This window comes from Peptoniphilus duerdenii ATCC BAA-1640 (genome assembly GCF_000146345.1).
Lineage (GTDB): Bacteria > Bacillota > Clostridia > Tissierellales > Peptoniphilaceae > Peptoniphilus_B > Peptoniphilus_B duerdenii.
In genome coordinates, this window is sequence record NZ_GL397071.1 from 2,014,366 (window position 1) to 2,095,843 (window position 81,478).

Genomic DNA, 81,478 nt, shown 5'->3' on the forward strand with positions numbered 1-81,478 from the left:
GCATCCATATACTTACTATGGTGTAGACTCCTGCTGCAACAAATGCGCCTATCTTTTTCTTTTCTGAGTTCATGGTGTAATCACCTACGACTGGTATCCAAGATAGTGGCATCGCTGCTCCAAGTTCCACTGCTGCTCCGAAACTCATTGCATCGCCCATTGGTCCTGCTGCTTCACCTGAGAATACATGACGACTTAGAATAATAGTAAGTACAAATAGTAGTGTCATAGCAAGGGTATTTATCCATTTAAGTGATGTAATTCCAACTACTATCCAGAGTACTATAAGTGCTCCTATAACCACTGCCCATACTCCACTACCATACTTTAAGATTTCACCTGCTGATAGTGCTCCGTCATAAATCATGATGGCAGTCCATCCTGCAAGTTGAACGACATTTAATACTGCAAACAGGATTCCTCCCTTCTTACCGAAGGTAATCTTTACGGTTTCCATTGAAGATTTTTCACTTCGCTCTGAAATATATCCTGCTAAGTACATAAAAATAAAGCCAATTAAATGGCCAAGTAAGATTGCATATGCCCCATTTTTTAGTCCAAGAGATGCGTAGTAGGTTCCAGTTAACATTTCTGCAATAGACACACCTGCTCCGAACCAAATCAGTGCATGTTCTGAATTTTTTGTCATTTATTCACCTCTAAAATAATTATAATTTACGATTTTTTATTTTTCAACCTTGAAGATATTTTATTTAGGTGATAAGCTAGAACAAAATGAGGTTATCGAAATAAAAAAGTATTTAGAAATACAAAGGAGATTTTTATGGATATACTACTTAACAATATAAAAATAGATAGCAAAGATATCCCTATGCTTTCCATGCTCTCAGAGGAAGAACTTTCTATGATGACTTCATCCCTTGAGGCTCAATATGTAAAAAGGGGTGAGACCATATTCACTTCAGGTCATCCTGCAGATGTAATGTTCATTCTTCATGAAGGAGTTTTCAAACTTTCGATGCCCCTTACTGATGGTAGAGAGCAGATTATGTACCTGTTCACCGCAGGCGATTTTGTTGGAGGATTAAATATTTTATCCGGAGATAAGTATGTATACAATGCTGTGTGCCTCGCCGACTCTCTTATAATTAAAATTTCTTCAGATGATTTTAGAAATGTACTTCTTAAAAATTATGATTTCTTGATGATCTTAATTGAGCAATGTTACGAAAGAATTAGAAAGTCCGAATCCCTTGTGGATATTCTATCTGGTATAAATGCGGATATGAAGGTTGCAAAACTTCTTATAAATTTTGCAAATCTCTACGGCAAGGTTACCAAGGACGGAATCCTTCTCGACTTAAATATAAATAGAGAGGAACTTGGATTCTATTCAGGAGTAACGAGAGAAACCATCTCTAGAAAGTTAAATCAATTTGAAAAGGCAAAGATCGTAAGACTTCTTCCAAAGGGCAATATCCTCATCAGGAAGATGGACGTCTTGGAAAATATAGTAAGCTCATAAAAATAGGAAGGGTGTATGAAAACATCCTTCCTTTTATATTTTTTTGAAATTTGTTTATTTAATAGTTTTTAATTTATTTTTAAATCCTTGTCAATATATGCAATATTTCCCTTTGCAAAAGTCATCCAAATTTTTCCTTCCATTTCTTCATTTAAGAATGGTGTGTTCTTTGATTTGGATAGGCTCTCTTCAAATTTCCATTTAGTACTTGTGTCGAAGATTACAAAGTCAGATACTTCTCCAACCTTTATCTCTCCTCCCGGAAGATTGTAGAGTTTTGCCGCATTGACACTCATAAGTTCAACGAGTTTTTTTAAATCTATAAGACCTGCCTTCAAAAGATGCATATTCGCAAGTGAGAATGATGTTTCAAGTCCAGTTATTCCACTTGGAGCCTTGATAAGTTCTCTGTCCTTTTCCTCCTTGGTGTGAGGTGCATGGTCAGTTGCTACCATATCAATTGTGCCATCGGCGATTGCCTTTAAGATTTTTTCTCTATCACAAGAGGTTCTAAGTGGCGGATTCATCTTTGCTCTCGTTCCATGTTCTAGCACTGCATCTTCTGTTAGAGTGAAATGGTGAGGAGTTACTTCTGCATATAGGTTTGCTCCCAAAGATTTATAAAATCTCACAAGGTCCACACTGACACCAGAAGAAATATGTTGTATTACAACCTTCGCCCCAGTGTATAGAGATAGGGCTCCATCTCTTGCTACCATAACATCTTCTGCAGCCCTAGGACTTCCGTAGATATTTAAAGCGCAGGAAACTTTGCCGTGGTTCACCCCATTTTCTTTTATAAGGCTTGGATCTTCTTCATGAAAAGATATGACAGCGTCAAGCTCTTTTGCCTTTTCCATGGCAAGTTTTACGATGTCAGTTCTCATATCTGGAATTCCATCGTCGGTAAAGGCAACTGCGCCTGCTTTTAAATGCTCTTCCATGTCTACGATATCAATTCCTTTAAATCCTTTCGTCAAAGCAGAAACTGTGTAGACATTTATCTTTAAATCTTCTGCTCTTTTTACAAAATCTTCTATAAGTTCTTTTGAGTCCATAGTTGGTCTTGTGTTTGCCATGCATATTACAGAGGTGAATCCTCCTCTAGCTGCTGCCATGGAACCTGTTTCTATATCTTCTTTTTCTGTTTGACCGGGATCTCTGAAGTGAACATGGGCATCTATAAATCCTGGGGCTATGATTTTACCAGTCATGTCTATGCCAGGTTTGTCAGTTTTGTCGATGGAGATAATCTTTCCATCTGCGATTTCCACATCGGTTACTATATCTCTATCGTTTAATGGATCTATGAGTCTTATATTTTTAAAAATCATACTAGGGTTATCCTTTGATGAACTTTCTTTCCTTTTTGAATTATGATTTTGTCGTCTTTAAACATATCCGCCTTTACAACTAGGTTAGGATCTTGAACTTTTTCTCCATCTATTGAAACTCCGCCACCTTGGATAAGTCTTCTAGCTTCTGAGTTGGATTTAGTTAGATTTAACTTTGTCATAAGGTCTAGGATTCCTATTCCTTCTTCAAAGATTTTTCTATCCATATCTTCATTTGGAATATTTTCAGAATCAGCTCCACCTTGGAATAGTGCCTTAGATGCTTCTAGTGCTTCTTTTGCAGCTTCTTCTCCATGGACATCCTTTACAACTTCAAATGCTAGAACTTCTTTTGCCTTATTTAATTCTTGTCCTTCTAGCTTTTCATATTCAGCAATCTTTTCTAGTGGTAGCATGGTTAGAAGTTTTAAGAATTTGATTACGTCTCTATCGTCACTGTTTCTTAGGTATTGGAACATTTCGTATGGAGATGTCTTTTCTCTATCTAGCCAGATTGCTCCCTTTTCTGATTTACCCATCTTTTGTCCAGATGCTGTGGTTAGAAGTTTAAATGTCATACCAAATACTAGGTCACTTTCAAGTTTTCTAACGAGTTCATATCCACCAATAATATTTGACCATTGGTCTGATCCACCTAATTCAAGTTTAACTCCATGTTTTCTGTAAAGATATAGGAAGTCGTAGGATTGCATAAGCATGTATCCAAATTCAAAGAATGTAAGTCCATTTTCCATTCTGTTCTTGTAGCAGTCGAAGTTTAACATTCTATTTACTGAGAAGTGAACTCCTATTTCTCTCATAAATGGAAGGAATTTTAAATCTAGTAGCCAGTCTTTGTTGTTTTCTATGATTCCTTTTCCTTCGCTGAAATCTAAAAAGTGTGAGATTTGTTTTCTAAAACATTCCGCATTGTGATTTATAAAATCTTCTGTCATTACCTTTCTCATGTCGTTCTTACCAGATGGGTCACCTATCATTGTAGTTCCTCCACCTAGTAGAGCAACAGGTATATGACCTGCATTTTGCATGTGTTGCATTACTCTTATTTGAAGAAAATGTCCAAGGGTTAGTGAATCTGCTGTTGCATCAAATCCTATATAGAATTTTACTTTTTCTTTTCCAAGCAGATCCCTTAACTCTTCTTCATGTGTCATTTGGTCAATAAAACCACGTTCTTCTAAAATATCAATTACGTTCATTTTTCCTCCTACAAAAAAATACGCCCTAAGCTTGAATGGACGCATTCGTGTTACCACCATTCTTTGCCTAGGGCCTTGTTCTAAAAATCACTGAAATCTCCGGTGTTGTAATTCGATTTCTCTACTGGGTCACCTTCACAGATTTCTTATTAAGTTTCTTTCATTTTATATTAATATTTTTTCTTTGTCAATCTAATTTTGCTTTAATCCTATAAATTAAACTTATCCTCTTATATCTTCCAAGAGGTTTGCCATTTCAATAGCAGTTACAGCAGCGTCGAAACCTTTGTTGCCCATCTTTGTGCCTGCTCTTTCGATTGCTTGTTCTATATTTTCTGTAGTTATTATTCCAAATATAACTGGCACTTCTGTTTGAAGTGATGCTTGTGCGATTCCCTTCACCGCTTCTGTGGATACGAGTTCATAGTGGGTTGTCGCTCCTCTTATGACTGCTCCAAGGGCTATTACTGCGTCGAACTTGCCAGTTTTTGCAAGCATCTTGCAAGTGATTGGAATTTCAAATGATCCTGGCACCCAGAACACTTCTATTTCATCTTCTTTAACTCCATGTCTTTTTAGTCCGTCGATGCAACCATCGAAGAGTTTTGAAACGATAAATTCGTTAAATCTTCCCATTACTATGGCGTATCTTTTGCCTTGTGAACTTAAATTTGCGTTGTGAATTTTCATTTTTATCTCCTTTTATTATCCTTAATTTATTTAATATAATGACTACTTAATGAATTCTGAAAGCATGTGGTTCATCTTTTCCGCCTTGGTTTTTAAGTAGAACTCATCATCCTTAGTAGAATGAATTTCTATTGGAACTCTTTCCTTTATCTTCATTCCAAATTCTTTTAGTGAATAGATTTTGTCCGGATTGTTGGTTAGAAGTCTTAACTCTTTTACTCCTAAATCTTCTAGGATTTGTGCTCCAGTTGCATAGTCCCTCGCATCTTCTGGAAATCCTAGGGCAAGGTTCGCTTCAACAGTATCCATTCCTTGATCTTGAAGGGCGTAGGCGCGAATCTTATTTACAAGACCGATTCCTCTTCCTTCCTGTCTCATGTAGAGAAGGATTCCTCTTCCCTCTTCGTCGATTCTCTTCATTGCCATGTGAAGTTGGTTTCCACAGTCGCAACGGGATGAACCGAAGCAGTCTCCAGTCAAACATTCTGAATGGACTCTGCAGAGCACATCCATTCCATCTCCGATTTCGCCTTTTACTAGGGCTATGTGATGTTCTCCAGTTACAGTGTCTATATATGCGTGGGCTCTAAATTTTCCAAACTTGGTTGGTAGGTTTGCCACTGCAATCTCTTTAACTATCTTTTCATGTCTCTTTCTATACTTTATAAGTTCTTCTGTGGTTGTAATCTTCATATTTAATTTTTTTGCAAGTGCAAATATTTCTTCTCCGCGCATCATGTGTCCATCGTCAGCCATGATTTCGCAGCAGATTCCCACTTCTTTAAGCCCTGCAATCTTTAGAAGGTCCACTGTAGCTTCTGTGTGTCCCTCTCTTACGAAAATCCCATTTTCTTTTGCAACTAATGGAAACATATGACCAGGACGTCTAAAATCTTCCGGCTTTGCATCTTCTTCTGTGAGTTTAACTGCAGTTAGGGCTCTTTCGTAGGCAGATATTCCTGTAGTGGTGTCCACATGGTCCACAGAAACTGTAAATGCCGTTTCGTGATTGTCAGTATTTTCCACAACCATCTGTGGCAAGTCAAGTTTCGTTGCATATTCTTTTGACATTGGCATGCAGATTAAACCCTTTGCAAGAGATGCCATGGTATTTATCGCTTCTCCTGTGGCAAACTGAGCCGCCATAATCATGTCCCCTTCGTTTTCTCTTGAAGGATCATCTGTAACGATGATTATTTCCTTATTCTTTAGTGCTTCTACGATTTCTTCGATGGTGTTAACTTTCATTTTCTTCTCCTTAAAATCCGTTTTCTCTTAAAAATTCCAAATCAATGCTATTTTTTTCTTCTTTATTTAAAAATTTATAGACATACCTTCCGATGATATCCGTTTCGATATTTATACTGTCTCCAAGTTTTTTATCCTTTAGGTTGGTCTCTCTTATTGTGGTTGGGATTATGGAAACTTCTAGAGAATTCCTATCTACATTTGAAACTGTGAGACTAATGCCGTCTAAGGCTATCGAACCTTTGTTGACCACATACTTAAGTACATCGGGATTTGCGGAAATTTTATAGACTATTTCGTTTGAGTTGTGGGTAGTATTTATAATTTTTCCCACTCCGTCCACATGGCCTTGAACTATGTGACCGTCGAGCCTTTTAGTTGGACTTAACGCCCTTTCCAAATTCAAAATCTCTCCGTCTTTTAATTCTTTGAATGTGGTGTTATTTATGGTTTCAAGCATGGCTTCTGCTTCAAAATAATCTTCTCCAAGTTTTGTAACGGTGAGGCAAACCCCGTCAGTTGCTATTGAATCCCCAAGTTTTGTTCCTTCAAGTACAACCTTCGCCGAAATATTTAAAGTATAGAGATCTTTTTCTTTTTTTATGCTATTTAATCTTCCTTGCTCTTCTATTATTCCTGTAAAAATACGATCACACCCTTCCTTTTATGAATATGTCAGTTGCAATTTTAATAACTTCCACATCTTTTATATCTATTGCTTCGTCTAATTTTTCGATTCCCATACTTCCGATTGCAGAGACTCCGTCTGATCCGATGATCTTGGGAGCGATGAAGAAATAAAATTTATCTACTAGTTTTTCTCTTAGCATCGATGCATTTAAGCTTCCTCCACCTTCCAAAAGTATGGAAGAAATGTTAAATGTTTTTAATTTCTCCATAAGATCTCTTAGATCAACCATTTTATCTTTTTCTTTTACGATTACTACATTTACATTTTCCATCTTGGATAGGATTTCAAATTTTTCTTTGTCGCAATTTTCTGTGGTGGCAATTATTGCTATATTTTCAAGATCCTTTGAGAGAACTTTTGCCGATGGAAAAATCCTAAGTTTTGAGTCGACGATTATTCTAGCTGGACTATGTGGATACCTTCCCGCTCTTACATTTAATGTGGGATCATCCTTTAAAACAGTGTTTATTCCAACCATAATACCGTCGCACATTCCCCTTAGTTCGTGGGAGAATTTTCTAGATTCTTCTGAAGTTATCCACTGGGACTCATAAGTTTTTGTAGCAATCTTTCCGTCAATTGTCATTCCAGATTTTAAAACTACGAATGGTCTATTATTTTTTATATAGGTAAAGTATCTTTCGTTTAGTTTTTCGCATTCCTCTTTTAGAACTCCTACTTCAACTTCGATACCTGCATTTTTTAATCTTTCTATTCCTCTTCCAGATACTTTTTCAAATGGATCACAGTTTCCAATGACAACTCTTGTGATCCTCTCCTCTATGATTCTGTCTGCACAGGGTGGAGTCTTTCCATAGTGGGAGCAGGGCTCTAGATTTACATAGAGGGTAGCACCATCTAAATTTTCTCCTTTTGCCTTTGCATCATTTATCGCATTTACCTCTGCGTGACAAGATCCAAAGACTTTGTGATAACCCTCACCAATTATTTTTTCATTCCTTACGATGACACATCCGACAAGGGGGTTTGTCTTTGTGGCACCGATACCATTTTTTGCAAGCTCTATCGCCCTACTCATGAAATATCTATCGTCTAAGTTTTTCATTTCTTCTCCTAAAATAAAAAAGAACCCATTTCAGGGTTCTAGTACACAAAAAAATCTCTTCTTTCATCCAGACTATACTGTCGGTATTGGAATTTCACCAATTCAGCTTGCGCTCGCGGACTTTACCGCCGGTGGGGAATTGCGCCCCGCCCTGAAGACATAAAATATATTTAGTTCTAATTTAATGATACCAGTTAATGAAATTTTGTCAATTATAATTTCAAAAATATTTTTTTTAATATTTATGAAAACTTTATCCTAAAAAAAAATATTATGCTATAATTTACTTGAGGTGAAAAAATGAAATATAGAATAGAACACGACAGTGTCGGAGACAAACAAGTACCAGTTGAAGCTTACTACGGAGTTCAATCTCTAAGAGGAGCTGAAAACTTTAAAATATCTGGTAAAACTCTACATCCAGCAATGGTTAAAAACCTTGCTCTAGTTAAGAAAGCCTGTGCAATTGTAAATAATAAATGCGGAATCCTAAGTGATGATGTTTGCAAGGCAATAGTTTATGCATGCGACGAAATCCTAGCTGGTAAATATTTAGAAGAATTCTTAACAGATATGGTTCAAGGTGGTGCAGGAACTTCTGCAAACATGAATGCAAACGAAGTTATCGCAAATATTAGTAACGAATACTTAGGCGGCGGACTTGGAACTTACGAACACGTACATCCAAACGACCATGTAAACATGGGACAAAGTACAAACGACGTATATCCATCAGCAGGTAAATTAGGAGCTCTAGATTTAATTCAAGATGCAATGAAGGAACTAAATAGACTTTATAATGCACTTATGAATAAATCTGATGAATTCTCAACCATCTTAAAGATGGGTAGAACTCAACTTCAAGACGCAGTTCCTATGACTCTTGGACAAGAATTCCACGCTTACGCATCAGTAATAAGACGTGACATCAATAGAATTGAACACGCTTCCCACGCAATCAAAGTACTTAACATGGGTGGATCTGCAATAGGTACCGGTATCAACGTAGATAGAAACTACTTCGATATGATCGTACCAGAAATTGCAAAACTTACAGGATACGATCTAGAACAAGCTCCAGACCTAATCGACGGAACTCACAACCTAGATGGACTTGTAGAACTTTCTTCAGCCCTTAAGACCTGTGCAGTGAACCTTTCAAAAATTTCAAACGACTTAAGACTTATGGGATCAGGTCCAAAGACCATGATTGCAGATATTATTCTACCTCCAAAGCAAAATGGATCTTCCATCATGCCTGGTAAGGTAAACCCTGTAATCCCAGAAGTTGTAAACCAAGTAGCATTCAAAGTAATCGGAAACGACGTTACTATTTCAATGTGTGCTGAAGGTGGACAACTTGAACTAAACGCATTTGAACCAGTGCTTTTCTATTCACTATATGAATCTATAGAATTTATAACTCACGGAGTAGAAACTCTAGTTGACAATTGTATAGTAGATATAAAACCAAACCTAGAAGTGCTTAAGAAGGATCTTGAAACTTCTGTAGGAACAATAACAGCATTCGTTCCACATATTGGATACCAAGTATCAGCAGATATTGCAAAAGAATCTCTAAGAACTGGAACTCCAATTAGACAACTTATTTTGGAAAGAAAGCTTTTGACAGAAGAAGAAATAAATGAAATATTCGATCCACAAGCAATGACTAAACCAGGTATTGCTGCAGAATATTTAATCAAACAAAAACATAATAAATAAAAATAAAATTTTGGACCCTAAGTTTTAAACTAGGGTCTTTTTACATAAAATCTTAAAAATATCTTGACATTACTATTTTCACAATATATAATATCTATGTTAAAGCCAAAGACAGCAGGTGCAACAGCTTAAATATCCTGCCGAGGTTCGAAAAACATTATTTTTTTAATGATCGGATTTACGTCTCACGGCTTTAGTGAGATTTTTTTATTTTGGGGGTGAAAGAGTGAGAGAACAAGTACTAAGCCAAAAACAAGCCCAAGTAGATGAAATTAAAGAAAAAATTGAAGCTGCTAAGAGTATCGTTCTTATGAACTACCACGGACTTAACGTAGGAGAAGTTACTGAGTTAAGAGATAAATTCAGAGCAGAACAAGTTGATTACAAAGTATACAAGAATACTTTGATGAAGAGAGCATTTACTGAGCTTGGATACGAAGGATTAGACGAAATTTTAAAAGGACCATCTTCTATTGCATTCTCAATGGCAGACGCAGTACCAGCTGCTAAGATCGCATCTGAATTTGCAAAAGACCATGAAGCTTTAGAAATTAAATCAGGTATACTAGATGGTAAAGTTATATCAACTGATATGATTGAATCTCTAGCAAAACTTCCATCAAGAGAAGTTCTTATTGCACAAGTACTTGGTGGATTAAACGCACCAATCCAAGGATTAGCAAATGTACTAAGCGGTACAATAAGAGGACTAGCAGTGGTATTAAATGCTATTGCTGAAAAGAAAGAACAAGAAGCAGCTTAATGCTTCAAATAAAAAAGATTAAAAAATATTTTAAAAACATTTAGGAGGAAATATAATGTCAGAAAAAGTACAAGCACTTATTGAAGAAATCAAAACACTTACAGTTATCGAGCTTTCAGAAGTAGTTAAAGCTCTTGAAGAAGAATTCGGAGTATCAGCAGCAGCTCCAGCAGCAGTTGCAGTAGCAGGTCCAGCAGCAGCAGGCCCAGCAGCAGAAGAAGCAAAAACAGACGTTGATGTAATTCTTGAATCAGCAGGTGGAGAAAAAGTTAAGGTTATCAAAGTTGTTAAAGATATCACTGGACTAGGACTAAAAGAAGCTAAAGCTCTTGTAGACGAAGCTCCAAAAGCTATCAAAGAAGGAATCCCAGCAGACCAAGCAGAAGAACTAAAAGCTAAACTTGAAGAAGCTGGAGCAACTGTAACAGTAAAATAATGATTTTAAAGACAGGTCTTACCTGTCTTTTTTTATGTCCAAATAAAAATTTTCCATAATTTAAAAAAACCATGGATATTTCTATCTATGGTTAATTTTTTTATATTTATTTATTCATAGCTACTGCTATCTTAGCTCCTACTTCTGCATTATGTTTTACTAGGGCGATGTTTGCTTCTAGTGATTTACCTTCTGTTGCTTCCAAAACTTTTTGTAGTAAGAATGGTGTGGTTTCCTTGCCGTGGATTCCCTTTTCTTCCGCTTCAACTAGGGCTTCTTTAATTGCAGTATTTATTTTATCTTCGTCCATTTGTGATTCTTCTGGAATTGGATTTGCAACTACGATTCCGCCGTTTAGTCCAAGTTCCCATTTTGTACTTGCGATATTTGCTGCTTCTTCTTCTGATTTAACTTCATAGTCTAGTTTAAATCCTGATCTTCTTGTGAAGAAGGCTGGCATTTCTTCTGTTCTCATTCCAAGTACAGGTACGCCAAATGTTTCTAGGTATTCTAGTGTAAGTCCAATGTCTAGAATTGATTTTGCTCCGGCGCAAACTACTAATACTTCGTTATTTGCAAGTTCTTGTAAGTCTCTAGAAATATCGAAAGTCTTTTCTGCTCCTCTGTGAACTCCACCGATTCCTCCTGTTACAAATACTTTTATTCCTGCGATTGCACAGGTGATGATGGTAGATGCAACTGTGGTGCCTCCGTTTAATTTATTTGCAACGATGTATGGGTAGTCTCTTCTAGAACATTTGATAATATCTTTTGAAGTAGCCATAAATTTAAGTTCTTCTTCTGAAAGACCTACCTTTATTCTTCCGTTTATAATTGCTGTTGTAGCTGGTGTTGCTCCTTCTTTTCTGATGATTTCTTCAACTGCTTTTGCAGTTTCTAAATTCATTGGATATGGCATCCCATGAGAAATAATTGTGGATTCAAGGGCAACTATTGGGCGACCTTCTTCCATTGCTTTCTTAACTTCGTCACTGTAATCAACGTATTTTTTTAAAACTTCTTTGTTCATTTTTACCTCACACTTTCTATATTTAATTTATCTGATACTGCTCCTTCTGATTCCAATGTAATTTTGGAACATTTTGAAGCAAACTTAAGTCTGTCTTTGATATCCATATCATTTAAGTATGCGTGGGCATACCCAGCACAGAATGCATCTCCTGCTCCGGAAACATTCACTATATCCGCCTTAAGAGCACCTTGTTTAACGTAATTTCCTTCTGAATAGTAGATTGCTCCTTCCTCTCCCATAGTTAGGACGATTTCTTTTATTCCCTTATCTATTAGAGATTTAAGTGCCTCTTTTAGAGATTTTTCATCCTTAACTTCGATTCCAGATATCTCTTCTATTTCATATTTGTTTGCCTTTAGGATTGAAATCTTCGAAACATGGTCTCTAAGTTTTATTGCTTTATTTACAGACACAGCTTCAACCATGGTCTCAACTCCCAAGCTAAGCAGGTATTCTATAGCATCTTCCCTTAGATTTGTATCGATGACTAACATGTCAAAACTCTTTATAATGCTAGCTTTTGTTTTCAAAAATTCTACGTTTAAAGAGTCCATAATGTCCATATCTGCGACGGCATAGATCATGTCGTGGTTTTCATCGTGAATCGCCAAGTACTTAGAAGAATTCTTGCCATGGATCCTCATCATATCCTTGGTATCACAGTTTACATTTGTAAGAGACTTTTCAATTATTTGAGCCTCCGCATCGGAACCTATAACTCCTATAAAGGAAACTGTTGAACCGAGCCTTGCCAAGTTTTCTGCAATATTTCTGCCTACTCCTCCAGGAGAAGTGGTGATGTGACCAGGATTTGAATCTCTCATAATAAGTTTTTTAAACGGCACTGAGAGAATATCTGCATTGGCGCCGCCTACTACCATTATCTTTTTTCGCTTTCCAAGAATATATCCTCTGCCTTCTATATATCCCTTCTCTGAAAGAGCTGAAATATATGTGGCTACAGAACTTCTAGATATATTAAGCAAATCCGCCATTTCATTCTGTGAGATGGATGGATTTTTTTTAATAAGAGCTAGTATTTCTTCTTCTCTTGGAGTCATATAATCACCTCGACTTTTGTTTATATTATAATCATAAGTCTAGTCTTTTTCAATAGAATTTATGTGAAGTTTATATTATCTATAAATTTAAAATTTAAAAATTTATTTAATTTTTATTTTGTTACTTTTAAATAAAAAACTTCCAATAAAAAAGATAGTGTCTCCACTATCTCTTCTGTTCGTCTTTATTCTTTTTCATAAGATTGTAGCAATTTCTGCAGATTGGTTCGTATTCGTTTTGTGCTCCGATTACGACCCTTTGGGTGTCGTCTGATTTTCTGTGGGAAACCCATGCGTCGCTGCCGCATTTTACGCATACTGCGTGATGCTTGGTGATGTAGTCGCAGATTGGCATAAGATCTTTTACAATTTCAAATGGATGGGCTTCGAAGTCCATGTCAAGCCCTGCCACTACGACAGTCTTGCCATCGTATAATAGACTATTTATATCTTCTAAAATCTCTTTTCTTTCACCGCCGAGGAATTGAATCTCATCTATTCCCACCACGTCAACGGGATTTTCTTCTACAAATTTTACAATATCTTTTACAGAATCAACCATCACTGCTTCTATATAGGTCTTGTCGTGGGTGGTGATTCTGTCCTTCTTATCCCTTGTATCCATTGCAGGTTTAAATGCACAGGTTTTGTATCCTGCAATGGCAAATCTCTTCATTTCTCTTTCCAAACTAGATGTTTTACCAGAAAACATGGAGCCTGTGTGCATGATTAATTTACCTTTGTATTGATGCATTATATATTTTTAAGTCCTTTCTTGATTGGAGATATTATAATAAATACCACCACTGCACTTACAAGTATCTGTACAACATTTCCAGGTATTGATGCGAATGGTGCTACGAATGAATGATACATAATTGCTTCGCCGAAGTAATATCCTAGTACCTTTATCACTACCATTAGTACAAATCCTATTAAAAGATTTTGCATGTTAAATTTTTTGGTCACATTTCCTAGTACGTATCCCATGATTAGACATGTGATTACTGTAATTGGTGCCCATGCTAAGTATCCAGAGAATATATCGAACATTCCCATTCCAAGCGCTCCTGCTATGGCTCCCACATATGGTCCATAGACGATGGATGCCACGAAGAATGGAACGTTACCCAGGTGAACTAAGCCTCCTGCAATTGGTCCTGGAACTTTTAGCCATGTAAATAGGAAAATTAGTGCTGCTGATAGAGCTGTGATAGTTATATTTTTTGTACTTTTCATTTATTTCGCCGCCTTTTTAAGTATTTCTTCTAAATCTTCTTTGTTAAAATCATATTCCTTTGAACAGAAATGGCAAACCACGTGGGCATGACCATCTTCTTCTATGATCTTTTCTATTTCGTGGACCCCTATTGATGCTATGGAATCCTCTACCTTTTCTCTGCTACAGTCGCATCCAAATTCTATATCTTTTACTTCTAGAATTTCATATTCCATTTCTCCATAGATCTTTTTTATTATTTCTTCTGGAGTATATTCAAGAAATAAATCCGTTATGGATTTGATCGGTGCCAGATTTTTTTCAATTATTTCTATATTTTCTTCTGGACAGTCGGGCATAAGTTCTAGGATAAATCCTCCCGCTTCTTTTATGCTTAAGTCCACATCCACAAGCACTCCAAGACCAACCGCTGATTTTACTTGGTTGGAATTTAAGAGATAGTATGCAAAATCATCTCCTATCTCTGATGTTAAAAGTGGTACCGAGCCGGAGTAAGGCTCTTTCATTCCAAGGTCCATTGTGATATTTAATGTTCCTTTGCCTATGTATCCGCTGACATCAATCTTGCCATCAGACTCTCTCGCAGGCAGATCCACATTGTTATCTACATATCCCTTTATCTTTCCATCATTTTTTCCTGTTACAACTATCCTTCCACCAGGTCCATCCCCTGCAATGATAGCTGTAATGGTATCATTTTCGTTCTTAAGAGTTGACGCCATTATAGATGTCGCGGTAAGTGTCCTTCCCAGCGCACATGCAGCAGTCTTTGAAAGACCATGAGCAAGTCTTGCATCATTTACCACATCTGTTGTGTCTGCAAACCTCATCTTAATCGTCTTGTCTTTTGAAATTGTACTATAAATTTTCCCCATAACAAACAAACGTGACACGTTTAGCTGTGTCTATACCTCCTTCATCGCTGTAATTATTATATAGTTCTACTCTAAAACCACATTCTTCTAAGTAATTCTTAACAGTTTTAATATCGTGGGCACATTCCACATGATTTTCTATAAATCTTCTGTATGTACCATTTTCTTCTTTTACAAAGAAATTGATATCGTAGTAGTTGAGCCTTTCCTCTTCGTCGAAGAAATTTTCCCAAACATAAAATACATTTTCCGTTTCATCTATATAGACCTCTTCCATGTTTTGAAACTTATAAAATGTATTTAAATCAAAAATAAATATTCCGCCTTCATTTAAATTATTGGCTACATTCTTAAAAATATCTTTTAATTCTTCAGTATCCAAGATATAGCTTAAACTATCTCCAGAAGATATGATTGCATCATAGGACTTATGCATATCGAAACTTCTCATATCGAGACAGTAGAGATTGCCTTTCACCTTATTTCTTGCCATTGCAAGCATATCCGGCGAAAGATCAAAACCATCTATTTCAAAATCATCTTCTAGGAGCTTCATCATAGTTCCTGTGCCACATCCCATGTCTAGAACCGATTCTTTCCCATTTAGTTTTTCTTTTATAAACTCTGCAAAACCTTCGTAGTCTAAGTCATACATGAGTTCATCGTAAATATATGCAAAACCCTTATACAATTTTTAGTTCCTCTACAATCTCAGAAAGTACCTTCGATGAATTTTCGTGGAATACAAAGTCCGCTCTATAATCGAATGGAGTCCTATCGTTATTTATTATTATTAAATGAGGAAACATCTCTGGAAAGAAATTGACAGGACTTACCGTTAGAGATGAACCCACTACTATAAGCGTATCCTTTCCACTTGCAGCAGTGTATGCCTTTTGAAAATCGAGAGGCATACTATCTCCAAACATGACTACATTTGGCCTTACTGTCCCACCGCATTTTTCACATTTTGGTGGTATTTCTTTCTCCTCTACCTTTGAAACCAAGTACTCAAAAGGATATACAGCACCGCATTTGATGCAGTGGACGTCTCTAGTTTCCCCATGAACTTCAAAAATATTTTTAGATCCTGCTTTAAAATGAAGATTGTCTATGTTTTGAGTTATAATTCCATCTAAGTATCCTAATTCTTCCATCTTTGCAAGAGCGAGATGCCCCTTATTAGGCTTTCTATCGAAGAGATCTTTTAGAATTACATATCCTTCGCTGTAGAATCTCTCTGGTTCATACATTAAAACTTCTCTAGATAGGGCGGTAACTGGATCAAACTTTTGATAGTAGCCTGTGCTTGATCTAAAGTCTGGGATTCCAGAATCAGTAGATATTCCTGCACCGGTAAGTGCAAATACTCCATTTGAATTTTTAATAAGTTTTGCCGCTTCTTTAATACTCATGACTACCTCCTAAAAATAGATAAGTTGTAAATAATGTAGAGAATAAACTCTGCGAACACTGGAATAAAACTAAACCACTCAAAATCATCTATGGAACGTCTCGGCGTCTTCAAAACTTCGCTATTTTGTCTTATGGTTCTCTTTTTGCTCATATATTTAAATATGATTACTAAAAGCACTACACTTATTACAGAGAGAACTGTTAATACCACCACTGTAAAAGCTTCTGTAGAACCAATGGATTTAGCTAGGTTTGAATTTGAAAAGATACCGATGAAATTGTCGTTAAAAAACTTCGCCACAAGGATTGCTATAATATTATTGGTAAAATGGCTTATGATTGGAGCATAGATAGAACCAGTTAGTTCCATAAGATTTGCAAACAAAATTCCTAGAAGAAATGGTGCCACGAAATTTTGTATATCGAAATGGCTCATAGCAAAGATAAAACTGCTAAGAAGTATTGCAAACTTTCTTCCATAGATATCATAGGCATTTAAAATCATCCCCCTGAAGAATACTTCTTCACAGATTGAAGGTATTAGACAGGCGAATACTAGGTATATCGAGAAAGATGATTTTGTAAATATGTCCTGTGAAAAGTTGTTAAACTCTACAACTTTTGAAATTGCATTTAGAAATAGTCCGTTTAATAGAAGTATTATCGGATATGATAGGATCGTTACAAATATTACAAGGACTATATTTATAAATGAAATTTTATTTACCGACAAAAGTCTCTTAACATTTCCAGAAAAGAATAGAATTATAATGGCAGGTATGAGAAGTAAAAATACTTCTGTAATAAATGTGCCTAGGAAGAAATTCTTTTCTTGGATGGTATTGCCAATGGTTAGAAATAGTATTCCAAAGATAAGGCAGAAAATATTGACGGTAAAGATATTTATATTTTTTTTGTAATAATTTCTAGTTCTCATAGGTGAATATATAAGGGATATTTCTCATATAATCCCCATAATTTAATCCGTATCCAACTATGAACACATCTTCTATCTTAAATCCAATGTAGTCTGCTTCCACATCCACTTCTCTTCTAGAAGGTTTATCTAGAAGTACGCAGGTCTTTAAAGATTTTGGATTTTTGCTATTTATATGTTCGATTACAGATTTCAAAGTATGACCGGAGTCGATTATATCATCGACTATAAGTACGTCTCTTCCTTCCACTTGTGATCTAAGATCAGAGATAATTTTAACTTCGCCACTGCTCTTTTCTTCGTGACCATAGGACGCTGTGGTTAAGAAATCAACTTCCAGTTCCAAATCCATATTTCTAATTAGGTCTGCACAGAAAATAAATGAACCTCTAAGTAGTGATACCACTAGTAGATTCTTGTCCTTATAATCTTGTGTCAGCTCTGCACCTAATTTTTCAATTCTATTTCTTATATCTTCTTCCGAAAAAAGTATTTTTTTAGTCTTATTCTTCATTTTTTCTCCTCGAATTTATTTCTTTTAATTCTAAATAAATCTTATTAAGCGTAAGTTGGATTGTAAAGAGTATGATAATTATAATTGCGAGTACAAAATAAACACCCATAAATCCCTCCTTATTTTATTATACCATTAATTTTCATAAAAAAATCCCACTTAATGAGAAGTGGGAGTAAAATAAATTGTTTTGCTGCCAAGGGGTAAAATTTCATTTCGCCTTGGTTTTGTGTGGGCTGTATACTTCATGGTTACAGTATCTTGGTAGGTTATAAGAGCAACATGGGACGCATCAGTCCAATAGACTATTGACCCGGGCTCAACCTTTCCTCGAAATTTTTCTTGATAGAAAAATCCGTGGCGAGTAAGGTATGGGACAAGTCCTGAACCATCATTTTTAAATCCTGTTGTAATCCAGTTTATTGCTCCTGGATAGAAACTTCCCTTTTCAGATATTCCGCCTTTGTTTATGCAGGTGGATACGAAATTGGCACAGTTGTTTTCATACTCTGGTTCGTCTTTATAATGTTCTAGTGCGTAGGTGCAAGCTTCTTTTCTATCATAATTTCCTTCGCCGATTATTTTTTCGTAATTTATTGCTGCAGATTTTCCAAGATTACTAAGTCTATCTTCGTCTATCTTAATTGCAGAAAGTTCTAATGTTTTTTCATGGAGAGGAAATTTTAAATCACTGAAACTACTTTTGCCATTAGGCATGAGAAAAACTAGACTCGTCTTTGATTTATTTTTATAGAAATTATTTGCATAGTTTTCTAAGTAATTGGCATAATCTTTTGCTTCATCTGTACTTGCATTTTCTCTAAAACTTTTTATAAATGGTAGATCATGGGGAGATTTCGTTAGAGTCATATTAAATTCTGTGGTAAATTCCAGTCCTCTATCCGTTTCTTCTGTTGATGTGATTTTGAAATTTTCTATATCGTAGTATCCTCTGTAATTTTCAATTAAAAATTCTTCCACATCCTTTTCTATATTCTTTACGATTTGCGGTTTTGGAGTAAATAGTTTTATATTTTTTACATTTCTTGCAATCCTTGGGACGATAAATATTAAAATTCCTAGGAAAAATATCAAAATAATTATTCTAAATAAAAATGAAAAAAGCCTTCTTAAAAATCTCATAATACACCTCCTAATTATAGTACCAGGAATGTTTTACAAAATTTCTAAGAAGACTCTAAATTTGTTTTAAATTAATATTATTAAATTTTATTTTTTGATGAATTAAAATTAACTTAAACTAATTGAAAATAATTTAAATTAAAATCAATCCTTGGAAAGAATTAAAAATCCTTCTCCATCTATCTTTATCTTCGCAGCATCATCCTTAATTTGATTTGAAGTTGCACGAATTGTGTACCTGTTAAATTTAAAATCTTCCACATCGTAGTGGGCTCCTTTTATTGAAAGTGTGACCTCTTTTGAAACAGGAACTATGGAAAAATATTTGTAATTATTTTTTAAAATTTCAACTTCTTCGTTAGAAATAAATCTAACTTCATTGTGGTCATCGATAAATCTTCCAGCCACATTTTCTTTTTTCAGTCTCTCTAGAAGAAACATGGAAGAAAACATATGATCAAGTCTCGTCCCCGTTGCAGCAAGGATCACAATATCATCTGCATCCTTTTCAAGTAGCACTTCAAGGCATAGTTCTGTATCGGTGAAATCTTTTTTTGTAGGATATTTTTTTATCTTAATATTATTTTTTTCGATAAATTCTCTTCCCACATCATCTATGGAATCAAAATCTCCAAGCACTTCGTCGGGAATTATATCTGTTCCAATCAAATTTTTTATTCCGCCATCAGCAACTATGATGTACCTGCCATCTATATTTTCAAGAAGAGTTTTTTCACTGACCTTGGTTCCTCCGCTTATTAAAAGTCCCTTCATCTTAGTGCCTTAAACCTCTTTATATTTTCTACTGCATCTCCGGTGAATATTCCAGAGCCGGATACCAACATATCTGCTCCAGCTTCATAAAATTTCATTGCGTTATCTAATTTTACTCCGCCATCGACTTCAATCTTTATGTCCAAGTTTTTTTCTTCGATAAGTTTTTTTATTTCTTTTATCTTTTCGAAGGATGACTCAATCATCTTTTGTCCGCCAAATCCAGGGTTAACACTCATTACAAGTACAAGGTCAACCTTGTCCAAGATCCAATTTAATATTGAAATATCATCGGAAGGATTTAGTGCCACGCCAGCTTTAACTCCATAGGACTTAATTAGAGAAAGTGTCCTATCCAAGTGTTTCGTTGTAGAAGGATGTACGGTTATAATATTTGCACCAGCATTTACAAAATCTTCTATAAAATTTTCCGGTCTTTCAATCATTAGATGCACATCGAATGGAATCTCTGTGTGAGGTCTCATAGCTTTTATAATTGGAGCTCCAAAGGTTATATTTGGAACGTAGTTTCCATCCATTACATCTAGATGAACGAAATCTGCTCCTCCAATATTTAATTTTTCAAGTTCTCCTTTTAAATCTGCAAAGTCACATGAAAGCATTGACGGTGAAATCATTAGTACTTCCTCCTATTTTTTAATTCTTCATATAGTCTTATATAACTTTCGTACCTGGTCTCTTCGACTTCTCCATTTTCTAATGCAGCTTTAACTCCACATCCGGGTTCATTTACATGGTGACAGTCGTTAAATTTACAAGAATATTTATTAAACTCTCTAAAATAATATTTCAGATCTTCTGCTTCAACATCTACTTCGTAGCTAGAAAATCCTGGCGTATCAAAGATAAATGTATTATTTTCTCCAGGAAATATTTCCACATGTCTAGTGGTGTGTTTACCTCTATTTAGCTTTGAAGAAACTGTTCCCGTTTCAAGATTTATATTTAAAATATTTGAAATCAAGGTTGATTTTCCAGCTGCTGATACTCCCGATAAGGCTGTGGTTTTACCTTCTAAAAGATTTTTTATACTTTCTTTTCCTTCTCCAGTAATCGCACTGTAAATGTAGGTTTCGTATCCGGCTTTTTCATAAATATTTTTAAGCTTGTTTGCATAATCTTTGTCCAAGTCTGCTTTAGATATGACAATCTTAACAGTCATATCTTCTTTTTCATATTCAGCAAGGACTTTGTCGATTAAAAATATATTTGGGTTGGGATTCTTCGTAGGAATTATCACAAGTGCTAAGTCCACGTTGGCAACGGGAGGTCTCTTTAGCATGTTTTTTCTAGGATGAACATTAGTTATGTATCCAAGCATTTCCTTTTCAACTTCGAAATCAACGATATCTCCAACTACAGGTTTTTCATCTTTATGGCGAAAAAGTCCACGAGCTCTTGTCTCGTAGACTTTGTCATCTTTTACATAATAAAATCCGCCGGTTAATTTAATAATCTTACCAATCATTTAAGCACCGTTGAATCGACTTCTTCGCCATCTATTGAAAGTACGAATTTGTCTCCAGATTTTCCTTTTATTTCTATTGAAATATCTCCATCTTCAAAAGTTTTATGGTAGTCGTAAAATACCATGCTTTCTCCATCTCTATACCTAGTAACTACGACTCTATGTCTTTGACCGTCATCGTTTACTTTTGTTTTAAATACTTGACTTACTTCTGAGCTATCACTTTCATTTTCGCTAGGTTCAGTACTTTGAGTAACAGGTCCACTAGAAACTATTAGATGAACAGTAGAGTTTTTAGCAACTTCTCCGATTGGATCTTGTCTTACGACTTCATCCTTGCCAACTTCGTTTGATTCTTGGTATTCAACTTCAACCTTAAGTCCGCTATCTTCCAAATATTTTTGTGCAACGGTTAGTTTTTCACCTCTGAAGTTGATTGCATTTACAGGATTGTTGTCTATTCCCTTTGAAATTACTAAATCTACAGATTGACCTCTCTTAATTTCAAATCCTGCTTTCGGTTCTGTGGAGATGATCTTACCTGCTTCGATTTCATTTGAATATTCTTCTTTTACTTCACCAATATTAATTGAGCTTGAAGTGAATAGATCTTCTGCTTCTGCTCTAGTTCTATTGATAACATTTGGAATGGTTACTACTTCGTCTAGTTTATTTAAAAATACCTTAATAGTATCTCCAGTCTTTAATTTAGTTCCCATTACTGGTTCTTGAGAAAGTACAACTCCATTAGGTCTGTTGTCTTCTTCGTCGTATTCTATTTCAAGTTTAAGTCCAAGGGTCTTTAAAATTGATCTTACTTCAGCTTCAGATTTTCCAAGTAGGTCTGGTGCTTCAAATTCTGTAACTTCTGGTTCTTGTACCTTTGGCTTGTCGTCACTTCTACTTGACATAACTTTTGGAACTATAAATACGAGTAGTGCGACGGTTAGTAGAGCTGCAAGCACTCCTAGTAGAAGTGGTCCAGTCGAATTCTTCTTTGGCTTTTGTCTTTTTTTCTTGAAGTTTTCTTCGTTATTTAAAGCTATATTGCTATAAGGAGAATGATCTGAATCATCTCTTCTTATTACTTTTTTATTTCTGCTTACAGGAGGATCTACTTCCTTTTCTGTAATACTAATACCTCTACCTAAGAGTATTCCCTTAATCGCTTTTATTGCAGCAGATGCATCTTTGAATCTGTCATCAGGATTTTTCATGGTAAGTTTTTCTACCAATATATCTGCGTCTTCACTTATGTCAGAGTAACTATCTGATGGTTTTGGCATCTTGGATTGAACTTGCATCAGTGCAACTGAAACAGGATTTTCCGCATCGAATGGAAGTTTGCCAGTAAGCATTTCATATAGAACTATCCCCAAAGAATAGATATCTGATCTATTGTCTACCTTTACTCCCCTTGCTTGTTCTGGTGAGAAGTAGTGAACAGATCCCATAATTGCATTGGTTGCAGTCACAGTTGTGTTGTCGGCGATTCTTGCGATTCCAAAGTCGGTTACCTTTACCCTGTCGTCGTGGGTAATCATGATGTTCGGGCTTTTGATATCTCTGTGAACTATTCCCTTTGAATGGGCAACCTTAAGTGCATCCAAGATTTGAATTGCGTAGTTAAGCGCTCTCTTTTCTGGGATACGACCTTCTTCTTTGATAACTTCTTTTAATGTTCTGCCTTCTATATATTCCATTACGATGTAATGTACTTTTAAACCTGCTAGATCTTCTGTTCCAACATCGTAAATACTTACTATGCTTGGATGTGAAATTGATGCAGCAGCAAGTGATTCTCTCTTAAATTTCTTTATAAAACCGGTTTCGTCATTGTACTGTGCTTTTAATATTTTGATTGCGACTATTCTGTCGAGTCTTCTATCATGAGCTTTATAAACGTCGCCCATACCACCGGTGCCAATTTTTTCTAAAATTTCGTATCTAGTTCCTAAAACTTTTCCTATCATTCTTAACACCTACTTGTAAATATTATAAAGGTTATATTATCGACTCCGCCATTATCCAGTGCTTCTTTTAAAAGTTCGTCTGCGGCAGCTTCGAGATCTTCATTCTTTAATATCTCTTCTATTTTGTTATTTGTAACCATGTTGGTTAGTCCATCAGAAGTCATAAGAAATATTTTGTCCTTCGTTGGACTTACAAAAACATTCTTCTTTTTAAGTTTTGATTCTGTGCCTAACGCTTGAGTCAATACGTTTTTGTTTGGATGATTTTTTGCTTCTTCTTCCGATATTTCTCCCATATCGAGAAGGTAGTTTACATAGGTGTCATCTCTTGTCAAAAGTCTTAAACCTTCCTTGTCCATTTCGTAAATTCTGGAGTCACCTATATTTGCGTAGTAGAGATTATCTTCATAAACAAGGCCCAGTGATAGGGTGGTGCCCATACCTGAGTATTTTTCATTTTCCGAAGATAATTTTAGTATTTTTGAGTTGGCTTTTTCTATTGCTTCTATCATAGCCTTCTCAATTTCCTCACTACTTTCTATTTTTAAATCTTTAAAATATTCGCTTATTTCTAGGACGGCAGTCTTGCTTGCAGTTTCTCCTGCTAAATGACCTCCCATCCCATCGCATAAGATGAAGAGGTTAAGTTCAGAGTTCGCATATAAGTAGTCTTCGTTGTTTGCCCTTACCAATCCCTTATCAGTTCGCTTTGCTATTTTCATTTTCCAACCTCTTTCTTCTAAGCTGGCCACAAGATGCAGAAATATCTGATCCAAGCTCTCTTCTTATTGTAGCATTAATACCACCTTTTAAAAGCATATTTTGAAATTTCTTTGCACCTTTTGGTGATGTCTTTCCTTTATTATACTCTTTAATTGGATTTAGTGGAATAAGATTCACGTGTACTTTTATATCTTTTGTAATTCTTATTAGTTCATCTGCATCGATTTCTCTATCGTTTACATCTTTTATAAGAGTATATTCAAGGGTTATTCTCGTGCCTGTCCCTTCGCTATAATATTTTGAAGCTGCAAGCACTTCTTCTATGGAATATCTATTCGTAATCGGCATTATCTTTTTTCTATCCTCGTCAAAAGGACTGTGAAGTGAGATTGCTAGATTTATCGGTTTCTTTAACTTTTCTAAATCATATATCCTTGGAACTATTCCACAACTAGAGATGGTGATGGATCTATTACTTAGATTTTTTCCATTTTCATCGTGGATGATGTCAAAGAATTTAATTACATTTTCATAATTATCCAGAGGTTCTCCACTTCCCATAAGTACAATATTTGAAATATTTATTCCAAGTTTATTTTCAACTAAATAAATCTGTCCTGCCATTTCCGATGGAGTTAGATTTCTTATACGTCCACCTTTTGTAGACGCGCAAAATGAACAGCCCATCCTGCATCCAACCTGTGTTGAGATACACTGAGAGTATCCATGTTCATACTTAAGAAGTACCCCTTCGATTAAATTGCCATCGTTTAACTCAAATAAAAATTTAACCGTCTCATCGATTTTGGAATGGTACTCCTCGAATATCTTTATCTCTCTTACAGGAAGACTTTTTAAATCTTTTGGAAGGTTTGAAGAACTATTCAAATCCCATTTTTTATTTTTGTTGAAGAAGGTAAAAAGTTGTTGTGCTCTGAACTTTTTCTCTCCAATTTCTTCGATATAGGACTTCATTTCTTCAAAAGTCAAATCGTTTATAAACATTAAATCCTCCTCAAAAGACTTATGGAAAATCCATCTGCTTCCATTGTAGCATCAGTCTTAAAGGTATCCTTTCCAAAGGTCTTTATCTTTTCAAAATCTCTATTTTTTTCTAAAAATTTATCTACTATATTTTCGTTTTCTTCTTCTAATACTGAACAGGTTGAATACATGAGAAGTCCGCCTGGTTTTAAATATTTGCCTGCGTTATCTAATAGTTTTTCTTGAACACAAGTTATGCTTTCTAAATCTACTTCTTTGTACCTGATTTCTGGATGCCTTCTAATAAGTCCAATGGCTGAACATGGTGCATCCAAAAGCACATAGTCAAACTTTTCATTATACTTTTCATCGTAAATGGTAGCATCTCTAGTTTCAATTTCTAAATTAGAAAGCCCTAACCTCTTTGCGTTTTCTCTAAGCTCCACCATGTCCTTTATGTCCCAGGCTACTACCCTTCCAGTTTTATTTAATATTTCTAAGAGATGAGTGGTCTTGCCGCCGGGATTTGCGCACATATCCAAAACCAAACTGTCCTCTTTTGGATTTAGAAGTTCAGAAATTAAAATTGACCCGGAATCTTGCACATAGAATTTTCCATTTTTAAATTCATCTGTTTTAAAGATATCCTTCGGATCTTCAACAATAATCCCAGATTTTGTCAGCATATCTTTTCTTACATTATATTTTACACCTAGAGATTTTATAAGTTCGTCTCTTGTTAATTTTGTGAAGTTTGCCCTTATGGTGAAGTTGTCATCTGTATTATTTAGTTTGAGTATCTCTTCTAATTTATCTTTTGAATAATTTTTTTCTAAGTAGTCAAAGTATTTTTCTGGGACAGAGTACCTGGTCAAGTAGTAGTCTTTTCCCTTTAAATCCACTTCAAAATCTTTTGTTCTCATAAAATTTCTAAGAAGTCCATTTACAAATCCGACACTTCCCTTGTGGGAAACCTTCTTTGTAAGTTTAACCGCCTCATCTACTATTGTATAATCCGGTATTCCATCTAAAAATATATATTGATATAGACTCATTTCAAGTATTATTCTAATATCTTCGTGAATCTTCTTGAACCTAATCTTGGAGTTCTTTTTTATAAGATAGTCAAGATAAGTTTTATTTCTAAGACTTCCTGTGGTTATATTTCTAAGTAGAGCAATATTTTCGCTCCTACTTTTATTTAATTCTTCTGATAAAAATGCACCGCTAGATACATTTTTGAGTATCTGCAGTGCTTCTCTTCTAACTGACATACTAATCCCTTCTTGATCTTGCAATTGAAAGTATCCTAAGTAGGTTACCTATTGCAGTTATCATAGATGCTAAATAGGTTAGAGCTGCCGCTGATAGCACGTCCCTTGCCCCATCTAGTTCCTGCTCTGTCATTATATTATCTGCAAGCTGAAGTTTCGCTCTCCTTGATGCATCCACTTCTACTGGAAGTGTGATGATTGTAAATAAAACCGCAACTATAAACATAGCTATCCCAACATTTATAAGTATTTCACTCACAAACATTCCAAGTATTACTAGTGTTATTGCAAAGTTTGAACCTATCTGTGCTGCTGGAGCCAATGTCTGTCTTAAAACAAGCGGTCTATAACTTTCCTTATCTTGAATCGCATGACCTACTTCGTGGGCTGCAACTGCTGCAGATGCGATGGACTCACCGTCATAAACATTCTGTGAAAGAGAAAGTGATTTGTCCCTAGGATCATAGTGGTCCGTAAGTGTTCCGTTAATTCTTCTTATGGTCACATCGCTAAGTCCGTTTCTATCTAAGATTATTCTTGCTACTTCTGCCCCAGTTAGTGAACGTGAATTTCTAATTTTAGAATATTTCGCGTAATTTCTAGTTATCTTAGATTGGGCGTAAAGAGCAAGTATAAGTCCTGGTAGTACGTATACCATGTAGGAATAATATCCTAAATATGCTCCACCTGTTTGTCCAAACATTTTTAGCCTCCTATTATACTTCCTTTTTCTATCTTTCTACCTCTGAAAAAATCTTCTGCATCCATCATTTTCTTGCCTGGCCATTGAAGTCTATGTGCCTTTATAGAGCCGTCCTTTGTAGCTATTTCTAAATATTTACTAGATTCTAAAACTTCTCCCGGCTCTCCTTTTCCCTCAGAGACTTCTATTTCATCGAGTTTTATTCTATTTCCATCATATAGGATTGATATTCCATTTTTCTTTGTAAGCCCTCTTGAGAGTCTTTCGATGTAATTTTTATCCATAGATGTAAAATCTAGGTATCCGAAATCTTTTGAAATCTTTGGAGCGTAGGTTGACTCTTCGTCATTTTGTTTAGTCCAATTTAGATTTCCTTTTGAATATCTATTTACAAATTCAACTATTAAATCTGCTCCCATCTCTGAAAGTTCCTCTTCTAGTTCTTCCACATTCTTCTTTCCGATTTCAGTCTTTCCAACTAGAGAATAATCTCCAGTATCTAGTCCTTCTTCCACTTTCATTATGGATACTCCCGCTTCCTTATCACCATTTATGATTGCGAAGTTAATTGGAGCTGCCCCTCTTAGTTTTGGAAGGATAGAAGCGTGAATGTTCACAGGATTATCTCCTGTTAAATTTAAAATTCCATCTCTTAAAATCTTTCCATAGGCGCATACTACTACTAGATCTGCGTTAAATGATTTTAAATATTCTATTGAGTCGGAAGAATTTACATTTTTGGGTTGAAAGACTTCGATATTTCTTTCTAAAGCAGCCTTTTTAACTGGAGGCATGGTAATTTTTTTGCCTCTTCCTGAACTTTTATCCTCATTGGTAACCGCTAAGACTACTTCAAAATTGTCCGCAAGTTTTTCAAATGGTTTAACCGCAAATTCAGGTGTTCCCATGTAAATTATTCTCACTCTTCCACCTCATCATCTTCATCTTGAATATTATGGATTTCTGTAGCAAGATCGGTGTAGAGTATTCCATTTAAATGATCAATCTCGTGTTGAAAAATTCTTGCAGTGAATCCTTCAGCTTCCAAAGTTTTTTCTTCTCCATTTTCGTCCATGTAGGTCACTACAATATGGTTTGCCCTATTTACAGTTCCCTGTTTTCCAGGAACACTAAGACATCCTTCTGGACCTACTTGTTCCCCATCTTTTTCGATAATTTTAGGATTTATAAATGCTCCTCTAAGTCCGTCTTGGTCGTCTAAAGTTATTATTCTTCTAAGAATCCCTACCTGTGGAGCCGCAAGACCTACTCCGTTAGAGTAGTCCATAGTTTCAAACATGTCACTGATTAGGGTCTTCATTCTGTCATTTATATCATTAACTTCTTTTGAAATTTTTCTAAGTATCGGATCTTCATCTGTCCTTATATTTCTAATTGCCATATTCACCTCAAAATTCTATAAATACTTCTATTCTATTATTCTTCATATTCTCTTTTACCCATTCTAACACAGTTAATAACTCATTTCTTCTCTGTGGCATGACTTTTAACATAAATCTCACCTTATATACATTTTTTATCTTTGGCATGGTGGTTACTTGAGAATATTTAATCATGTCTTGACATTTATAAGTTAAAACTTCTAAAAAGTCTTCTGCAAAACTCTTGAGCCCTTCTTCTTTATTGGATGTAAAAACCACAGAAATTAATTCTTCAAATGGTGGGTACTCCATCTTTTCTCTTACATAGAGTTCGTCTTTGTAAAATCCTTCATAGTCACTTCTAGCCGCATGGGTTATGCTGTAATTATCTGGAGTGTAGGTCTGTATTACGCAGCTTCCTTCTATGGATCCTCTACCTGCCCTTCCACTTACCTGGGTGATGAGTTGGAATGTGGTTTCATTTGCCCTGTAGTCTGAAACGTAAAGGCTCATATCCGCTGCAATAATTCCTACCAAGGTCACATTTTCAAAGTCAAAACCTTTTGAAATCATCTGGGTTCCGATTAAGATGTCAATATTTCCAGACTTCATGTTTTCATACATCTTGTCGTAGGAATCTTTTCTACCCATGGTATCCCTGTCCATCCTAAAGACTTTTGCTTCTGGATAGTATTTTTTCACTTCTGCTTCGACCTGTTGAGTGCCTACTCCGAATCTCTTTATAAAACTGGAGCCACAGTTTGGACATGTGGTCACCATTTTTTTCGTCGCCCCGCAGTAATGGCAACGAAGTATATTCATGTCCTTGTGGTAGGTCATGGAGATGTCGCAATTGTCGCATTTTATAACTTCTCCACAGGATCTGCAGCTTACAAAGTTTGAAAATCCTCTTCTATTTAAAAATAGAATTGCTTGATTTTTATTTTTTATGGTTTCATCTAATTTTTCTTTCAATATTCCACTGAAGATGCTGGTGTTTCCTCTAATTAGTTCAGATCTCATATCTGCAATGTGAACCTTAGGAAGTAGAGCTCCCTTTACCGCTCTATTTTTAAGTTTAAACAGGCCGTATTCACCTTTTTCTGCCTTATAGTAGGAGTTTACCTTTGGAGTTGCAGATCCAAGGACTACTTTTCCTATGCCTTCCATTCTAAATTTTGCAACTTCTAATGTGTCGTAGGCGTTTTGACTGGTAAAATTATAGGAATTATCATGTTCTTCGTCAATGATTACCATCTTCAAATTTTTAAATGGCGCAAAGACTGCAGACCTCGCTCCCACTACTATGTCTACTTCATCATTCTTTATCTTTAGGTACTGGTCAAATCTCTCTCCAAGGGATAATCTAGAATGCAAAATGGAAACTCTGCCAGGAAATCTTCCTCTAAATCTCTCAATCATCTGTGGTGTGAGCCCAATTTCAGGAACTAGCATGCATACCTGTCCACCCTTTTCGATTACATCTTCTGCAAGTTTTAGATACACTTCTGTCTTACCAGAACCGGTCTTTCCATGGAGTAGGTTGACTGTCTTCTTGGAATTTAAAATTCCGTTAAGGGCATTTAGTTGTTCTTCATTTAAAGGATGCCTTATAGTTTTATATTCTTCTCCGTAAGGATCTCTAGTTTCTTTCTTTTCATAGGTTGTGACTATTTTTTGTTTTACTAGGGTGTTAACGGGAGAGTTGGAGATGGATAGAGCTTCTAAAATATCTTTTAGTTCGCTATCCCCATTTTTTGAAAGATATTCTATTACATATTTTCCTTGGGTGGATATTTTCTTGTTAAAAAGCAGGTCCAGGTAGTCGTCACTTAATCTGTAAATAGTTACAAACTTTTCTTTTACATCGCTTCTTACTTTGTATTTTAAGTTTACTAGACCTTTTTCTTTATATGCTTTTAAAACTTTTCTGTCTTCTTCTCTTAGAGTCTTTATGTCTTTATTTAATATTTCTTTTGGGACTTCATCTGAGTCACTTTCTGCGTATACTTCTATGCTCTTAATATCTCCCGGCGGGAGTATCGGTTGAAATGATTTAAAATATCCTCTTAGGTACCTTTTCTTTAAGAATAATCCAAGCTCGATTAATTTTTCGTCGATGATCGGTTCTTCATCTATTACCTCTAAGATGTCCTTGGTCTTTTCTACGTCACTCTCTTCTAAATTATAGAGTACAAGTCCTATCGCCGTTCTATTTCCTCTTCCAAAGGGAACTACTACCCTACATCCAGGTTCTACATATTCATTTGTTCTATATGTGTAAAGTGTATCGAAACTGGATGCACTCTTATCGATAAATACCTTGATATACATTGTTTCTCCCTATAAAAAAAGTAGGAACAATCCTACTTTAAATCCAATTAGAAAATATTTTATTATTCTTCCTCTACGTCTTCTATAGCTTCAGTCTCTTCTACTGTATCTAGCTTGATTTCTTTTAACATTTCTGCTTTTAGTATATTTAGCTTTTCATTTTTTTGTTCTTCGATATATTCGTCGTATTGATCGTCAGTCATAGTTGGTCCGTAAACTATATCACCTTTTACAACTTCATCAAGTGCGATACTTACAGGTTTTTGTAGTTCTGTTTCTTCAAGTGGTTCGTTTCCGTCTACGATCTTTCTAGCGCGCTTTGAAACAAGCATAACTAGTTTATATCTAGAGTCTGTTACTTTTTTTATTTCTTCAAAGGATGGTATTATCATCGTCATTACCTCTTTCTAACACTTCTGCTTTTATACTTTTAAATCTCTTTGTTCTAAGTTTTTCTGCTGAAATTATATGTTCTATATCTTGCACCGCTTGATCCACCGTATTATTTACCACGAAGAAGTCATATTCGCCAACGAAGTCAAGCTCCTTGTAGGCGTTTGAAAATCTGGTATTTATCTCTTCTTCGGTTTCTGTATCTCTATTTATAAGTCTCTGTTTAAGTTCTGACATGGATGGTGGTAGAAGGAATATAAATACAGCTTCTTTATAGCGCTTCTTAATTTGGAGCGCTCCTTGAACATCTATTTCCAAAAGGACTATCTCGCCTTTTTCTATTTCGTTAAAGACAAATTCCTTTGGTGTTCCATAATAATTCGTATGAACAAAAGCATATTCCAAAAGGCCATCGTTTTGCACCATGTTTTCAAATTCATCCACCGATACAAAGAAATAGTTCTCACCATTTACTTCTCCTGGTCTAGGTGTCCTAGTGGTTACCGATGTGGAAAATACAATTTCTTTATTTTTTTTCATAAGTGCGGCACTTACTGTTCCCTTTCCACTTCCGGAAGGTCCACTTAGCACCATTAAAAAGCCTTTTGACATGTTGCCTCCTATTCAATATTTTGAATCTGTTCTCTTAGTTTTTCGATTTCGCTTTTAAGATTCACCACAAGTTTCAAAATTTCACTACTTGTGGTCTTTGAACCAATTGTATTTGCTTCTCTATTAAATTCTTGTAGTAAGAAATCTATTTTTCTTCCTACTGAATCTGTATCCTTTATTATATCATTAAATTGAGAAATGTGGGAGGTTAGACGCGTAATTTCTTCATCAATTGATAGTTTATCTGCCATAATTGCAAGCTCTGTGGTAAGCCTTGGAAGGTCTAAATCTTCCTCTTTTAATCTCTCATATATATTTTCAGTTAATTTTTTTTCGTTTTCTTCTATAACTTTTGGAGAGAGAAGTTTTATTTCTTCTACGATTTCTTCTATATTTACAACTTTTGTTTTTAGATCTTCTTTTAGATTTTCTCCTTCAGCTATTCTCATCTCATCCAGATTTTCTACTGCAACTCTTACAGTTTGTAGTACCTGGTTTAAAAGTTCTTTGTCAGTTTCGTTTGTGCTAGATTTCTTCAAGACTCCTTCTAAAAATACTATATCTTTTAAAGTTATCTTTTCTTCGATTTCCAAAGTATTTCTAAGGTCTTCCATATCTCGATAGTAAGCCTTAGCGAGATCTTTGTTTATAGATAACTCTTGAAGATCTGGGTTTTGAACATCATAGCTTAGATATAGGTCTACTTTCCCTCTTTTTAATTTTGATTTTACTTCCTGTCTAATCTTGTCTTCAATGGACATAAAATCCTTTGGAACTCTTAAGTTTAATTCTAAGTACCTGGAGTTTACAGATTTCACTTCCACCTTTGTCATATAATTCTCGCTCTTTACAAGCGCCATTCCGTAGCCAGTCATGGACTTCATAATATCACCAACTTAATCAATTATTAATTATCTTCTGTGTCTTTGAGTTCCTGTTTTTGAACAATCTATCTTTTCTTCAGACATTATTTCTAAAGCATATGGTAGTAGATCAATGATAAACTCAAGATTTTCCTCTGCTGCATCTGGATTGCCTGGAAGATTTATAATTAGTGTTCCGTGTCTAATTCCGCATACTCCTCTTGATAGAATTGCATTTCTAACTTTTAAAGCGGAGCATCTTCTCATCTCTTCTGATAGTCCTGGCACTATTCTTTCGCAGACATTTAATGTAGCCTCTGGGGTGTTATCTCTAATAGCACAGCCTGTTCCTCCTGCTGTTACTATAAGTTTTATTTCTTTTTCTGCAGCAAGTCTTATGAGTTCGTCTTCAATTTTGTATCTCTCATCGCTTACTTTTGATTTACCTATTACGTTAAATCCGTTTTTTTCTAAAATTTCTATGACCTTTGGTCCAGTCATATCTTTTTCATCACTATTAAATGATGAATCATTTACTAAAACAACATGTGCACCAAACATTTTTATCTCCTTTTGTTAGAAAAATTTAAATTTTTTCTTTAAAATCTAAAAATTTCTCAAATATATATCAAATATTTTTTATAGTTTTCTTTAAATATAATATATCAGAATGGCCTTTAAAATGCATTCTTATTTTATATTTTATCTCTAAATTTTTATCTTAAAATCAACTGTTTTTAAATCATTTCTATGTAATTAAAAATAAAAAAAGCGCCACATGCGCTTATTTTATAAGCTGTGGCACTTAGTCCATTGCAATAACTTCTTTTCCATTGTAAAATCCGCAGCTTGGGCACACTCTGTGTGGAAGCTTAGCCTCATGGCAGTTAGGGCATTCTACAACTGTAGCTTTGTTTAATCTATAGCTTGAAGCTCTTCTCTTATTTCTTCTTTGTTTTGATGTTTTCCTCTTTGGTACAGCCATTCTTACACCTCCTCATTAAAGAGATTTAGTAATCCCTCAAATCTAGGGTCAATTTCCCTTTCATGTTCACAATCACAAGGACCTTCGTTTAGATCCTTTCCACATTTTGGACATAGTCCTTTACAGTTCTCACTACAAAGATGTTTATTATTTGTATCTGAGATGACTTGGGATATGATTATGTCTGAAAGATCGATCCCATCTGCTTTTAGTTCAAAATATTCAGTCATTGCATCGTCGTAATCTTCTAAGTTACCTAAATCTTTTATAAAATAGCAACATACGAATGACTCTACGTCCTTTTGCAATTTCTTTAGACATCTGTCACAAGAAGTATTATACTTATATTTCATGTATAAATCAAGTTTAATTTCTGGATTTAAGTTATATAATACTCCCTTATACTCTATTGGAAACTCTATATCTATTCCGTCAAGTACATAGTCGCTTTCATTTTCTTCAAGAAATCCTTTAATTTCCCAGGTTTTATCCGGCGATTCAAGGAAATTCTTTACATTTAAAATCATATTATCACCTCAAAAGCGCTATAATATTTTATACTTTTTTTGCAAATTTGTCAAGAATTTTAAATATTATAAAAAAATCCCGAGATAATCTCGGGACAATTTTTTAAGCTAATGCTATCATTTCTATTTCAATTGGTGCTCCCTTTGGTAGTGCAGCCACTTGAACGCATGATCTTGCTGGTTTATGATCTGAGAAGTATCTTCCGTATACTTCATTTACCTTTGCAAAATCGTTGATATCTGCTAGAAATATTGCAACTTTAATTACTTTATCTAGTGATGAACCTGCATTTTCAAGAATTGCTTTGTTGTTTTCAAGTGATCTTTCTGCAGCTTTTTCAATAGTTTCTGTAACTAACTCTCCTGTTGCAGGGCATAGTGGTATTTGTCCTGATGTAAAAATCATTCCGTTTGCTTTAATTGCTTGTGAATAAGGTCCAACTGCTGCTGGAGCTTTGTCAGTGTGTAGTACTTCCATTATTTTTCCTCCTTTTGATTTTCATCATCCCAAAGTCTTTCCAAATTATAGTACTCTCTTTCATCTCTGTGGAATACATGTACTATTATATCACCATAATCAAGAAGTATCCACCTCATGGAGTTTTGTCCTTCTTTATTATTGACAAATTCTTTTGCTTCTGCCATTTTATCTTCGATTTCATCGGCAAGAGCTCTCACTTGGTTAGAAGAATTACCACTTACTATTACAAAGTAGTCGGCAACGCTTGAAAGCCTCTTTATATCTAAAATTTTTATATCTATTCCAAGCTTATCTTCGCAAGATTTCTTAATTATTTCTAACTTCTTATTAGTATCCATAGTACCTCCTTATTCAATTCCCAAACTTCTTACAAGTTCTCTACTCTTTTCTTTGTCGTAAATAAAGTAGGAAATTCTATTAATGTATTTTGGATTTCCTGGCAATGTCATGGTTTCCATATTGCTTAAATCACATCTTGTTATATTTTTACCCATTTCAACCAAGTTTTCAAAAGGAATATTCGTTTTTGTGTGAAGTTTATAAGAATTTAATATTTTTGGTACTCCTAAGATTCCCCTTGGAGTCTTAAGTGTATGAATAAAACTTGATACAAATTCTCTTTGTGCGCCTACTCTTCCTAGGTCCGCATCCTTGTATCCATGTCTAAATCTCAAAAATCCGATGGCTTTATTTCCATCTAGAGTTTGAAGTCCCTGTTTAAGATCTATTACTAGTGGTGGCTCGTCCCATTCGTCGGTGTACTGCATATCCATTGGAACGTCTATTTCCACTCCTCCTACCGCATCTACAGAATCTTTTACGAAGTCGTAGTCAATTGCTAGGTAGTACGGAATATTTGTTCCAAGCATTTCGTTTACAGTCTTAAGGGTAAGTTCTGGACCTCCATAGTTAAATGAATGGTTTAATTTTTCTTTGTTTCTCTTTCCATCTATGCTTACTCTTGAGTCTCTTGGTATTGATATCAAGCTTATTTTATCAGTTTTGTAGTTAAAGTTAAAAAGTATCATGGTGTCAGATCTAGAACTCTTCTTGCTATTTATATCTAGTTTGTCTGCACCCATAAGTAAAAATGTTATATTGTCATTACTTGCCTTAAGTCCTTCTAGTATATCTGAAGGATTGTCTGCTCCCAGTTTTGAAACTGTAAATACGAGCATTCCTGCTGCTATTATTATGACTAGTAGTAGGGTTATAAAAAATGCTTTGAAAAATTTAGCCATTTCTCTTCTCCAATAAATAATTTCTAGTTTCTATAGTGGAAATATCTATAGATGCTCTCTGTTTAATCAAAAATTCAATGTTCATGTCCAGTTTCATGATAGATGCAAGCACTATATCTTCGTAAGCCATATGTCTTACTTCATCTACTCCTTTAAACGCCCTGCTAGGCTCTATATAGTCAGAGATGAAGATAATCATATCGAGCATAGTCATAGGAATTCTGCCAGTTGTATGGGCTGCTATGGCTTCTAGAATCTCTTCGTCTTCAATCTTATAATCGACTCTTGCTTTTATAGGTCCCACATAGGTGTGGATCAATTTATTATTTTCAAGATACTTCTTAGGTAGCTTAACATTGTATAGTTTTGCTGCGTATTCCTCTCCCTTTGCATACTTTGCACAGTCATGTATAAGTCCTGCTAAATATGCCTTGTCCTCATCTACATTGTAGACCTTAGCAAGCCTCTTTGCTGTATTTGCAACTTGTAGAGAGTGTTCGTACCTAGATTTTTTTAAATTTTTCTTTAAATCTTCCTTAATTAGTTCGATACTAATCATAGAGACCTTCCTTTTCTATATATGAAATAACATCATCTGGTACCAGGTACTTTATGCTTCTACCTTCTTTTACCCTATTTCTAATATCGGTAGAGGAAATTTCGTACCTAGGTATGCTTGCTAAATATATTTCTAACCCAAATTCCTTCTTTAAACTATCTATTTCTTCAGAAATCTTTAAATCGTCATCGTAATCAGGTCTAATTGCAACGATAAATCTTGTAAGTTTTGAAATCTTTTCAAAATTTTTCCAAGACCTAAGCAGGAACAAGGTATCTGTTCCGATTATAAAATAATATTCATCTTTGGTTTTGGAAAGTTCAGTCATCGTGTCAACGGTAAAAGATTTACCTTCCCTCTTGGATTCAATATCTAGCACTTCAAAATCCCTATTGTCAAAAGTTGCAATTACTGTCATCTCATATCTTTTTTCGCTTGAAACTTCTAATTTCTTATGAGGAGGATCTCCCGTCGGGATAAAATATATTTTATCCAAGTTAAAATCCTCCTTAATATGCTCAGCTATCATAAGATGTGCCAAGTGAATAGGATTCATAGTGCCGCCCATAATTCCTATCTTCATAGCTCTATCTTTTTATTTTCCTTTGATTCTCTATAAAGAGTTAGTTTTTTCCCTATTAGATTTACAAAATCAGCTCCAGTAGCTTCGATTATTTCATCTACTACTTCTTTTCCTTCTACAGGAGAGTTTTGTAAAAATGTTATTTTTATAAGTTCATGGCTCTCTAAAGACGCGTCTATTTGGGAAAGTAAACCTTCTGTTATCCCACTCTTGCCCACCTGGATAAGTGGCTTTAAATCGTGGGCTAGGCTCTTTAGATAAGCTCTCTGTTTTGAATTAATCATACTACCTCACTTAAAAAATTCAAATTCGAATCCGCCTATGATTACAGTGTCATCATCGGTTGCTCCAAGTTCACGAAGCTTGTCGATGACTCCATTTTTTGAAAGATTTTCTTGGAAATATCTAACTGAATCTCTGTCGTCAAAATTGGTTGAGCGAAGAAGTTTATCTATATAAGGTCCATCAACAGTGTATTCACCGTAGCTATTTACATATACCTTTATTCCTTCTTCTCTTTCCGGTTCAATGTATTCTATATCATAGGTTTCTTCTTCTAGTTCTGTAGTGTTTACAAGGTGTAAGACATACTTCATAAGTTTGTCTACATTCTTTGTAGTTGCAACAGAACCTGAAAATATTTCGTACTTATCTCCCAGTTCTTCAGTCACCTTTTTAAGACCTTCTTCAGAACCAGGAATATCCATTTTGTTCATAAAGATTACCATAGGTTTTTCCATAAGTTTTTCGTTATAGCCTTTTAGTTCATCCATTATCTTGTAGAAATCAGAGATTGGATCTCTTCCTTCAGATCCTGATGCGTCTATAACATGGATTAAAACCTTGGTTCTTTCAATATGGCGTAAAAATTCGTCCCCAAGTCCAATTCCTTCAGATGCCCCTTCAATAAGTCCAGGTATGTCTGCAAGGACAAAACTTTCTTCTGGACCAAGGCTTACCACTCCGAGGTTTGGTTCAAGGGTTGTGAAATGATAGTTGGCAATCTTTGGTCTCGCATTTGAAACCACTGATAAAAGCGTAGATTTACCCACGTTTGGAAAACCAACTAATCCAACATCCGCAAGCATCTTAAGTTCTAGAACAATATCTCTATTTTCACCTAAGTTGCCAGCTTCCGCAAAAGATGGCGCCTGTCTCGTAGAATTTTTGAACTTTGCATTTCCTCTACCGCCTCTACCGCCTTTTGCAATTATATATTCCATATTTGGCTTATTTAAATCGACTATTACTCCGCCGGATTCTTCGTCCTTAACAAGAGTTCCCACCGGTACTTTTAGGATGATATCTTCACCCTTTGCACCGTATTTTAGTTTACTCATGCCATTTTCACCATTTGGAGCTTTGTATTTTCTTTTGTATCTAAAGTCCATCAAGGTGTGTATACCTGTGTCAGTCTTTATAATTACACTGCCACCTCTACCACCATCTCCGCCATGTGGACCACCTGCTGGTTCGAATTTTTCTCTTCTCCATGCAACAGCTCCATCTCCACCTTTGCCGGCTTGGACATTGATATGTGCTTTATCTATAAACATATTAACCTCCAAAATATTATATCACATGATCATTTTATGAAATTTTAAAAAATTTTTAAAATCTCTAAATTTAAAAAAAAGTCGCAACTTGTGCGACTTAACTATGCTTCTATTTTATAAACACTTGCGTATTTTTTCATCCCTCTGCCACGAGTTTCGAATCTAAGTATTCCTTCTTCTGTAGCAAATAAAGTGTCATCTTTTCCTCTCATAACATTGTGACCTGGGTGAATCTTGGTTCCTCTTTGTCTAACTATGATGTTTCCAGCTAGTACAAATTGTCCGTCACCTTTTTTAACTCCAAGTCTCTTTGCTTCAGAGTCTCTACCGTTCTTTGAAGAACCGGCTCCTTTTTTAGATGAAAAAAGTCTAAGATCAAATCTAATCATTTTGCACCTCCAGTTTAATTACTTCTAGGTTAATTGGAAATTGCTTACTAATGAGCCTAAGTCCCAGCTCCATCGAAGAGAATAGTGTTTTAACATCTTCTCTTAAGTAAGCGTCATCCTCTATCATTACTTTTAAATATCCATCTTCTTGATAGTCGTATATTTTATTTTCATCAAGTCCACATACTTCTAATAGGGAAAAATACAGCGTCTGTGTCAGAGCAGAAACTCCGTTACAAACTATTTCTTCGTATTCGTCTATCCCAGTAGCGTGATCCTTCGATTCAAATCCGAAAGTTACATTGTCTTTCGTATAAATACTGACCTTTGTCATTATGCGATATTAGTGATTTCCACTAATGTGAATGGTTGACGATGGCCTTTTTTAGTTCTTTCGTTTTTCTTAGCTTTGTATTTGTATGTGATTACTTTTTTTCCTTTTCCGTTAGCTAGAACTTTTGCTTCTACTTTTGCTCCGGAAACCACTGGAGTACCGATTTTAATCTCTTCTCCACCTATTGCTAGAACTCTATCGAAAGTAACCAAGTCTCCTTCTTCGACATTTAGTTTTTCAACTTTAACTTTGTCACCAACTTTAACTTGGTATTGCTTTCCGCCTGTTTCAATTACTGCGTACATTGTAGCACCTCCTTAAATATTTAAGACTCGCCTGTGCAGGTGTATTACTTAAAAACCTACTTAGAGCGGTTACAGTTAATTATAATATCATATGAAGTACATAGTTTCAAGTGTTTAGACTATTTTTTTAATATTTTTTGTCAAATTAAATTTTATTTTTTATTTGGGTGAATTTCGTTCTAAATTTTTTAATTTTTAATAATATTATAACTTTATTTTATTTTAACATAATTATTCATAAAAATATTTCTAAGAATTTATTTAAGCAATAAAAAAGGACCTCTTGCGAAGTCCTTGATTTTATTATTTTATAGGAAAAGTCCGCCTATCTTAACGAATAGTGGTGCAAATACTAGTGAAACTACTGTGATTAGTTTTATTAGTATGTTTAGTGATGGTCCTGAAGTATCTTTGAATGGGTCACCAACTGTATCTCCGGTTACTGCTGCTTTGTGAGCATCAGATCCCTTTCCACCGTGAGCTCCTGTTTCAATATATTTCTTTGCGTTGTCCCATGCTCCACCTGCGTTAGACATGAATATCGCCATTAGAACTCCAGTTACTAGTGCTCCTGCTTGAAGTCCACCTAGTGCTTCTGGTCCTAGGCATACTCCTACTAAAATAGGAACTATAACTGCGATAAGTCCTGGGATAATCATTTCTCTAAGTGCTGCTGTTGTAGAAATATCTACACATCTTGCATATTCTGGAGTTGCTTTTCCTTCCATGATTCCTGGAATTTCTTTGAATTGTCTTCTAACTTCGTCAATCATTGATGAAGCTGCGTTACCTACTGCTGCCATTGTAAGTGCTGAGAATGCAAATGGAAGCATACCACCGATAAATGTTGCTGCTATAACTGCTGGTTTAGAAATATCAATTCCTTCTAGTCCAGTTGCGTTTATATATGATACGAATAGTGCTAGTGCTGTTAAAGCTGCTGATCCTATTGCGAATCCTTTACCTATTGCTGCTGTTGTATTACCTACAGAGTCAAGTGAGTCTGTGATTTCTCTTACGTCTTCTGGAAGTTCACACATTTCTGCGATACCACCAGCGTTGTCAGCGATTGGTCCATATGCGTCTACTGCGATTGTCATACCTGCAGTTGAAAGCATACCTACTGCTGCAAGAGCTATTCCGTAAAGTCCGTGGATTGCTGATCCATGTCCACCTGCTCCTATATAAGATGCAATGATTCCAATTGCGATTATAATGATTGGTCCAACTGTTGACATCATACCTACTGATAGTCCAGAGATGATGTTAGTTGCGTGACCTGTAGTTGATTCTTCAGCTATTGTTCTAACTGGTTTATAAGAATCTGCAGTGTAGTATTCTGTAAATTTAGAGATGATAAGTCCTACTACGATACCGATTATAACTGGTATAAATGGTTTCATTTCTCCAAAAATTCTATTTGAGAAGAATGCTGCTGCCGCTATTGTAACTACGGATGCAATATATGTTCCCATGTTAAGTGCTTTTTGTGGGTTCTTATCTCCTTTTACGAAGAACGCTGCGATGATACATGCAACGATACCTACTGCTGCTATTATAAGTCCAAATTCAACACCTTTTTCTTGGTATGCTACTGCTCCAAGGGTGATTACTGATAGTAGAGCTCCTACGTATGATTCGAAAAGGTCTGCTCCCATTCCTGCTACGTCCCCTACGTTATCTCCAACGTTATCTGCTATTACTGCTGGGTTTCTTGGGTCGTCTTCTGGAATTCCTGCTTCTACCTTACCTACTAAGTCTGCTCCTACGTCTGCAGCTTTTGTATAGATACCACCACCAACTCTTCCGAATAGAGCGATTGATGATGCACCTAGTGAAAATCCTGTTACGATTGTAGGATCTTTGCCTGTTAGTAGGTATGCTAATGAGATACCGATGATACCAAGTCCTACAACACACATTCCCATTACAACTCCACCGGAGAATGCAATGTCAAGGGCTTTTCCAAGTCCTGATTTCCATGCTGCGTTTGCTGTTCTAACGTTAGCTTTAGTTGCAACCTTCATTCCTACATATCCTGCTAGGATTGAGAAAAGTGCTCCACATAAGAAGCAGATTGCAATTTTGATGTCTTTTAGTCCGATAAATAGAACTATAAATAGTGCCAATACAAAGAATACAAGTGCTTTGTATTCTCTTGTAAGAAATGCCATAGCACCGTCTTGGATGTAGCCTGAGATTTCTTTCATTCTGTCATTTCCAGGTTCTTGCTTAGAAATGAAACTAGCTTTCATAAATGCAAATAAAAGTGCTACTACCCCTATAACAGGTGCTATTACTAGAATATCCATTATGATTCCTCCTGTTTTTTATTATTGGATTGCTAGTAGTACTAGTAAAGATACTATAAATACTATTGATGAGTAAGTTACGATTTTGTTTAACTTCTCTTTCTTGCTTTGACCTGTGTGTTCTCCCCATAAGGATTCTACTGATCCGTCTAGAGTACCAAGTCCTGCTTGTTCAGATTCCATTGATGCTACTGTTATTGTTATTACTACAGAAACCAATAGAATGATGATTGATAATACTGTCTGCATACTGACCTCCCAATCTTTTATCTTAGTCTATAACATATGTATTCTATCACAATAGCTTTCTTTAATCAATTGAAAATTATATAAATTCCCGTATTTCTTCTTTATTTTTCCTAAAAAAAAGATATGAACCTCGTGATTCATATCTTCTCTCTAATTAAATTTATTTTTATTTTTTTGTAAATTTGTATCCTTGTTCAGCAAGCTTTTTTTCTAGTTCTTTTTGGTGTTCAAAGTTTCTTGTGCTTACTACTACGTTTACTATTACTGCATCTATTGCATCTGAATGCGCTTCTATCTTTTGTCTTATGTGAGAGATATTTGCCTTTTCTTCTTCTAGAATCTTTGTAAGTTTTGACATTTCTCCTGGTGTGTCGTTTAGTACTACGTCGTATTCTGCAGCTCTTCCTGATTTGAATAATCCTTTGTCGATTACCTTTTGAATTCTGGTTACGTCGATGTTTCCTCCGGATACTACGCAGCATACCTTCTTGCCTGCGTGTTCGAATTTATCATACATTACTGCAGCTACTGGTGTTGCTCCTGCTCCTTCTGCTACGATCTTGTCTTTTTCAAGTAGTGTTAGGATTGCACTTGCGATTTCTTGTTCGTCTACTAGTACGATTTCATCTACGAATTCATTTATTATTTCATAGGTAATTTTTCCTGGAACTTTTACTGCGATTCCATCTGCTATGGTTGATCCGCCAGCTACTTCTGTAATCTTGCCAGCTTTTCTAGATTCGTACATTGATGGGATTGCTTTTGTTTGAACTCCTATTACCTTTACATGTGGGCATTCTTTTTTGATTGCTTGTGCTACCCCTGAGATTAGTCCGCCGCCTCCGATTGGAACTACTACTATGTCTACTCCTGGTAATTGCTCTGCTATTTCTAGTCCAATGGTTCCTTGTCCAGCGATTACTTCTTCGTCGTCAAATGGTGCTATGAATGTGTATCCTTTTTCTCTTACTAGTTCTTCTGCCTTTGCCTTTGCATCGTCAAATGTTTCTGGAACTAGAACTACTTCTGCTCCGTAATTTTCTGTTGCTTCAACCTTTGAAATAGGTGCGTGTAGTGGCATACAGATTATGGATTTGATTCCTTTTTCTGTTGCAGATTTAGCTACACCTTGTGCGTGGTTTCCTGCTGAGCACGCTATAACTCCCTTGGCAGCTTCTTCTGGTGTCAAGGTTGCAATTTTGTTATATGCTCCTCTTAGTTTAAATGATCCTGTGTCTTGAAGTACTTCAACCTTTAGATAAATGTCGTCTCCTAGGTTTGGAGCCTTTACTACAGGTGTTTCTTTGATGTGACCTTTTAGTCTTTCTTTTGCATCGTAAATTTTTTGAACGTCCATTTTTACTCCTCTTTTTTTTCGTGGTGAACTATACTTATGAATTTATCGTCAACTTTAATCTTTCTAACTCTTTTTTCAAAGTCGATTCTAGATATCCATACAACTCTTTCACAGTTTAGGCATTTTAATTTCATGTCTATACCAAGTCTTGTAATCTCCCATTCATTTTCTCCGCATGCATGGGGCTTCTTCAAAGTTACTATGTCCCCTAGTTCATAATAGAGCATGTTCACCTCCTAATCATTTTCTCCCGAAATATCTCTCATCGTATTCTTGTTAACAGTACGCGAAGAGACTATTTTGTAGATGTTTACCTTGCCATCTTTTAATGTGGCTACGGTAACACCGCCAACTTCCATTCTTTCTATCCCCGAACCGAGTCTGGTATAAAACTCTTGGGATGTACCTATTTCTCCACCTATGTCACTTTCTCCATAGGCATAGATGCTTCCTCCCACATCTTTAAGTCTTGTAACATTTGCTGCTACTATCATCTTGTCAGTTTCATCTAGATTTAAATTATATTTTGATAGAATTCCACTGTGAAGTAGGTAAATATGTGAATTTCTATAGAGAACATCTGAAATATTAGGAATATCTTTTTTGTCTATCTTATCCGGTGTGATCTTGTATATGTTTTTGTCAGTTATAAAAAATACCTTTCTATCTTTTATATTTAGTGATAGTCCCACTTCTTGATTGTAGTCCGTCTTTTTTACTTGACCATCAGATATTGTAAGTATGGTCTTGTAACCCTGTGCATAAGGGCTTATCTCAGATACAGCATAATTCTTTTCATTTACCACGTACATGGATGTTATGTAGTTGTCAGTCTTGTATACATTTTTAATAGTTAGTCCATCTAGAATAGATATCTCTTCTCTATTTCCCTCTTTTAAATGAAGCACTATCTTTGAACCCTGTTCTTCAATATTGTAAACGTCAATATTTGTAGTTATGCTTCCTAGGTACTCCCCGTTTTCTCCGTACTTGTAAAGTTTCTTTAGATCCTCATCATAGAGAAATCCAAAATTACCTGCGAAGAAAGATACATAGGTCTCTTGAGATTTGTCTATCTTTCTAAGAAGTTCTCCATCCTTATCGGTAATGTAAAGGTAGCTTCCATCAAAGATCATAATGGTAGACGAGGTTATGTGAAAATCTTGAGCATTTTCAACGAAACCCGGAGTTTTAACCTTAATCATCATCTTTGATCCTGAAATATTGCCGATATTTATAAGTAGTGTTATTAAAACAATGAAAAAAGAAGCTCCTATAAAAACCCTCTTTTTATTCTCTTTGATATATTCCATATCGTCCTCCAGATTAATTATATCATTTACTATTATTTACTTCAAAAATAATAATAAATTTTTACAAAAAAATGAAAAAGAGTGCCTGGGCACTCTTACTCATATAGATCTTTTTCTCCAAATTTGATCTTGCTATCTGGTACTGATCTTTCAGCTGGAAGACCTGCTTTATCAATTAAACCTATCAGTATTCTCGAAATCTCTGCTCTAGACACTGCACCACCTGGTTTGAAATTTCCATCTGGATATCCACCAAGCGCTCCTACAGATACTAAAGCTCCAAGGCTTCCCTTGTCAGATTCACTTAAATTCTGTATGTCTTTAAAATCTGGTGCAGCTTTCTTCTTTAAATTGTACATATAACCAAGTACCTTCACAACTTCAATTCTAGTTATATCAGCATTAGGATTTAGCGGTCCTGAAGTTGGTACGATATAACCAGCCTTGACAGCTTTTTGAACTTCCTTGTAGTACCAGTCGTTTTGGTTTACATCTGTGAAGAAGATCGGATAAGTTTTTTTAAGGTTTGCCATTTGATTAATGACAGCATAAAACTCAACCCTTGACATAGTTTGATCCGGTTTGAAATAACCACCATCATAACCAGAGATAAGTCCCATGTCCGATAATTTGTCCACATATTCCCTTGACCAGTGATCTCTCGTATCCAAAAAACTTTTGGCGCTTGCAAAGTTTGGTATTAAAATACATACTGAAAGGAGTAGTACAAGAATTTTCTTATGCATTTTCATATTCTCACCACTTCCAACTACATACATTATATCAACTCTAGGCGTCTATATATATTATGTTTATGTTACATATTTTTTTAAATTGTAATACTTATGAAATATTTGATAAAATAAACTCGGTGATATTATGAAAAATGATAATTCAAATGAAAAAATATTAAAATCAAACGATATAGATAGTAATTTTTTAGTGGAAAATTCTGAGAAATCTTCTGAGCATATAGGTCCAAGTTCAAAATCTTTTAGAGATTTATTTTCTAAAGTTTATGGGGTGCCCTATGATTTTAGATTTAAAACCGTAGGTGATAAAGTAGCTTTAGATGTAAAAAATATTCTTAAAAGTGAGAGTTTAAATGCAATAGTCTACTCCTGTTTTCAAACCCATTCAAAAAATGTGCGAATAATTGGAAAAGATGAAGATAAACCATTTGTATACGGAAGAATTTTTATGGATTCAGATGGCATCGTTACGAATAGAAGAAATGAAATTCTCCTTATAAAGTTTGCCGACTGCACACCAATAGTCTTCTATGATTCTAACATGAAAATCCTAGGTTCATGCCATTCTGGTTGGAGAGGAACCGTTGGAGGAGTTTCAAAATCTACAATCGAAGCTATGGAGAGTCTTGGAAGTTCTATAAAAGATATCCACGCCTACATCGGTCCTTCTATCGGACAGGAAAATTATGAAGTTGGTCTCGATGTTTACGACGAATTTTTAAAAATTTCAGATGAGGTCCCTCATATCTTAACTGCATTTAATAAATCTAAAACGAAAGAGGATAAATACTATTTAAATATGAAACTTGCAAACTATATCATTCTTAAGTCTCTTGGAATAAAAGAAGAAAATATCGAGGTATCCCCGGAATTTACATTTGGAAATCCTAGGATTCACTCTGCAAGAGAAGAAGGCGAAGGCTACGGTTTAAATGCTATACTTACTATGATTAAATAAAACTATTTTTATTTTTTTACAAATCTAATCTAAACAGAATAATTATGTAAATCTATTCTAGATTTGCATTAAAAAAGGAGGTCAGACCTCCTTTTAATTTTTTATTTATCTCTCTTAGTTAAGAATTCTATTATCTTTGGACTTACTTCCCTTTGACTTCTACCACTTACGAATAGTCCTATATGTCCTGTGTTTATTTCTACCAGTTCACAGTCTTTTGAGCCTATCGCTTCTGGAATTGGTCTAGTTGCTGATGGTGGCACTTGGTTATCCTTTGTACCAAGCATCGCAAGCACTGGGCAAGTTACGTTCTTAAGATCAACTTTTTCTCCTTCTAGATAGAATTCACCTTTTATCAAGCTATTTTTATGATACATTTCATTTTGGAATTCACGATAAGCTTCCCCTGCTTGGTCCGGTGAATCGAAGATCCATTGTTCCATTCTTAAGAAGTTTGCAAGTTTTTCTTCGTCATCTAGTGTGTCTATTACTCCAATATACTTATCTATCATAAGATCGTATGGTTTTAAGAACACAAATCCCGCATTCATAAAGTCTCCTGGCACGTTTCCAAATGCTTCTACCATTTTATCTGCATTTAGATGTGGTCCCCATTTAAATAGAAGTCCATCGTCTTGATCGAAGTCTATTGGTGTTACTAGTGATACAAGATTTTTAATCTTTTCTTGGTGAGTTGCTGTGTAGATAAATGAGAATGTACCACCTTGGCAGATACCCATTAGGTTTACTTTGTCTACTTTCTTATCTCTTCTTACAAATTCAACTGCTTCATCTATATATCCATTGATGTAGTCGCCTAAGGTTAGGTATCTATCATCAGCTGTTGGATATCCCCAATCTATTATATATACATCTATTCCACCTTCAAGAAGTTTTCTCATCATGGATTTATCAGGTTGGATATCCATCATATATTCTTTATTTACAAGAGCATACACTACGATTAGCGGAGTCTTAGTTGTATTTTCAACTCTAGGTTTGTAGTGGTAGAGCTTCATCTTGTCCATTTGGAATACTAATTCCTTTGGAGTTTGGTTGTATCCAGAATAGTCCACATTCATTAGAGTTTCTATTCCCTTAACCATCTTTTCTTGTGAGCCCATTATCTGTAATAGTGATTCTCCTACTCCCATGTCAAATAAATTTTTCATTTGATCCTCCTATTTGCTTTTCCCTTTTTTAAGAGTTTCTAGCTCATCTGTTAAGTTTCTGATTTCTCTTCTTTGTTTTCTAACTTCTGCCTTTAGATCGTGAACTGTCTTATAAAGTGAGTCCATGTCCTTGTTTGTTGGGATTGGTAAATATTTAAGTGCGTTTATGATTACCTTATCCATTTGAATCTTAAGACTTAGTACAGAGTCTACGAATCCGCCTAGGAATTTAGAAAATTCATCTGAGTAGAATAGTCTGTCGAAGTTTCTGGATAGAGAATCTCTCCAATAATTGTAGAACTCTTCGAAAGTCTTAGGAGTCTTTTCGGTCTTCATAATTTCAAATGATTCTCTGATTACATTTTCTGTGGTTTCTTTTACCAATGTTTGAAGTTTGAATGAAAGTTCTGTAGAGTAGGTCAAGTACTTGATATATCTATCTAATGTTTGAAGTTTATCTTGTTGAGCATTTCTTGAAATACCCATCATCGGCATATTTAACATCTTGCCAAAGGTATTTTTATAGTTTTCTTTCCATTTGTCAAAATATTCTATGAATGCTTCTGGATCTTGGAAAAGTCCCTTTGCGTATGAATCAGCCAAGTCCTTTGCGTTATCTTTCCATGGTCCATAGATTGCATCCATTGAACTTTGGTATGAAGTTCCAATATCTTCTGCCTTTTGAAGCACTTCTTGTACTTCTTTTGGTAGATAAGGCATAATATATTTGTTCATATATTCTGTTGTGGAATTCATATATTCTTTTATTACTTTTTCTATATTATCCTTTGTAGGTTCTAGGTTTTTTTCATAAATGTCGCTGTAAAGCTTGTACATGTTGTAGTATATTTCTGCACCTTGGTTCATCTTTTGAAAGATGTCTGATGTGGATCCATCAAAAGAAAATAAAGGGCTACTTGACATTGAACTCATCATTTTTTGGTATCCTTCAAATGGATTTGAAATATTAAATGGTGCGTTTATATTCTTTGTGAAGTTGTTTATAGTTTCTTGCCAGCTTTCTGTCATCTGTTTATTTGTGTTTAAAATCGCTTCAAAAAAATTAAAATCTTTATCCATGATCTTCCTCCTTTTACTATAGTAGTATTATACCCTATTTATCCATTATAATTCATACTTTAAACAATTAATTTGAAAAATTTTTCTAAAAATTCAGCTAAATTCTTGTAAACCTTTCCATTTAATATTTATTTTATTTATGTTAATATATTTATTGGAGGTATTCGAATGAAATTTAATGAAATGACTTACACTAGACCTGACTTTGAAAAATCTAAGAAGAACTATGAAGAACTTTTTAAAAACTTCAAAGATCAAACTCTAGAAGAACAAATTACTACTATCAATGAATGGAACAAGCTTTCTGACGACTTTGCTACCAATGCAACTCTATGTTCAGTACGCCATTCAATTGACACAAGAGATGAATTTTACGAAAAGGAAAACGAATATTTTGATGAAGTAGGACCACTTTTTTCTAACCTAGCTGTTGAAGCTAATAAAACTATTCTTTCTTCAAAACATCTAGAAGATTTGAAAAAACATTTTGGACCACATTACTTCGAAATCCTTGAATGCTCACTTGTTATGAAGGAAGAAGCTATTCCATTTATGCAAAAGGAAAATGCTTTGGTTTCTAAGTACAACAAACTTATCGCTTCTGCAAAGATCGACTTCGACGGCAAGACAAACACTCTTGCTCAAATGGGTCCTTATACTCAAGTTGCAGATAGAAAGACTAGAAAAGAAGCTCACGAAGCAGTTACTAAATTCTTCGAAGAAAACGAAGCTGAGTTTGACAAAATCTATGACGACTTAGTAAAAGTTAGAAACGAAATGGCTATCGCTCTAGGATACAAAAACTATGTAGATCTTCAATACAAATTCCTATATAGAACAGATTATAATTCTGAAGATGTTAAGAGATATAGAGAATACATCTACAAGAACTTCACTCCTCTTGCAGTGAAACTTCGTGAAAAACAAGCTGAAAGAATCGGACTTAAGGATGACTTCAAGTACTATGACTGGGGATTCTCATTCAAAGAAGGAAATCCAAATCCAATTGGAGATCCAGAATTTATAGTTAACCAAGCTATAAAAATGTACCACGAACTTTCAAAAGAAACTGGTGAATTTATAGATGTTATGACTGGAATGGAACTTATGGATCTAGTTGCAAAACCAGGTAAACAAGCTGGTGGATACTGCACAGATATTGCAAACTACAAGGTTCCATTTATCTTCTCAAACTTCAACGGAACTCAAGGAGACGTAGAAGTTGTAACCCACGAAGCAGGACATGCTTTCCAAGTTTACAGCTCAAGAAATATGATTGTGCCTGAATATAGATGGCCAACCTATGAAGCTTGCGAAATCCACTCAATGTCTATGGAATTTTTAACATGGCCTTGGATGGAACTATTCTTCGGCGAAGCTGTAAATAGATTTAAATATTCACATCTATCTGGAGCTATTGAATTCTTGCCATACGGAGTAACTATCGACGAATTCCAACACTTCGTTTATGAAAATCCTGAAGCAACTCCAGAAGAAAGAAAGAAAAAATACCACGAAATAGAAATGAAGTACAGACCAAACGTTGACTACGCAGACAATGAATTCCTAAAGAAAGGAACTTATTGGTTTAGACAAGGTCACGTGTTCAACACTCCATTCTACTATATCGACTACACCCTTGCACAAGTTTGCGCATTCCAATTCTTAATAAAATCACTTGAAAATAGAGATAAGGCATTCGATGAATACTTAACTCTATGTAAAGCTGGTGGATCAGAATCATTCTTCGGACTTATGAAGATTGGTAAACTTGAAAACCCAATGGTGGAAGGAACTTTGGAAAAGATAATTCCAAAACTAGAAGAAATTTTAGATTCTATTAAGTTCTAAATATTTTAAAATTTAAAGGAGGCTACGGCTTCCTTTTTTTGTGTGTGCTAAACACTATTCGGGTAATATATAAATGAATAAAATTTTTACTAAAAGATTTGAGGTGAATTATGAAAAATCTAAGAAAAGAAATAATTGTTTCCTTGGTGGTTTTTATCCTGGGAATGATTCTTTTGTTCCTATACATTAAACCAGAAGCTGCAAATGAAATGATAAAGAATTTCTTCGAAGGAAAGACAGATATTCTTGCTCCTGACGGACGTGTAACAGCCCTTGGGCTTTTAAAGAACAATGTTACTGCATCTCTTGTAATGTTTATATCTGGAATAGTTCCTTTTATATTCTTACCACTTATCGGAATATTTTTAAATGGAGCCATCATTGGTTCTCTATTTAAACTATTCTATTCAAATGGAATTAATGTGGTTGCACTATGTATAAGAGGAATCCTTCCCCACGGAATATTTGAAATTCCTGCCCTTGTAATTTCTGCAGCAATGGGGGTTAAACTCTGTTTGACAGTGATTAAAAAGATTAGAAGAAAAGATATAAGTGTAGTAGAAACATTAAAGGAACTAGGGATTAAATTTATAACCATAGTAGTTCCACTACTAATAGTTGCAGCATTTGTAGAAGCATATGTAACTCCTTCACTACTTGGCGGAATGGTTCCAAACCTATAATTTTAAAAATTATAAAAATTTGCATTAAAAAAAGTGGCTTAGACCACTTTTTATTTTTTATAAAATTTTTATTTATATTTCTTCTTCATCTTCGTCGAGGCTTAGACCTTCTTCTTCGCTATCTATTTCGTACCTCCACACTATTTTGCCTTGGAGTACATTTGGTTCCCAATATCTGTAATCCACTATATCTCCTTCCACAAGGCTGAATTTTTCTACATCGTAATCTGAAAGAGTTATGACTAACGGAAGATTTTGTTTGTAGGTTGAGTCAATATAAAGTGTATTTAAAATCTTATCGTTTTTAACTTCTGCATACTTAACTTCGCGTCTGTTCGTTTCTTCTGGTTCGTCTAATTTTTCAACTATTTCGTAGCGATATTTAACTCTTCCAGGTTGGAAATTGTATTGAAATATCGGTGTAGCCTTGATCCAATCCCCTTCATCTAGTTCGTTAATTCTTATAAATTTTTCTGGTACATATACTCCGAAGTCTTCTATCTCTCCACCTTGTAGTTTAAGTCTTAGTTGCCCTAGACATTCATTGGTAGATCTATTGTGGTAGCTAATCCTTCTCTTTTGTGCTTCGTCACTTTCATAAGATTCTTCTTGGTAGTAATTTCTATACAATTCTTCATCAGAAAGGATAGGTAGTTCATTAATATTTTCAATTAAATTTACATACTTTTCGATTTTGTTTAATATTTCGTCATAATTATCGTAGCTAATCTTTTCTACTAAGGTCACTAAATCTTCTCTTATCTCTTTTAAAATGTTATCCTTATCCATAGCTTCTCCTTTTTATTAAATAATATTACCTCTTATTCTTATTAAATTTTATCATATATCTATATAAATAGTTTATAAATTTTAAATTAAAAAGTTGGATGCGTTTAAATAATTTACAAAAAATTTAAAAAAGCCGAACTAGTCGGCTTCATTATGATATTCTAAAAGATCTTTTATGACCATCCACATTTCATCCACCATGTTTTTGTCCACGGAAGAATAAGGGATTATATAGTCTGTGTTTTCAGTTTTTAGAACTTTTGCTATATTTTTAATTTGAGTTATTGCTTTGGATTTTGAAATTTTGTCAGATTTTGTAGCTACAACTATTCCTACAAAACCTGCTTCTTTTATAAATCTAAACATCTCTATATCTTGTTTTGTCGGGTCGTGTCTTATATCTACAAGTAGAAAAACTTCTTTTAAATTTTCTCTAGATTCTAAATATTCATTTATAATCTTTGCCCATGAAGATTTTTCTTCCTTAGACACTTTTGCATAACCATATCCCGGAAGATCCACAAGTCTAAGTTTTTCATCGATATTATAAAAGTTAATAGTTCTAGTCTTACCTGGGCTTGAACTTGTACGAGCCAAGTTTTTTCTTCCTAGCATAGAATTTATAAATGAACTCTTGCCCACATTACTTCTTCCAGCAAATGCTATCTCCATGAGATTCTCATCTGGGTATGTGTCTCTATGAACTGAAACTTTTTCTAATTTTGCGTTATTTAGATTCATTTTTGCTCCAATGCTATTTCTATTACTTTTTCCGCATCACTTACCGGAATTATTTCAAGAAGATTCTTTACATTGTCCTCGATTTCGTTTAGATCTCTTATATTTTCCTTAGGAATTATAACAGTCTTAACTCCCATTCTCTGTGCAGCCAAAAGTTTTTCTTTAAGTCCACCAATTGGAAGGACTCTTCCACGAAGAGTTATCTCGCCTGTCATGGCAACATCTCTTCTCACTGGACGCTTTGTAAGTGCGGATACAAGCGCCGTTGTAATTGTCACACCTGCAGATGGTCCATCCTTTGGCACTGCTCCTTCTGGAACATGGATGTGGATGTCGTTTTTCTGTCTGAAATCTTCTTTTATATTAAATTTCTCTGCGTTTGCAGCTATATAAGAAACCGCTGCCGTTGCAGATTCCTTCATTACATTTCCAAGCGAACCTGTAAGAGTTAGGTTTCCCTTGCCCTTCATAACTGTAGCTTCGATGGTAAGGGTTGTACCTCCCACAGCAGTCCAAGCTAGACCGTTTACTACTCCTACTTGATTTTCTTTATTCACCAAGTCAAATAAAAATATCTTTTCTCCAAGGAATTTATTTAAATTCTTCTTAGTGATGGAGATTTTTTCTTTTTCTCCTTCTACAATGTTCATTGCAGCTTTTCTAATTATTTTAGAAATATTTTGCTCTAGAGTTCTAACCCCTGCTTCTCTCGTGTAATAAGCGATTATATCTTCTATTGCTCCGTCGGAAATAGTTACATTTTCTTCGCTTAGTCCACTCTCTTTAAGTTGCCTTGGCACCAAGTATCTCTTCGCAATGTTGAATTTTTCATTTGGTGTGTAACCTTCTAGATTTATAATTTCCATTCTATCTAGAAGTGGTCCAGGGATAGTAGATGTGGTGTTGGCTGTCGTTACAAAGAAAACTTCTGAAAGATCAAATGGAAGTTCCATATAGTGATCGGTAAAAGTTTTATTTTGCACAGGGTCTAGCACTTCTAGAAGTCCTGATGCTGGATCTCCTCTGTAGTTATTTCCAACCTTGTCTATTTCATCCATAAGGAACACTGGATTTTTCTGTTTTGCTTCCTTCATAAGACTTATAACTCGTCCAGGCATCGCACCTATATAAGTTCTTCTGTGTCCTCTGATTTCTGCTTCGTCTGTAACTCCTCCAAGACTCATCCTTACAAAATTTTTGTCGAGGGCATGGGCAATTGAACTTGCAATAGAAGTCTTGCCCACTCCTGGAGGCCCTACTAAACATAGAATCGGTCCCTTCGCACCCTTATTTAATTTTCTAACTGCAATAAATTCTAGAATTCTCTCTTTTACTTTTTTAAGTCCGTAATGCTCCTTGTCTAAGATCTTTCTAGCGTTTTTAATATCTATATTTTCTTCAGCACTATCATTCCAAGGTAGGTCCATTATCCAGTCGAGGTAATTCATAATTACCGCATATTCCGGAGATTGAACCGAAATGGTGCTTAACTTTTCAATTTCTTTTTGAGCCCTCGCTCTTATTTCTTCTGGAAGATTTTTCTCTTCAAGTTTCTTTGTATATTCGTCGGATTCTTTCTCTTCTCCCAGTTCCTTCTTTATAACTTCAAGCTGTTCTTTTAGATAGTATTCCTTTTGCATCTTGTCCAGTTGGGATTTAACCCTTGTGTCGATTTCTCTTTCTATCTTTAAAAGTTCAACTTCTTTTGAGAAGATTTCGTGGAATATTTCAAGTCTTTCTTCTAAATCTTCTACCTCTAATATTTCTTGGGCATTCTCAACGGATAGATCGATGTAGCAACAAGCTGTATCCATCATTGTTTCCGGAGTGTCCTTGTTTATTAGAGAGTCGAGCATCCCTGGTAACATCTTCTGATCCATTTCAGAATACTCTTGTATATCTTTTTCACAGAGTCTCACCAATGCTTCCACATTTGAATTCATTTCTATATCTTTAGATTCAAATACTTCCACTTCGACTTCTGTGTACTTTTCTTTTTCTTCGGAAGATATTATTCTTCCTCTCTTTTCCCCTTCGATTAGTATTCTAACTATTCCTCCAGGGATTTTTAAAATTTGTTTTATGCTGGCGATGGCACCCACTGTGTAGATTTCATCCATGGTAGGATCTTCTACTTCTTCATCTTTTTGCGAAACTAGAAATACTTTAGAATTTCTAATTTCAGATTCTTCGATAGCTCCTATGGTTCTATCTCTTCCACAGTCAAAATGGGTTACCATGCCTGGAAAAACAACGATTCCTCTAAGAGGAATCATCGGCATTTTTTCTATATTCATTTAATCACCAAAGTTATTTCTTCTTAATTATCTTTACTGGTTCTTTTCCTTCTACTGATTCTTTGGTAATGATCACTTCTTGTATATTGTCTTGTGATGGAATTTCAAACATAACATCCATCATAGTATCTTCTATTACTCCGCGTAGACCTCTAGCTCCAGATTTTTTCTTAATCGCCATAGAAGCTATATATTTAAGAGCTTCTTCTTCGAACTTAAGATCTACCCCATCTAGTTTTAATAGCTCTTTGTACTGTTTTACGAGAGCATTCTTTGGAGTCTTTAGGATTTCCACTAGAGCTTCTTCATCTAATTCTTCAAGTGTTACTGTAACCGGAAGTCTACCTATTAATTCTGGAATAAGTCCAAATTTAATTAGGTCTTCTGTGTGTAGTTTGGACAATATATTTTTATCTCTTTCTGTTTCAGAGATGACTGTTTGTCCAAAACCTATGGAGTTCTTGCCAACTCTGTGTTCAATAATTGGAGCAAGTCCATCGAATGCTCCTCCACAGATAAATAGTACATTTTCTGTGTTGAATTGGATAAATTCTTGGGCAGGATGCTTTCTTCCTCCCTGTGGAGGTACATTTGCAATAGTGCCTTCTATTATTTTTAGAAGTGCCTGTTGAACTCCTTCGCCACTTACATCCCTAGTTATTGAAACATTTTCAGATTTTCTAGCTATCTTATCTATTTCGTCAATATAGATAATTCCCATTTCCGCTTTTTCTATATCATAGTCTGCGGCTTGTATAAGTTTTAGTAGTATATTTTCTACGTCTTCTCCAACGTAGCCTGCTTCAGTTAATGAAGTTGCATCTGCAATGGCAAATGGTACATTTATTATCTTTGCCAAAGTCTGTGCAAGAAGTGTCTTACCAGAACCGGTAGGTCCTATCATAAGGATATTACTCTTTTGAAGTTCAACTTCTTCTGACTTGTGATGAATTCTTTTGTAATGGTTATATACAGCAACAGCCAAGGCTTTCTTGGCTGCTTCTTGTTTTATAACGTATGAATCTAAGACTTCTTTTATTTCTTTCGGTGTCTTAAGTTCAAAATCAAAATCTAAATCTTCACTTTCTCTTAGCTCATCTTCCAGTATGCTTTCACATAGTTCCACACATTCGTTGCAGATATATGCATCTGGACCGGCTATGAGTCTCTTTACTTGGTCAGAAGTCTTGCCACAAAAGGAGCATTTTATTTTATCATCTGACATTTTAATCTCTTTCTCTTATTACATTATCTATTAGACCATATTCCTTAGCTTCATCAGCGCTTAGGAAGTAGTCCCTATCTGTATCGTGTTCAATCTTTTCCAAAGGTTGACCCGTTTCTTCTGCAAGTATTTTATTTATTCTCTGTCTAATTTCTATTATTTTTTCCGCGTGAATCATAATATCTGAGGCTTGTCCTTGTGCTCCACCAAGTGGTTGGTGAATCATAATTTCAGAGTTTGGTAGTGCAAATCTCTTACCTTTTTTACCTGCTGCAAGTAGGAATGCTCCCATAGATGCAGCCATGCCTATACAGATAGTTGAAACATCCGGTTTTATATAATTCATAGTGTCAAAAATAGCAAATCCTGCACTTACTGAACCACCTGGTGAATTGATATATATTTGGATATCTTTATTTGGGTCTTCAGACTCTAGGAATAAAAGTTGAGCAACGACTAGGTCAGCTGTAACATTATTTATCTCTCCTGAAATAAATATGATTCTTTCCTTCAAAAGTCTTGAGTAAATATCATATGCTCTTTCGCCACGGTTTGTCATCTCAATGACTGTAGGTACTAATGCCATATTATCACTTCTTTCTATTTAATTAGTCTTCCTTCTTTTCTTCTTTTTCTTCAGATTTTTTTACTTTTTTTGTCTTCTTTTCTTCAGTTTTATCTTCTTTTTTAGCTGTTTTTTTAGTTTCTTTCTTAGCTGCTTTCTTTTCTTCTTTCTTTTCAACGAATTTATTTTCGTTTACAAGAATATCTAGAGCGCGTCTTGCTTTTAAATCATCTTCAACTGCAGCTTTATTAGTTTCAAGCATCATCTTCTTCATGTCTTCTCTCTTTTCTGCATCATCTTTGAAGTATTCGCCTAAAACTTTGTCTATTTCAGCTTCAACTTCTTCGTCTGTAACTTCGATATTTTCAAGTTCAACTATTTTTTCAACGATAAGTCTGCTGATAATAGAAGCCTTAGCTTGTTCTTTTTGACCTTCTCTAAATGTGTTTATATCAGTTCCTAGCATTTGTAGGTATTGTTCAAGAGTGATTCCTTGTCCTTGCATGCTTTGGTTGTAGCTTTGGATAGTTCTATCAACTTCGTCTTCTACCATTCTTTCTGGTAGATCAACTTCTACTTTTTCAGCAATCTTTTTAAGAACATTTCCTTCTCTATCTAACTTAGTTCTCTTTTCAGCTTCTTCTTCAAGTTTCTTTCTTAAATCAGCTTTGTATTCATCAACTGTGTCAAATTCAGAGATATCTTTTATAAATTCATCGTCTATTTCTGGAAGTTCTTCCACAGTTATAGAGTTAAGTTTTGTTTTGAATGTAGCTTCTTTTCCTCTGAATTCTTCTGCATGGTAATCTTCTGGGAATTTTGTAACTACGTCAAACTCATCTCCGATATTTTTACCAATGATTTGTTCTTCAAATCCAGGAATAAATGTGCCTGATCCTAGTTCTAGGTCTTGGTTTTCACCCTTTCCACCTGGGAATGCTTTGCCATCGATAAATCCTTCGAAGTCGATGTTTACCTTGTCATGTTCTGCAGCAGCTCTATCGTCGATATTAACTGATCTTGCGTTCATCTTTTGTTGTCTCTTTAGATCTTCGTCAAGCATTTCATCTGTAACTTCGTGTTTAGCATCTTCAACTTCTAGACCTTTGTACTTTTCGATTTCGATTTCTGGTTTTACAAATACTGAGAAGTGGCAAACTACATCTTCATCAGATGAGATGTTTTCGTCAAAATCAACATCTGGTTGATCTACAACTTCTAGCTTAAGTTCTTTTATTGCTTCTTCATAATATTTTGGAAGAAGTTCGTTTACTGCGTCTTCTAAGAAGATTCCCTTTCCATATACATTTTCAATGATCATCTTAGGAGCGTGTCCTTTTCTGAATCCTGGAATTTGAACGGTCTTCTTTAATTTGTTATAAGCTACTACTTCAGCTTTTTTCACTTCTTCTTTTGGAAGTGTTATATCAAAATATACTTTGTTGTTTTCTCTCTTTAAAATTTCGGTCATATTTTCCTCCTAGTTATTCTTACCACTATTTATTCTCGTTTAATCCTTTTATAATAAGTCCTACTTCTTCTTCAGTTAAGGTTATACCCTTTCCCATTGCTTTGTGATCTGGAGACCACTCTCTTATGTCGTACTTGGCAGGTCTGTCGTTCCAGCTCACAAGATTAAATTCTTTGGTCCAGCCTTTTGCATTTTCAGAAAGGACTGCTATATTTTTTATTATTTCAAATTTAAAATCTGCCATTTTATTCTCCTAAAATGATTTTAATAGATCTTCTAAAGCTTCTTCAATTCCACTTTCTTCTATCATTTCACTTACAACTCTATCTATAGCTTCCTTCGAAGTCATTTCAATATTTTCTCTATTGTCTCTTCGTGAAAATTCCACTATTGAGTCTTGCGCCTTCTTGCCAACTGTAATTCTAAGTGGGATTCCTATTAAATCTCTATCGTTGAATTTAACTCCAGCTCCCACATTTCTATCGTCAAGAAGAACTTCATAACCCATATTCACAAGAGCTGCGTGAAGCTTTTCTCCAAGTTCAAGCTGTTCTTCTTTCTTAGGATTCATAACAGTTATTATTATTTGGTATGGAGCGATTGCCATAGGCCAAACAATTCCATGATCGTCATGGTACTGTTCAACTACAGCACTTACAGATCTGGTAACTCCAATTCCATAAGATCCCATGACAAAATACTGACTCTTTCCATTTTCATCTAAGAATGTAGCATCTAAAGCTTCTGAGTACTTGGTTCCAAGTTGGAAAATATTTCCTACTTCTATACCACGGCGAGTCTTGTAAACCTCGTCAGTACCAGGAATCTTGTCTCCTTCCACTGCCATAAGTAGATCTTCTACTACTTCACCAGTGAAATCTCTTTCGTAACAAACATTCTTTATATGGTAGTCCTTTTTATTAGCTCCCACAACAAGGTTATTTATCTTTGTAATTGATTTATCTAATATAACTCTTACTTCTTCATTTAGACCAATAGGTCCTGTGTAACCTGGATGAGAATCTATCTTTATAATATCCTCATCTGACATAAATTCAATTTCATGCTCTGGTACTCCAAGGTATGAAATTAACTTTGCCATATTTAGTTCTCTATCCCCAGGAATAAATACTATTACTGGTTTGCCTTCTATGGTTAAGTCAATAGCCTTTGCACATCTCTTTTCTTCTACATTTAAAAGTTCTGACAAATCTGCAATGGTCTTAGCTCCGATAGTTTCAACTTCTTCCTTTTCCAAAGGTTCGCTCGTGTCTACAAAGTCATAGTGAACAGGAGCCTTTTCTTCTGTATAAGCCTTATCGCTGTTTTCAGAGTAGAAAATTATTCCTTCACCTGTTTCAGAAAGAGCAATAAATTCATGGGACATATGTCCTCCCATGGCACCATTGTCACCTTCTACAATTTTGTAATCAAGGGAAAGTCTATCGAATACATTTTGATATGCTTTGTAGTACATATCGTAAGATTTTTGTAGGCCTTCTTCATCCTTATCGAATGAATAAGCGTCCTTCATCAAGAATTCCCTCGCACGATTTATACCAAATCTTGGTCTCTTTTCGTCACGATATTTTGTCTGTATTTGATAAATATTAAGCGGTAGTTGTTTATATGAACTTACTTCATCCTTAACAAGTGTGGTGAAGTATTCTTCAGCAGTAGGTCCAAGACAGAAGTCTCTTCCATTTCTATCTACTAATTTAAACATTTCCGGCCCGAACTTATCCCATCTGCCTGATTCTTCCCATATTTCTGCAGGTTGAATAGCACTCATAAGTATCTCTTGGGAACCGGCTCTATCCATTTCTTCTCTAACAATCTGTTCAATTTTTCTTACAACTCTATAACCAAGTGGCAGGTATGAGTAAATGCCTGTAGTGGATCTTCTAATCATCGCTGCTCTTAAAAGAAGCTTATGTGATTCCACTTCAGCATCTGTTGGTACCTCTCTCAAAGTAGGCATGTAAAGCTTTGTTAGTCTCATAATTCCTCCATCTCTTTATAATCATCTATGATTATATTATTATAGCCTAAAACTTGCAAGTATTATCTCAAAGACTTAAGATATAGTTTTGTTTTTTCATCTATTTTTCTAGAGTCTACACATTTCGATATAGTTTTTAAATGGGTAAATCTATCAAGCTTTTTATCTTCTAAATATTTTATAGCGTCGCCATATCTTTTTACCATTGCCTCTTGAAAAAACCAAGCCCTAATCATGTTGACATAGTACTCTTCCGATTTGATGTTCGCTACCATATCTAAGACTTCACTATTATAGAAGTCACCTAGAAATAATTTCATAAGAATAAAAATTCCATACCTCTTAAAATATGTAGCTTCCTTAGAAATTAAATTTTTTACAAATTCAAGTAAACCTTCTCTATCCTTTGTACTTTTAAAAGATTTCGGTATTCCTACATCAGAGACCTGCCAATTATCCACATATGGTAGAAAGTTTAAAAGCATTTCTTTTGCCTTATCAAAATCTTTTTCTTCAGTGATAATTATCATGTGCATAATATTTTCTTCATGCCATCTATGAGGAAGAGAATTTAAAAATTCCTCCCTCCCATCCTCATTCATTTCTTTTATAATATTTCTAAGAACCGGAATCCTTATTCCCAAAACATTTTCCACTCCTGGTATAAGTTTTGAGTTAAACTCTCTGTAACTTGGATCGATATATTTTTCTAAGTTCATTTTGTATCCTCAAAAAAATAAAAGAGGCAGGTACTACCTACCTCTAAACACTCCTATGCCCTTTGGCATTTTGTTTTTCTTCTATTATATTGAGATTTTTATAGATAAATTACATCTTAACTTCTAATTCATCTACTTCAAATTCTATCTTAGGCGGTTTATTTTCTTCTTTTGAAATAATATCTTTAACTTTCATAAGTCTTGTTATATTTGCTCTTTCGTTTTCATCCAGTTTCTGTCTTATAAACTTAATCGTTTCTTCTAAATCTGGGATGGTTCTATATTCAAGAGCGTTTACTCTTCTTCTCGTCTTTTCGATTTCGTCCGCCATTAGTTGGGCAGATTTTTCTACTTGGGCAAGTTCTAAAAGTTTTGACATTACTCTATTTAACTTTTCTACAGCCATGTCTAAGTCGGCAGTAGTTTCAGTAAATCCGTATGGATAAATGGATCCGCCTTCTGTGAGTTTTTTAGTTTCAAACTCCATTATAGGGATTTCTACACTCATAACATTCTTCTTTGTAATATCTACAAAGGTTTCTTGAGTTGGCATAGACACAGCTTCTTTTAGCATCTCTGGACTCATTAGAGCTGAAGCTAGTAGAAAATCTTTAAATGATTTAGAAAGTTCTTCTTCTACTTCTTCCCTAAGGGTTTTATTGTGTCTTACCGTCTCTATAAATCTTCTCATGAGCTCATCTTGTTTATCTTTTAAAAGTTTGTGTCCACGAGTAGATGTTGCAAGTCTAGTCTTAAGTGCAGATAGGTTCATCCTCGTAGGAGTTACTTTAAGAAGTGCCATCTAATCACCTATTTCCATCTAGATATTTATCAAGAAGCGCGTCCTTAATTCTCTTAAGTTCTGTTCTTGGGATGATCTTTAGAAGATCCCAACCAAGATCTAGAGTTTCTTCTATGGTTCTATTTGTGTAGTATCCTTGGTTTACATATCTTGCTTCGAATTCATCTGAGAATTTTGCAAATGCTCTATCTGCTGTTGAAAGTGCTGTTTCACCTAGGATTACTGAAAGTTCCTTTGCATCTTTACCTGAAGTATATGCTGCGTAGATTTGGTTCATGGTGTCAGCGTGGTCTTCTCTAGTCTTACCTTCCCCAATTCCCTTATCTTTTAGTCTTGATAGTGAAGGAATTGCGTTTATAGGTGGTTCAATTCCTTGTTTATAAAGATCTCTTGAAAGGATTATTTGTCCTTCTGTTATATATCCTGTTAGGTCTGGGATTGGGTGAGTGATATCATCTTCTGGCATGGTTAGTATAGGAATTTGTGTTATTGATCCGTCACGTCCCTTTATTCTTCCTGCTCTTTCATAGATAGTTGAAAGGTCAGTGTATAGATATCCTGGATAACCACGTCTACCTGGTACCTCTTTTCTAGCTGCAGATACTTCACGAAGTGCTTCTGCGTAGTTTGTCATGTCTGTCATGATAACTAGTACGTGCATTCCCATTTCAAATGCTAGATATTCTGCACAGGTTAGAGCCATCTTAGGTGTTGCAAGTCTTTCGATTGCAGGGTCGTCAGCAAGGTTCATAAATAGAACTGCTCTGTCAATTGCTCCTGTTTCTGTGAAGTCATCTATGAAGTATTGTGCTTCTTCAAATGTGATTCCCATTGCAGCAAATACTACCGCGAACTTATCGTTGGTTCCAAGTACTCTTGCTTGTCTTGCAATCTGTGCCGCAACATTGTTGTGAGGAAGTCCTGCTCCTGAGAATATAGGAAGCTTTTGTCCTCTTACCAATGTGTTAAGTCCATCTATGGTTGAAATACCTGTTTGAATAAATTCTGAAGGGTAGTCACGGCTCGCTGGGTTTATTGCTGATCCGTTTATGTCGAGCTTCATCTTTGGAATGATCTTTGGTCCGTTGTCAATTGGTTGACCAAGTCCGTCAAAGATTCTACCGATCATGTCAGGAGATACTCCTAGTTCAAGAGGTCTTCCTAAGAATCTAACCTTTGTTTCTGGTAGGTTTATACCTTGGGAACCTTCGAAGATTTGAACCATTGCCTTGTCGCCATTTACTTCGATTACACGGCCTCTTCTTCTTTCGCCGGTTTGAAGTTCTATGTCTACAAGTTCTTCATAGGTTACCCCTTCTACTCCTTCTACGGTCATAAGAGGTCCTACTACTGCTGTGACTGATTTATATTCTTTAAGCATTTATAGATCCTCCTTTTCTAAGTCCTTCAAGTTCATCTTTTATTTCATCAAATATTACATCAAATTCTGCTAAATTTGTTTCTTCTATATTCTTAGATCTTGCAATTCTTTCTCTAACTGGTAGATTTTCTATTTCAGATAGATATGCTCCATGTTTTAGAGCGTCCTTTGCACTGTGATAAAATCCTAGAATTAATTTCATCATAAGATCTTGTTTCTTTAGAGAGCAATAGGTATCTACATCGTGGAAAGCATTTTGTTGAAGGAAGTCTTCTCTAAGAGACTTGGTAACTTCAAGTTTAAGTTGATCTTCTTCAGATAGTGAGTCACGACCAACTAGTCTTACAATTTCTTGTAATGCACTTTCTTCTTGTAGTAGACTCATTGCTTCTTGTCTATTCTTTGAAAATTCTGAGCTTACTTCATGGTCAATAAACTTATCAATCTTATCTTGATATAGTGAATATGAATCTAGCCAGTTAATAGCTGGGAAGTGTCTCTTGTATGATAGGTCATAGTCAAGTTTCCAGAATACTTTTACGATTCTAAGTGTTGCTTGAGAAACTGGTTCTGAAATATCTCCTCCTGGAGGGCTTACCGCACCTATTGCTGTAAGTGCTCCTTCCCTTCCATCGTGTCCATTACATATTACTCTTCCTGCTCTTTCGTAGAAATCTGCAACTCTGGATGCTAGATATGCTGGGTAACCTTCGTCACCAGGCATTTCTTCCAGACGACCACTCATTTCACGAAGGGCTTCTGCCCATCTTGATGTAGAGTCAGCCATCATAGCTACAGAATATCCCATGTCTCTATAGTATTCAGAAATTGTTATTCCTGTGTATATAGATGCTTCTCTCGCTGCTACCGGCATGTTTGAAGTGTTTGCGATAAGAACGGTTCTCTTCATGATAGATTCGCCTGTTTTAGCATCAATTAGCTCTGGGAATTCCATCATTACGTCGGTCATTTCGTTTCCACGTTCGCCGCAGCCTACGTATACAACTATTTCAGCGTCTGCCCATTTAGCAAGCTGATGTTGAACTACTGTCTTACCAGATCCGAATGGTCCTGGAATCGCTGCTGTTCCGCCCTTGGTAACTGGGAAGAATGTATCTATAACTCTTTGTCCAGTTACTAGAGGAGTCTTAGGGTCAACCTTTTTCTTGTAAGGTCTTCCTCGTCTAACTGGCCATTTTTGAATCATGGTTAAATCTTTTTTACCATCTTTTGTTTCAATTGTGGCGATTACAGAATCAACTGTAAAACTTCCACTCTTAATATCTACAAGCTTACCTTCGATTCCATTTGGAACCATGATAAGGTGTTTTACTACTACTGTTTCTTGAACGGTACCAAGTACGTCTCCGCTTTCAAGTTCGTCCCCAACTTTGGCAACTGGTACGAAATCCCATTTCTTTTCTCTATTTAGAGAATGTACTTCTGAACCTCTAAGTAGGAAGTCTCCCGCTTTGTCTTTAAGTGCAACAAGAGGTCTTTGGATACCATCAAACATGGTTTCTAAAAGGCCTGGTCCAAGTTCCACAGAAAGAGGAGAGCCTGTTGTTACTACTTCATCTCCTACACCGATACCAGTCGTTTCTTCGTATACCTGGATGGAAGCATCCCCGCCTCTCATCTCGATTATTTCTCCAATTATTTTATTTTTTGAAACTTCAACAACGTCGTAAACATTGGCATTTTCCATGCCAGATGCTACAACAAGAGGTCCGGATACTTTAATTACACGTCCTGATTTCAATAAAGTTCCTCCTTCTTACAATATATTAGAACCTACTGCCTTTTCAACATTTTCACTTATTTTGTTCATACCAATATTTAATGTTCCCTTATTGGATGGAATAAGTATAACAGCAGGAATAATTTTGTTATTATATCTTTCTATCGTTTCTTCTATCTTATCTGCTAGCTCTTCAGTTACGAAGATTACGCCGTAACCATCATTTGCCAGAGAGTCTATTGCTTCTCTTGCATCTTCTTTTTCATAGGCAACCCTAACGTCTATTCCTAGGGCTTTGAAAGCTAGTACAGAATCCTTATCTCCTACAACTGCAATCTTATACATAGGTTTCACGCAACCTTTCTCTTATAAATTCTGAAGAAAGACCGTTTAACTTAGATATTAGAATAATTCTTAGATTTCTAGTCTGTATTTCGTTGGAAAGAGCGTAGGCAAATACTACCTCCGGTCCAAAGATTATCTGTTTGACATCTTTTATAAGTTCTACAAAGTAGTCGTCCATCAATTTTTCAAATATTGATAGAGATCCTGACTTCCTGTAATCTTCGATGCCAAGTTTTAGATATTTATAGACCCTTGAGCTCTTTAAAAAAGATGAGTTCTCATCGAATTCTTTTCCAAGATTTAGTACCAAATCTTTTGTATCTATGTTTCCACCATCTATTAGAACATGGTTTAGAAATTCTCCAGCTCTTTTTTGGTTTCTGCATCTTATAAAAGTTTTGATATTTGTAAAGTCTATTAAATCTTCTACATATCTTATAAATAGCTCAACTTCTGATTCTTTTGCGAGCTCTTTAAGATGTTTGTAGTACATATTATCTAAGTAAATATCGATTTCTTGTGGGTCCTTGGTCTTGTTATAGATATCTATTGCTGACCTTACCTCTTCGTAGATATTTTCATCGGATTTAAGTCTCTTTTCATCCTTTATATCTTCTTTTAGTCCATCGATATTTAAGTTTCTAACTTTTAAATACATATCGCTATAGTCTTCTTCTTGTACGTATTCTTTCACCACTACTTTTAGATTGTGGTAGAGATACTTAAGAGTTACAAGATCTATAGGTATGCTGTCTGGACTTATCGTATATAGCTCCTTTAAGAAATCTTCGTTTCTTTCGGATAGAGCTACTTCATAGTCCTCCGGTCTCTTAAGACTGTTGATGTAGGTTTGATAATCAGAATCTAGAAGAAATCTAAGTGTTTCTTCAAGACTTGCTGCATCTATAATTCTATTTAAGTAGCTTTTGTTTAGTAGCTTCTTTTCTCTTACTCTTATAGTTGCAGAAGCTTGGATAAATGATTCTCTTTTCATAATAACCTAACTTTCAAATAATTTATTCATAATCTCTATAGTAAGATCATCTCTTTTAGATTCAACTACTCCGTCAAAATCATTGTTATAGTACATATTTTCTGCACGTACTGCAAAACCAGAGCTTATAGCTTCATCATCAGATAGTCTTATATTTAGATTTTCTTTCTTTACAAGTTCTCTTTTATCTTCTGGAACTATTAGTTCTAAATTATCTCCTTCAAATGAAGAAAGTGATTTTTTAAGAAAATTAATATAGGTCTTGTCATCTAAATTGTTTAGCTTGTACTTAACCATGTCTATTACACGATTAACTACTTCTTGTTTTGCAGAAATAAGGTCATCCCTTACTTCAAGATTTTGTTTTGAGAGTTTTCTGTCAATTAGAGTTTTCGCTTCTTTCTCTGAGTTTTCGATTATAAGAGCCTTCTTCTTTTCTCCTTGAAGGATCTTATCTTCTACTATTTTTTCTGCAGAGTCTTTAGCGTCATTTATTATTTCTTCAGCTTTTAATTTTGCATCTTCGATAATCTTACTAGTTATATTATCTAAATTTGACAAAATCTCACTCCTTTATTAGATACGAGTCATCATAAGGAATGAAACAGCAAATGCGATAATAGCATACATCTCAACCATTACTGCGTAGATGATACCTTTTGCTTGTTGTTCTTCGTTTTTAGCAAGGATATTGATACCTGCTACTGCTACTCTTGCTTGGCAAATAGCTGAATGATATCCAACTAATGCTACTGGAAGTGATGCAGCGATTAAAAGAAGACCACTTGAAAAACTCATATCTGGAGTAAGTCTCATCATCATAAATAGACCGATTACGAATCCATATAGACCTTGAGTACCTGGAAGAAGTTGAAGTACAAGTGACTTACCAAACTTTTCTGGTTCTTCGATTACTACTCCTGCAGCAGCTTCCCCTGCCATTCCTACACCTTTAGCTGATCCGATACCACTTACAAATACTGCTATAGCTACCGCTATACCGCCTAGGATCATTCCACCATTAGTTATAAAAAATTCTGACATTTTATTCCTCCCTAATATTAAAGTATTCTGATTTTGCAATCATTTCTTTAAATGGCCTTCCGCCACCTTCGTAAAATTTATTAAACATCTCTACATATGTTAGTCTTGCTGTGTGTACATATGCAGATAGGTATGAAAGAAAAGCATTGAATAGTTGGAAGATTACAAATATTATGATTCCAGCTATTATTCCAATTATTCCTCCACTAAATAACATTCTTACAATCATATTTACCGCTATGGCTATAAACGCTCCCGCTAGAGCTAGTGCCATAAGTCTTAAATATGAAACGAAATCACCAATATAGGATGTGATTCCATATGCTGAGTAAAGTCCCCAGCCAAGTTTTGCTCCTACTGAATCTTCAGTTCTTCCACCGGTTAATACTATTCCTATAAGTCCTAGAATCAGTGACCATTTACCGATGTTTGTAACTGTAGGGCTTAGTTTTAGAGCCATTGCTATTATAAATACGATAGCTCCTATGACAGCCATGTACCAAAATCCTACATCATATATTGCATCTAGGAATTTCTTATCTCTAATATTCATATAAGCTTTAATTCCCAGTGCGAAGAATAGGTGTATTCCACCTAGCAGTAGTGACATGCCTATCATCAAGTAGTAGTCCTCACTCGGATTTATAAGTGCCGGTAGTTTTACCGCATCTCCGAAGAATGATCCGAATATAAGTCCCCATATCATCGTACTTACTGATATATAGGAGATAAAACTTACCATTCTCTTGGTTGCTTCGTTAAGCTTCAAGAATTTTAGGGCAAGTCTGGTCATGATAAATACCAATAGACCGTATCCTGCATCCCCAATCATTATTCCACTGAATATAAAGTAAAACGGTGCGAATAATGGAGTTGGGTCGATTTCTCCATACTGTGGCATAGAGTACATCTCTGTCATCATTTCGAAGTTTTGAACTACCTTGTTGTTCTTTAATTTTATAGGTACATTCTTATCTTCTACACTAGCTTCTTCGTAGGTCCAATAGTAATCTCCATTGGTTACATTCTTTAGAAGCTCTTCTAATTCAGAAATACTTTCTGTAGGTACATAACCTTCAATTATATTTACTTTTTCTGTACTTACAAAATTGTTTTCTGCGATAAGCCTAATTCTTTTTTGTCTTAGATAGTCGTGTAGCACTCTGAAACCTTCTAAGTCTTTTGCGAATGCTTTTACACCATTTTCTACCTCATTAAGCTCATCTTCTTTTACTTTGATTTCTTCTTTTAATTTTGAAATCTCATCCCTTACATTTCCCTTAGTTTTAATATCTGTTTGAGAAAATGCGTGAAGTCTTATAAGCTCAGTTACTTCCTCTTCCGTCTTATCTTCGTTGTAGTAAATAACTATTCCATATGCCATCTTGTCTTTTAGGTCATATACTTTTAAGTCGGCAAACTCAATTTCACTTATATCTTTTCTAAAATCTTCTAAAAACTTTTCTGGGATATTTCCAGGGATTATCTTTACATCTTTGAATTTCTTCAGTTCATCTATTCTTAGCTCCACATCGGACCAAGGGCTTAGCTCATTTACTCTAGTCTTCATATTTTCTATTTCTTGAAGAACTTTGTTTTTTCTATCATCTAGAGCTTTTAATTCGGAAAATTTTTCTCTGAACGGAAATTCCCTAGCCTCTTCTTTTAACTCTGAAACGGTGTAGGTCTTTTGACCTTCCTTTAGAGATTCCATCATGCTAGGCTTTACTTCATATTTTTCCAAAAGATCTATCGCCCATTTGGAGTTGGTAATGGTTTCGTCAAGACCAACCAGCTCTTGCGGAATAGGAACCTTCTTTAAAAAGTCCTGATCTTCTTCTTTGATTTCAAGGTCATTGAAATTTACAAGATTTTGTCTTTGCAATGCCTTTAGAAGTTCATTGTTGTCTTTGGAGAGAATGAATAGATGAAATTTACTCATTTTAACTATTGCCATTACTCAACCTCTTTGCTATAAGATCAGCTACATCTTGTAAGGCATCTCTATTTGTGTGCCTTATTTTTTCGCAAGCCTTTCTTGAATTTTTAATAATCGGCTCGGCTTCTTTCTCTGCATAAGATTTAGCCTCTTTCATAATCTCTGTTCTCTTTTCATCTGCAGATTTAAGTATATTATTATATTCTTCTGTTGCCTTCTCTTTGGCTTCTTTTAATATCTTTTCCGCAGTTTCGTTAGCTTCTTCAATTATTTTTGAAGCGTTTTCTTCAGCAGACTTAACCTTACTAAGAGCATTATCTGTCACACCATCACCTCCATCTATCATAAATCCTAAATTGGAATTGAGATCTAAACAAAAGTATCTCAGTATTATTATAACATTTAAGGGACTTAAATTCTAAACATTATTGTACTAAACTCTATAATATTTTTGTGAAAATCTGTTTAACGGCTATACTCTAACGTTTGCCCAAAAATAATTTTAAAAGAATATTGAACAAAAACATAAAAGTCATATATAATTTTTATACTTTTAAAAATTCAAGATAATTTAATTAAATTTTTCCTAAAAAATAAAAGCAGAAAGTTATCCTCTCTGCTTTTGTCTTTTAAATTAAATTTTACTTGAAATTATACTTTGTAAATATCGGTTCCCTTTTTAATCTCAAATCGTCGAAGTATTCATAAAGTGAGAACCATAGGTAGGATCCTTGGATATTGTAGATATTATTGTATCCATTTTCTCTTAAGAATGTGTAGGCGTAGTAGGATCTTTGTGATGATCTGCAGTGAAGATATACTGGCACATCTTTAGGCACTTCTTCGATTCTATCTCTAATCTCTGTTAGAGGTATATTGTGGGCGCCTTTTATATGACCATTTTCAAATTCATTCTTCTCTCTTACGTCTACAATATACGCTCCTTCTTCATAGAGAGATCTTAAGTCCTTCATGGTTACGCATCTTACATCGCCATTTAAAATATTTTGTCCAACCATTGCTGCTAGATGTACAGCATCCTTTGGAGGCGCGAAGTATGGGGCGTAGGCATGTTCATATTCATATAGATCTTCTAATTTTCCATTCATCTTTATATATGCAGCAACTACGTCTATTCTCTTGTCCACTGTTCCTCTTCCAGCTGCTTGTGCTCCCAACAATTTTCCTTCTTCGTCGAAGATTAGTTTCATAAATATTGGATTTGCTCCTCCTATTATGCCTACCTTGTCCATTGGGATTACATAGGAAGTTTTGTATTCTATATTGTTATCTTTTAATTTCTTTTCGTTTAATCCTGTGCAGGCGATGTTTAAATCAAACACTCTTACCGCACTGCTTCCAATTACTGAAACCGGTTTTGATTTTCTGCCTGCTAGATGATCTGCAAGGGCTCTAGCTTGTTTCTGCGCTGGACCTGCAAGTTCGAGGTTTGTAAGACCGCCAAGCATGAAGTCTTCTTTCTTAACTACGTCTCCAACTGCATACACATCTTTTAAGCTGGTTTCGTAGGTGTCACTTATTTCTAAGTATCCTCTGTCATCCACCTTTGCTCCTGCAACTTCTAGGATTTTTGAAGTAGGTCTTACTCCTATGGCTAGGACTACTGCATCGGTTTTTATTCTATTTCCAGATTTTAAGATTACTTCTTTTTCTGTGATTTCTGATACTGGGTCTTCTAAATATAGATCTACTCCGTTGTCATGAATTTCTTTGTGGATAATGGTTGCAATTTCATAGTCCACTGGAGCCATCACTTGGTTTGTAGCCTCAACTATGCTCACTTCAAAGCCAGCTCTCTTTAGATTTTCCATAACTTCTAGACCGATAAATCCTCCGCCTATTACAGTTACTTTTTTCTTTTCATTTTCTCTTAAGAAGTTGTCTAGTTTCACCACATCTGGCACTGTCTTAACGGTAAACACATGCGGTAGGTCCACTCCCTTTATAAATGAAGGCACGATTGCCTCTGCTCCAGTAGCTACCACTAATTTGTCATAGTCTTCTGTGTAGGTCTTGCCATCCGATTTTATTTCAATCTTCTTTTCTTCAGGGAAGACTTTTGTAACTTCGCTATTTACTTCTACATCTATATTAAATCTAGTCTTGAAACTTTCTGGACTATTTAATAATAAATTTTCGTAAGATTTTACATCTCTACTTAAAAAGTTTGGGATTGCACAGTTTGAATAGGATGGATATGGTCCTTTTTCAAATATTTTTATCTCTACTTCGTCATTTAATCTTCTTAGTCTAGTAGCTGTCGATGCTCCTGCTGCTACCGCTCCAATTATGATTACTTTCATCTTTCCTCCGATCTTTCTCTAGCCTTTTTAGTGATTATTTCTGGATAGTCATACATTTCTAGAATTCTTATGGCATTTCTTGTTGCAGCTCTGCCCTCTTTAAGTTTGTAGTCAAATTTTATTTCGTCTTTTGTAACTACTTCTTCAAAATGATAATTAGAGAAATCTTTTTCAAGTATGGTGGTCAGTTCTATATCGTGGGTGGCCGCTACTACAAACCCCTGCTTGGACAAATATTCCAAGGTGGAGCTTGCCGCAGATATTCTATCTATTGTATTTGTACCCTTAAATACCTCATCCAAAAGATATATGTTTCCAGGGTTATCTATCATCTTCTTTATGGTCTTTGCCTCTGCCATAAAGTAGCTGGTCTTCTCTTCTATGGAATCTTTGATGTCGATGCTTGTAAAGATATCTGTGTCCGTGGTTTTAAATTTCTTCGCCACCACAAATCCAAGAGTCTTAGCCATTAGGTGATTTATTCCAATGGTTCTTAAGAATGTACTCTTACCTGATGCGTTGGACCCTGTTAGAAGGATGTCCTTTGTAAATTTAAAAGTATTTCCCACAGATTCTTCCTGGTCTTTCAAATATATAATCGGGTTGTGAAGTTCTTCTCCTTCGATAGAGATATCTTCCGTCTTATCTGCAACATCAGCTTTGCATACTAAATCAAGATTGTAGTATAGGTTTGAGAGTGCAATCTCATTATCTATATCTCCTAAAATAAAGTATAATTTGCACAAATTTTCCTTATTTTCATTTACCAAATCCTTGATACTTAAAAATAGCATCGCCTCGTGAAGAGTTACAGTGCTTATAAGTTCATAGAAAATATCCGTATCCAGACCAACCTTGTTGTAGAATGATCCAGTCTTTCTATTTATTTTCTTCAAGAGAGTTTTGTAATCTCTTAATCTTTCTATACTTTCTAGTTCCAAGTCCGTCTTTAGGACGTCCATTCCAAGTTTTGAAAACTTGCCAAGCATGGTTAACATCTTGGATGCACCTTGGGTTTTCTTGGAGATATCCTTGGTGATTATGGCATTCGTAGCAAGTATTAAGGTAATTCCTGACAAAAAAGATATCTTACTTACAAAGAATAATCCCAACACAAGTGCCGCAATAAGCGGATAAAATTTTACATATAGTTCAAAGCTAAATTTCGCTTCGATTCCATTTTTTAAAAGTGTGAATAGTTCCTTGTTTTTTATCTCTCCAAAGGAAAGAAACTTCGCCATAAGACTTATGGTTTCTTCCTCTTTTTCTCTAATATATCTCAAAGTGTCGAGGTCCTTTAAGATAGGGCGTGCTTCTCTAGTCCTCACATAGAGGCTCGATGCTCCCATTGTGGACATGGAATAATCGATTCTTTTTATATAGTCAAGGAGATTTAAGTCATAAAAGGTGGTGCTGTCCACCTTGAAATCAAAATCTAGAAGTTCCTGCGCTTTCATGACTATGTCGTAATCCCTCTTGATATCTAGCTTTTCGCTGCGACCGATAAAAGCTCTACTTTCTATATATTTTTCAAAATTCTTTTCTTTAAAATAGTTAATTATCTTTAAAATTATATACAGTCCTACAAATAGAAGGACCATAATCGTCAGGTCATAGTATTTTAATAGTAAGTCTTTCATATTTAATTAATTTCCAGTTGCTTCCAATATTTCATAATATGCCCAATGCTTCTTCTTCAAATCTTTAAATGGATTATTTCCATATTTATTTAAAAATTCTACATTTGGATTTCTTCTAAGTGCTCTGTTGATTATAGTAGCTGCTTCCCCTCTTTTGATCTTAGCTTCTGGATGGAATTTGCCATCGAGACTTCCTGTCAATATTCCCCTGTCTTTAAGGGTGTTTATTGCATCGAAAGCATAGTAACCAGGCTTAACATCGCTGAAACTTTGTTTTGTGAAATTTTCGTTGTATCCTAAATAGCGATATACAATCATGGCAAACTCTGCTCTTTTAAGTTGTTTTTCCGGTTTGAAGGTCTTGTCGTCGTAGCCTGAAATGACTCCATTTTTTTCGCAAAAACCTATAGCTTCTGCATACCACATCTTTTGAGGAACATCTTTAAAAGTTGAGTAGATAGATGTAGGTGCTTCTCCATTTATGATCTTTGCAAAGATAAATGCTCCTTGACCTCTTGTCATGTAGGATTCTACTTTGAAAATATCTTTTTCAATTCCAGTCATGTATGGAGTTCTAAGTTCTTTTATTACATCATCCAAATCTCTAATAGCTTTTCCAATTTCATCCGGAGTTGCTTCTGACTTTATCTCTAAATACTTTCCAGTGGCTAAAGCCGCTTGGAATTTAAGTAAACTTTCCATTCCAAGCCCTTTAGTTTCCAAAGTTTCTGCAAACTTCAAGTAGTCTTGTAGTTCTTCCTTGGTATTTAAGTTTCCTCTATTATTTTCTACTTTAGTTTCCACCTTTTTATCTGGAACTATATTAGATTTTTCAACTACGATTGCAACTTCTGCATTTTGTTCTTTTCCAGAAACGGTGTAGATTGATTTAAATATTATATTTTGTGCTGCCTTAATAGTTGGTAGCTTCATGGTGAATGATCCGTTGTCATCGGCTACTACCTCTCCAATGGATTTGCCATTTAAAGTAGCGTTTATCTTTGCCTTTGGATTTGCCTTACCATTTGCATTTGCATCTCCTTCCTTAATAGGATTTACGGAAAGAGTTGCCTGGGTGCTTGGAGTTTGAGCGACGAAACTTTGCTGATCTGTGTTTTCGCTTCCGTCCATTCCGACTGAAGTTAGAATTACAGAATTTTTAAGTCCGTCCACCTTTCCAATATCTGATTTAAGTACGCAGTCCAGTGGAATTTTAATTAGCTCTGTACTTCCAATTGAATCTATATTCATAACAGCAAGTGTAATTAGAGATTGGCTGTCATTTTTTACCTTGGTGGTCTTAAGCTCAATGGAGTCCTTCTTTTCAGTTGCACCTACTAATGAACTGGATTTCACGTCCAAGTTTTCATCTATAAGCACAGTTACTACGAAGGATTTGTATGCCTTTTTAGCTTCATTTGGAACTTTTATGTTGATTGAGTATTTTAAATTGTCTCCTCTCTTCGCTTGTAGCATGGTAGGAGTTTCTAAAAATACTTGTATGTCATCCTTTGCATAAGCGTTTGTAAAAATAATTAATGCCATCAAAAATATTGTAAGTAGCCTTTTCATATAATCACCTCTAGTTTAATTATACCAAAAAATCTAGTTAATTATGTACTTTTATAATTGAATACAGCTTTAAAATATAAATTTAAAGCAAAATAAAAAATTTTTTAGATGCGATTAAAAATATTTTTAAAAATTTTAAAAAATAGATTGCAATGTGTGACATCACATGGTACACTTTAGATAGTGTATGGAGTGAGTGCACACATTCCAAATTTATTAAAAATTACACTTAAATAAAAGGAGGTAGAAGATTTGTTTAATATCAATTTAAAAAGTTCAGTCCCGATCTACAAACAAATAGTCGACTCCATTAGAGATTCCATAGTCAAGGGCATGTTTCTTGAAGGAGATAAACTTCCTTCAGTTAGAGAGATGGCAAAACTTCTCCTTGTCAATGAATCCACAGTTCAAAGAGCTTATAGAGAGCTGGAAAGTATGGGAGTCATAAAGACGATAGTAGGCAGAGGAACATTTATCGAGTTCGATAAATCTAGAGAACTTTTGGAAAAGGAAAATGTGAAGCGTAAGATAGCAAGTGTTTTTAAAGAAGCTATCTACCACGAATTAAGCTTAGAAGATATAGAAGAAATCTATAGAAATGTAGAAAAGGAGGCAGAGTCTAATGCTACAAATAAATGATATTCACAAAAGCTATGGCGAAAAACATGTTTTAAACGGCATTAGTTTCTCCGTAGAAAAAGGAAAAGTTACATCCCTAATAGGAAGAAATGGTTCTGGCAAGACCACCATGCTTGAGATTCTATCCAGAATAATTTCGCAAGATGGCGGATTTATATCCATTGACGACAAAAAAATCGACGAAGATATAACTCTTCAACAAAACATCGCGTTTCTTCCAGACAGATTCGATCTATTTAAATATTCAAACGCACTAAGGATTATGGAATTTTATGAAATTATCTATCCTCACTTCGATAGAGAATTCGTAAAGACAGAGCTTACAAAATTAAGAATCAGTCCGAAGATGGATGTGAGAAATCTCTCAAAAGGTCAAAGCGCCCTACTCGGACTTGTAATCATCCTTGCAACGGGAGCAGATTATATACTACTAGATGAAATCCTAGACGGAATCGACGTTGTAAATAGAAGAAAGGTCATCGAATATGTACTAGACGCAACAGCAGCAGGACGAGCAGTACTAATCTCTTCCCACTCACTAGATGAACTAGAATCCATCTCCGACACAGCAATATATATCTCTCTAGATGGAAGTCTCCAAGCAGTGGACCAAAGTCTAAATCTAAATAAATTCCAAATAGTTTTAAAGGAAACACTAAAGGAAGAAGACAGAGAAAAACTATTTATCACCGGAGAAATCGGAAGAGTTATAACCATTCTCACAGAAGATTCTTTTGAAGAAGTACAAAAGAAATTAAAGACAGAAATCATCCAACACGACATCATCCCTGTAAAATACAAAGATGTCTTCTACTATGAAAGCATAAAGGAGGATAGATGATGAAAGGATTAGATAAAGTTTTAAAAATTTTATATAAAAAATACAGCCTACTCTTCGCAGTAATATTTATAGGAACAATATTTCTACAATTTTCAACAGTTAAATATGAATATAGAGTTATTAGCGAAGACTTGGCATCAAGTGTAATAAAGGTAGAAAAATTTAATAATGGAACCTTTGTAAAAGAGCAAGATGATTACGTAGACTATCCAGTCCTACAAGAAAGACTAAAGAAACCATTTACCAAAGAAGATATAAAAATGGTAGCAGACTACGGGAAAAAAGTTGGCTTAGACAGAGCAGAAAACAATTCAGAATCCTATAGATATGGTGGATCAATAGTTGAATATAATCTTGCCAGAGTCCTTGACTACGACAAAGGCTTAATCTCAGGAAGCAAAATTCTAAGCATGAACTTACTACCACTTATAATTCTTGCGGTAGTAGTGGCATTCCTTTTAAGTTCAGAATTTATGACCACATTCTATAAATTTATGCGCCAAGTGCCGGTAAAAAGAGAAGGAGTCTACGTGGCAAAGGTAATCTTTGGAATAGTAAGTCTATTAGCATATATCTTACTAAGTCTAGGAATCAACTATCTCCTACTTAAAAACACACCTTTTGGAAATATCCTAACCTTTAGCGGTAATGGTAATGTTTTAGGTAAGAATATACTCAAGATGATTGCAGCGTTCCTCGGAGCATTTGGAGTTGGAACAGTCTCAGGAAATATAGTTGGCTTCTTCGGCATGCTCATCATCACATTTGGAGGAAAAATACTTCAAGAACTATACCTTAGATTCTACCAAGTATTCTTCAATACAGACTCAATTACCTTCTCGGATCTAAATAATTTTGAAAAGATGATGGAAAAAAATCCAATCTATTCAATAGTAAATAGCGCAAACACCATACTAGATGGTAAATATATTTTAAATATAGTATTTCTATGCGTCCTATACTTCCTAATCGGACTAATAGTAACCAAATTAAACGACGGCTCAAGAACCACCAAGTGTATCGTTCTAAAAGGAGTATCAAAAGTTGTCATGGCGATAGCAGTATTTACGACAGTATGCGCATCAACCCTACTAATTAATGGAATCTTTGGATCAGGATCAGGAGTAGGAATGTTAATGTATCCATTCGCAGCATTTATGCTATTTGTAAGTTATAAATTCTACAAAATGTTATTCGAAGTAAATATCGGATTCTAAGGAGGATATAATGAAAAATTTCAGAAAGATTTTAGCCCTGACTATGGTGCTAGTTCTTATAATTTCAACTGGATGCCAGAAGAAATCCCTCTATGAAGAAAGACTGGAAGGATCACTATTCACATCATACCGAGGACTAATCTACTTTGACAAGGACCATATCTTCGTACAAATGTACACAGATTTGCAACATGTACCGGAAGAAGAAAGAGAAAAAGAAATAGAAAAGATGCGTAAAGAAGGAACACTTACAGGAGAGCTCACCTCTTCCTTTAACGAAGAAATAAAATCTGAAAATCCAGTGCTAGAAGAAGACGGAACCATAAAAAGCGACTCACTTCCAGATTTAAAGATTGACGAAAACGGACACATCGTCTTTAGGGACATAGACTTTGTCTTTAAAGTTAGAGATGAAAATAAAAAATAAAAAGAATTAAAATTATAATTAAAATTAGGATGGAAAAATTCCATCCTTTTTTATATTCTTTTGTAAAAGTGCTTAACCAGAAACAATTACGACAAAATAATCTTACGGTAAATAATCTGAGTTCTATTTAATATATATTAAAATAATGTATCGTTAATAATATTTATGTCCCGCGCTCTACGTAGAGCATGTAATTTTAAATTTTATTTTAGTCTATTAAGATTTAAAAAACTAATTTATTTAAGCCTTGACAATAATTTTTTAAAAGCTTATGATAATATTTAAGTTTATCGAGTCAAAGCAATAAAGTATTTTAAGGAGAATTAATTTCAATGAAAAATAATAAATTTACCTCAACCTGGGGTTTTATTTTAACTACCGTAGGTTCTGCGGTGGGAATGGCGAACGTGTGGGGGTTTCCATACAAACTTGCAGCTAATGGCGGCGGAGCGTTTTTATTAGTATATCTATTTTTTATAGCAATTTTTGCCTACTTCGGTCTGTCTGCTGAGTATGCTGTGGGAAGATATTCCGAAACTGGAACCCTCGGTTCTTACGAAAAGGCTTGGTCCCATGTGAAACTTTCAAAACTTGGAAAAGCTATTGGCATCTTGCCACTTCTAGGATCTATCTGTATAGCCATCGGCTACGCGGTTATAATTTCCTATGTTTTGAAATCTCTATTCCAAAGTTTGACTGGAAGTCTTATGACCATCGATGCTGACACATGGTTTAAATCTTTTTCAAGCACCAATTTCAGCGTGGTACATTTCCATTTCATAGTTATAGTCATCACTTTACTTACCTGTGTAAGTGGCGCTCACTCAATTGAAAAGGCAAACAAAATCATGATGCCACTATTCTTTGTGCTATTCGTCATCCTTGCGATTAGAGTTGCATTTTTACCTAATGCTTTTTCTGGATATAAATTTATGTTCACTCCAGATTGGAAGATGCTTCTTGATCCAAAGGTGCTCGTTAGCGCCATGGGACAGGCGTTCTTCTCCCTATCCATCACCGGAAGTGGGATGATTGTCTGCGGTGCATATTTAAACAAGGCCGAGGACATCATGGGCGGCGCGAAACAGACGGCAATCTTTGATACTATCGCAGCTACTGTTGCTGCACTTGTTATGATTCCTGCACTATTTTCATTTAGCGAAAATCCTGAAGGCGGTCCTGGACTTTTGTTCGTGACACTTCCAAAGATTTTACAAAATATGGTGGGCGGCAGAATTTTTGCCATCGCCCTCTACCTTGCAGTGTTATTCGGTGGGATTTCTTCGCTACAAAATATGTTTGAAGTTGTCTGCGAGTCAATCCTTCATACTTTCAAAAGTCTAAATCGAAAGACTGTCCTTGTTTTCATCGGTCTTGTGGCATTTATTCCAGGAATTTTTATGGAGCCAATAGGCGGAGTGCCTGGTGCGATCCTCGGTGGATGGGGACCTTGGATGGATCTTGTGTCCATATACATCATTCCAATGGGAGCGACCCTCGGTGCCTTTTCTTGGTTCTGGATCATGGATAGAGATGCTCTTATCGGCGAAATAAATATTGGAAGCAAGAAAACTTACACCAAGACTTGGTACTACCTCGGCAAATTTATATATGTACCAATGGCGATGATCCTATGTTTTATAGCTCTGTACTATAAGATTGCATTTTGATCTAATCAAAATTAAAAAAGTTTTATGAATAAAAATTTTTTAAACTAAAGAAAATAATAAAACTGTCAAGATCTTCCTTGGCAGTTTTTTGTCCATGAAAAAACCGGCGACTTTGCACCGGCTTTTAAATGGATTTTATGAAAAATTTTTTAAATTTTTAAACTTTGTAATTAAATGGTTAAAATTAATCGCCACATTATGCAGCTGCCGAGAAAATATTTACGAATTTAAAATCTTGTTAAGTTCGTAGTTTACTCTGTTTCTAGTTCTAATTAGATATGCATCACTCTTTGGATATTCATAGAAAGTTATCGGTTCTCTTAAGTCTCTTTCCAAAATATCTAGCACATACTCTTTAGAAGTGAGTCTTTCCAAATAAGATAGGGCTCTTTCATCATAGAAGGCTTGAGAAAGTACCTTTGACCTTATGGAAGGCTCTGGAACTCCTCCTCTGCCCGGATATACTAAAAACGCATCCCCTGCAGGGAATCCATCGTCAGCGTCGGTAACTTTGTAAGGGTCAATCTTCTTATAAGATAGAACTGAGTTGTAGAAATTGTATCCCCAGTGCAAGAATCCACTTATGTGAAACTTGTACATTTGAATTCCAAAAATTCTATTTCTAGCAGAAGGCATGGACATAAATCTATTGGCAACTTCTGTAAATTGTCCAACACAGTAGTAGGTCCACAACTCATCTAAATCATCGTCTAAAAAGTCATGTATGACAGACGATGCAGCTACTGGTAGTTCTATCAAACCTTTTTTAAAAAAATCATAGTGGGCAACCGCTTCAAAAGTTTTAAGATCCTTAAATAAATCATTCACAGACATATAAGCCTCTTTATAGGACTTAATATGCTCTTCTCTAGGCACATCTGAAATATGGAAGTAGGTTTTGTCCAGAACTCCCCATTCTTTTAAATGAGCGACCAAATCAGGAATGAACTTTTCCAAGAACTTGGTGTACTCTCCCACTGATGGAGTGTCCCAACCAAATATTTTCTTCTTCTTTCCATCTACTGTAGCCACGATATTTGGCGCAAACTTGGCACCCCATTGGCTAAAGATATGGGATATTTCAAAGTATTCGATGCCCTTTGATCTAACTAAATCTATCCATTTTTTTAAATTGTCGTAATTAAAATAGTACTTGCCGTCCTTAACTTCAATTTCTACAAGTTGAACATTGGTCCTTTCCTTTCCCACTTGAGTATCAAGGGTGTAGGTAAATATAGGTGTTAGCACCATGTTGCAACCCATGGAAGCGTAATGATTAAGGAAGTTTGAAATAATCTTCCAGTGTCTATCGGAGAATACTTTTACCTTGTAGTAGTCAGCCAAACAGTCGAGATAGAACCATTCCGTATGAATAATCTCTTGCTTTGGAAGTTTCACATCGTAAATCTCCACACTGGTTTTACATTTGGCAAACACTTCTCCCCTAGCCTTGTTAGCTTCCGCTTGACCCATGCTCTCGCCGAGGGAAATAAGGCTTATTTCAATAGGATATTTTCCAGCTAGTATAGAATCATCCACTTCGATGTCAATCCAAAGGCTTGACCACAGACCGGATCTAATCTTAACCACGCCGTCCTTTGGAAGAGGTTTAAGTAGATCTGGATAAAGTCCTGGAGTCGTCCTCAAATAATTGTCATCGACGATGGTCATTGCAGCTCTAGTCACTGGAACAGACTCAACTGTATATACTTTAATATTATCTTTGATAGGTGATTTGATCTCTACCTTCGCAAGTTGTCTAAAAGGAATGTTTGAAGAGTATGCAACTTGAAAAGAGATAACTTCACCTTTTAGTCCAGTAATATTTAAAGTTTCAATATCATAAACGGGCTTTTCATCCAAAAATACTTTTTTCAGAGAAGAAACCGGAATCATTTCATATATAATTTCGCCTACATCTATCATAAAAAACTCCTAATTGATTAATTCAAAAATCTTTTTTATTAACTTAATGGTAGCACAAAATCAGTTTAAAGTAAATTTAATATCAAAATATATTAATT

Annotated in this window: 86 protein-coding genes, 1 riboswitch and 2 other annotated features (1 of these 89 cut by a window edge); of the genes, 12 read left to right on the top strand and 74 right to left on the bottom strand. The window is 35.2% G+C overall.

Going from position 1 to position 81,478, the window contains the following annotated elements:
* Nucleotides 1-649 carry the 5' portion of a putative hydroxymethylpyrimidine transporter CytX gene (gene cytX / locus HMPREF9225_RS09090; protein WP_008902655.1) on the bottom strand. 533 nt of this gene lie to the left of the window's left edge, so 649 of the gene's 1,182 nt are visible here — the first part of the coding sequence; its start codon is at nucleotides 647-649; its stop codon lies off the left edge, out of view.
* 135 nt (nucleotides 650-784) lie between these two features.
* Between cytX and HMPREF9225_RS09095 the strand changes: the two genes are divergently transcribed.
* The gene (locus HMPREF9225_RS09095; protein ID WP_008902656.1) at nucleotides 785-1,486 is read left to right on the top strand and encodes a Crp/Fnr family transcriptional regulator; all 702 of its coding nucleotides are present in this window, start codon (nucleotides 785-787) and stop codon (nucleotides 1,484-1,486) included.
* Nucleotides 1,487-1,554: 68 nt separating this feature from the next.
* On the opposite strand, the gene HMPREF9225_RS09100 is transcribed toward HMPREF9225_RS09095, so the two are convergent.
* The 6 genes from HMPREF9225_RS09100 to ribD form a co-directional block, all read right to left on the bottom strand.
* Nucleotides 1,555-2,820, bottom strand: coding sequence for a dihydroorotase (locus HMPREF9225_RS09100; RefSeq protein ID WP_008902657.1), 1,266 nt, complete (start codon nucleotides 2,818-2,820; stop codon nucleotides 1,555-1,557).
* Nucleotides 2,817-4,040 carry a tyrosine--tRNA ligase gene (gene tyrS / locus HMPREF9225_RS09105; protein ID WP_040551490.1) on the bottom strand — a complete coding sequence of 408 codons (1,224 nt, stop codon included), beginning with the start codon at nucleotides 4,038-4,040 and terminating at the stop codon, nucleotides 2,817-2,819. Before tyrS ends, HMPREF9225_RS09100 begins: the two co-directional genes overlap by 4 nt.
* 222 nt (nucleotides 4,041-4,262) lie before the next feature.
* Complete coding sequence (ribH, locus tag HMPREF9225_RS09110; RefSeq protein WP_008902659.1) at nucleotides 4,263-4,730, bottom strand: 6,7-dimethyl-8-ribityllumazine synthase; 468 nt, start codon at nucleotides 4,728-4,730, stop codon at nucleotides 4,263-4,265.
* Nucleotides 4,731-4,772: 42 nt separating this feature from the next.
* The gene (locus HMPREF9225_RS09115; protein WP_008902660.1) at nucleotides 4,773-5,978 is read right to left on the bottom strand and encodes a bifunctional 3,4-dihydroxy-2-butanone-4-phosphate synthase/GTP cyclohydrolase II; all 1,206 of its coding nucleotides are present in this window, start codon (nucleotides 5,976-5,978) and stop codon (nucleotides 4,773-4,775) included.
* A gap of 10 nt (nucleotides 5,979-5,988) precedes the next feature.
* Nucleotides 5,989-6,624, bottom strand: a complete 636-nt coding sequence (locus HMPREF9225_RS09120; RefSeq protein ID WP_040551492.1) for a riboflavin synthase — start codon at nucleotides 6,622-6,624, stop codon at nucleotides 5,989-5,991.
* 4 nt (nucleotides 6,625-6,628) lie between these two features.
* The gene (ribD, locus tag HMPREF9225_RS09125) at nucleotides 6,629-7,735 is read right to left on the bottom strand and encodes a bifunctional diaminohydroxyphosphoribosylaminopyrimidine deaminase/5-amino-6-(5-phosphoribosylamino)uracil reductase RibD (protein WP_008902662.1); all 1,107 of its coding nucleotides are present in this window, start codon (nucleotides 7,733-7,735) and stop codon (nucleotides 6,629-6,631) included.
* Between the two features lie 51 nt (nucleotides 7,736-7,786).
* Nucleotides 7,787-7,898: riboswitch (FMN riboswitch) on the bottom strand.
* A 137-nt stretch (nucleotides 7,899-8,035) separates the two neighbouring features.
* Between ribD and HMPREF9225_RS09130 the strand changes: the two genes are divergently transcribed.
* The 3 genes from HMPREF9225_RS09130 (at nucleotide 8,036) to rplL (ending at nucleotide 10,659) form a co-directional block, all read left to right on the top strand.
* Nucleotides 8,036-9,460, top strand: coding sequence for an aspartate ammonia-lyase (locus HMPREF9225_RS09130; protein WP_008902663.1), 1,425 nt, complete (start codon nucleotides 8,036-8,038; stop codon nucleotides 9,458-9,460).
* Nucleotides 9,461-9,547: 87 nt separating this feature from the next.
* Nucleotides 9,548-9,679, top strand: a sequence feature (ribosomal protein L10 leader region).
* A gap of 7 nt (nucleotides 9,680-9,686) precedes the next feature.
* Entirely contained in the window at nucleotides 9,687-10,223 is a 537-nt protein-coding gene (gene rplJ, locus HMPREF9225_RS09135) for a 50S ribosomal protein L10 (RefSeq protein WP_023058980.1), read from the top strand.
* A gap of 55 nt (nucleotides 10,224-10,278) precedes the next feature.
* Nucleotides 10,279-10,659: a 50S ribosomal protein L7/L12 gene (gene rplL / locus HMPREF9225_RS09140; protein WP_008902665.1), complete on the top strand. Its 381-nt coding sequence runs from the start codon at nucleotides 10,279-10,281 to the stop codon at nucleotides 10,657-10,659.
* Between the two features lie 106 nt (nucleotides 10,660-10,765).
* Here the strand turns inward: rplL and HMPREF9225_RS09145 are convergent, their stop codons facing one another.
* The 43 genes from HMPREF9225_RS09145 to HMPREF9225_RS09355 all read right to left on the bottom strand — a co-directional run bounded on the left by HMPREF9225_RS09145 (nucleotide 10,766) and on the right by HMPREF9225_RS09355 (nucleotide 45,325).
* Nucleotides 10,766-11,689 carry a pseudouridine-5'-phosphate glycosidase gene (locus HMPREF9225_RS09145; protein ID WP_008902666.1) on the bottom strand — a complete coding sequence of 308 codons (924 nt, stop codon included), beginning with the start codon at nucleotides 11,687-11,689 and terminating at the stop codon, nucleotides 10,766-10,768.
* Nucleotides 11,690-11,691: 2 nt separating this feature from the next.
* Entirely contained in the window at nucleotides 11,692-12,753 is a 1,062-nt protein-coding gene (locus HMPREF9225_RS09150) for a carbohydrate kinase (protein WP_008902667.1), read from the bottom strand.
* 166 nt (nucleotides 12,754-12,919) lie between these two features.
* Complete coding sequence (locus tag HMPREF9225_RS09155) at nucleotides 12,920-13,507, bottom strand: thymidine kinase (RefSeq protein ID WP_008902668.1); 588 nt, start codon at nucleotides 13,505-13,507, stop codon at nucleotides 12,920-12,922.
* Nucleotides 13,507-13,992, bottom strand: coding sequence for an ECF transporter S component (locus tag HMPREF9225_RS09160; protein WP_008902669.1), 486 nt, complete (start codon nucleotides 13,990-13,992; stop codon nucleotides 13,507-13,509). Before HMPREF9225_RS09160 ends, HMPREF9225_RS09155 begins: the two co-directional genes overlap by 1 nt.
* Nucleotides 13,993-14,868: an Hsp33 family molecular chaperone HslO gene (hslO, locus tag HMPREF9225_RS09165; protein WP_040551789.1), complete on the bottom strand. Its 876-nt coding sequence runs from the start codon at nucleotides 14,866-14,868 to the stop codon at nucleotides 13,993-13,995.
* Nucleotides 14,852-15,559, bottom strand: a complete 708-nt coding sequence (locus HMPREF9225_RS09170; RefSeq protein ID WP_040551496.1) for a class I SAM-dependent DNA methyltransferase — start codon at nucleotides 15,557-15,559, stop codon at nucleotides 14,852-14,854. Before HMPREF9225_RS09170 ends, hslO begins: the two co-directional genes overlap by 17 nt.
* Nucleotides 15,552-16,283 carry an SIR2 family NAD-dependent protein deacylase gene (locus HMPREF9225_RS09175; RefSeq protein WP_008902672.1) on the bottom strand — a complete coding sequence of 244 codons (732 nt, stop codon included), beginning with the start codon at nucleotides 16,281-16,283 and terminating at the stop codon, nucleotides 15,552-15,554. The genes HMPREF9225_RS09170 and HMPREF9225_RS09175 overlap by 8 nt, the downstream gene beginning before the upstream one ends.
* Before the next feature lie 2 nt (nucleotides 16,284-16,285).
* Nucleotides 16,286-17,221, bottom strand: a complete 936-nt coding sequence (locus tag HMPREF9225_RS09180) for a type II CAAX endopeptidase family protein (protein WP_008902673.1) — start codon at nucleotides 17,219-17,221, stop codon at nucleotides 16,286-16,288.
* Entirely contained in the window at nucleotides 17,211-17,735 is a 525-nt protein-coding gene (gene hpt / locus HMPREF9225_RS09185; protein ID WP_008902674.1) for a hypoxanthine phosphoribosyltransferase, read from the bottom strand. The genes HMPREF9225_RS09180 and hpt overlap by 11 nt, the downstream gene beginning before the upstream one ends.
* Nucleotides 17,736-17,894: 159 nt before the next feature.
* Nucleotides 17,895-18,878, bottom strand: coding sequence for an amidase domain-containing protein (locus tag HMPREF9225_RS09190; protein ID WP_008902676.1), 984 nt, complete (start codon nucleotides 18,876-18,878; stop codon nucleotides 17,895-17,897).
* A gap of 144 nt (nucleotides 18,879-19,022) precedes the next feature.
* Nucleotides 19,023-19,652, bottom strand: coding sequence for a thiamine diphosphokinase (locus HMPREF9225_RS09195; RefSeq protein WP_008902677.1), 630 nt, complete (start codon nucleotides 19,650-19,652; stop codon nucleotides 19,023-19,025).
* Nucleotides 19,649-20,290: a ribulose-phosphate 3-epimerase gene (rpe, locus tag HMPREF9225_RS09200; RefSeq protein WP_008902678.1), complete on the bottom strand. Its 642-nt coding sequence runs from the start codon at nucleotides 20,288-20,290 to the stop codon at nucleotides 19,649-19,651. Before rpe ends, HMPREF9225_RS09195 begins: the two co-directional genes overlap by 4 nt.
* On the bottom strand, nucleotides 20,290-21,141 hold the full coding sequence (gene rsgA / locus HMPREF9225_RS09205; RefSeq protein WP_008902679.1) for a ribosome small subunit-dependent GTPase A: 852 nt from the start codon (nucleotides 21,139-21,141) through the stop codon (nucleotides 20,290-20,292). Before rsgA ends, rpe begins: the two co-directional genes overlap by 1 nt.
* Nucleotides 21,138-23,114 (bottom strand): Stk1 family PASTA domain-containing Ser/Thr kinase, encoded by a 1,977-nt coding sequence (gene pknB, locus HMPREF9225_RS09210; RefSeq protein ID WP_008902680.1) that lies wholly within the window; start codon nucleotides 23,112-23,114, stop codon nucleotides 21,138-21,140. The genes rsgA and pknB overlap by 4 nt, the downstream gene beginning before the upstream one ends.
* Before the next feature lie 2 nt (nucleotides 23,115-23,116).
* Complete coding sequence (locus HMPREF9225_RS09215; RefSeq protein WP_008902681.1) at nucleotides 23,117-23,836, bottom strand: Stp1/IreP family PP2C-type Ser/Thr phosphatase; 720 nt, start codon at nucleotides 23,834-23,836, stop codon at nucleotides 23,117-23,119.
* Entirely contained in the window at nucleotides 23,814-24,842 is a 1,029-nt protein-coding gene (rlmN, locus tag HMPREF9225_RS09220) for a dual-specificity RNA methyltransferase RlmN (RefSeq protein ID WP_008902682.1), read from the bottom strand. The genes HMPREF9225_RS09215 and rlmN overlap by 23 nt, the downstream gene beginning before the upstream one ends.
* Nucleotides 24,842-26,095, bottom strand: coding sequence for a 16S rRNA (cytosine(967)-C(5))-methyltransferase RsmB (gene rsmB, locus HMPREF9225_RS09225; RefSeq protein ID WP_040551498.1), 1,254 nt, complete (start codon nucleotides 26,093-26,095; stop codon nucleotides 24,842-24,844). The genes rlmN and rsmB overlap by 1 nt, the downstream gene beginning before the upstream one ends.
* 1 nt (nucleotide 26,096) lies before the next feature.
* A complete protein-coding gene (locus HMPREF9225_RS09230) occupies nucleotides 26,097-26,798 on the bottom strand; it encodes a zinc metallopeptidase (RefSeq protein WP_008902684.1) in 702 nt (233 codons plus the stop codon).
* A 2-nt stretch (nucleotides 26,799-26,800) separates the two neighbouring features.
* Nucleotides 26,801-27,721 (bottom strand): methionyl-tRNA formyltransferase, encoded by a 921-nt coding sequence (gene fmt, locus HMPREF9225_RS09235; RefSeq protein ID WP_008902685.1) that lies wholly within the window; start codon nucleotides 27,719-27,721, stop codon nucleotides 26,801-26,803.
* Nucleotides 27,718-28,200: a peptide deformylase gene (gene def / locus HMPREF9225_RS09240; RefSeq protein WP_008902686.1), complete on the bottom strand. Its 483-nt coding sequence runs from the start codon at nucleotides 28,198-28,200 to the stop codon at nucleotides 27,718-27,720. The genes fmt and def overlap by 4 nt, the downstream gene beginning before the upstream one ends.
* Before the next feature lie 7 nt (nucleotides 28,201-28,207).
* The gene (gene priA / locus HMPREF9225_RS09245) at nucleotides 28,208-30,514 is read right to left on the bottom strand and encodes a replication restart helicase PriA (protein WP_008902687.1); all 2,307 of its coding nucleotides are present in this window, start codon (nucleotides 30,512-30,514) and stop codon (nucleotides 28,208-28,210) included.
* Between the two features lie 62 nt (nucleotides 30,515-30,576).
* Nucleotides 30,577-30,906, bottom strand: a complete 330-nt coding sequence (gene rpoZ / locus HMPREF9225_RS09250; RefSeq protein WP_008902688.1) for a DNA-directed RNA polymerase subunit omega — start codon at nucleotides 30,904-30,906, stop codon at nucleotides 30,577-30,579.
* Complete coding sequence (gene gmk, locus HMPREF9225_RS09255) at nucleotides 30,887-31,519, bottom strand: guanylate kinase (RefSeq protein WP_008902689.1); 633 nt, start codon at nucleotides 31,517-31,519, stop codon at nucleotides 30,887-30,889. The genes rpoZ and gmk overlap by 20 nt, the downstream gene beginning before the upstream one ends.
* An 8-nt stretch (nucleotides 31,520-31,527) precedes the next feature.
* Nucleotides 31,528-32,403 (bottom strand): YicC/YloC family endoribonuclease, encoded by an 876-nt coding sequence (locus HMPREF9225_RS09260; RefSeq protein ID WP_008902690.1) that lies wholly within the window; start codon nucleotides 32,401-32,403, stop codon nucleotides 31,528-31,530.
* Between the two features lie 27 nt (nucleotides 32,404-32,430).
* The gene (locus HMPREF9225_RS09265) at nucleotides 32,431-32,943 is read right to left on the bottom strand and encodes a MogA/MoaB family molybdenum cofactor biosynthesis protein (protein ID WP_008902691.1); all 513 of its coding nucleotides are present in this window, start codon (nucleotides 32,941-32,943) and stop codon (nucleotides 32,431-32,433) included.
* A gap of 244 nt (nucleotides 32,944-33,187) precedes the next feature.
* A complete protein-coding gene (rpmF, locus tag HMPREF9225_RS09270; protein ID WP_008902692.1) occupies nucleotides 33,188-33,367 on the bottom strand; it encodes a 50S ribosomal protein L32 in 180 nt (59 codons plus the stop codon).
* A gap of 2 nt (nucleotides 33,368-33,369) precedes the next feature.
* A complete protein-coding gene (locus HMPREF9225_RS09275) occupies nucleotides 33,370-33,894 on the bottom strand; it encodes a YceD family protein (RefSeq protein WP_008902693.1) in 525 nt (174 codons plus the stop codon).
* Between the two features lie 103 nt (nucleotides 33,895-33,997).
* Entirely contained in the window at nucleotides 33,998-34,372 is a 375-nt protein-coding gene (locus HMPREF9225_RS09280) for a RidA family protein (RefSeq protein WP_008902694.1), read from the bottom strand.
* Nucleotides 34,372-34,713, bottom strand: a complete 342-nt coding sequence (rsfS, locus tag HMPREF9225_RS09285; RefSeq protein ID WP_008902695.1) for a ribosome silencing factor — start codon at nucleotides 34,711-34,713, stop codon at nucleotides 34,372-34,374. Before rsfS ends, HMPREF9225_RS09280 begins: the two co-directional genes overlap by 1 nt.
* A 9-nt stretch (nucleotides 34,714-34,722) precedes the next feature.
* Nucleotides 34,723-35,616 carry an LCP family protein gene (locus HMPREF9225_RS09290; RefSeq protein ID WP_008902696.1) on the bottom strand — a complete coding sequence of 298 codons (894 nt, stop codon included), beginning with the start codon at nucleotides 35,614-35,616 and terminating at the stop codon, nucleotides 34,723-34,725.
* Complete coding sequence (gene yqeK / locus HMPREF9225_RS09295; protein WP_008902697.1) at nucleotides 35,609-36,175, bottom strand: bis(5'-nucleosyl)-tetraphosphatase (symmetrical) YqeK; 567 nt, start codon at nucleotides 36,173-36,175, stop codon at nucleotides 35,609-35,611. The genes HMPREF9225_RS09290 and yqeK overlap by 8 nt, the downstream gene beginning before the upstream one ends.
* Complete coding sequence (nadD, locus tag HMPREF9225_RS09300; protein ID WP_008902698.1) at nucleotides 36,168-36,758, bottom strand: nicotinate-nucleotide adenylyltransferase; 591 nt, start codon at nucleotides 36,756-36,758, stop codon at nucleotides 36,168-36,170. Before nadD ends, yqeK begins: the two co-directional genes overlap by 8 nt.
* Nucleotides 36,755-37,042 carry a ribosome assembly RNA-binding protein YhbY gene (yhbY, locus tag HMPREF9225_RS09305; RefSeq protein ID WP_008902699.1) on the bottom strand — a complete coding sequence of 96 codons (288 nt, stop codon included), beginning with the start codon at nucleotides 37,040-37,042 and terminating at the stop codon, nucleotides 36,755-36,757. Before yhbY ends, nadD begins: the two co-directional genes overlap by 4 nt.
* Before the next feature lie 6 nt (nucleotides 37,043-37,048).
* Nucleotides 37,049-38,314: a GTPase ObgE gene (gene obgE, locus HMPREF9225_RS09310; protein ID WP_008902700.1), complete on the bottom strand. Its 1,266-nt coding sequence runs from the start codon at nucleotides 38,312-38,314 to the stop codon at nucleotides 37,049-37,051.
* A 101-nt stretch (nucleotides 38,315-38,415) separates the two neighbouring features.
* Nucleotides 38,416-38,703: a 50S ribosomal protein L27 gene (gene rpmA / locus HMPREF9225_RS09315; RefSeq protein WP_008902701.1), complete on the bottom strand. Its 288-nt coding sequence runs from the start codon at nucleotides 38,701-38,703 to the stop codon at nucleotides 38,416-38,418.
* Nucleotides 38,696-39,037: a ribosomal-processing cysteine protease Prp gene (locus HMPREF9225_RS09320; protein ID WP_008902702.1), complete on the bottom strand. Its 342-nt coding sequence runs from the start codon at nucleotides 39,035-39,037 to the stop codon at nucleotides 38,696-38,698. Before HMPREF9225_RS09320 ends, rpmA begins: the two co-directional genes overlap by 8 nt.
* Nucleotides 39,037-39,342: a 50S ribosomal protein L21 gene (rplU, locus tag HMPREF9225_RS09325; RefSeq protein ID WP_008902703.1), complete on the bottom strand. Its 306-nt coding sequence runs from the start codon at nucleotides 39,340-39,342 to the stop codon at nucleotides 39,037-39,039. The genes HMPREF9225_RS09320 and rplU overlap by 1 nt, the downstream gene beginning before the upstream one ends.
* Before the next feature lie 13 nt (nucleotides 39,343-39,355).
* Nucleotides 39,356-39,423 (bottom strand) — a sequence feature (ribosomal protein L21 leader region).
* Between the two features lie 227 nt (nucleotides 39,424-39,650).
* Entirely contained in the window at nucleotides 39,651-41,654 is a 2,004-nt protein-coding gene (locus HMPREF9225_RS09330; protein WP_008902704.1) for a sodium-translocating pyrophosphatase, read from the bottom strand.
* 21 nt (nucleotides 41,655-41,675) lie between these two features.
* Nucleotides 41,676-41,903, bottom strand: a complete 228-nt coding sequence (locus tag HMPREF9225_RS09335) for a preprotein translocase subunit SecG (RefSeq protein WP_008902705.1) — start codon at nucleotides 41,901-41,903, stop codon at nucleotides 41,676-41,678.
* Between the two features lie 166 nt (nucleotides 41,904-42,069).
* Nucleotides 42,070-43,260, bottom strand: coding sequence for a threonine ammonia-lyase (ilvA, locus tag HMPREF9225_RS09340; protein WP_008902706.1), 1,191 nt, complete (start codon nucleotides 43,258-43,260; stop codon nucleotides 42,070-42,072).
* A gap of 2 nt (nucleotides 43,261-43,262) precedes the next feature.
* Complete coding sequence (locus tag HMPREF9225_RS09345; protein WP_008902707.1) at nucleotides 43,263-43,487, bottom strand: DUF951 domain-containing protein; 225 nt, start codon at nucleotides 43,485-43,487, stop codon at nucleotides 43,263-43,265.
* 9 nt (nucleotides 43,488-43,496) lie between these two features.
* Nucleotides 43,497-44,573: a hypothetical protein gene (locus HMPREF9225_RS09350; RefSeq protein ID WP_008902708.1), complete on the bottom strand. Its 1,077-nt coding sequence runs from the start codon at nucleotides 44,571-44,573 to the stop codon at nucleotides 43,497-43,499.
* Between the two features lie 95 nt (nucleotides 44,574-44,668).
* A complete protein-coding gene (locus tag HMPREF9225_RS09355; protein ID WP_141553750.1) occupies nucleotides 44,669-45,325 on the bottom strand; it encodes an S-layer homology domain-containing protein in 657 nt (218 codons plus the stop codon).
* 127 nt (nucleotides 45,326-45,452) lie between these two features.
* On the opposite strand from HMPREF9225_RS09355, the gene HMPREF9225_RS09360 reads away from it, so the two are divergent.
* Nucleotides 45,453-46,283 (top strand): purine nucleoside phosphorylase YfiH/LACC1 family protein, encoded by an 831-nt coding sequence (locus HMPREF9225_RS09360; protein WP_008902710.1) that lies wholly within the window; start codon nucleotides 45,453-45,455, stop codon nucleotides 46,281-46,283.
* Nucleotides 46,284-46,384: 101 nt separating this feature from the next.
* Here HMPREF9225_RS09360 and phaC read toward each other — a convergent pair whose 3' ends face one another.
* Nucleotides 46,385-47,455, bottom strand: a complete 1,071-nt coding sequence (phaC, locus tag HMPREF9225_RS09365) for a class III poly(R)-hydroxyalkanoic acid synthase subunit PhaC (protein ID WP_008902711.1) — start codon at nucleotides 47,453-47,455, stop codon at nucleotides 46,385-46,387.
* Nucleotides 47,456-47,464: 9 nt separating this feature from the next.
* Nucleotides 47,465-48,535, bottom strand: a complete 1,071-nt coding sequence (locus HMPREF9225_RS09370) for a poly(R)-hydroxyalkanoic acid synthase subunit PhaE (protein WP_008902712.1) — start codon at nucleotides 48,533-48,535, stop codon at nucleotides 47,465-47,467.
* Nucleotides 48,536-48,703: 168 nt separating this feature from the next.
* On the opposite strand from HMPREF9225_RS09370, the gene HMPREF9225_RS09375 reads away from it, so the two are divergent.
* Nucleotides 48,704-50,386, top strand: a complete 1,683-nt coding sequence (locus tag HMPREF9225_RS09375; protein ID WP_008902713.1) for a M3 family oligoendopeptidase — start codon at nucleotides 48,704-48,706, stop codon at nucleotides 50,384-50,386.
* Nucleotides 50,387-50,496: 110 nt separating this feature from the next.
* A complete protein-coding gene (locus HMPREF9225_RS09380) occupies nucleotides 50,497-51,069 on the top strand; it encodes a stage II sporulation protein M (RefSeq protein ID WP_008902714.1) in 573 nt (190 codons plus the stop codon).
* 72 nt (nucleotides 51,070-51,141) lie between these two features.
* Here HMPREF9225_RS09380 and HMPREF9225_RS09385 read toward each other — a convergent pair whose 3' ends face one another.
* The 21 genes from HMPREF9225_RS09385 to HMPREF9225_RS09485 all read right to left on the bottom strand — a co-directional run bounded on the left by HMPREF9225_RS09385 (nucleotide 51,142) and on the right by HMPREF9225_RS09485 (nucleotide 74,660).
* A complete protein-coding gene (locus HMPREF9225_RS09385; protein WP_008902715.1) occupies nucleotides 51,142-51,858 on the bottom strand; it encodes a hypothetical protein in 717 nt (238 codons plus the stop codon).
* 138 nt (nucleotides 51,859-51,996) lie between these two features.
* Entirely contained in the window at nucleotides 51,997-52,599 is a 603-nt protein-coding gene (gene yihA / locus HMPREF9225_RS09390; protein ID WP_008902716.1) for a ribosome biogenesis GTP-binding protein YihA/YsxC, read from the bottom strand.
* Complete coding sequence (gene lon / locus HMPREF9225_RS09395) at nucleotides 52,596-54,896, bottom strand: endopeptidase La (protein WP_008902717.1); 2,301 nt, start codon at nucleotides 54,894-54,896, stop codon at nucleotides 52,596-52,598. The genes yihA and lon overlap by 4 nt, the downstream gene beginning before the upstream one ends.
* A 13-nt stretch (nucleotides 54,897-54,909) precedes the next feature.
* Nucleotides 54,910-56,121, bottom strand: a complete 1,212-nt coding sequence (gene clpX, locus HMPREF9225_RS09400; protein WP_008902718.1) for an ATP-dependent Clp protease ATP-binding subunit ClpX — start codon at nucleotides 56,119-56,121, stop codon at nucleotides 54,910-54,912.
* Between the two features lies 1 nt (nucleotide 56,122).
* Entirely contained in the window at nucleotides 56,123-56,707 is a 585-nt protein-coding gene (clpP, locus tag HMPREF9225_RS09405; RefSeq protein WP_008902719.1) for an ATP-dependent Clp endopeptidase proteolytic subunit ClpP, read from the bottom strand.
* A 22-nt stretch (nucleotides 56,708-56,729) separates the two neighbouring features.
* Nucleotides 56,730-58,157, bottom strand: coding sequence for a trigger factor (gene tig / locus HMPREF9225_RS09410; RefSeq protein WP_008902720.1), 1,428 nt, complete (start codon nucleotides 58,155-58,157; stop codon nucleotides 56,730-56,732).
* 25 nt (nucleotides 58,158-58,182) lie between these two features.
* Nucleotides 58,183-58,401 (bottom strand): YdbC family protein, encoded by a 219-nt coding sequence (locus HMPREF9225_RS09415; protein WP_008902721.1) that lies wholly within the window; start codon nucleotides 58,399-58,401, stop codon nucleotides 58,183-58,185.
* A 9-nt stretch (nucleotides 58,402-58,410) separates the two neighbouring features.
* Nucleotides 58,411-60,159, bottom strand: coding sequence for a proline--tRNA ligase (locus tag HMPREF9225_RS09420; protein WP_008902722.1), 1,749 nt, complete (start codon nucleotides 60,157-60,159; stop codon nucleotides 58,411-58,413).
* 62 nt (nucleotides 60,160-60,221) lie between these two features.
* Nucleotides 60,222-60,878, bottom strand: a complete 657-nt coding sequence (locus tag HMPREF9225_RS09425) for a DNA alkylation repair protein (protein ID WP_008902723.1) — start codon at nucleotides 60,876-60,878, stop codon at nucleotides 60,222-60,224.
* Nucleotides 60,879-60,987: 109 nt separating this feature from the next.
* Nucleotides 60,988-61,680: a V-type ATP synthase subunit D gene (locus HMPREF9225_RS09430; RefSeq protein ID WP_008902724.1), complete on the bottom strand. Its 693-nt coding sequence runs from the start codon at nucleotides 61,678-61,680 to the stop codon at nucleotides 60,988-60,990.
* Between the two features lie 4 nt (nucleotides 61,681-61,684).
* Complete coding sequence (locus HMPREF9225_RS09435) at nucleotides 61,685-63,061, bottom strand: V-type ATP synthase subunit B (RefSeq protein WP_008902725.1); 1,377 nt, start codon at nucleotides 63,059-63,061, stop codon at nucleotides 61,685-61,687.
* Entirely contained in the window at nucleotides 63,054-64,823 is a 1,770-nt protein-coding gene (locus HMPREF9225_RS09440) for a V-type ATP synthase subunit A (protein WP_008902726.1), read from the bottom strand. The genes HMPREF9225_RS09435 and HMPREF9225_RS09440 overlap by 8 nt, the downstream gene beginning before the upstream one ends.
* A gap of 15 nt (nucleotides 64,824-64,838) precedes the next feature.
* Nucleotides 64,839-65,147: a V-type ATP synthase subunit F gene (locus tag HMPREF9225_RS09445; protein ID WP_008902727.1), complete on the bottom strand. Its 309-nt coding sequence runs from the start codon at nucleotides 65,145-65,147 to the stop codon at nucleotides 64,839-64,841.
* Entirely contained in the window at nucleotides 65,140-66,141 is a 1,002-nt protein-coding gene (locus HMPREF9225_RS09450; protein ID WP_008902728.1) for a V-type ATP synthase subunit C, read from the bottom strand. The genes HMPREF9225_RS09445 and HMPREF9225_RS09450 overlap by 8 nt, the downstream gene beginning before the upstream one ends.
* A 6-nt stretch (nucleotides 66,142-66,147) precedes the next feature.
* Complete coding sequence (locus HMPREF9225_RS09455) at nucleotides 66,148-66,702, bottom strand: V-type ATP synthase subunit E (RefSeq protein WP_008902729.1); 555 nt, start codon at nucleotides 66,700-66,702, stop codon at nucleotides 66,148-66,150.
* Between the two features lie 15 nt (nucleotides 66,703-66,717).
* The gene (locus HMPREF9225_RS09460) at nucleotides 66,718-67,185 is read right to left on the bottom strand and encodes a V-type ATP synthase subunit K (RefSeq protein ID WP_023059731.1); all 468 of its coding nucleotides are present in this window, start codon (nucleotides 67,183-67,185) and stop codon (nucleotides 66,718-66,720) included.
* Nucleotide 67,186: 1 nt separating this feature from the next.
* Complete coding sequence (locus HMPREF9225_RS09465; protein WP_008902731.1) at nucleotides 67,187-69,142, bottom strand: V-type ATP synthase subunit I; 1,956 nt, start codon at nucleotides 69,140-69,142, stop codon at nucleotides 67,187-67,189.
* Entirely contained in the window at nucleotides 69,129-69,449 is a 321-nt protein-coding gene (ahaH, locus tag HMPREF9225_RS09470; protein ID WP_023059678.1) for an ATP synthase archaeal subunit H, read from the bottom strand. Before ahaH ends, HMPREF9225_RS09465 begins: the two co-directional genes overlap by 14 nt.
* Nucleotides 69,450-69,765: 316 nt before the next feature.
* A complete protein-coding gene (locus HMPREF9225_RS09475; protein ID WP_008902733.1) occupies nucleotides 69,766-71,448 on the bottom strand; it encodes an FAD-dependent oxidoreductase in 1,683 nt (560 codons plus the stop codon).
* On the bottom strand, nucleotides 71,445-73,088 hold the full coding sequence (locus HMPREF9225_RS09905) for a MutS-related protein (protein WP_008902734.1): 1,644 nt from the start codon (nucleotides 73,086-73,088) through the stop codon (nucleotides 71,445-71,447). The genes HMPREF9225_RS09475 and HMPREF9225_RS09905 overlap by 4 nt, the downstream gene beginning before the upstream one ends.
* A 6-nt stretch (nucleotides 73,089-73,094) precedes the next feature.
* On the bottom strand, nucleotides 73,095-74,660 hold the full coding sequence (locus HMPREF9225_RS09485; RefSeq protein WP_008902735.1) for an S-layer homology domain-containing protein: 1,566 nt from the start codon (nucleotides 74,658-74,660) through the stop codon (nucleotides 73,095-73,097).
* 252 nt (nucleotides 74,661-74,912) lie between these two features.
* On the opposite strand from HMPREF9225_RS09485, the gene HMPREF9225_RS09490 reads away from it, so the two are divergent.
* The 5 genes from HMPREF9225_RS09490 to HMPREF9225_RS09510 all read left to right on the top strand — a co-directional run bounded on the left by HMPREF9225_RS09490 (nucleotide 74,913) and on the right by HMPREF9225_RS09510 (nucleotide 79,454).
* Nucleotides 74,913-75,299 (top strand): GntR family transcriptional regulator, encoded by a 387-nt coding sequence (locus HMPREF9225_RS09490; protein ID WP_008902736.1) that lies wholly within the window; start codon nucleotides 74,913-74,915, stop codon nucleotides 75,297-75,299.
* Entirely contained in the window at nucleotides 75,283-76,140 is an 858-nt protein-coding gene (locus tag HMPREF9225_RS09495) for an ATP-binding cassette domain-containing protein (RefSeq protein WP_008902737.1), read from the top strand. The genes HMPREF9225_RS09490 and HMPREF9225_RS09495 overlap by 17 nt, the downstream gene beginning before the upstream one ends.
* Nucleotides 76,137-77,357: an ABC superfamily ATP-binding cassette transporter permease subunit gene (locus tag HMPREF9225_RS09500; protein WP_008902738.1), complete on the top strand. Its 1,221-nt coding sequence runs from the start codon at nucleotides 76,137-76,139 to the stop codon at nucleotides 77,355-77,357. The genes HMPREF9225_RS09495 and HMPREF9225_RS09500 overlap by 4 nt, the downstream gene beginning before the upstream one ends.
* A gap of 10 nt (nucleotides 77,358-77,367) precedes the next feature.
* A complete protein-coding gene (locus tag HMPREF9225_RS09505) occupies nucleotides 77,368-77,784 on the top strand; it encodes a hypothetical protein (protein ID WP_008902739.1) in 417 nt (138 codons plus the stop codon).
* Nucleotides 77,785-78,116: 332 nt separating this feature from the next.
* Nucleotides 78,117-79,454 (top strand): sodium-dependent transporter, encoded by a 1,338-nt coding sequence (locus HMPREF9225_RS09510; protein WP_008902741.1) that lies wholly within the window; start codon nucleotides 78,117-78,119, stop codon nucleotides 79,452-79,454.
* A gap of 219 nt (nucleotides 79,455-79,673) precedes the next feature.
* Here HMPREF9225_RS09510 and HMPREF9225_RS09515 read toward each other — a convergent pair whose 3' ends face one another.
* Nucleotides 79,674-81,380: a DUF4091 domain-containing protein gene (locus HMPREF9225_RS09515; protein WP_008902742.1), complete on the bottom strand. Its 1,707-nt coding sequence runs from the start codon at nucleotides 81,378-81,380 to the stop codon at nucleotides 79,674-79,676.
* Nucleotides 81,381-81,478: the final 98 nt, after the last annotated feature.

What these genes read in the sequence shown, in the direction of transcription:
- HMPREF9225_RS09095 (WP_008902656.1), top strand. Translation starts at nt 785, where the DNA reads ATGGATATACTACTTAACAATATAAAAATAGATAGCAAAGATATCCCT.
- HMPREF9225_RS09100 (WP_008902657.1), bottom strand. Translation starts at nt 2,820, where the DNA reads ATGATTTTTAAAAATATAAGACTCATAGATCCATTAAACGATAGAGAT.
- tyrS (WP_040551490.1), bottom strand. Translation starts at nt 4,040, where the DNA reads ATGAACGTAATTGATATTTTAGAAGAACGTGGTTTTATTGACCAAATG.
- ribH (WP_008902659.1), bottom strand. Translation starts at nt 4,730, where the DNA reads ATGAAAATTCACAACGCAAATTTAAGTTCACAAGGCAAAAGATACGCC.
- HMPREF9225_RS09115 (WP_008902660.1), bottom strand. Translation starts at nt 5,978, where the DNA reads ATGAAAGTTAACACCATCGAAGAAATCGTAGAAGCACTAAAGAATAAG.
- ribD (WP_008902662.1), bottom strand. Translation starts at nt 7,735, where the DNA reads ATGAAAAACTTAGACGATAGATATTTCATGAGTAGGGCGATAGAGCTT.
- HMPREF9225_RS09130 (WP_008902663.1), top strand. Translation starts at nt 8,036, where the DNA reads ATGAAATATAGAATAGAACACGACAGTGTCGGAGACAAACAAGTACCA.
- rplL (WP_008902665.1), top strand. Translation starts at nt 10,279, where the DNA reads ATGTCAGAAAAAGTACAAGCACTTATTGAAGAAATCAAAACACTTACA.
- HMPREF9225_RS09145 (WP_008902666.1), bottom strand. Translation starts at nt 11,689, where the DNA reads ATGAACAAAGAAGTTTTAAAAAAATACGTTGATTACAGTGACGAAGTT.
- HMPREF9225_RS09150 (WP_008902667.1), bottom strand. Translation starts at nt 12,753, where the DNA reads ATGACTCCAAGAGAAGAAGAAATACTAGCTCTTATTAAAAAAAATCCA.
- HMPREF9225_RS09155 (WP_008902668.1), bottom strand. Translation starts at nt 13,507, where the DNA reads ATGCATCAATACAAAGGTAAATTAATCATGCACACAGGCTCCATGTTT.
- HMPREF9225_RS09160 (WP_008902669.1), bottom strand. Translation starts at nt 13,992, where the DNA reads ATGAAAAGTACAAAAAATATAACTATCACAGCTCTATCAGCAGCACTA.
- hslO (WP_040551789.1), bottom strand. Translation starts at nt 14,868, where the DNA reads ATGGGGAAAATTTATAGTACAATTTCAAAAGACAAGACGATTAAGATG.
- HMPREF9225_RS09175 (WP_008902672.1), bottom strand. Translation starts at nt 16,283, where the DNA reads ATGAGTATTAAAGAAGCGGCAAAACTTATTAAAAATTCAAATGGAGTA.
- HMPREF9225_RS09180 (WP_008902673.1), bottom strand. Translation starts at nt 17,221, where the DNA reads ATGAGAACTAGAAATTATTACAAAAAAAATATAAATATCTTTACCGTC.
- hpt (WP_008902674.1), bottom strand. Translation starts at nt 17,735, where the DNA reads ATGAAGAATAAGACTAAAAAAATACTTTTTTCGGAAGAAGATATAAGA.
- HMPREF9225_RS09190 (WP_008902676.1), bottom strand. Translation starts at nt 18,878, where the DNA reads ATGAGATTTTTAAGAAGGCTTTTTTCATTTTTATTTAGAATAATTATT.
- HMPREF9225_RS09195 (WP_008902677.1), bottom strand. Translation starts at nt 19,652, where the DNA reads ATGAAGGGACTTTTAATAAGCGGAGGAACCAAGGTCAGTGAAAAAACT.
- rpe (WP_008902678.1), bottom strand. Translation starts at nt 20,290, where the DNA reads ATGATTTCACCGTCAATGCTTTCATGTGACTTTGCAGATTTAAAAGGA.
- rsgA (WP_008902679.1), bottom strand. Translation starts at nt 21,141, where the DNA reads ATGATTGGTAAGATTATTAAATTAACCGGCGGATTTTATTATGTAAAA.
- pknB (WP_008902680.1), bottom strand. Translation starts at nt 23,114, where the DNA reads ATGATAGGAAAAGTTTTAGGAACTAGATACGAAATTTTAGAAAAAATT.
- HMPREF9225_RS09215 (WP_008902681.1), bottom strand. Translation starts at nt 23,836, where the DNA reads ATGAAAATAGCAAAGCGAACTGATAAGGGATTGGTAAGGGCAAACAAC.
- rlmN (WP_008902682.1), bottom strand. Translation starts at nt 24,842, where the DNA reads ATGTTTATAAACGATTTGACTTTTGAAGAAATGAAGTCCTATATCGAA.
- rsmB (WP_040551498.1), bottom strand. Translation starts at nt 26,095, where the DNA reads ATGTCAGTTAGAAGAGAAGCACTGCAGATACTCAAAAATGTATCTAGC.
- HMPREF9225_RS09230 (WP_008902684.1), bottom strand. Translation starts at nt 26,798, where the DNA reads ATGTTTGGACAAACAGGTGGAGCATATTTAGGATATTATTCCTACATG.
- def (WP_008902686.1), bottom strand. Translation starts at nt 28,200, where the DNA reads ATGGCAATTAGAAATATAAGGACAGATGAAGATCCGATACTTAGAAAA.
- priA (WP_008902687.1), bottom strand. Translation starts at nt 30,514, where the DNA reads ATGTATATCAAGGTATTTATCGATAAGAGTGCATCCAGTTTCGATACA.
- rpoZ (WP_008902688.1), bottom strand. Translation starts at nt 30,906, where the DNA reads ATGATAATACCATCCTTTGAAGAAATAAAAAAAGTAACAGACTCTAGA.
- gmk (WP_008902689.1), bottom strand. Translation starts at nt 31,519, where the DNA reads ATGTCAAAAGGCTTTTTAATGGTGCTAAGTGGACCTTCCGGAAGTGGA.
- HMPREF9225_RS09260 (WP_008902690.1), bottom strand. Translation starts at nt 32,403, where the DNA reads ATGAAGTCCATGACTGGCTACGGAATGGCGCTTGTAAAGAGCGAGAAT.
- HMPREF9225_RS09265 (WP_008902691.1), bottom strand. Translation starts at nt 32,943, where the DNA reads ATGTTTGGTGCACATGTTGTTTTAGTAAATGATTCATCATTTAATAGT.
- rpmF (WP_008902692.1), bottom strand. Translation starts at nt 33,367, where the DNA reads ATGGCTGTACCAAAGAGGAAAACATCAAAACAAAGAAGAAATAAGAGA.
- HMPREF9225_RS09275 (WP_008902693.1), bottom strand. Translation starts at nt 33,894, where the DNA reads ATGATTTTAAATGTAAAGAATTTCCTTGAATCGCCGGATAAAACCTGG.
- HMPREF9225_RS09280 (WP_008902694.1), bottom strand. Translation starts at nt 34,372, where the DNA reads ATGGAAGTACTACACACTGACAAAGCTCCAGCAGCAGTTGGACCTTAT.
- rsfS (WP_008902695.1), bottom strand. Translation starts at nt 34,713, where the DNA reads ATGGATACTAATAAGAAGTTAGAAATAATTAAGAAATCTTGCGAAGAT.
- HMPREF9225_RS09290 (WP_008902696.1), bottom strand. Translation starts at nt 35,616, where the DNA reads ATGGCTAAATTTTTCAAAGCATTTTTTATAACCCTACTACTAGTCATA.
- yqeK (WP_008902697.1), bottom strand. Translation starts at nt 36,175, where the DNA reads ATGATTAGTATCGAACTAATTAAGGAAGATTTAAAGAAAAATTTAAAA.
- nadD (WP_008902698.1), bottom strand. Translation starts at nt 36,758, where the DNA reads ATGAAGATAGGAATTATGGGCGGCACTATGAATCCTATTCACTTGGCA.
- yhbY (WP_008902699.1), bottom strand. Translation starts at nt 37,042, where the DNA reads ATGATTAATTCAAAACAGAGAGCTTATCTAAAGAGCCTAGCCCACGAT.
- obgE (WP_008902700.1), bottom strand. Translation starts at nt 38,314, where the DNA reads ATGTTTATAGATAAAGCACATATCAATGTCCAAGCCGGCAAAGGTGGA.
- rpmA (WP_008902701.1), bottom strand. Translation starts at nt 38,703, where the DNA reads ATGATTAGATTTGATCTTAGACTTTTTTCATCTAAAAAAGGAGCCGGT.
- HMPREF9225_RS09320 (WP_008902702.1), bottom strand. Translation starts at nt 39,037, where the DNA reads ATGACAAAGGTCAGTATTTATACGAAAGACAATGTAACTTTCGGATTT.
- rplU (WP_008902703.1), bottom strand. Translation starts at nt 39,342, where the DNA reads ATGTACGCAGTAATTGAAACAGGCGGAAAGCAATACCAAGTTAAAGTT.
- HMPREF9225_RS09330 (WP_008902704.1), bottom strand. Translation starts at nt 41,654, where the DNA reads ATGGATATTCTAGTAATAGCACCTGTTATAGGGGTAGTAGCACTTTTA.
- HMPREF9225_RS09335 (WP_008902705.1), bottom strand. Translation starts at nt 41,903, where the DNA reads ATGCAGACAGTATTATCAATCATCATTCTATTGGTTTCTGTAGTAATA.
- ilvA (WP_008902706.1), bottom strand. Translation starts at nt 43,260, where the DNA reads ATGGACGTTCAAAAAATTTACGATGCAAAAGAAAGACTAAAAGGTCAC.
- HMPREF9225_RS09345 (WP_008902707.1), bottom strand. Translation starts at nt 43,487, where the DNA reads ATGCTCTATTATGAACTAGGGGACATAGTAACTTTGAAGAAGCCCCAT.
- HMPREF9225_RS09350 (WP_008902708.1), bottom strand. Translation starts at nt 44,573, where the DNA reads ATGGAATATATCAAAGAGAATAAAAAGAGGGTTTTTATAGGAGCTTCT.
- HMPREF9225_RS09355 (WP_141553750.1), bottom strand. Translation starts at nt 45,325, where the DNA reads ATGAAAATGCATAAGAAAATTCTTGTACTACTCCTTTCAGTATGTATT.
- HMPREF9225_RS09360 (WP_008902710.1), top strand. Translation starts at nt 45,453, where the DNA reads ATGAAAAATGATAATTCAAATGAAAAAATATTAAAATCAAACGATATA.
- phaC (WP_008902711.1), bottom strand. Translation starts at nt 47,455, where the DNA reads ATGAAAAATTTATTTGACATGGGAGTAGGAGAATCACTATTACAGATA.
- HMPREF9225_RS09370 (WP_008902712.1), bottom strand. Translation starts at nt 48,535, where the DNA reads ATGGATAAAGATTTTAATTTTTTTGAAGCGATTTTAAACACAAATAAA.
- HMPREF9225_RS09375 (WP_008902713.1), top strand. Translation starts at nt 48,704, where the DNA reads ATGAAATTTAATGAAATGACTTACACTAGACCTGACTTTGAAAAATCT.
- HMPREF9225_RS09380 (WP_008902714.1), top strand. Translation starts at nt 50,497, where the DNA reads ATGAAAAATCTAAGAAAAGAAATAATTGTTTCCTTGGTGGTTTTTATC.
- HMPREF9225_RS09385 (WP_008902715.1), bottom strand. Translation starts at nt 51,858, where the DNA reads ATGGATAAGGATAACATTTTAAAAGAGATAAGAGAAGATTTAGTGACC.
- yihA (WP_008902716.1), bottom strand. Translation starts at nt 52,599, where the DNA reads ATGAATCTAAATAACGCAAAATTAGAAAAAGTTTCAGTTCATAGAGAC.
- lon (WP_008902717.1), bottom strand. Translation starts at nt 54,896, where the DNA reads ATGAATATAGAAAAAATGCCGATGATTCCTCTTAGAGGAATCGTTGTT.
- clpX (WP_008902718.1), bottom strand. Translation starts at nt 56,121, where the DNA reads ATGTCAGATGATAAAATAAAATGCTCCTTTTGTGGCAAGACTTCTGAC.
- clpP (WP_008902719.1), bottom strand. Translation starts at nt 56,707, where the DNA reads ATGGCATTAGTACCTACAGTCATTGAGATGACAAACCGTGGCGAAAGA.
- tig (WP_008902720.1), bottom strand. Translation starts at nt 58,157, where the DNA reads ATGACCGAAATTTTAAAGAGAGAAAACAACAAAGTATATTTTGATATA.
- HMPREF9225_RS09415 (WP_008902721.1), bottom strand. Translation starts at nt 58,401, where the DNA reads ATGGCAGATTTTAAATTTGAAATAATAAAAAATATAGCAGTCCTTTCT.
- HMPREF9225_RS09420 (WP_008902722.1), bottom strand. Translation starts at nt 60,159, where the DNA reads ATGAGACTAACAAAGCTTTACATGCCTACTTTGAGAGAGGTACCAACA.
- HMPREF9225_RS09425 (WP_008902723.1), bottom strand. Translation starts at nt 60,878, where the DNA reads ATGAACTTAGAAAAATATATCGATCCAAGTTACAGAGAGTTTAACTCA.
- HMPREF9225_RS09430 (WP_008902724.1), bottom strand. Translation starts at nt 61,680, where the DNA reads ATGGCACTTCTTAAAGTAACTCCTACGAGGATGAACCTATCTGCACTT.
- HMPREF9225_RS09435 (WP_008902725.1), bottom strand. Translation starts at nt 63,061, where the DNA reads ATGCTTAAAGAATATAAATCAGTCACAGCAGTAGTAGGACCTCTTATG.
- HMPREF9225_RS09445 (WP_008902727.1), bottom strand. Translation starts at nt 65,147, where the DNA reads ATGTATAAGATTGCAGTTGTAGGAGATAAGGATTCTGTACTAGCTTTC.
- HMPREF9225_RS09450 (WP_008902728.1), bottom strand. Translation starts at nt 66,141, where the DNA reads ATGAAAAGAGAATCATTTATCCAAGCTTCTGCAACTATAAGAGTAAGA.
- HMPREF9225_RS09460 (WP_023059731.1), bottom strand. Translation starts at nt 67,185, where the DNA reads ATGTCAGAATTTTTTATAACTAATGGTGGAATGATCCTAGGCGGTATA.
- HMPREF9225_RS09465 (WP_008902731.1), bottom strand. Translation starts at nt 69,142, where the DNA reads ATGGCAATAGTTAAAATGAGTAAATTTCATCTATTCATTCTCTCCAAA.
- HMPREF9225_RS09475 (WP_008902733.1), bottom strand. Translation starts at nt 71,448, where the DNA reads ATGAAAGTAATCATAATTGGAGCGGTAGCAGCAGGAGCATCGACAGCT.
- HMPREF9225_RS09905 (WP_008902734.1), bottom strand. Translation starts at nt 73,088, where the DNA reads ATGAAAGACTTACTATTAAAATACTATGACCTGACGATTATGGTCCTT.
- HMPREF9225_RS09485 (WP_008902735.1), bottom strand. Translation starts at nt 74,660, where the DNA reads ATGAAAAGGCTACTTACAATATTTTTGATGGCATTAATTATTTTTACA.
- HMPREF9225_RS09495 (WP_008902737.1), top strand. Translation starts at nt 75,283, where the DNA reads ATGCTACAAATAAATGATATTCACAAAAGCTATGGCGAAAAACATGTT.
- HMPREF9225_RS09500 (WP_008902738.1), top strand. Translation starts at nt 76,137, where the DNA reads ATGATGAAAGGATTAGATAAAGTTTTAAAAATTTTATATAAAAAATAC.
- HMPREF9225_RS09505 (WP_008902739.1), top strand. Translation starts at nt 77,368, where the DNA reads ATGAAAAATTTCAGAAAGATTTTAGCCCTGACTATGGTGCTAGTTCTT.
- HMPREF9225_RS09510 (WP_008902741.1), top strand. Translation starts at nt 78,117, where the DNA reads ATGAAAAATAATAAATTTACCTCAACCTGGGGTTTTATTTTAACTACC.
- HMPREF9225_RS09515 (WP_008902742.1), bottom strand. Translation starts at nt 81,380, where the DNA reads ATGATAGATGTAGGCGAAATTATATATGAAATGATTCCGGTTTCTTCT.